Annotated in this window: 102 protein-coding genes and 2 tRNA genes (2 of these 104 cut by a window edge); 58 read left to right on the top strand and 46 right to left on the bottom strand. The window is 57.8% G+C overall.

Annotated features, from left to right (window positions below; all coding sequences use genetic code 11):
- The 7 genes from SJY29_RS12045 to SJY29_RS12015 form a co-directional block, all read right to left on the bottom strand.
- On the bottom strand, positions 1-1282 hold the 5' portion of the coding sequence (locus SJY29_RS12045) for a CpaF family protein (RefSeq protein ID WP_110278276.1). The gene continues 179 nt to the left of window position 1, outside the view; only the first 1282 of its 1461 coding nucleotides appear in the window; the start codon lies at positions 1280-1282; its stop codon lies beyond the left edge, outside the window.
- Between the two features lie 11 nt (positions 1283-1293).
- Positions 1294-2538 (bottom strand): CpaE family protein, encoded by a 1245-nt coding sequence (locus SJY29_RS12040; protein WP_400083310.1) that lies wholly within the window; start codon positions 2536-2538, stop codon positions 1294-1296.
- A 256-nt stretch (positions 2539-2794) separates the two neighbouring features.
- On the bottom strand, positions 2795-3439 hold the full coding sequence (locus SJY29_RS12035) for an OmpA family protein (RefSeq protein ID WP_400083307.1): 645 nt from the start codon (positions 3437-3439) through the stop codon (positions 2795-2797).
- A 15-nt stretch (positions 3440-3454) separates the two neighbouring features.
- Entirely contained in the window at positions 3455-4885 is a 1431-nt protein-coding gene (locus tag SJY29_RS12030) for a type II and III secretion system protein family protein (protein ID WP_400083304.1), read from the bottom strand.
- A 224-nt stretch (positions 4886-5109) separates the two neighbouring features.
- Positions 5110-5946 carry a Flp pilus assembly protein CpaB gene (gene cpaB / locus SJY29_RS12025; RefSeq protein ID WP_400083301.1) on the bottom strand — a complete coding sequence of 279 codons (837 nt, stop codon included), beginning with the start codon at positions 5944-5946 and terminating at the stop codon, positions 5110-5112.
- A 292-nt stretch (positions 5947-6238) separates the two neighbouring features.
- A complete protein-coding gene (locus tag SJY29_RS12020) occupies positions 6239-6418 on the bottom strand; it encodes a Flp family type IVb pilin (protein ID WP_400083298.1) in 180 nt (59 codons plus the stop codon).
- A gap of 199 nt (positions 6419-6617) precedes the next feature.
- On the bottom strand, positions 6618-6797 hold the full coding sequence (locus SJY29_RS12015; RefSeq protein WP_400083295.1) for a Flp family type IVb pilin: 180 nt from the start codon (positions 6795-6797) through the stop codon (positions 6618-6620).
- 350 nt (positions 6798-7147) lie between these two features.
- On the opposite strand from SJY29_RS12015, the gene SJY29_RS12010 reads away from it, so the two are divergent.
- The gene (locus SJY29_RS12010) at positions 7148-7984 is read left to right on the top strand and encodes a lytic transglycosylase domain-containing protein (RefSeq protein WP_400083292.1); all 837 of its coding nucleotides are present in this window, start codon (positions 7148-7150) and stop codon (positions 7982-7984) included.
- Here SJY29_RS12010 and SJY29_RS12005 read toward each other — a convergent pair.
- The 6 genes from SJY29_RS12005 to tldD form a co-directional block, all read right to left on the bottom strand.
- The gene (locus SJY29_RS12005) at positions 7981-8271 is read right to left on the bottom strand and encodes a GNAT family N-acetyltransferase (protein WP_400083290.1); all 291 of its coding nucleotides are present in this window, start codon (positions 8269-8271) and stop codon (positions 7981-7983) included. The genes SJY29_RS12010 and SJY29_RS12005 overlap by 4 nt on opposite strands.
- Positions 8264-8887 (bottom strand): 3-oxoacid CoA-transferase subunit B, encoded by a 624-nt coding sequence (locus tag SJY29_RS12000; protein WP_400083287.1) that lies wholly within the window; start codon positions 8885-8887, stop codon positions 8264-8266. The genes SJY29_RS12005 and SJY29_RS12000 overlap by 8 nt, the downstream gene beginning before the upstream one ends.
- 1 nt (position 8888) lies before the next feature.
- Positions 8889-9584 (bottom strand): CoA transferase subunit A, encoded by a 696-nt coding sequence (locus SJY29_RS11995; protein ID WP_055687447.1) that lies wholly within the window; start codon positions 9582-9584, stop codon positions 8889-8891.
- An 84-nt stretch (positions 9585-9668) separates the two neighbouring features.
- Complete coding sequence (gene topA / locus SJY29_RS11990; RefSeq protein ID WP_400083284.1) at positions 9669-12269, bottom strand: type I DNA topoisomerase; 2601 nt, start codon at positions 12267-12269, stop codon at positions 9669-9671.
- Between the two features lie 105 nt (positions 12270-12374).
- Positions 12375-13514 carry a DNA-processing protein DprA gene (gene dprA / locus SJY29_RS11985; RefSeq protein WP_400083281.1) on the bottom strand — a complete coding sequence of 380 codons (1140 nt, stop codon included), beginning with the start codon at positions 13512-13514 and terminating at the stop codon, positions 12375-12377.
- 165 nt (positions 13515-13679) lie between these two features.
- Positions 13680-15101, bottom strand: a complete 1422-nt coding sequence (gene tldD / locus SJY29_RS11980; protein WP_400083278.1) for a metalloprotease TldD — start codon at positions 15099-15101, stop codon at positions 13680-13682.
- A gap of 183 nt (positions 15102-15284) precedes the next feature.
- Between tldD and coxB the strand changes: the two genes are divergently transcribed.
- From coxB to SJY29_RS11925, 11 genes are all read left to right on the top strand, one after another.
- A complete protein-coding gene (gene coxB, locus SJY29_RS11975; RefSeq protein WP_110278286.1) occupies positions 15285-16109 on the top strand; it encodes a cytochrome c oxidase subunit II in 825 nt (274 codons plus the stop codon).
- A 92-nt stretch (positions 16110-16201) separates the two neighbouring features.
- Positions 16202-17137: a heme o synthase gene (gene cyoE, locus SJY29_RS11970; RefSeq protein ID WP_400083274.1), complete on the top strand. Its 936-nt coding sequence runs from the start codon at positions 16202-16204 to the stop codon at positions 17135-17137.
- Complete coding sequence (locus SJY29_RS11965) at positions 17134-17337, top strand: hypothetical protein (protein ID WP_110278288.1); 204 nt, start codon at positions 17134-17136, stop codon at positions 17335-17337. Before cyoE ends, SJY29_RS11965 begins: the two co-directional genes overlap by 4 nt.
- On the top strand, positions 17334-17948 hold the full coding sequence (locus SJY29_RS11960; protein ID WP_400083272.1) for a cytochrome c oxidase assembly protein: 615 nt from the start codon (positions 17334-17336) through the stop codon (positions 17946-17948). Before SJY29_RS11965 ends, SJY29_RS11960 begins: the two co-directional genes overlap by 4 nt.
- Before the next feature lie 26 nt (positions 17949-17974).
- Positions 17975-18778, top strand: a complete 804-nt coding sequence (locus SJY29_RS11955) for a cytochrome c oxidase subunit 3 (protein ID WP_055296092.1) — start codon at positions 17975-17977, stop codon at positions 18776-18778.
- A 93-nt stretch (positions 18779-18871) separates the two neighbouring features.
- The gene (locus tag SJY29_RS11950) at positions 18872-19549 is read left to right on the top strand and encodes an SURF1 family protein (protein WP_400083268.1); all 678 of its coding nucleotides are present in this window, start codon (positions 18872-18874) and stop codon (positions 19547-19549) included.
- A 5-nt stretch (positions 19550-19554) separates the two neighbouring features.
- Positions 19555-20940 (top strand): threonine synthase, encoded by a 1386-nt coding sequence (thrC, locus tag SJY29_RS11945; RefSeq protein ID WP_400088920.1) that lies wholly within the window; start codon positions 19555-19557, stop codon positions 20938-20940.
- Complete coding sequence (locus tag SJY29_RS11940) at positions 20937-22205, top strand: pitrilysin family protein (RefSeq protein WP_110278292.1); 1269 nt, start codon at positions 20937-20939, stop codon at positions 22203-22205. Before thrC ends, SJY29_RS11940 begins: the two co-directional genes overlap by 4 nt.
- Positions 22205-22789, top strand: a complete 585-nt coding sequence (locus tag SJY29_RS11935; RefSeq protein WP_400083266.1) for a GNAT family N-acetyltransferase — start codon at positions 22205-22207, stop codon at positions 22787-22789. The genes SJY29_RS11940 and SJY29_RS11935 overlap by 1 nt, the downstream gene beginning before the upstream one ends.
- A 27-nt stretch (positions 22790-22816) precedes the next feature.
- Complete coding sequence (locus SJY29_RS11930) at positions 22817-23581, top strand: SDR family NAD(P)-dependent oxidoreductase (protein WP_400083263.1); 765 nt, start codon at positions 22817-22819, stop codon at positions 23579-23581.
- A gap of 60 nt (positions 23582-23641) precedes the next feature.
- Positions 23642-25075, top strand: coding sequence for an FAD-binding oxidoreductase (locus SJY29_RS11925; protein WP_400083260.1), 1434 nt, complete (start codon positions 23642-23644; stop codon positions 25073-25075).
- A gap of 20 nt (positions 25076-25095) precedes the next feature.
- Here the strand turns inward: SJY29_RS11925 and SJY29_RS11920 are convergent, their stop codons facing one another.
- Both SJY29_RS11920 and SJY29_RS11915 read right to left on the bottom strand, forming a co-directional pair.
- A complete protein-coding gene (locus SJY29_RS11920) occupies positions 25096-25626 on the bottom strand; it encodes an adenine phosphoribosyltransferase (protein WP_400083257.1) in 531 nt (176 codons plus the stop codon).
- Positions 25627-25635: 9 nt separating this feature from the next.
- Complete coding sequence (locus tag SJY29_RS11915; RefSeq protein ID WP_400083255.1) at positions 25636-26502, bottom strand: S-methyl-5'-thioadenosine phosphorylase; 867 nt, start codon at positions 26500-26502, stop codon at positions 25636-25638.
- A 169-nt stretch (positions 26503-26671) separates the two neighbouring features.
- On the opposite strand from SJY29_RS11915, the gene SJY29_RS11910 reads away from it, so the two are divergent.
- Positions 26672-28294, top strand: coding sequence for a SulP family inorganic anion transporter (locus SJY29_RS11910; protein WP_400083252.1), 1623 nt, complete (start codon positions 26672-26674; stop codon positions 28292-28294).
- A gap of 3 nt (positions 28295-28297) precedes the next feature.
- Here the strand turns inward: SJY29_RS11910 and SJY29_RS11905 are convergent, their stop codons facing one another.
- Positions 28298-28903 carry a flavin reductase family protein gene (locus SJY29_RS11905; protein WP_400083249.1) on the bottom strand — a complete coding sequence of 202 codons (606 nt, stop codon included), beginning with the start codon at positions 28901-28903 and terminating at the stop codon, positions 28298-28300.
- Positions 28904-28970: 67 nt separating this feature from the next.
- On the opposite strand from SJY29_RS11905, the gene SJY29_RS11900 reads away from it, so the two are divergent.
- Positions 28971-29471, top strand: coding sequence for a GNAT family N-acetyltransferase (locus SJY29_RS11900; RefSeq protein ID WP_400083248.1), 501 nt, complete (start codon positions 28971-28973; stop codon positions 29469-29471).
- 31 nt (positions 29472-29502) lie between these two features.
- On the top strand, positions 29503-30306 hold the full coding sequence (locus SJY29_RS11895) for an EcsC family protein (protein ID WP_400083245.1): 804 nt from the start codon (positions 29503-29505) through the stop codon (positions 30304-30306).
- Here the strand turns inward: SJY29_RS11895 and ptsP are convergent.
- From ptsP to SJY29_RS11870, 5 genes are all read right to left on the bottom strand, one after another.
- Positions 30297-32540 (bottom strand): phosphoenolpyruvate--protein phosphotransferase, encoded by a 2244-nt coding sequence (gene ptsP, locus SJY29_RS11890; protein WP_400083243.1) that lies wholly within the window; start codon positions 32538-32540, stop codon positions 30297-30299. The genes SJY29_RS11895 and ptsP overlap by 10 nt on opposite strands.
- A gap of 36 nt (positions 32541-32576) precedes the next feature.
- Positions 32577-33815, bottom strand: a complete 1239-nt coding sequence (locus tag SJY29_RS11885; RefSeq protein WP_110278302.1) for an aspartate kinase — start codon at positions 33813-33815, stop codon at positions 32577-32579.
- Between the two features lie 70 nt (positions 33816-33885).
- Complete coding sequence (locus SJY29_RS11880; protein WP_400083240.1) at positions 33886-34536, bottom strand: SDR family oxidoreductase; 651 nt, start codon at positions 34534-34536, stop codon at positions 33886-33888.
- 22 nt (positions 34537-34558) lie between these two features.
- A complete protein-coding gene (locus SJY29_RS11875; RefSeq protein WP_400083237.1) occupies positions 34559-34963 on the bottom strand; it encodes a DUF1178 family protein in 405 nt (134 codons plus the stop codon).
- Between the two features lie 62 nt (positions 34964-35025).
- Positions 35026-35499, bottom strand: a complete 474-nt coding sequence (locus SJY29_RS11870; protein WP_110278305.1) for an NUDIX hydrolase — start codon at positions 35497-35499, stop codon at positions 35026-35028.
- 34 nt (positions 35500-35533) lie between these two features.
- Between SJY29_RS11870 and SJY29_RS11865 the strand changes: the two genes are divergently transcribed.
- The 4 genes from SJY29_RS11865 to modC are packed head-to-tail and all read left to right on the top strand — an operon-like array spanning position 35534 to position 39226.
- A complete protein-coding gene (locus SJY29_RS11865; protein ID WP_400083234.1) occupies positions 35534-36691 on the top strand; it encodes an acetoin utilization protein AcuC in 1158 nt (385 codons plus the stop codon).
- Positions 36692-36729: 38 nt separating this feature from the next.
- The gene (modA, locus tag SJY29_RS11860; RefSeq protein WP_400083231.1) at positions 36730-37473 is read left to right on the top strand and encodes a molybdate ABC transporter substrate-binding protein; all 744 of its coding nucleotides are present in this window, start codon (positions 36730-36732) and stop codon (positions 37471-37473) included.
- Positions 37470-38168, top strand: coding sequence for a molybdate ABC transporter permease subunit (modB, locus tag SJY29_RS11855; protein WP_400083228.1), 699 nt, complete (start codon positions 37470-37472; stop codon positions 38166-38168). The genes modA and modB overlap by 4 nt, the downstream gene beginning before the upstream one ends.
- Positions 38165-39226, top strand: coding sequence for a molybdenum ABC transporter ATP-binding protein (gene modC / locus SJY29_RS11850; RefSeq protein WP_400083225.1), 1062 nt, complete (start codon positions 38165-38167; stop codon positions 39224-39226). Before modB ends, modC begins: the two co-directional genes overlap by 4 nt.
- Here modC and SJY29_RS11845 read toward each other — a convergent pair whose 3' ends face one another.
- A complete protein-coding gene (locus SJY29_RS11845) occupies positions 39227-40486 on the bottom strand; it encodes a 3-deoxy-D-manno-octulosonic acid transferase (RefSeq protein WP_400083223.1) in 1260 nt (419 codons plus the stop codon).
- Positions 40470-41594, bottom strand: a complete 1125-nt coding sequence (gene neuC / locus SJY29_RS11840) for a UDP-N-acetylglucosamine 2-epimerase (RefSeq protein WP_400083220.1) — start codon at positions 41592-41594, stop codon at positions 40470-40472. The genes SJY29_RS11845 and neuC overlap by 17 nt, the downstream gene beginning before the upstream one ends.
- A 185-nt stretch (positions 41595-41779) precedes the next feature.
- On the opposite strand from neuC, the gene SJY29_RS11835 reads away from it, so the two are divergent.
- A tRNA-Cys gene (locus tag SJY29_RS11835) sits at positions 41780-41853 on the top strand.
- 120 nt (positions 41854-41973) lie between these two features.
- Here the strand turns inward: SJY29_RS11835 and SJY29_RS11830 are convergent.
- Complete coding sequence (locus tag SJY29_RS11830; RefSeq protein WP_400083218.1) at positions 41974-42192, bottom strand: hypothetical protein; 219 nt, start codon at positions 42190-42192, stop codon at positions 41974-41976.
- Between the two features lie 64 nt (positions 42193-42256).
- On the opposite strand from SJY29_RS11830, the gene SJY29_RS11825 reads away from it, so the two are divergent.
- The 6 genes from SJY29_RS11825 (at position 42257) to SJY29_RS11800 (ending at position 47898) form a co-directional block, all read left to right on the top strand.
- Positions 42257-43012, top strand: a complete 756-nt coding sequence (locus SJY29_RS11825) for a glycosyltransferase family 2 protein (protein WP_400083215.1) — start codon at positions 42257-42259, stop codon at positions 43010-43012.
- A complete protein-coding gene (locus SJY29_RS11820; RefSeq protein ID WP_055294178.1) occupies positions 43005-43295 on the top strand; it encodes a lipid-A-disaccharide synthase N-terminal domain-containing protein in 291 nt (96 codons plus the stop codon). The genes SJY29_RS11825 and SJY29_RS11820 overlap by 8 nt, the downstream gene beginning before the upstream one ends.
- Position 43296: 1 nt before the next feature.
- Positions 43297-44904, top strand: coding sequence for an ArnT family glycosyltransferase (locus tag SJY29_RS11815; RefSeq protein ID WP_400083212.1), 1608 nt, complete (start codon positions 43297-43299; stop codon positions 44902-44904).
- A 169-nt stretch (positions 44905-45073) separates the two neighbouring features.
- Positions 45074-45727 carry a protein-L-isoaspartate O-methyltransferase gene (locus SJY29_RS11810; protein ID WP_400083209.1) on the top strand — a complete coding sequence of 218 codons (654 nt, stop codon included), beginning with the start codon at positions 45074-45076 and terminating at the stop codon, positions 45725-45727.
- Positions 45728-45785: 58 nt separating this feature from the next.
- A complete protein-coding gene (locus SJY29_RS11805; protein WP_400083206.1) occupies positions 45786-47150 on the top strand; it encodes a TolC family outer membrane protein in 1365 nt (454 codons plus the stop codon).
- 79 nt (positions 47151-47229) lie between these two features.
- The gene (locus tag SJY29_RS11800; protein ID WP_400083203.1) at positions 47230-47898 is read left to right on the top strand and encodes a hypothetical protein; all 669 of its coding nucleotides are present in this window, start codon (positions 47230-47232) and stop codon (positions 47896-47898) included.
- Here SJY29_RS11800 and SJY29_RS11795 read toward each other — a convergent pair.
- Positions 47895-49340, bottom strand: a complete 1446-nt coding sequence (locus SJY29_RS11795) for a cobyric acid synthase (protein ID WP_400083200.1) — start codon at positions 49338-49340, stop codon at positions 47895-47897. The genes SJY29_RS11800 and SJY29_RS11795 overlap by 4 nt on opposite strands.
- A 52-nt stretch (positions 49341-49392) precedes the next feature.
- Between SJY29_RS11795 and SJY29_RS11790 the strand changes: the two genes are divergently transcribed.
- The gene (locus tag SJY29_RS11790) at positions 49393-49971 is read left to right on the top strand and encodes a cobalamin biosynthesis protein CobQ (protein ID WP_400083198.1); all 579 of its coding nucleotides are present in this window, start codon (positions 49393-49395) and stop codon (positions 49969-49971) included.
- Between the two features lie 55 nt (positions 49972-50026).
- Here the strand turns inward: SJY29_RS11790 and SJY29_RS11785 are convergent, their stop codons facing one another.
- Complete coding sequence (locus SJY29_RS11785) at positions 50027-50350, bottom strand: DUF6280 family protein (RefSeq protein WP_055294189.1); 324 nt, start codon at positions 50348-50350, stop codon at positions 50027-50029.
- A gap of 225 nt (positions 50351-50575) precedes the next feature.
- Between SJY29_RS11785 and efp the strand changes: the two genes are divergently transcribed.
- Positions 50576-51139, top strand: a complete 564-nt coding sequence (gene efp / locus SJY29_RS11780) for an elongation factor P (protein WP_076659252.1) — start codon at positions 50576-50578, stop codon at positions 51137-51139.
- Between the two features lie 2 nt (positions 51140-51141).
- Here the strand turns inward: efp and SJY29_RS11775 are convergent, their stop codons facing one another.
- Positions 51142-51876, bottom strand: coding sequence for a YgfZ/GcvT domain-containing protein (locus tag SJY29_RS11775; protein WP_400083194.1), 735 nt, complete (start codon positions 51874-51876; stop codon positions 51142-51144).
- On the bottom strand, positions 51869-53659 hold the full coding sequence (locus SJY29_RS11770; RefSeq protein ID WP_400083192.1) for an ABC transporter ATP-binding protein: 1791 nt from the start codon (positions 53657-53659) through the stop codon (positions 51869-51871). The genes SJY29_RS11775 and SJY29_RS11770 overlap by 8 nt, the downstream gene beginning before the upstream one ends.
- Before the next feature lie 130 nt (positions 53660-53789).
- On the opposite strand from SJY29_RS11770, the gene SJY29_RS11765 reads away from it, so the two are divergent.
- Positions 53790-54968 (top strand): pyridoxal-phosphate-dependent aminotransferase family protein, encoded by a 1179-nt coding sequence (locus SJY29_RS11765; RefSeq protein WP_400083189.1) that lies wholly within the window; start codon positions 53790-53792, stop codon positions 54966-54968.
- On the opposite strand, the gene SJY29_RS11760 is transcribed toward SJY29_RS11765, so the two are convergent.
- Together SJY29_RS11760 and SJY29_RS11755 are read right to left on the bottom strand one after the other, a co-directional pair.
- A complete protein-coding gene (locus SJY29_RS11760) occupies positions 54965-55150 on the bottom strand; it encodes a hypothetical protein (RefSeq protein ID WP_110278319.1) in 186 nt (61 codons plus the stop codon). The genes SJY29_RS11765 and SJY29_RS11760 overlap by 4 nt on opposite strands.
- Positions 55151-55198: 48 nt before the next feature.
- Complete coding sequence (locus tag SJY29_RS11755) at positions 55199-56314, bottom strand: pyridoxal phosphate-dependent aminotransferase (RefSeq protein ID WP_400083186.1); 1116 nt, start codon at positions 56312-56314, stop codon at positions 55199-55201.
- A 76-nt stretch (positions 56315-56390) separates the two neighbouring features.
- Here SJY29_RS11755 and SJY29_RS11750 point away from each other — a divergent pair, with 76 nt between their 5' ends.
- Positions 56391-56552 (top strand): Tat pathway signal protein, encoded by a 162-nt coding sequence (locus SJY29_RS11750; RefSeq protein WP_400083183.1) that lies wholly within the window; start codon positions 56391-56393, stop codon positions 56550-56552.
- A 73-nt stretch (positions 56553-56625) separates the two neighbouring features.
- Here the strand turns inward: SJY29_RS11750 and SJY29_RS11745 are convergent, their stop codons facing one another.
- Positions 56626-59739 (bottom strand): valine--tRNA ligase, encoded by a 3114-nt coding sequence (locus SJY29_RS11745; RefSeq protein ID WP_400083180.1) that lies wholly within the window; start codon positions 59737-59739, stop codon positions 56626-56628.
- Positions 59740-59909: 170 nt separating this feature from the next.
- Between SJY29_RS11745 and SJY29_RS11740 the strand changes: the two genes are divergently transcribed.
- Both SJY29_RS11740 and SJY29_RS11735 read left to right on the top strand, forming a co-directional pair.
- The gene (locus SJY29_RS11740; RefSeq protein WP_400083178.1) at positions 59910-62210 is read left to right on the top strand and encodes a xanthine dehydrogenase family protein molybdopterin-binding subunit; all 2301 of its coding nucleotides are present in this window, start codon (positions 59910-59912) and stop codon (positions 62208-62210) included.
- Entirely contained in the window at positions 62197-63264 is a 1068-nt protein-coding gene (locus SJY29_RS11735; protein ID WP_400088918.1) for a DUF2235 domain-containing protein, read from the top strand. The genes SJY29_RS11740 and SJY29_RS11735 overlap by 14 nt, the downstream gene beginning before the upstream one ends.
- On the opposite strand, the gene SJY29_RS11730 is transcribed toward SJY29_RS11735, so the two are convergent.
- Entirely contained in the window at positions 63226-63711 is a 486-nt protein-coding gene (locus SJY29_RS11730) for a PaaI family thioesterase (protein ID WP_400083176.1), read from the bottom strand. The two genes, SJY29_RS11735 and SJY29_RS11730, sit on opposite strands and share 39 nt — an antisense overlap.
- Positions 63712-63747: 36 nt before the next feature.
- Positions 63748-64614, bottom strand: a complete 867-nt coding sequence (gene metF / locus SJY29_RS11725) for a methylenetetrahydrofolate reductase [NAD(P)H] (protein WP_400083173.1) — start codon at positions 64612-64614, stop codon at positions 63748-63750.
- 92 nt (positions 64615-64706) lie between these two features.
- Here metF and SJY29_RS11720 point away from each other — a divergent pair, with 92 nt between their 5' ends.
- The gene (locus SJY29_RS11720) at positions 64707-65612 is read left to right on the top strand and encodes a LysR family transcriptional regulator (RefSeq protein WP_110278326.1); all 906 of its coding nucleotides are present in this window, start codon (positions 64707-64709) and stop codon (positions 65610-65612) included.
- On the opposite strand, the gene SJY29_RS11715 is transcribed toward SJY29_RS11720, so the two are convergent.
- Positions 65609-67561: a putative bifunctional diguanylate cyclase/phosphodiesterase gene (locus tag SJY29_RS11715; RefSeq protein WP_400083170.1), complete on the bottom strand. Its 1953-nt coding sequence runs from the start codon at positions 67559-67561 to the stop codon at positions 65609-65611. The genes SJY29_RS11720 and SJY29_RS11715 overlap by 4 nt on opposite strands.
- Positions 67562-67721: 160 nt before the next feature.
- Between SJY29_RS11715 and SJY29_RS11710 the strand changes: the two genes are divergently transcribed.
- The gene (locus SJY29_RS11710; RefSeq protein ID WP_400083167.1) at positions 67722-68510 is read left to right on the top strand and encodes an inositol monophosphatase family protein; all 789 of its coding nucleotides are present in this window, start codon (positions 67722-67724) and stop codon (positions 68508-68510) included.
- Here SJY29_RS11710 and SJY29_RS11705 read toward each other — a convergent pair.
- Positions 68507-69241 (bottom strand): rhomboid family intramembrane serine protease, encoded by a 735-nt coding sequence (locus tag SJY29_RS11705; RefSeq protein WP_400083165.1) that lies wholly within the window; start codon positions 69239-69241, stop codon positions 68507-68509. The genes SJY29_RS11710 and SJY29_RS11705 overlap by 4 nt on opposite strands.
- Before the next feature lie 31 nt (positions 69242-69272).
- On the bottom strand, positions 69273-72755 hold the full coding sequence (gene putA / locus SJY29_RS11700) for a bifunctional proline dehydrogenase/L-glutamate gamma-semialdehyde dehydrogenase PutA (RefSeq protein ID WP_400083162.1): 3483 nt from the start codon (positions 72753-72755) through the stop codon (positions 69273-69275).
- A gap of 106 nt (positions 72756-72861) precedes the next feature.
- On the opposite strand from putA, the gene SJY29_RS11695 reads away from it, so the two are divergent.
- The 12 genes from SJY29_RS11695 (at position 72862) to SJY29_RS11640 (ending at position 85279) form a co-directional block, all read left to right on the top strand.
- Positions 72862-73359, top strand: coding sequence for an Lrp/AsnC family transcriptional regulator (locus SJY29_RS11695; RefSeq protein ID WP_110278331.1), 498 nt, complete (start codon positions 72862-72864; stop codon positions 73357-73359).
- A 32-nt stretch (positions 73360-73391) separates the two neighbouring features.
- Positions 73392-73931 (top strand): tetratricopeptide repeat protein, encoded by a 540-nt coding sequence (locus SJY29_RS11690; RefSeq protein WP_400083158.1) that lies wholly within the window; start codon positions 73392-73394, stop codon positions 73929-73931.
- Positions 73932-73976: 45 nt separating this feature from the next.
- Positions 73977-74062: transfer RNA gene (locus SJY29_RS11685), tRNA-Leu, on the top strand.
- Between the two features lie 109 nt (positions 74063-74171).
- Positions 74172-75626 carry an aldehyde dehydrogenase family protein gene (locus tag SJY29_RS11680; RefSeq protein WP_400083155.1) on the top strand — a complete coding sequence of 485 codons (1455 nt, stop codon included), beginning with the start codon at positions 74172-74174 and terminating at the stop codon, positions 75624-75626.
- 103 nt (positions 75627-75729) lie between these two features.
- The gene (locus tag SJY29_RS11675; RefSeq protein WP_400083152.1) at positions 75730-76650 is read left to right on the top strand and encodes an ROK family protein; all 921 of its coding nucleotides are present in this window, start codon (positions 75730-75732) and stop codon (positions 76648-76650) included.
- Positions 76647-77771, top strand: a complete 1125-nt coding sequence (gene nagA, locus SJY29_RS11670) for an N-acetylglucosamine-6-phosphate deacetylase (RefSeq protein WP_400083150.1) — start codon at positions 76647-76649, stop codon at positions 77769-77771. Before SJY29_RS11675 ends, nagA begins: the two co-directional genes overlap by 4 nt.
- 397 nt (positions 77772-78168) lie before the next feature.
- Complete coding sequence (urtA, locus tag SJY29_RS11665; protein WP_400083147.1) at positions 78169-79449, top strand: urea ABC transporter substrate-binding protein; 1281 nt, start codon at positions 78169-78171, stop codon at positions 79447-79449.
- Positions 79450-79520: 71 nt separating this feature from the next.
- On the top strand, positions 79521-81464 hold the full coding sequence (gene urtB / locus SJY29_RS11660) for an urea ABC transporter permease subunit UrtB (protein ID WP_400083144.1): 1944 nt from the start codon (positions 79521-79523) through the stop codon (positions 81462-81464).
- A 3-nt stretch (positions 81465-81467) separates the two neighbouring features.
- Positions 81468-82634: an urea ABC transporter permease subunit UrtC gene (gene urtC, locus SJY29_RS11655; protein ID WP_400083141.1), complete on the top strand. Its 1167-nt coding sequence runs from the start codon at positions 81468-81470 to the stop codon at positions 82632-82634.
- Positions 82631-83380: an urea ABC transporter ATP-binding protein UrtD gene (urtD, locus tag SJY29_RS11650; RefSeq protein ID WP_076659223.1), complete on the top strand. Its 750-nt coding sequence runs from the start codon at positions 82631-82633 to the stop codon at positions 83378-83380. Before urtC ends, urtD begins: the two co-directional genes overlap by 4 nt.
- Positions 83373-84068 carry an urea ABC transporter ATP-binding subunit UrtE gene (gene urtE, locus SJY29_RS11645; RefSeq protein ID WP_400083137.1) on the top strand — a complete coding sequence of 232 codons (696 nt, stop codon included), beginning with the start codon at positions 83373-83375 and terminating at the stop codon, positions 84066-84068. The genes urtD and urtE overlap by 8 nt, the downstream gene beginning before the upstream one ends.
- 218 nt (positions 84069-84286) lie before the next feature.
- Entirely contained in the window at positions 84287-85279 is a 993-nt protein-coding gene (locus SJY29_RS11640; protein WP_400083133.1) for an aldo/keto reductase, read from the top strand.
- A gap of 30 nt (positions 85280-85309) precedes the next feature.
- Here the strand turns inward: SJY29_RS11640 and SJY29_RS11635 are convergent, their stop codons facing one another.
- The 3 genes from SJY29_RS11635 to SJY29_RS11625 all read right to left on the bottom strand — a co-directional run bounded on the left by SJY29_RS11635 (position 85310) and on the right by SJY29_RS11625 (position 89854).
- Positions 85310-87607 carry a TRAP transporter permease gene (locus SJY29_RS11635; RefSeq protein ID WP_400083130.1) on the bottom strand — a complete coding sequence of 766 codons (2298 nt, stop codon included), beginning with the start codon at positions 87605-87607 and terminating at the stop codon, positions 85310-85312.
- A 154-nt stretch (positions 87608-87761) separates the two neighbouring features.
- Positions 87762-88763, bottom strand: a complete 1002-nt coding sequence (locus SJY29_RS11630; protein WP_400083127.1) for a TAXI family TRAP transporter solute-binding subunit — start codon at positions 88761-88763, stop codon at positions 87762-87764.
- 176 nt (positions 88764-88939) lie between these two features.
- On the bottom strand, positions 88940-89854 hold the full coding sequence (locus tag SJY29_RS11625) for a LysR family transcriptional regulator (protein ID WP_400083125.1): 915 nt from the start codon (positions 89852-89854) through the stop codon (positions 88940-88942).
- A gap of 148 nt (positions 89855-90002) precedes the next feature.
- Here SJY29_RS11625 and SJY29_RS11620 point away from each other — a divergent pair, with 148 nt between their 5' ends.
- From SJY29_RS11620 to SJY29_RS11590, 7 genes are all read left to right on the top strand, one after another.
- Positions 90003-91076, top strand: coding sequence for a tartrate dehydrogenase (locus tag SJY29_RS11620; RefSeq protein ID WP_110278570.1), 1074 nt, complete (start codon positions 90003-90005; stop codon positions 91074-91076).
- 13 nt (positions 91077-91089) lie between these two features.
- The gene (locus SJY29_RS11615; RefSeq protein WP_400083122.1) at positions 91090-92346 is read left to right on the top strand and encodes a glycerate kinase; all 1257 of its coding nucleotides are present in this window, start codon (positions 91090-91092) and stop codon (positions 92344-92346) included.
- Between the two features lie 233 nt (positions 92347-92579).
- Positions 92580-93329, top strand: coding sequence for a tetratricopeptide repeat protein (locus tag SJY29_RS11610; RefSeq protein ID WP_400083119.1), 750 nt, complete (start codon positions 92580-92582; stop codon positions 93327-93329).
- 88 nt (positions 93330-93417) lie between these two features.
- Entirely contained in the window at positions 93418-94920 is a 1503-nt protein-coding gene (locus tag SJY29_RS11605; protein WP_400083117.1) for a ShlB/FhaC/HecB family hemolysin secretion/activation protein, read from the top strand.
- A 14-nt stretch (positions 94921-94934) separates the two neighbouring features.
- On the top strand, positions 94935-100802 hold the full coding sequence (locus SJY29_RS11600; protein ID WP_400083114.1) for a filamentous hemagglutinin N-terminal domain-containing protein: 5868 nt from the start codon (positions 94935-94937) through the stop codon (positions 100800-100802).
- 486 nt (positions 100803-101288) lie between these two features.
- Complete coding sequence (locus tag SJY29_RS11595) at positions 101289-102746, top strand: hypothetical protein (RefSeq protein ID WP_400083111.1); 1458 nt, start codon at positions 101289-101291, stop codon at positions 102744-102746.
- Positions 102747-102856: 110 nt separating this feature from the next.
- On the top strand, positions 102857-103312 hold the full coding sequence (locus tag SJY29_RS11590) for a hypothetical protein (protein WP_400083108.1): 456 nt from the start codon (positions 102857-102859) through the stop codon (positions 103310-103312).
- On the opposite strand, the gene SJY29_RS11585 is transcribed toward SJY29_RS11590, so the two are convergent.
- On the bottom strand, positions 103299-103829 hold the full coding sequence (locus SJY29_RS11585; RefSeq protein ID WP_400083105.1) for an RNA 2'-phosphotransferase: 531 nt from the start codon (positions 103827-103829) through the stop codon (positions 103299-103301). The genes SJY29_RS11590 and SJY29_RS11585 overlap by 14 nt on opposite strands.
- A complete protein-coding gene (locus tag SJY29_RS11580; RefSeq protein ID WP_400088916.1) occupies positions 103826-104044 on the bottom strand; it encodes a hypothetical protein in 219 nt (72 codons plus the stop codon). Before SJY29_RS11580 ends, SJY29_RS11585 begins: the two co-directional genes overlap by 4 nt.
- Positions 104045-104176: 132 nt before the next feature.
- Here SJY29_RS11580 and SJY29_RS11575 point away from each other — a divergent pair, with 132 nt between their 5' ends.
- The gene (locus tag SJY29_RS11575) at positions 104177-104596 is read left to right on the top strand and encodes a hypothetical protein (protein ID WP_400083102.1); all 420 of its coding nucleotides are present in this window, start codon (positions 104177-104179) and stop codon (positions 104594-104596) included.
- Here the strand turns inward: SJY29_RS11575 and SJY29_RS11570 are convergent.
- From SJY29_RS11570 to SJY29_RS11555, 4 genes are all read right to left on the bottom strand, one after another.
- Positions 104570-105847 (bottom strand): lanthionine synthetase LanC family protein, encoded by a 1278-nt coding sequence (locus SJY29_RS11570; RefSeq protein WP_400083099.1) that lies wholly within the window; start codon positions 105845-105847, stop codon positions 104570-104572. The two genes, SJY29_RS11575 and SJY29_RS11570, sit on opposite strands and share 27 nt — an antisense overlap.
- The gene (locus SJY29_RS11565; RefSeq protein WP_400083095.1) at positions 105844-106830 is read right to left on the bottom strand and encodes a T3SS effector HopA1 family protein; all 987 of its coding nucleotides are present in this window, start codon (positions 106828-106830) and stop codon (positions 105844-105846) included. Before SJY29_RS11565 ends, SJY29_RS11570 begins: the two co-directional genes overlap by 4 nt.
- Positions 106827-107891: a phosphotransferase family protein gene (locus tag SJY29_RS11560; RefSeq protein ID WP_400083092.1), complete on the bottom strand. Its 1065-nt coding sequence runs from the start codon at positions 107889-107891 to the stop codon at positions 106827-106829. The genes SJY29_RS11565 and SJY29_RS11560 overlap by 4 nt, the downstream gene beginning before the upstream one ends.
- A gap of 65 nt (positions 107892-107956) precedes the next feature.
- Positions 107957-108202 carry a hypothetical protein gene (locus tag SJY29_RS11555; protein WP_110278361.1) on the bottom strand — a complete coding sequence of 82 codons (246 nt, stop codon included), beginning with the start codon at positions 108200-108202 and terminating at the stop codon, positions 107957-107959.
- 244 nt (positions 108203-108446) lie between these two features.
- Between SJY29_RS11555 and SJY29_RS11550 the strand changes: the two genes are divergently transcribed.
- From SJY29_RS11550 to SJY29_RS11535, 4 genes are all read left to right on the top strand, one after another.
- Positions 108447-109088 (top strand): Crp/Fnr family transcriptional regulator, encoded by a 642-nt coding sequence (locus tag SJY29_RS11550; RefSeq protein ID WP_400083089.1) that lies wholly within the window; start codon positions 108447-108449, stop codon positions 109086-109088.
- A gap of 133 nt (positions 109089-109221) precedes the next feature.
- Positions 109222-111468, top strand: a complete 2247-nt coding sequence (locus SJY29_RS11545; RefSeq protein ID WP_400083086.1) for a pyridoxal phosphate-dependent decarboxylase family protein — start codon at positions 109222-109224, stop codon at positions 111466-111468.
- A gap of 28 nt (positions 111469-111496) precedes the next feature.
- Entirely contained in the window at positions 111497-112648 is a 1152-nt protein-coding gene (locus tag SJY29_RS11540) for an FIST signal transduction protein (protein ID WP_400083084.1), read from the top strand.
- A 17-nt stretch (positions 112649-112665) separates the two neighbouring features.
- The gene (locus tag SJY29_RS11535; RefSeq protein WP_110278365.1) at positions 112666-113487 is read left to right on the top strand and encodes an adenylate/guanylate cyclase domain-containing protein; all 822 of its coding nucleotides are present in this window, start codon (positions 112666-112668) and stop codon (positions 113485-113487) included.
- Positions 113488-113580: 93 nt separating this feature from the next.
- Here SJY29_RS11535 and SJY29_RS11530 read toward each other — a convergent pair whose 3' ends face one another.
- A protein-coding gene (locus SJY29_RS11530) for a PKD domain-containing protein (protein WP_400083081.1) crosses the window boundary here: on the bottom strand, positions 113581-115343 show its end. 2524 nt of this gene lie beyond the right edge of the window; the window shows 1763 of its 4287 coding nt (coding positions 2525-4287); the start codon falls outside the window, past its right edge; its stop codon occupies positions 113581-113583.

Below are 115343 nucleotides of genomic sequence, written 5' to 3'. Positions count from 1 at the left end.
CCATACCGGTGATTTCGGTGATGGACGTCATGCGCCGTGAACCATCCTGCAAGCGGGATGCCTGCACGATCAAGTTCACAGCCGAAGAAATCTGGCTGCGCATCGCTTTGATCGGCATTTCAATACCGGCCATAGCGATCATGTTTTCCAGACGCGATACACCATCGCGCGCGCTGTTGGCGTGGATCGTGGTCATGGAACCGTCGTGGCCGGTGTTCATTGCCTGCAACATGTCGATAACTTCTTCACCACGCGTCTCACCTACGATGATGCGGTCAGGACGCATCCGCAGGGCGTTTTTGAGACAGTCACGCTGGGAAACGCCGCCTTTTCCTTCAACGTTCGGTGGGCGGCTTTCCATCCGGCCAACGTGGGTCTGTTGCAGCTGAAGTTCCGCTGTATCCTCGATTGTCAGGATGCGTTCGGCGTCGTCGATAAAGCCGGAAAGTGCGTTCAGGGTTGTGGTTTTACCCGAACCTGTACCACCGGAAACGATAATATTGAGGCGGGTGGACACCGCCGCCTGAAGGTAGGCTGCCATCTCCTCGGTAAAAGCGCCGAATTTGACAAGCTCTTCGATGCCAAGCTTGTCTTTCTTGAACTTACGAATGGAAACAAGCGATCCGTCCACTGCAATAGGTGGAACCATCGCGTTGAAACGCGAGCCGTCGGCAAGACGGGCGTCAACATATGGGTTGGATTCATCGACGCGCCGGCCAACAGCAGACACGATCTTGTCGATAATCCGCAACAGGTGCCGTTCGTCCTTGAAGGTAATGTCCGTTAGTTCCAGACGTCCGTCACGTTCCACAAAGATCTGTTGCGGGCCGTTGACCAGAATATCGTTCACCGTCTCGTCTTTGAGCAGCGTTTCCAGCGGACCAAGGCCGGTCACCTCGAAGAAGAGATCCTGGCTCAGGGTCTGGCGCTCTTCGCGGTTCAGGACGATTCCCATATCCTCGAGGGTCTCGTTGGCGATCGCGTTGATTTCTGTGCGCAACTCCTGCTCGGAGGCAGTTTCAAGCGCGGCAAGGTTCAGGTTGTCCAGCAGGGCCTTGTGCAGCTCCAGTTTGATCTCACCCAAACGCTCCTTTCGGCGTTTTTCCTTGTCCATTGGTGCCACTTCACCCGGACGCCGTGCCTGGGTCGTCTTGTGAAGGGGCTTACGTCCGTCATCGGCCTTCGCTACAGGCACCGCTGCAACGTCGACTTTGGAAGGGGCGGTCGGTGTGACCGTGGCAGCATCTTTTGGTAGAGTCGGCTTTTTATATTTTGAAAACATAGCGTTACCTCTCAAGCATTCGCTTCGGCTGTATCTGCTTGGTTGACATCATGGATCGATTTCGCGAGCTTCATAATCTCTTTGCGCAGGGCATTCTTTGGGACGGTTTCTGCCATCGGCGCGCCGTGGTCTGCCGCTTGCATGACCGGTTTGCCGCCATCAGGCAGTTGGACCTCGATAGAAATGCCAAGATTGTCGGAAAGGCGCTTCACGCGGCTTTTACCGTTCATATCGGCAAATCCGGGCGCGCGGTTCAGCAAAAATCGGATCTTTTCGAACGGCAAATCTTCAGACTGCAACGCACGCTTGAGCCGTAGCGTATTTTGCGCCGAACGCATGTCAAGCTCAATCATCGCGAAATACACATGAGCCAATTCGAGAACGGTCTGGGACCATTCAACCATCGTCGAAGGCATATCAATGATGACATAGTCGAAGTTGCTGGCGGCCATCTGGATCACGCGTGTGATGTCGTCCGGCGTGATCATGTCGAGCGGAATCATGTCCATCGGCGCTGTCAGTACATGCAGCTTATCGCCATAGGTCAGCGTGGCCTGCATGAAGGTTTCCGCATCCATCGTTGCTGTGTCGGTCAGCAGTTCAAGGACAGTTTCGCGACGGGGCAGGTCAAGATATGTGGAAGCAGAGCCGAACTGAAAGTCGAGGTCGAGAAGGCAGACTTTTGGCGGGTCCTTCTTGTCAATGTTCGACAGTTCCCAGGCGAGATTGACAGCCAGCATAGTGGCACCGGTCCCGCCTGCGAGACCATGGATGGGGATGATAACCCCCGATCGGTCACCACTCACCTGGAACCCTTTTTCACCGCTTTGCGGTGCGGGTGTTTCCTGCTTGGTCAGTACACGTTCGATTGCGCGCGCCAATTCATTTTCAGGAAGAGGGTAGGGGACAAATTCGTCACCGCCTTCGCGCAAAAGCTGGTGCAGCGCGGTCGGGCTGACATCTTCTGCGATAAGGATCACTTTGACAGATGCGGCTTTAGCGGATGCTATGACCTCGGAGATGGTTGAAAGGTTGTCTTCGTCCTCGGCATCCATCGCGAGTGTGACAAACTGAAGACCGCGCGCCTCCGGCTGGCTTAGAAATGCGATGGCATCCTCAAAACTGAGGTCACCCCATGCATCGCCCAATGCCGCTTCCATATCTTCGATCAGGAGATCAAAATTCTGCACGTCACGACTGATCGTGCACGCCACGATTTGTGGCGGATCGCTCTGGACAACCGGGCTTGTACTCATCTTCTTGATGTCCCCATCACTTTAATTTCACTCAAAATCACCAGCCAGTAGTAAGACTCACCTACCATACCGGCCAGGTTTGCCTAAACCATGGCAATAAAACCAACTTCTGGTCCAATCATTACTGGGAAATTTGTCGATAATAGGACCAAATCAGCTCGACTGTGCAGATATTTGCGACGATTTGCAATTCTTTGGTCAAATGTTGACGCCGGATCAAGAATCCGGCGTCAACGAAGCGCGAAAGCGCATATTTTTAGAGGCCGTCTGTCGCAGTCGAGGTTGCCGGAGCAGCACTTGCAACATATTCGCGGAAAATAACCGCAGCGTATTTACCGTTCAGAAGCATTGGATCGTTCTCAACGAATCCAGTCACCTCTGTGACCGTGCGACGGTTACGACGCTCGCGGCCCTCGGTCACAACAAGCGGCTGTGTTTCACCGAAGGATACGACGGCTTCCAGTCGGCTGCGGTCAATCCCTTGCGACGCCAGGAACGACACGACGGTTTGTGCACGGCGCAAGCCGAGTGAGCGGTTATAGCTCTGGCTGCCGACAAGGTCAGTGTGGCCGTAGACTTTGAAGCGGACCTCAGGGAACTGGCGGATCCAGTCTGCCTGTCTCATCAGTGTTGCACGCGCATCGGCGTCCAGAACTGTCGAGTTGAAGGCAAAGTTTACCGTTGTGTTCACATCGGCTGCAAAACGACGCGCAAGATTGATCGTGTAATCCTGTGCACCTGTCTGAACCAGGCGGTTGTTCATTGTCGCTTCGCCAAAATCACCAGAGTCGATCGTTGACCCTGCCTCAGTAAAGAACGAAGCAGCTGCGATTTGCCTGTCAGCAGAAGAGCAGGCGCCCAGTGTTGCGGCCGCGATGGCTGCTGTAATCATATATTTCATCGACTTACGCTCCAATCATTCGTCAAGGACATAGCCGTAGGACCCGCTAAAGTCCTGGCGTGCCACTTCGCCTGCGCCACCTGTTGATGGGCCACCTGTCCGGGCCACTTGGCCGAAGAGGAAGAGCCCTTGCTCGGTGGGTGGGCGCACACGATCCGTTGGCAAGGCCAAGGCTTCGCCCCGTGTCGGTGACACAAGGTGTGGCGTCACAATAATCACCAGCTCTGTCTGGCGACGCGAGAATTCAGCGCTTCTGAACAGCGCACCAAGGACAGGGATATCCCCGACCCATGGAACCTGACCGTTCAAGTCGTTGAAGTCATCCGAGAGCAACCCGGCGATTGCAAAGCTTTCGCCATCACGCATCTCAACTGTGGTCGATGTTTCGCGACGGCTAAAAGCATCGACAGAGAAGCCGTTTGCCTGAAAGCCGCTAGAAGGGTCAATCGCCGATACTGCGGCGCTGAGTTCCAGATTGATGATGTCGCCATCAATCACGCGTGGAATAAAGCTGAGCTCGACACCGAACGGCTTATATTCAACCGAGATTGTGCCGCCGTCATTTGACGATGGTACAGGATATTCACCACCGGCAAGGAACGTCGCCTCCTGACCGCTGAGCGCCGTCAGGTTTGGCTCTGCCAAAGACCGCACAACACCCCGTGTTTCAAGAGCTTCAAGCAAGATACCCACTTCGAGGCTACCTGCACCGAAGCCAAAAACAAACGCGCCGTTGTTGGAGTTTGACGCTGGGACGGTATTTGCGAGAGCACCGTTAATCGCGGCTTGGCCAACTGTGCGGTTTGTACCACCAGTGATGCTGACATCGTCACCGAATCCAAGACCGGACAGTGAAAGTGAAGAAGACAGCGCTTTGCTGACAGATCGCTGCATTTCTGCAAAACGCACCTTCAGCATCACCTGCTGTGTGCCGCCTACGGTCATCAGGTTTGACACACGCTCGGGTGCGTAGCGCTCTGCAAGATCGAGTGCGCGATCAAGTCGTGCGATCGAGCTTACTGTACCGGACAGAACGATCCCGTCATTTGCTGTGCGGACCTCGATGTTTTCGCCTGGCAAAATTTGCGTCAAACGCTCTTTGAACTCTGCCATGTCAGGTGAAACATGCACTTCCACGTTTGTAATCAGACGCCCGTTTTCACCCAGAAGGGTTAGGGTCGTGCGGCCGGGCTCTTTGCCCAGAACGTAGATTGTGCGGTCCGACAGTGACGAGATATCCGCAATGCCCGGGTTCGCAATCGAAAGTTCGGTGAAGGGCACATCGCTCTCCACAACAACGGCCCGACTCATCGGAACGCTCAGTGCGCTGGACGCCGCGCCGCGCAGAACGCGCAACGTTTCGGCCGGTGCAATAGTTGGTGCTGCCGCAGTTAGCGACAACGTCAAGCCAGCAATAGCTGCCTTTAAGAATTTGTCATATTTCATAAGTGACCTGCCTCTCCGATCACGCCTCGTTATAACGGGTCTTCCCGCCCATGATGCGCTGACCATGAGGCACAACCATATTTATTGCAATAATCAAGGTGTTGGAGGGCGGAGCGAATGTGGGTTAAACGCAACACTTGCTAGGCCGTGTGTATGTTCTTGCGCCCCACACAAGATTTAGCGGGGCGTAAGAAAGATATCGTCAATTCAGTGAAGTGGCCAGTTCAGTTGGCGCATTCGACCTCAACCTGAATACGTTCGGTCCCGTTGCGCTGGGTGACAAAGCAGCGTTCTTCCTCGACAATCTCAGGCTCCGGTTCACGCACCTCTTCCACAATGCCCAGAACATCGCGGATGTTGGTTTCAATCGTTGTGTCTCCGGGCGCAAGGTCGTCACGGCCCACTGGGGTCAGTGAAAGTGTTCCTGCTGCCTGCAACACTTGCAGATCTGCAAAGTCTTCTTGCGATACCTGAATAACAGCGCCGGTGCCTCTGCCACGGTCATCCGGTTCATTCATCGCGATAATCTCAAGCCTGCTTTTTACCAAGCGCGAAATATTTTGGCCCCGATTCACACTGCCAACCCAATAAAGGTCGATCAGATCAGAAGTCCTGAGATCGCCTGCGAATGCTTGCGTCATGTTGTCGGGTAGTGGAAAGGCCCGCATCCCAGGATCAAGGAGCGCCGTAATACCCTGAGGTGCCCCTGCTGCTGTTACTTTTGCATTCAAGATCGGTTCGTTCGCCTGCATGGGAATACGGACCACACGCGGTACATTCACGCCCTGCGGGAACAGTTCTTCTTCTGTTGCAAAGACGCCTTCTGGCAAATAGTCGCGCGCATACTTTATGATCTGAACATCATCTATAGTCAGCAGATCACCATATGTGAGCGACCGCGAGGGTGCGTAGATATCTACAGTCCGGATCGCCGTCGCAGACCGCTGACGTTCACGCTCCAATTGGGTTGCTTGCGTTTCCATATACTGGTTCACCATATATACGGCGAAACCGGCAAGCCCCATCCCGATCAAAAGTACCAATCCAAAAACTGCGCGCATTTCCAAGCCTCTCGTTTCACGCCCTTTTGGCGCAAGGGTCGCTCACTTCTTTATACCAAACTTGCTGTCCGATTGCCAAATTTGCAAGGTTCTCACGGTTTAACAGTAATTCTCGTATCTCGACAGCAGGGTTAACTGGTGTTCTACGTCTGCGCAATCTGTTTGGAGCAGCCCTTCGTTAGTGCAACGACTTTGGAATGCGATGTATTCTTGTCTAACAATGCGCCTGATGTCTTGGACCACCCTACGCGCATGGGCCGATCTTGCTTAGAGAATTCGCCCAATAAAGAATCTAGGGAAGCTCGACATCATCCATCGCAAGCTCGATATCATTCGCAAGATCAGTGGTCCCGCCACTGAATGTTTGCACAACGACCAAGCCCAGAGTGCAGATTGCAGCAGTTAACACTACAAAGTCGACAGTGATCGCGCCGTCTTCATCGTTGAGAAAAGCCGAGTATATAGGTTTCATTGTTCTAGTGCCTTTGTACGATAAGCTGCGCACCAACATGGCTGGCTACGCCTAATAAAGAATTACGCTTCGCACTCAAAACTCAACTCGCGCAGCTTTTTAGAACTTTCTGCTGCATGAGCGATCACTCTTACAGAAGAAGCCGCGCCACTAATCAAATGGCGCGGCCTCGAAACTTAACTCAAAGCAAGACTAGGTCTTAGCCAGCGTCCATGTTGCCGAGCGAGTCTTCGATGTCGTTTGCAAGGCCAGTAGCACCGTTGCTGACCGCAGTACCAACTGCCAGGCCCAGAACAACGATTGCAGCTGTCAGAACAACGAAGTCAACTGTTACAGCACCGTCTTCGTCGTTGCGGAAGTTTTCGATAAATTTAAGCATTTCATTCCCTCCTCAGGGTATAACTAGAGTTTTGTCGTTCCGCGTCGGCATTTGAAGATTTGTACGCAAACGCGAACGCCGTCTTGGATGAGTAGATATAGCCATTTGAATGGGGCAGCACTTTGGCATCAATCAGTTTTTTTCGCCACAGACCGGAAAATTTGTCAGGGAATTTGTAAGTGACTGTTTTTAAATGAAAGAAATATTCATCTTTCGTTCATCTTCGCAGAAGTCCGTTGCTACAAAGCTGCCAATTCTGTTTGAATCCAGTTTATTGTTCCCAAAGTTCTGGCTTTTTGGCTGCTTTCTGCCATCTTTATATGAACAAAAAGCCTCGAGCAGGTCCAAAAATGAGTCGTAAATTAACAAGCGTAGCACTTATCAGTGCGATTCTCGCATCAACCCCTGTGGTCGCCGAGGTCGAGCGCCTGTTGCCGGACTTCACCTTCAAGCGTGTGCCGGTTCCCAGCGCGGGTTCTACAAACCGGATCACCGTTCAGATTGATCCAAACGCGCCACGGCTGGGCCCGGTTTATGCTGACCCTGAGCCAGAGCCTGTTGCGGCTGCTGGTGCGATTGCGTTGCCGCAGCCATCGGGGCTTGAATGGTTCTGGACCTCGGTTCCCACGGACATTGCTGCGCAGGGAGCGGTGCGGTTCCAAAAGGCAATCGCGCAACTTAACAATCCTCCAGCGGGGCAGGGTGTGCCCTCGCCGCGACTGCAATCACTGCAAAATATCGCCTCGGCGCATGGACGTAGTATCCTGACCGAGACTGTCGGCACCTCTGTGTCGCCTGCATTGGTCCTTGCGGTCATCTCGGTCGAAAGTGCGGGACGCACTGACGCTGTGAGTTCAGCCGGCGCAACCGGTCTGATGCAGTTAATGCCAGATACAGCAACGCGGTTTGGTGTGGATGACAGTACGGATGCCGCACAGAACATCAAAGGTGGCGTGGCTTATCTTGAGTGGTTGCTTGACCACTTCGAGAATGACGCTTTGCTGGCACTGTCGGGTTATAATGCCGGGGAAGGCAACGTGCGCCGGTATGATGGTGTGCCTCCGTTTTCGGAAACGCGGGCCTATGTGCCCAAGGTGCTGGCTGCCTGGCAGGTTGCCAAGGGCCTTTGCCAAACGCCCCCCGAACTCATCACCGATGCCTGCGTGTTCAATGTGAACGGTATCTAGACCGAAAACACATCTGACCATTCCGGGTGTTTGCGGCGCTCTGCATTCACAAAAGGACAAAGCGGCAGGATCTGGAAGCCTTTGCCACGCGCATCTGCAATCATTTCGCGCAGCAGCAGAAGGCCAACGCCTTCCCCTTCGTGACCACTCGCCACCTGCGTGTGGTCGGCAGAGACCGTTTGAGGTGACACCACAGAATAGGCCAGTTCACTTTCTCCCGATCGGTGCACAATAGAATAGCGGCCTTTGCGACCATTCTCTTCGTGCATGACTGAAAGATCAGACAATCGCCGCCTCGGTTGCGGCGCGCAGTTCTTCTTCTGTCACGCCATCGGCAGTTTCGACAATGCGCAAACCACCCTCGACAACATCCAGCACACCGAGATTGGTGATAATGCGGTCAACAACACCTTTACCGGTCAATGGCAGGGTGCATGCCTTGAGGACTTTGCTTTCGCCATGCTTGTTTGTGTGATCCATCACTACAACCACGCGGCCAACGCCTGCGACCAGATCCATTGCCCCGCCCATGCCCTTCACCAGCTTGCCAGGGATCATCCAGTTTGCCAGATCACCGTTCTCGGCAACTTCCATCGCACCCAGGATCGCCATCGCGATCTTACCGCCACGGATCATGCCAAAGGATTGCGCGCTGTCAAAGTAGGCCGTCTGTGGAAGTTCGGTGATCGTTTGCTTGCCCGCATTGATCAGGTCTGCGTCCTCGGTGCCTTCGATCGGGAAAGGCCCCATGCCCAGCATCCCATTTTCGGACTGCAGTGTCACTTCGATCCCTTCAGGGATGTAGTTAGAAACCAGCGTCGGGATGCCGATCCCGAGGTTCACATACCAGCCGTCTTGCAGTTCCTGTGCGGCGCGCGCGGCCATCTGATTACGGTCCCACATGTTATGCGCTCCTCACTGTGCGTTGTTCGATCCGCTTTTCGTGATCCCCTTGGATCAGACGGTGGACATAAATGCCGGGCAAATGGATGCTATCGGGATCAAGGCTCCCTGTCGGGACGATTTCTTCCACCTCGACCACACAGACCTTGCCGCACATCGCGGCGGGCGGGTTGAAATTGCGTGCTGTCTTGCGGAACACAAGGTTGCCGGTTGCATCGGCTTTCCATGCTTTGACAATCGCAAGGTCGGCGAAAATACCCTCTTCGAGGATATAGGTCTCGCCGTTGAAATCCTTATGTTCTTTTCCTTCGGCAATCACGGTGCCAACGCCAGTTTTCGTATAAAAGCCGGGGATACCGCAGCCGCCTGCGCGCATGCGCTCGGCCAATGTGCCTTGGGGGTTGAACTCCAGTTCAAGCTCGCCCGACAGATACTGCCGCATGAATTCGGCGTTTTCGCCCACATATGAGCTGATCATCTTTTTGACCTGACGGGTTTGGAGCAAAATGCCGATCCCGAAGTCATCAACGCCGGCATTGTTCGACGCGAAAGTCAGGTCCTTGGTGCCTGCATCGCGGATTGCACTCAGCAAAAGTTCGGGGATGCCGCAAAGGCCAAAACCGCCCGCAGCGATAAACATGCCATCGTGCAAAAGCCCATCAAGAGCTGCGGCCGCGTTAGGGTAGATCTTTTTCATTGACGAACTCTCCGGCGTGATTTGCACAAGTTGTGCCGCCCAACACCGGGAGAGTCAATAAATTGCCGCGACGCAGAATTACCGTCAGCCGGCTTTCTTGGCCGCCGGTTTCTTTTTGGTGGCTGCTGTTTTCTTGGCGGGGGCTTTTTTGCGGGCCGGTTTCTTTTTGCCGGCCTTCTCTGCGCGCTCGTCAATCAGATGCACTGCCTGCGCCAGCGTCAATTCGGACGGTTCAACCGTGTCGGGGATCGTCGCGTTGATCTTTTCCCATTTCACGTAAGGTCCGTATTTGCCGTCATAAATATTGACCGGACCGCCTGCTTCGGGGTGTTCGCCCAATTCACGGATCGGCACAGCAGCTTTGCCACGTGCGCCACGTGACGCCACTTTCTCCGCCAAGAGCTGGACCGCACGGTTCATCCCCACGGTCCAGACGTCATCAATGCTCTCGAGGTTGGCGTTGGTCCCACCGCGATGCGATGTGCTTTCCGCGTGCTTCAGGTACGGTCCGTAACGTCCGATATTGGCCCAGACCGGAATCCCATCTTCGGGGTGCGGGCCGAGTTCGCGCGGCAGCGACAGCAGCATCAGTGCCTGATCAAGTGTCACGTCCTCTGGCTCCCACTCCGCAGGGATACCCTGACGGGGTGGTTTTTTGTTCTCTTCCGTCACTTCCCCGCGCTGGGCGTAGGGGCCAAAACGGCCTTTGAAGATGCGGATTTCGTCGCCATCATCAATGCCCAACAGCTTACCCTCTGGCGGGATGGCCGAGGCCTCGGCCTCTGGATTGGGTGGGCCGAAGGGCCTTGTATAGCGGCATTCAGGATAGTTCGAACACCCGATAAAGGCCCCGCCAGAGCGTGCCGTGCGCATCGACAGACGCCCTGCGCCACAGTTGGGGCAGAGGCGTGGATCGCTGCCGTCCTCGGTGGGCGGGAAAAGATGGGGTTCCAGCACCTCGTTGATTTTTTCCAGCACCTCGGTGATGCGCAAATCGGCGGTTTCGGCGATCGCCGCCGAGAAATCGCGCCAGAACCGCGCCAGCACCTTTTTATAGTCAGCCGCGCCCGCGCTGACCTCATCAAGCTGGTTTTCCAGATCGGCGGTGAAATCGTAACCGATGTATTTGCGGAAATAATTCGTCAAAAAGGCCGTTACCAAGCGCCCTTTATCCTGCGGGATCAGACGGTTCTTATCCTTCTCGACATAACCGCGATCCTGAATCGTGGTCACGATGGATGCATATGTCGACGGGCGGCCGATCCCCAATTCTTCCATGCGCTTGACCAGCGTCGCTTCTGTATAGCGGGGCGGTGGCTGTGTGAAATGCTGTTCGGGATCAACCGACTTTTTCTCGGCCTTTTCGCCTGCGGTCAGTTGCGGCAGGCGCTTGTCGTCATCATCGACAACCGTGTCGTCCTTGCCTTCCTCGTAGATCGCGATGAAGCCGTCAAAGACCATCACTTGCCCGTTCGCGCGCAATACGACCTGTTCATCGGCGCTGGTAATATCGACGACGGTGCGTTCCAGACGCGCGGCGGCCATCTGGCTGGCCATCGTGCGTTTGTAGATCAGGTCATAGAGCTTGCGCTGGTCGGCGTCGGCGATTTTTGCATCTTCAGTGCTGACCGACATCTCGGTCGGGCGGATGCACTCGTGTGCTTCCTGTGCGTTCTTGGCTTTGTTCTTGTAGAGACGCGGCTGGTCGGGCAGATATTTTTCGCCGAATTTGGCCTTGATCGCATCGCGGGCGCCTGTGACAGCCTCGGGCGCCATGTCGATACCGTCGGTCCGCATGTAAGTAATCAGACCTGCCTCATAAAGACGCTGAGCGACGCTCATGGTTTGTTTCGCACCCATGCCGAATTTGCGGCTAGCCTCTTGTTGCAAAGTCGAAGTCATAAAGGGGGGCGACGGGTTGCGGGTGGCTGGTTTCGCCTCGACTGACTGGATGACCAGATCGCGCGAATTGATAGCCTGCACGGCCATTTCGGCCTGTGTCGCGTTACCTAAATCAAACTTGTCGAGCTTTTTGCCCGCAAGCGTGGTCAGGCGCGCCTCAAATGTCTGGCCGCGCGGAGACTGCAAAAGCGCCTTAACGGTCCAGTATTCCTGACTGCGGAACGCCTCGATTTCCATCTCGCGTTCGACGATGATGCGCAGACAGACCGATTGGACGCGGCCGGCGGATTTCGCACCGGGCAGTTTGCGCCACAAAACAGGTGAAAGGTTAAACCCCACCAGATAATCCAGCGCGCGGCGGGCCAAATAGGCATCGACCAAAGGTTCATCAACCTGACGGGGATTTTTCATCGCCTCTGTCACGGCGGATTTCGTGATGGCGTTGAATACCACACGGCTGACGGGCGTGTCTTTCTTGATCGCTTTCTTGGCGATCAGTGCCTCTGTCAGGTGCCATGAAATCGCTTCGCCTTCGCGGTCGGGGTCGGTTGCGAGGATCAGCTCATTGTCGTTTTTCAGCGCGTCAACGATCGCCTTGATATGCTTTTTGCTGTCCGCCGCAATTTCCCATTTCATGTCGAAATCTTCATCAGGCAGGACGGATCCATCCTTGGGCGGTAGGTCGCGGACGTGTCCGTAGGACGCGAGAACAGTATAGTTGCTGCCCAGATAGCCGTTTATTTTTTTGGCCTTCGCAGGGGATTCGACAACGACAACGGGCATGAGAATCCTTTACAGACAATACGGTTCCTTAAGTCGCGCAAGATGTGGCGTCTGCCTGCCGAATGTCAATGAGGGTAAAAATCTTTGCGCGTGACTGCCGTATTCTCAGAGAACGCGGGCCAGTAAACCACCCGCATGCCGCGTGATTTTGCCATCGAGTTCCAAATCGATCAGGACGGGTGCGACGTCTGTCGCTGTCACCTTGATGTCACGCATCAGCTGGTCTTCGGCGATCGGTGCAGCGCTGAGGCGGGACAGAATTTCCGAATGCAGGGCCGCGAAATCGCGCAGCGTTCTTTCCTGTGGCGCAGCTTCAGGTAGATCAGGTGCGGGCGCTTCGGGCGCCTCTACGACCGGTGTTAATGCATCGATGACATCTTCAGCGCTGCGGACAAGCGTTGCACCATCGCGGATCAAAAGGTTGCACCCCCAGGCACGGGCATCAAGCGGGTGCCCCGGCACAGCCAGAACATCACGCCCCTGATCCAGCGCATTGCGGGCGGTGATCAGGCTACCGGATTTGCCTGCGGCCTCAACCACTACGACGGCGCGGGCAAGACCGGAAATGATTCTGTTGCGCATAGGAAAATGCCGCGCCTGCGGCTGAAGCCCCATCGGCATTTCTGACAGACGCACCCCGCGTTTTGCGATGTCTTGCGCCAGTTGCGTGTTTTCTGCGGGATATATTGTGTCGACACCGCCGGCCATGACGGCAATGGTGCCGCCGGCAAGCGCCCCATGATGGGCCGCGGCATCAATGCCGCGCGCAAGCCCCGAAACCACCGCAAAACCAGCTTTTGTCAAATCCTTGGCCAATCGTTTCGCCATGCGTGTCCCGAGGGACGATGCATTCCGCGCGCCAACAAGTGCGATCATCGGCCTTTGTAAAAGCGCCGTCTGTCCCAGCACCCACATCAGTGGCGGTGCATCGGCAATGTCGTAAAGCGATGAAGGATAGGCCGGTGATCCGTGCATCACCAATTGCGCCCCTGCGGCCTTACCTGCTTTGAGTTCCGCCCTGACCACGCCTTCCGGACAGATTTCGTAGCCGCTGACACCAGCGGCTTTCGCGACATCTGGCAAGGCGCGCAATGCATCAGCCGCGCTGCCGTGTTCTGCCAGCAGACGGTGAAATGTCGCAACGCCAACCCGGCGTGATCGCAATAGGCGGAGCCGGTTGAACAGATCCTCTTCCGTGGTGGGTAGGAGTGGGGGGTGAGTGGAAGAAACTTGTGTTCCGGTCATCCTGTAGGCTCCGCCATATTGCAAAGCTACTTTAGGATGAACGGGGTTAACGAGTTCTTACCGGATTAACATTAAATGCGTCGAAAATGCAGAAACCTTGCATGTTTGGCACGACGGGGCCGCAAAACCACAGCCCTGCCGCATCAGTCACTGAGAAGAATCAGCCTAGGCAGCCGCGCCACCCACCGTTAGCCCGCCAATCAGCAGGCTGGGCTGCCCGACACCAACCGGCACCCACTGGCCCGCTTTGCCGCAGTTGCCGATCCCGGGATCAAGGGCAAGGTCATTGCCGATGCCACGGATCTGTTTCAGCGCCGTCGCCCCGTCACCAATCAACGTGGCGCCTTTGACGGGGGCACCGACCACACCGTTCTTCACACGGTAGGCCTCGGTGCAGCTGAAGACGAATTTGCCGTTGGTGATATCTACCTGACCGCCGCCAAACCCCACCGCATAAATCCCGTCCTTGAGATCAGCGACAAGGCTTTCGGGTGCGGCGTCACCGGCCAGCATATAGGTATTGGTCATGCGCGGCATAGGCGCATGGGCGAAACTCTCGCGCCGTCCGTTGCCAGTTGGTGCGACCCCCATCAGGCGGGCGTTCTGGCGGTCCTGCATATAGCCGACCAAAACACCGTCCTCGATCAATGTGTTTTTGGCGCTAGGCGTGCCTTCGTCATCTACCGTGATCGACCCGCGCCTGTCAGGGATGGTGCCATCATCCAGCACGGTCACACCTTTGGCGGCAATCTGCTGGCCCATCAGGCCCGCAAAGGCGCTTGATCCCTTGCGATTGAAATCACCCTCAAGGCCGTGGCCGATTGCCTCGTGCAACAGAATACCGGGCCATCCCGGGCCGAGCACGACATCCATAACACCCGCAGGCGCAGGTTCGGCATCAAGATTGACCAAGGCAATACGCAGCGCTTCGCGTGCAACAGGTTCCCAATGGTCACGCCCGATCAGCCCGATCAGGCCCGCACGACCACCGCCGCCCATACCGCCACTTTCACGCTTGCCGTTTTCCTCGACGATCACGCTGATGTTGAGGCGCGACATCGGGCGGGTGTCGGTCACAAGCGTGCCTTCGGGGCGCAGAATCAGGACTTCCTGGTGAGACGCGGCGATGGTTGCTGATACCTGCACGACACGCGGATCAAGTGCACGGGCGAAGGCGTCTATTTCGCGCAGAAGGTCGATCTTGGCGGGAAAGGTGGCCTGCAGCATTGGGTCATCATCGGAATAGAGCTTACGATTTGTACCGGCAGGGGCTGCGGACATGGTGCCGCCACCGTCTCCGACGGCAAGGCGCGCGGTGGCAACAGCACGTTTCAGGGCGTGTTCGTCGATGGTGGTGGAATGGGCATATCCTGCGGTTTCTCCCCGCACGGCGCGCAGGCCGAACCCTTCGGATGCATCAAAACTGGCGGTTTTGATGCGCCCGTCGTCAAACGAGATCACCTCGGACTTGCGCCGTTCCAGAAAGAGCTCACCATCATCGGCGCCAGCGGTCGCTTCACGCAACAGCGCAAGTGCCGTATCCTGATCTAGATTGGTTTCAAACGGGCGAAACGGGTCTGCGGACATGGGTTTTTCCTTGTGCGGCGTGAATTTTGTCACGAAAGCGTCTGTTTGACGCAATAGCAGTTCTTGAGTTGTGCGTTAGGATATGGGACACGGTCTGTCGAATACAATGGGATTCCGTCCGTAGCCCGAATGGAATCGCCCGGGAGACGCACCATCGCAGGTGCAAATAAGATAGGGTACGATATGCGTTTGAACACCTTTGCAACGTCGCTTTGGACCACCGCCGGTCTGCTGATGGCGGGAACATCAGCAACAGCACAGCAGGTAAACCAAGAGCTTGAGATTGTGGGCCGACCAGTTGATCGCGGCATGGGCTTTCAGCCGTCTGCAACCGAACTGGCGCGCGATGTGGTCTGGCTCGACAACATGCTTTTGGTGATTATCACCATTATCACATTGTTTGTAACCGCACTGCTGGCGTGGGTCGTGATCCGCTATAACCACAAGCGCAACCCTGAACCCGCGACATTCACGCATAACTCGCCGCTCGAAGTCGCATGGACTGTAGTGCCAGTTGTGATCCTCGTCTTTATCGGTGCGTTCTCGCTGCCAGTGCTGTTCAAACAGCAGGAGATCCCCGAGGCCGATATTACAATCAAGGTCACCGGCTATCAGTGGTACTGGGGTTATGAGTACGTCGATCATGACTTCGGTTTCGAAAGCTACATGCTGGCCCGCGAAGAACTCGAAGAATACGGCTACAGTCAGGAAGAGTATCTTTTGGCAACTGACACGGCGGTTGTTGTGCCTGTCGGTGCAACAGTTGTGATGCAGGTAACTGCGGCTGACGTGATCCACTCCTGGACGATCCCGGCGTTTGGCGTGAAGCAGGACGCGGTGCCCGGTCGTCTGGCCGAACTGTGGTTTGCTGCTGAGCGTGAAGGGATCTTCTTCGGCCAGTGTTCCGAGCTTTGCGGTAAAGACCACGCCTATATGCCGATTACGGTAAAGGTCGTCAGCCAAGAGACATATGACGCTTGGCTCGCTGAGGCGACCGGCACATCCTAAGTGTGAGGGCGGGTTCAGACCCGCCTTGCATTCTTTGACAGGTCCAAAACATAAGGTGGGTGTTCACCCACCGCCCTATGACAAGGTTTGGCATGAGCGACATTAGCGCATCTGAAAGCACATATGAGGCGAACATGGGCGATTACTTTGCCCTGTTAAAGCCGCGTGTCATGTCGCTCGTTGTGTTCACAGGGCTTGTCGGGTTGCTTGTCGCGCCCGTGCCGGTCCATCCTTTTATCGGTTTCGTGGCAATCCTGTGTATCGCCGTGGGCGCGGGGGCGTCGGGCGCTCTGAACATGTGGTGGGATGCTGACATCGACGCGCGCATGCGCCGCACTGCCGGACGGCCGATCCCTTCGGGGCGCGTGGCACCGGGTGAGGCGTTGGGCATCGGTTTGGCACTCTCCGGGTTTGCGGTGGTGCTTTTGGCGCTGGCGACAAACTTCCTCGCGGCGTTCCTGCTGCTTTTCACGATCTTCTTTTATGCTGTCGTCTACTCGATGTGGCTGAAACGGGCGACCCCGCAGAACATTGTCATAGGTGGCGCGGCAGGTGCCTTCCCGCCGATGATCGGCTGGGCCGTGGCGACCGGCGGCGTCAGTATCGAAAGTGTGCTGATGTTCGCGTTGATTTTCATGTGGACACCACCGCATTTCTGGGCGCTCGCACTGTTTGTAAAGTCGGACTACGGGAACGCCGGTATTCCGATGCTGACCGAAACGCACGGGCGGGATTCAACGCGCCGGCATGTTCTGATCTACACGCTGCTGCTGGTTCCTGTCGCAATCGGGCTTGGTTTCACGTCGATCGGTGGCCCATTCTATCTGGCGATTGCTGTTTGGATGAATGTGTGGTTCCTCAAGGGGGCCTTTGATATCTGGTGGCGTGATGACGCGGCCTGCGAAGCCGACAAGCACAAGGTCGAAATCAAGGTCTTCAAGGTTTCTCTTTACTATCTGTTTGCGCATTTCGGTGCGCTCCTCGTCGAAGCGGCACTGCGGCTTTACGGGATTGGAGGCTGGTCATGACTCTGCATGTCGAACACGAACTGCATACGCGGCGCAAAGGCCGCAACTATGGGCTTGGGCTCATCTTGGCGGGTTTTATCGCCGTGATCTTTGGTCTGACTGTGGTGAAAGTTCTTGAACTGGGAAACGCGAACCAGTTCGAACGTTTTGACCACGTGGCCCGACCACAGCTTATTCCAGAAGAAGGGGCAGGCGAATGAAACTGTTTCCTAACCTGCAAGGGACAAACAGAACGCTGGCACAGACAGTCTCGGTCGTGATCCTTATGGGTGGCCTTGCTTGGGCATCGGTGCCTTTTTATGACTGGTTCTGCCGTGTCACAGGGTTTGGCGGCGCGACCAATGTCGCCGAAACAGGCAGCGATGTGATCCTTGATGAAACCATCAAGGTGCGCTTCGATGCCTCTTTGGCGCGTGATATGCCGTGGACCTTCAAACCTGAAGTCCGCGAAATGGAAATCCGTATCGGCGAAACGGGGCTCGCGTTCTACGAGGCGCACAACCCGCTGGATGTGCCGATTGCGGGGCAGGCGGCCTACAACGTCACCCCTTACGAGGCGGGAGCGTTTTTCGACAAGATCGAATGCTTCTGTTTCACCGAGCAAGTCCTGATGCCAGGCGAGACCGTGATGATGCCGGTGAGTTTCTTTGTGGACCCCGCCATCGTGGATCACCGCGAAGGGCAGTACGTTCATACGATCACGCTGAGCTATACCTTCTACGAAATCGACCTGCCGGAAGAAGAAATCCAAGCCTCACTTGCACCGCAAGCTTTGACACCCGCGTCGCAAGACGCCATACAAAACAACTAAAGACCAGCCTATAGGGAACGCACCACATGGCGCATGCAAAGAACCACGACTACCATATTTTGCCACCATCAATCTGGCCGCTTATGTCCGGATTGGGCGCTTTCATCATGCTGTTTGGTGCCGTCATCTGGATGCACGGATCAGGGCCATACATGTTCCTGATCGGCCTTGCGGCTGTTCTCTACGTCATGTTCGCATGGTGGTCGGAAGTTGTTGCTGAAAGCAACGCAGGTGATCACACACCGGTTGTCCGGATCGGCCTGCGCTACGGTTTCATCATGTTCATCATGTCGGAAGTGATGTTCTTCGCCGCGTGGTTCTGGTCGTTCTTCAAGCACACGCTTTATCCCATGAACGAATATGCGGGCACAACATACGTTGCCCCCGAGTTCTATCAGGTTGATGCGTTTCACCTTCCGCTGATCAACACACTCGTTCTGCTGTGTTCCGGCATGGCCGTAACGTGGGCGCACCACGCACTGGTCCATGAAAACAACCGCAAAGACCTGCAGAACGGTCTGTTGCTGGCGGTTGTTCTGGGCATCCTGTTCACCGGCCTTCAAGCCTACGAATACTGGTATCTGCTGGTCGAGCAGGACTGGACATTCGGCGGCGACAAGTTCTTCTCGAACTTCTTCATGGCCACAGGTTTCCACGGCTTTCACGTGATCATCGGTACGATATTCCTTTTCGTTTGCTATCTGCGCGCACGGGCAGGGCACTTTACACCGGAACGGCATGTCGGTTTTGAGGCAGCAGCCTGGTACTGGCACTTCGTTGATGTGGTCTGGCTGTTCCTGTTCTTCGCCGTCTACATCTGGGGCATTTAAGTGCGCTTTATGTAAGGTGGATCTTGATCCACGGTGCAAAATTCACAAACGCGCGGGTGCAATCTCGCGCGTTTTTACAATCAAGGGCGCAAGATGCTGCGTAAAATTCTGTTCCCCCTGATCCTTGGCATTGCCGGGTGTGGTGTCTTGGTCAGTCTCGGCCTTTGGCAGGTTGAGCGTTTGGCATGGAAAGAAGAGATTCTCGCCGAGATTGATCAGCGCTTGGCCGCAGCGCCCGTCCCTTTGACGCGGTTTGTGAATGAACAAAGTGATGAGTATTCGCGTGTTTCCGTCACCGGTCGCCCGACCGGAGAAGAGCTTCACGTGTTGGTGTCGGGCACCGAGGCAGGGACCGGATACCGTGTGATTTCACGGTTCGAAACTGATATCGGACCGATCCTCTTGGATCAGGGTCTTTTACCGCTTGAGGACAAGGACGCAGCCCCTCTGCTTGTGCAAATGCGGATGGTTGGGACACTCTTGTGGCCCGATGACCAGAACGACAGCACACCTGAACCGGATCTCGCCAGTAACATCTGGTTTGCCCGTAATGTCGAAACCATGGCCGAGGCGCTCGATACCCAGCCACTGATGGTTGTGGCCAGCCAGACATCACCCGCCGATCCGCGGCTGACGCCACTGCCTGTGAACACGGCAACCATCAAGAATGACCATTTTGAATATGCTGTCACATGGTTCTTGCTGGCCGCAGTCTGGGCGATTATGACCCTGTTCCTGATATTCCGGACGACACGCCAAAAGGACGCCTGACAGTTATGCGCTACATCTCGACCCGCGGGACAGCACCCTCGTTAAGCTTTGAAGAAGCGATGTTGACCGGTTTGGCGCGTGACGGCGGGCTATATGTGCCTGAAGAAGTGCCAACGCTGAGTTATGCGCAGATCGCGGCCATGGCTGGCAAATCCTATGAAGACGTGGCCTTTGACGTGATGCGCCCCTTTATCGGTGATACATTCACCGACGCTGAATTCCGCAAATTGATTTCGCAGGCTTATGCCGGTTTCGGCCACGCCGCGCGGGCGCCGTTGGTACAGCTCGATAGCAACCATTTCCTGCTGGAACTGTTTCACGGTCCCACGCTAGCGTTCAAAGACTTCGCGATGCAACTGATCGGCCAGATGTTTCAGGCTGCGCTGACACGGTCGGGGGATCGCGTGACAATCGTGGGTGCAACTTCGGGCGATACGGGCTCTGCCGCGATTGAGGCGTTCCGCGGTCTGAAGGCCGTCGATGTCTTTATCATGTACCCCCACGGTCGCGTGTCCGAGGTGCAGCGCCGCCAGATGACCACGCCGACCGAAAGCAACGTGCATGCACTGGCCGTGGATGGTGATTTTGATGATTGCCAAGCCGCCGTCAAAGACATGTTCAACGATTTCGCCTTCCGAGAAGAGGTGAAGCTGGCCGGCGTGAACTCGATCAACTGGGGCCGTGTCTTGGCGCAGGTGGTTTATTACTTCACGGCCGCTGTATCGCTTGGTGCACCGCACCGCGAAGTCAGCTTTACGGTGCCGACAGGGAATTTCGGTGATATTTTCGCAGGCTATATTGCCAAGAAAATGGGTCTGCCAATTGCCGACCTTGTGGTTGCAACCAACCGCAACGATATTCTGCACCGCACGCTGCAAACCGGTGCCTACACCAAAGAAGGCGTGGAACCTACCATCAGCCCCTCGATGGATATTCAAGTCAGCTCGAACTTCGAGCGCGCTTTGTTTGATGCCTACGGGCGTGATGGTGCCGCTGTTACCAGCCAGATGGAAGATCTGAAGAAGGGTGGTTTCGAAATCAGCCAAGGCGCCTATCAGATGTTGAAGGATACCTTCAAATCCGGCCGCGCCTCGGAGGAAGAAACACAGGCTGCGATCAAGACCTATCTGGCAAACCATGGCGAACTCTTGTGCCCGCATACCGCCGTCGGTGTGCATGTGGCCGAAGCACATCTGGGCACCACGCCCATGGTCACGCTTGCCACGGCACACCCCGCGAAATTCCCCGATGCTGTGAAAGCCGCCTCTGGTGTTGCTGCCCCTCTTCCACCGCGCATGGCGGACCTGTATGACCGACCCGAGCGCGTTACACGCGTCGGCAATGATCTGGCTGCCATTCAGGCGGTCATCAAGGAACGGATCCAGAATTGACCATTCAACTGCACACGCTGTCCAACGGCTTTCAAATCGTGACCGAACATATGCCGGGGCTGAAATCAGCCAGCATTGGCATCTGGGTCCAAGCAGGCGGGCGGCACGAACGGGTTGAGCAGAACGGGATTGCCCATTTTCTGGAACATATGGCGTTCAAGGGCACCAAGACCCGCAGCGCGCTGCAAATTGCCGAAGCCATCGAGGATGTGGGCGGTTATATGAACGCCTACACCAGCCGTGAAATGACAGCTTATTATGCGCGTGTCCTTGAAGACGATGTTGCCCTCGGGCTGGATGTGATCTCGGATATTTTGCTGAACCCTGTTTTTGATCCTGCCGAGATCGAGGTTGAACGCGGCGTGATCCTGCAAGAGATCGGGCAGGCACTTGATACGCCCGACGATATTATTTTCGACTGGTTGCAAGAGGTGGCCTATCCTGATCAGGCGCTTGGCCGCACGATCCTTGGTCCAACTGAACGCGTCAGCAGCTTTAACCGCGAAGATCTGAAAGGGTTTGTTGCCGAACACTATGGCCCCAACCAGATGATCCTGTCTGCTGCCGGTGCCATTGACCATGATGCGATAGTTGCACAGGCAGAGGCGCTTTTCGGCCATTTGGCCGCCGTGCCGCGTGCGCCCGAACTCATGCAGCCTGCCAAATTTGGTGGCGGTGAGCGGCGCGAGATCAAGGACCTCGAACAGGTGCATTTTGCGCTGGCGCTGGAAGGGCCAACCTATCTGGACCCCGCGATCTATACCGCGCAAATCTATGCCAGCGTCATGGGCGGGGGCATGTCGTCGCGCCTGTTCCAGGAAGTGCGTGAAAAACGCGGGCTCTGTTACACGATCTTTGCGCAGGCGGGGGCCTATGAGGACACGGGCCTGACCACGATCTATGCAGGCACGAGCGCCGAACAAATCGCAGAGCTTGCGAATGTCACCATGGACGAGATGAAGCGCGCCGCGGATGATATGAGTGCTGCGGAAGTCGCCCGTGCGCGCGCGCAGATGAAAGCAGGGCTCTTGATGGGGCTGGAAAGCCCCTCGAACCGTGCCGAACGGTTGGCACGGTTGTTGTCGATCTGGGGACGTATTCCGAGTATCAGCGAAACAGTCGCGCACATTGACGACGTCACAACCGGTGATGTGAAGGAATTTGCAGGACAGATGGCGGGACAGGCTGGCACGGCGCTGGCGTTTTATGGCCCCGCTGCGGCGGCCCCGTCGCTTGAGGCGCTGAAAGCGCGACTGGCGGCCTAATGCTCGGGGCCAAGAAGAAGGTCCGGATCGAAACCGAGCGGCTGACGTTGCGCCCGCCGATACATAGTGATTTTCGGGCATGGGCGGCCCTGCGCCGTGACAGCGAAGCCTTTCTGAAGCCCTGGGAGCCGACCTGGGCCCCTGATCATCTGTCGCGCAAAGCCTTCACCAATCGTGTCTATTGGGCGCAGCGTTCGATTGCGAACGGCACGGCGATGCCGCTTTTTCTGGTGCGGCGCGAAGACAACGGGTTACTCGGGGCAATCACGCTCGATCATATCCGCCGGGGTCCGGCACAATCGGGCATCACAGGCTATTGGATCGGTGAGCCCTTTGCCCGCCAAGGCTATATGCGCGAGGCTATTCAGGCGGTTGTGCATCATGCTTTCACAGCAATGGATCTGAGCCGGATCGAGGCGGGGTGCCTGCCTGAGAATACAGCTTCGCGCCGTTTGCTCGAGCTGTGTGGCTATAAATACGAAGGTGTGGCGCAGAGCTATTTGCAGATCAACGGACGCTGGCGCAATCATGTGCTCTACGCCAACCTGCGCAGTGACCGACGCGGCAAGACCGATGTTGGCTAGGGCGCGCCTGATAAGGATAAAACGGCCATGACACTTCCCCAAACACCGTCGTTCCGGCTTGATGGCAAACGGGCCTTGGTGGTTGGTGGTTCGTCCGGGATCGGGTTGGGCTGTGCAGTGGCGCTGGCTGATGCAGGGGCCGAGGTGACGGTGGCCGCGCGGAACGCGGCCCGCGTCAGCCAAGTGGTGGCCGAGATGACCGCAGCCGGTATGAAAGCGCAGGGGATGGTTATGGATGTGGCAGAAGTTGCCGCGACCGAGGCGGCGGTGCTGGCAGAAGGCCCCTTTGATGTGCTGGTGAATGCAGCTGGCTTTGCGATCCACGCGCCCGCAGTCGAGACGAAAGAGGCCGATTTCGATGTTGTCTCGGACATCAATTTCAAAGGGGCCTATTTCCTGACACGTGCCGTGGCTAAGGGCCTGATCGCTGCTGGCAAGCCGGGCAGTCTGATCAACATTTCCAGCCAGATGGCCCATGTGGGCGGAAACGACCGCGCTGTTTATTGTGCCACGAAATTCGCGGTTGAAGGCTTTACCAAAGCGATGGCGATTGAGTGGGGCAAGCAGGGGATCCGTGTGAATACGATCTGCCCCACGTTTATCCGCACGCCGCTGACCGAAGTGACGTTTTCCGACCCTGACAAAGTCGCGTGGCTGTTGAGCAAGATCAAACTGGGCCGCGCAGGCGAAGTCAGTGATATCATGGGGCCTGTGGTCTATCTTGCCTCGGACGCGGCTGCGATGATGACCGGCACCCACATGCTGATCGACGGTGGCTGGACGGCGGAGTAATCATGGTTGGACGCGCGCGCGATCCGGTCCATGTCATAGCCTGATCTAAGGAAAATTAAGATGCTTAACCCTGTTACACCGGATTTCGAAGACAGCCTGCGCGCCTTGCTGCCTGCGGCCGCGTTCAAGAATGGCACCACACCCTACCTGTCCGAGCCGCGCGGTCGCTGGGCAGGGCAGGGGTTTGTCGTGGCGCCCGCCAGCACCGAAGAGGTCGCAAGCATCGTAAAAGCCTGCGCCGCAGCGCGCGTGGGCATCGTGCCCTATAGCGGGGGCACCGGATTGGTGGGCGGGCAGTTGTTGCAGGAAGGTGCGCGGCCGGTGGTGCTGTCTCTGGAGCGGATGAACCGCATCCGCGAGGTCTACCCTTCCGAAAACGTTCTTGTTTGTGATGCAGGTGTGATACTGGCCGATGTGCAGAAAGCGGCAGAAGACGTGGGGCGTTTGTTCCCGCTGTCACTGGCCTCGGAAGGGTCGGCGCGGGTTGGCGGGTTGCTGGGCACCAACGCGGGCGGTGTGAATGTGCTGCGCTACGGCAATGCGCGCGCGCTCTGTCTGGGGCTTGAGGTGGTGCGTGCGGATGGCAGCATCTGGCACGGGCTGACGCGGCTACGGAAAGACAATACGGGCTATGATCTGCGCAACTTGATGATTGGCGCAGAGGGGACATTGGGGGTTATTACCGGTGCTGCACTTAAGCTGGTACCGCGCCCTGTTGGCGTCGGCGCTGCCATGATGGCAGTGCCATCGCCTGCGGCCGCTTTGGAGCTTTTGGCGCTGGCGGGTGCCTTGATCGGCGAGGGCATATCCGCCTTCGAGATCATGCACCGTCAAGGCTTCGATTTCCTGACCGAAGTCGGGCCGGAGTATAAACAACCCTTCGCAGAAGTACCGGAATGGTGTGTGCTGATCGACGTCGGGCTTTCAGCAGGGATCAGCCCCGAAGCGGCGCTTGAGGGGGTGTTTGAAAAAGCGTTCGAGGCAGGGTTGGTGACCGACGGGGTGATCGCACAAAGCCATGCGCAGCGAGATGCTTTTTGGCATATCCGCGAAAGCATTCCAGAAGCGAACCGGCGGATCGGGTCCGTCAGTTCGCATGATATCTCACTCCCGCTGAGCGCGATCCCCGCGTTCATCGCGCAGTGTGAGAAGGCTTTGGCAGAGGTTGGCGCGTTCCGGATCAATTGCTTTGGTCACTTGGGTGACGGCAACCTGCACTATAACGTCTTTCCGATGCCGGGGCGAAGCCGTGCCGATTATGAGGCGGAACGGCCAGAGGTGAAGCGCGTTGTGCATGATCTGGTACATGCCATGGCAGGGTCTGTCAGCGCCGAACACGGGATCGGGCGTCTCAAGGTCAAAGACCTGGAGACTTACGGCGATCCGGTGAAGCTCGACATGTTGCGAGCGATCAAGGATGCGCTGGACCCGCTGGGGATCATGAACCCCGGTGCCGTTTTGCGGCAAAGGGAGATGCCTCCGGCGGAAGTTTGAAGGGACATGGAAAGTGGGGGCTATGCGCCTTCAAACTGGCAAAGCGCGTGGACGTTCATGCCGAGGCTTTCCAGTTTTTTGCGCCCGCCCAGATCGGGTAGGTCGATGATGAAGGCGCAACCGATGACATCGGCCCCCATGCGTTCGATCAGTTTGATGCCCGCCTCTGCGGTGCCGCCTGTCGCAAGAAGGTCGTCGACCAGTAGGACTTTCTCGCCCGCCTGCAGCGCGTCGTCGTGCACTTCCATCGTGGCTTGGCCGTATTCAAGCGTATAGTCCTGTTCAATTGTCTTGCCGGGGAGTTTGCCTTTCTTGCGGATCGGCACGAAACCAACCGACAGTTGGTGTGCGATTGCGCCGCCAAGGATAAACCCGCGCGCTTCCAGTCCCACGACCTTGTTGATGGGTTGGCCTGCATAGGGGTGCAGCAACTGGTCAATCGCGATGCGGAAACCGCGCGCGTCGCTGAACAGCGTGGTCACATCGCGGAACATGATCCCTTCATGCGGGAAGTCTGGGATGGTGCGGATATAGTCTTGGACGGTTTTCATTATCTCTTCCTAAAGGATGCGGCCAGCGATGGCGTCGAGTTTCGCAACCAGTGCGGGATCACGTTTATCGGGGGCGGTCATCACCGCGTATTCGAGCGCGCGGTCACAGCCGTAGGGGCAGGGGGCGCGGTCTGCGCCGAGCAGGGCGGGCAAGCGGCTGATCAGGTCTTGGGCCTTGGTGCCATTGCCTTGCAGCGTCTTGATCACGTCGCTGACGTCGACGGCACCATGATCCGGATGCCAGCTGTCATAATCGGTGACCATCGCAACGGAGGCATAACAAATCTCGGCTTCGCGGGCGAGTTTGGCTTCGGGCATATTGGTCATGCCGATCACGTCGCAGCCCCACGCGCGGTAGAGTTTGCTTTCAGCCATAGAAGAGAATTGTGGCCCTTCCATCGCAAGATAGGTGCCGCCGGTGTGGATCGTGATACCCGCAGCGCGGCCGGCGGTTGCGCAGGCCTCCGACAGGCGCGCGCAGGTCGGGTGGGCCACGCTGACGTGGGCCACACAGCCGGTGCCGAAAAAGGATTTTTCGCGCGCAGAAGTGCGGTCAATGAATTGATCGACAATCACAAAATCACCGGGCGCCATGTCTTCACGAAAAGACCCGCAGGCGCTCACGCTGATGATATCGGTTACACCCAGCCGTTTGAGCGCGTCGATGTTTGCGCGGTAAGGCACAGTAGTGGGTGAATGCACGTGGCCGCGTCCATGACGCGGCAAGAAGGCCATCTCGACGCCGTGCAATTGTCCCGTCAGGACGTCGTCAGAAGGGGTGCCCCATGCGCTTGGGGCTGTCACCCAAGCGGCATTTTCCAGCCCGTCCATATTGTAAATGCCCGAACCACCGATGATTCCGATTTTTGTCTGCATGACCTGCCCTGCTGTCGCTTCATTGCTACATTGAAGCGGATCAACCCCAAATGGAAGCCTGTGCGCCGTGCCAATGCTGCAACACCGCATGATCGGTCGGGGTTGAGGGGTGACATCCACGGGGCGCTGCTTTAGGCCACCCGTAAATTCCCCATGCACAGGATTTCACATGGCCCGCGCCCTTTTGGCGACTTTCGCTGACAGTCTCAAACTCACCGACCCGGATGCCCCGCTGACGGCCGGTCAATGGCGGGTGGAAATTCTGTCCGGTCTAACAGTTGCTCTGGCGCTGGTGCCAGAGGCCGTCGCCTTTGCTTTTGTTGCAGGCGTTGAGCCTTTGGTCGGGCTTTATGCTGCGTTCATCGTCGGCCTGATTACTGCGGTCTTTGGCGGGCGTCCGGGGATGATTTCAGGCGCGACGGGTGCTTTGGCCGTTGTGATGGTCAGCCTTGTTGCCGTGCATGGTGTCGAATACCTCTTTGCGACGGTTGTCTTGATGGGGTTGATCCAACTCTTTGTCGGGATCATGCGATGGGGCAAGTTCATCCGCCTTGTGCCACATCCGGTGATGTTGGGCTTTGTGAATGGTCTGGCGATTGTGATCTTCCTTGCGCAATTGGGCCAGTTTCAGGTGCCCGGGACCGCCGAAAGCGCGGGCCACGGCATGGCCAACGGGCAATGGTTGTCAGGTGCACCGCTTTATCTGATGCTGGCGTTCGTGGCGCTGACGATGGTGATCATCTGGGTCATGCCCAAGATTACGAATGCGATTCCTGCACCGCTGGCAGGGATCGGGATTGTGGCTGCGATTGTGATCGGTTTCGGGATTGATGTGCCGCTTGTCGGTGATCTTGCAGACATCGAAGGCGGCTTGCCTGCGTTCCATGTGCCGATGGTGCCGCACACATGGGAAACGCTGGAAATCATCCTGCCTTATGCGCTGATTCTCGCTGCGATCGGTCTTATCGAAAGCCTGCTGACCCTGAACCTTGTCGGTGAGATGACCGGCAAGCGCGGCGGGGCAAGCCAGGAATGTCTGGCCCAAGGCGCAGCCAATACAGTGACCGGTTTCTTTGGCGGCATGGGCGGTTGCGCGATGATCGGACAGTCAATGATCAACGTGAAATCTGGCGGGCGGACACGGGTTGCCGGAATCGCGGCGTCTCTGTTCCTTTTGGCATTTATCCTTTTCGCCAGTGGTCTGATCGCGCGTATCCCGCTGGCCGCACTTGTCGGCGTGATGTTTATGGTCGTCATCGGGACCTTTGCGTGGAACTCGCTGCGTATCCTGCGCAAGGTACCCCGCACGGATGCTTTCGTAACGATCCTTGTGACGGTGGTGACTGTGGCAACGGACCTTGCAACGGCAGTCGTAGTGGGTGTGATCGTTTCCGCGCTGGCCTATGCATGGAGCAACGCAACCCGCATTCACGCCATCAAGCGCGAAAGCCGGACTTCGGCTGGCGCGCAGGTCTATGAAATCCAGGGACCGCTGTTTTTCGGTTCATCTGACGGATTCATGGAAATTTTTGACGTCGAATCCGACCCTGATGTGGTCATTGTCGATTTTGCCAATAGCCGCGTGGCCGATCAATCCGCGTTGCAGGCTATCGAGGCACTGGCCCAGAAGTATGAGGATGCCGGCAAGATCATCCAGTTGCGTCACCTCAGCCGCGACTGTCACAAGCTTCTGTCAAAAGCTGGCCACCTCATGGTCGATAGCGACGATGATCCCGACTATGCCCTCGCCGTGGATTACAGCGTGAAGACCGGCATCATCGGCGGGCACTAGTCGTTATTCACCGGGGCGTTGCAGGCTAAAGACCTCGCGGATGGTGGAATAATCGCGATAGCCAAGCCGTGTGAGCGGGTTGAACGTGGTCACATCAAACATGCCATCCACAAGGCAATTGTCGCGGATATGCACGCCTGTCACTTCGCCAAAGACGGCGAAATTGGCTTCTCCGGGCAGTTGCACGATCTGGGTCAGTTTGCATTCCAGCGTCGCGGGGGCGTTAAGGACGCGTGGGCAATTGATCGTCTCACATTCCCCTTTTTCGATACCGGCAAGAGTGAATTCATCCGTGTCGCGGTCCCATGCACCGGACGTCTGGTTCATCACGTCACGCGCGGCGTATTCGACAACATTCACGGCAAAGACGCCGGTATCGCGGATGTTGGCCACGGAATCCTTGGTGCCATCGCGGTCGGGTTTGCTGCTGGTTGAGGCGAACATGACCTGGGGCGGCACATAGGCCACGGCGTTGAAGAAAGAATAGGGCGCAAGATTGTCCAGGCCGTCTGCACCACGCGTTGCAATCCAGCCAATCGGGCGGGGCGATACAATGGCGTTGAACGGGTTATGTGGCAGGTCGTGGCCATTTTTAGGTTCGTAGAACATGCAATGCCTTTTCGTTTTGTTGCCCAACAGGTAGCGTCTGACTATCGCGTGGCCAGATGAAAGACAAATGCAACAAACGGCAATCACATTGGCCCAGGAAACAGCGGACGACTGGTGGGAAATCGAAGCGCTTTATGATCTCTGCTTTGCACCCGGGCGGTCTGCCTTGTCTTCTTACCGCTTGCGCGAGGGTGTTGAACCGATCGGCCCGTTGTGTCTGACCGCCCGTGACTCAGACGGTATTCTGGCAGGTGCGGTGCGCAACTGGCCTGTTCTGGTGGGGGGGCAACAGGCGGTTCTGCTTGGCCCAATCGCCGTTCACCCGACGCGACAGGGCGAGGGTGTAGCTGCAATGCTCATGCAGCGCTGCTTGGCAGATGCGCGCGCCCTCGGATGGTCGCGGCTTATGCTCGTCGGTGACGCGCCTTACTATCAACGTTTCGGGTTTGAACGGCTCGACGGTGTTACCATGCCACCGCCGACGAACCCTGATCGTGTGCTGGGGATCGCTCTTTCTGACGGTGCTTGGGATGGTGTGACGGGCATGGTCACATCTCTGCGCGATTGAAATTGGCTTCCCCTGTTCCCATTTCAGAGGGATGGATGACAAAAGCGCCGTGATGAAAGAGATCAATCCTCCGAACCCGCCCCCACCGCTCAGCGATGCGGCAAAGGCCGAGATTGCTGCTTTGGCCGCGCGTCAACGCAAGGCAAATGGCATGTTGATGACCGCAATCAACTATGTCGGCGGGCAGGTCGAAGACGGGCTCAAAATGTTGCCCGCAGGTGTCCGTGGTCAGATGGACGATCTGGCACGCACGGCATTGCGCCATAGTTTTGACATCGCAAGCCAGTCGCGCAAGGGGCGCGGGCAGACGATTGGCTCCGACCGTATCCACAAGATTTTGGGAACGATTTCAGGTGCCTTTGGTGGTGTGGGCGGTCTGCCAACTGCACTTGCCGAATTGCCCGTGGCGACCACTGTGATCTTCCGTGCAGTCCATCATGTGGCGGTGACCTACGGGGAAGATCCGGATGCGGAAGAAACCAAGGTCGAATGCCTTGCCGTCTTTGGTGCGGGCGGACCGGGGAGTGGCGATGACGGGATCGACACGGCCTTTATCGGTGCGCGGCTCAGTATCTCGGGTGCGGCTGTAAACGGGTTGATCAGCAAAGTGGCCCCGAAGTTTGCCACTGTCCTGTCGCAAAAGCTGGCGACTCAGGCGGTGCCTATTTTGGGTGCCGCGGCGGGCGCTGGCACCAATTACGCCTTTGTCGATTACTACGTCTCGATGGCCCATGTGCATTTCGGGCTGCGCCGCTTGGCGCGCATCTATGGTGAACAGGCAGTCACGGATCACTTCCATGCGGTTCTGGCCGCAGGCAAGCTGCCTCAGACCTGATAGACGAGCCAGTCGGCTACTGCACGGCGCACGGACTGGTCGCCATTGGCGATCGCTTCATCCATCACCGCCTTCACCTCATCCAGATTAACGCGGCGCAAGAGATGCTTGACCGGACCGACCGAGGCAGGGCGCATTGACAGGGTGCGCAGGCCAAGGGCGGCAAAGCAAAGGGCCTCAACAGGGCGCCCTGCATCTTCGCCGCAGAAGGACAGCGGTGTTCCGCTTTTCTCGCAGCGTTTGATGACATGGCTCAGGAAGGCCAGAAAGCTGGTGTCCAGCGTATCGTAGCGTTTGCGCACGCGCTCATTCTCGCGGTCGGCGGCGAAGAAGAACTGTTTGAGGTCGTTACCGCCGATGGAAATGAAATCGACTTCTTCGAAAAACGCATCTGGCGCATAGGCGAGCGAGGGTGTTTCCAGCATCGCACCCACGTCGAGTTTGGAGGGCAAGGCGTGACCCAATTTGGTTTCGCGCGCCATGGCCTTGTCCATTTCGGCGCGTGCCGCGCGAAATTCATTCATCTGGGTGACAAAGGGGAACATTACCGTCAGGGGCTGACCGTTTGCTGCGCGCAGCAGTGCCTGCAACTGCATCCGCAATACGCCCGGTTTATCAAGTCCCACACGGATCGCGCGCCAACCCATTGCAGGGTTCGGTTCATCGTTGGGCTTCATGTAGGTCAGCACTTTGTCCGACCCGATATCAAGTGTGCGAAACGCCACCCGTTTGCCGTCTGCGGCTTTCAGCACACGCGCATAAAGCGCTGAAAGCTCGGCACGGCGCGGCATTTGGGTGCGGATCAGGAACTGCAATTCAGTCCGGAAGAGCCCGACGCCTTCCGCACCCGAGCCCGCCAGCGACGGCAGGTCCGCAATCAGGCCAGCGTTCATCTGCAAGGAGATGCGCGTGCCACATTTGGTTTCCGCAGGCAGGTCGCGAATTGAGGCATAGCGTTCCTGCGCGCGCGTCTGCATCGCGATTTTGTCGCGGAACGCGGCTTGCACGGTCTCATCAGGGCGCAAATGCGCGATGCCCTGATCGCCATCGACAAGGATGGGGTCGCCGTTCAAGGCCTCACGGGTGACGCCTTTGGCGTTGATGATGAGCGGGATCGCCCATGCCCGCGCGACAATAGCGGCGTGACTGCCGACCGAGCCTTCTTCGAGCACAATGCCGCGGATTTTCTTGCCATACTCCAGTAGTTCACCGGGCCCGATATTGCGGGCCACTAGAATCGGATTGTCCGGCATGTCTGCACGGGCTTCAGCCCCTTGGCCGGTCAGAATGCGTAGCAAGCGGTTCGAGAGATCATCAAGATCATGCAGCCGTTCGCGCAAGTAGGGGTCTGCCGCACGCGACAAACGGGAGCGGGCGTGGGATTGTTCTTTTTCCACCGCGGCTTCGGCGGAGAGACCACTTTTGACGTCCTCTTCCATCCGCTTGAGCCAACTGGTTGAATTGGCAAACATGCGGTAGGCCTCAAGCACCTGCACCTGATCGGTATCAACCGAGCGTGCCCCCATCAGCATATTGTCAACGCCCTTGCGCAGATCCTCAATTGCGTCGCGCAGGCGCGCGGCCTCGGTTTCGGGGTCTTCCGAAATCGGATTCGTGACCACAACGCGGGGTTCGTGCAGGTAAACGACACCCTCGCTGGCCCCTTCCTGCGCAATCGAGCCGCGCAGCATGACAGGCTGTTGGTGGCGGGCCGAAAGTGCGGCACCTTCACCGACAAAGGCGCCTAACTCGGTCATCTCTGCAATGACCATCGCCACGATTTCAAGCGCGTAGACCTCATCCGGCGTATATTCGCGGGCCGCTTTGGACTGGACGACCAGCACGCCCAGCACATCGCCAAGACGCTGGATCGGGACGCCGCAGAAAGACGAATAACGCTCTTCCCCTGTTTCGGGCATATAGCGAAAGCCCTTGGCGGCTGGCGCATCGGCGGTGTTGATGACTGTGCGGCTATAGGCGGTTCGTCCGACAAGACCCTCGCCCAGGCGCATCCGCGTCTGGTGCACGGCCTCGGCCTGCAGACCTTTGGTTGCGCATAGTTCGAGCGTCTCGGCATCACGGAAGAGATAGATCGAGCAGACCTCGGTCATCATCGAATCTGCAATAAGGTTCACAACCGCATCGAGCCGCGCCTGACCTTCATTGTCAGCTGCGAGCGCCTCGCGCAGCCGTCCAAGCAGCTTACGGCTTTCGCTTTCTAGCCGATGTGGCATAGCCCCTCCTGTGGAACGGGCTGGCACACAAATGCGTCAGCCCGCTTTTTCCAATTCGAAAGCATCATGCAGGGCTTGCACGGCAAGTTCCATGTATTTTCTATCGATCAATACGGAAATCTTGATCTCTGAGGTTGTGATGACCTTAATGTTCACACCTTCAGCAGAAAGCACACGGAACATCTTGGCCGCAACACCAGTGTGGCTGCGCATGCCGATCCCAACGACGCTGACTTTGGCCACGCCTTCATCAGCAACCAAGTCGTGGAAATTGATCGCGCCGCTGGCCTTGGCATCCTGCATCGCCTTTTCGGCGCGTTTGACCTGATCGGTCGGGCAAGAGAACGTCATGTCCGTGCGCCCCTCTTCCGAGATGTTTTGCACGATCATGTCCACGTTTACGCCGGCCTCGGACAATGGCCCAAAGATCGCGGCGGCGATACCGGGACGGTCGGCCACCGAAATCAGGGTCATTTTCGCTTCGTCGCGGGAATAGGCGACACCGGCCACAACATTGGATTCCATGATTTCCTCCTCATCGCAAACCAGCGTTCCGGCGCTGTCCGATGGTTCCTCAAAAGATGACAGCACCCGCAGGCGCACTTTATAGCGCATGGCCAGTTCAACCGAGCGGGTTTGCAAAACCTTTGCACCCAATGAGGCCAGTTCCAGCATTTCCTCGAAGGCGATCTTGTCAAGCTTGCGCGCCTTGCTCGTGATACGCGGATCGGTCGTGTAGACGCCGTCAACATCAGTGTAGATATCGCAACGCTCGGCCCCGAAGGCGGCGGCAAAGGCCACGGCCGTTGTATCGGAGCCACCGCGCCCCAATGTGGTGATGCGGCCTTCGGGGCTGATGCCCTGAAAGCCCGCGACGACTGCGACTTTCATGCCTTCGCCGAACTTGGCGTTGATCCGTTCGGTGGGTATCTCTTCGATACGCGCGTTCGAATGGGCCGAGGTGGTTTTGACAGGCACCTGCCAGCCCTGCCAGCTGCGCGCGGGGATATCCATTTCCTGCAACCGCAGTGCCATCAGGCCCGCGGTCACGTTTTCGCCCGATGACACGATTGCATCGTATTCGCGGGCATCATAAAGCGGGGATGTTTCATTGACCCAGCCGACCAGCTCATTGGTCTTGCCTGACATCGCCGAGACAATAACGATCACATCATAGCCATTGGCGACCTCGACAGCCACGCGCTTTGCAGCGCGTGCGATACGGTCAAGGTTGGCCACCGAAGTGCCGCCGAATTTCATCACGAGCGTTGGCATGGGCTGTCTTTCGATAACGTCTGAATAATCAGCGCTCCCTTTAAAGCGCGTGGCTGCAAAGGGCAAATAGTTAGTAAGGGTGTTCCTGCCCGTCCCACGTCAGAAAACAGCCTGACGTTTCCAGGCTCAGTTCGGCAAATCTTGCTGCCAGTCCTGCGGCGCTTTCTTCCATCGAGATGTCGGCGCTGTCGCCGCCCATGTCGGTGCGTACCCAGCCGGGATGATAGATGCCGACAGCGATACCTTCTGGTGCCAGATCAGTGGCCAGATTGCGCCCAAGGTTGAGCGCTGCAGCCTTGCTGGCCCGATAGATGTAACTGCCACCGGGGGCACGCGTGTGCGACGCCATCTGCGACGAGATGATCGCGATTTTGCCTGCTTTGGCGCGCTGCAAATGAGGGAGCAGGTGTTGGATCGTGAGGAAGACACCGGTGACGTTTGCAGCAAACATCTGTTCCCACATGTCTGCGGGGTAGCCACCGGCCAGTGTTTGCCCTTTGTCGAGATAGACACCTGCGTTGCAAACCAGAAGATCAATCGGCCTATCCCCAAGACGCGCCGCCAAGGCGGCATGTGATGCGGGGTCTTTGACATCAAGTTCATACATCGGCCCTGCATCAGCCGCGCGATGTGTGCCGATGACAGGTTCGCCCGCGTCAGCATAAAGTCCCATAAGCGCCTGACCAATTCCGCGATTGGCCCCTGTGATCAGTGTCGTCATAGGAGGTCCTGTCTTTGTGGAATCAGTTCGTCTTCTTGCGTGGCATGAAAGGCAGCGGCACAACGGGAATCCCGTCTTCGACCAGTTTTCTGGCTTCTTTCAGGTTCGCCTCGCCGTAGATCGGGCGTTCGGGGACAAGGCCGTCATGCATGTCGCGGGCCTCTTTTGCGAAACCCTTACCGACATAGTCGGAATGCGCTTCGACTTTCTCACGTAATGCGGCGAGGTCTGCCTCGGACGGTTTCGGAGCCGTGATCCGCGATGAGGTGCTCACAGCTGGTGCCATGATCGTCTTGCGGACGTTGGTGGTGCCGCAAGCGGTGCAATTCACCATATTGGCCGCGACAAGCTTGTCGAATGCCTCGCCCGACTGGAACCAGCTTTCGAATTCGTGGTCTTCTTCACATTTGAGGTGGAAACGGATCATCACAACCTATTGCTTACGTCATACTGATAAATAGGCCTTTTATGCAGCGCTGCAAGCGGCTGCTAGCGCAGGATCTTATGTGGCTTGAACCCCGCGACAATGCGCTTCAGTTCAGGCTCTTTGATTTTCTTGGCGGCTTTGGCGGGCGACATCCACTTGCGCCGCCGCTGCTCTTTTTCAGGCCAGTCCGCATGCACATGGGTGACATGCAGCGGATAAACCATCGTGACGATGGGGGCGTTATCTACTTTTTGCGGCTTGCTGTAGCTGAACACCCCAAGACAGAAATCAATGGCCTCACCACTTAGCCCCGCCTCTTCAAAGGCCTCCGTAGCGGCAGCGCTGGCGGGCGTTTGTTTGTGCATGGGCCAGCCCTTGGGGATGATCCAGCGTTTGCGCGTGCGGCTGGTAATCAGGCAAATCTGGACCTTGTCGTTTTTCACACGCCAGCAGAGGGCCGCAAACTGGGCCCGTACGTCTGTCTTGTGTCCGGTCCGCAGCTTCAAGGGGAGCTGTTTTGCGACTGGTTTTGCCATGTTCTCTGCCGCAAATCGCATTACATCAGATTGTATGTCAGACGTTATGCAAGCATCCATTCCACACGCAACCCCACATGCGCGTTTTATCGGTTCCGAGATCTATCGGCACTCCAGCTATGGGGCGTGGCATCCGTTACGCGTGCCACGTGTCTCGACGGTGATGGACCTTGCGCGCAGTCTGGGCTGGCTGCCGCCTGCGCAGTTTATCACCAGTCCCCGCGCCAAGGCGGCGGCGCTCACGGGCTATCACACACCGACCTATCTGGCCGCGTTGCAGGCGGCCGAGGCGGCGCAGAGCGTGAGTGAGCAGATACGCCGCAAACACAATCTGGGCACCCCGTCCAACCCCATCTTCAAGGAAATGTTCCGCAGGCCCGCCACGTCTGCGGGTGCGTCGCTTTTGGCGGGCGAATTGCTGCGCGACGGCGGTGTAATCTATTCCCCTGCAGGCGGCACGCATCACGGGTTGCCAGACCGCGCAAACGGCTTTTGCTACCTCAATGATCCGGTGCTGGCGATCCAGTCCTTGCGCCGCAACGGCGCCCAGAAGATTGCCTATATTGATATTGACGCCCACCACCCTGACGGGGTCGAGCATGCTTTTGCCGATGATGCGGATACGCTGCAAATCTCGGTGCATGAGGTAAACCGCTGGCCGCGGACAGGTGCTCTAACGGATATGGGTGTAGGGCAGGCCTATAACCTCCCCGTGCCCGCAGGATTGAACGATACCGAAATGGCGCTGATCCGCGATGCGCTGATCTTGCCTTTGGTCGCTGATTTCGGCCCTGATGCGATTGTCCTGCAATGTGGGGCAGATGCGGTGGCAGAAGACCGTCAATCGCGGCTGGCCCTGTCAAACAACGCCCATTGGGCGATTGTCGCAGCCCTGCGCCCGCTGTCGCCCCGTTATCTGGTTCTAGGGGGCGGCGGGTATAACCCATGGTCGGTGGGTCGGCTTTGGACAGGGGTTTGGGCGACGCTGAATGGCCACGACATTCCAGATGTCTTGCCGCCCGCGTCCCAAGCGATCCTCGGTGCTTTGACGTGGACCAGCCCGCTGCGCAAGCACTACCCCGAAGCGCACTGGATCACCACGCTGCGCGACTTCCCGCGCGAGGGGCCGATCAGCGATGCTGTGCGCACCGGTGTGCAAACCTTGGCGGCGCGTCGCCCGCGCTGGGCCTGACACTTGCAAGGGGCCGTAAACGCCCCGATAGTCGCGCCATGAGATTACGTACACTTCTGATCAGCCTTGCTCTGTTACTAACCGCCCCTGCAGCGCGGGCCGAGGTTCTGATCTTTGCCGCAGCCAGCCTGAAAGAACCCGTCGACCTGATTGCGGCGCAGTTTGATGATGTTGTTGTCTCTTATGGCGGCAGTGGCACCATGGCGCGGCAGGTCAGTTTCGGTGCGCCTGCGGACATTGTGCTTCTGGCGAATACCGATTGGATGGATGTCCTGGTCGCGGGCGATCATGTGCAAGCCGAGAGCGTGTTTGATTTTGCCAGCAACCGCTTGGTGATGATTGGGCCAGAAGGTGCTGGCCCCGTGCCGCTGACATCAGAGGCGATCTTGGACTCGTTGGAGGCAGGGCGCATGGCCGTCGGGCTTACGCAGGCAGTTCCGGCAGGCATCTACGCCAAGGCGGCGTTGCAGTCGCTTGGCTTGTGGGGGGACTTGGAGGACAAGCTGGCCGAAGTGGACAATGTGCGTGCCGCACTGGCGTTGGTGGCGCGCGGGCAGGCGCCTTTGGGGATCGTTTATCAAAGCGACACGCGGATCACGCGGGATGTTGCCCAGGTTGCTCTGTTTCCGGCCGACAGCCATCCGCCGATACGCTATGTTGCAGCGCTGACCAATGACGCTGACATCGCCGCGCAAGAAGTGCTGACCTATCTGCGCGGACCGCAGGGCCAGGCCATTTTGGCAGAGGCCGGTTTGCTGCCGCCTATGGACGATCCGTCATGATCGACGCGCTCGGACCCGCGGAATGGACCGCGATCTGGTTGTCATTGCGCGTGGCGCTTGTGGCGACCTTGGCGGCACTCCCGGTGGCTATTTGGGTGGCGTATATCCTGGCGCGGAAATCCTTTCCGGGCCGCCAGCTACTGAACGGGTTAGTGCATTTGCCGTTGGTCTTGCCGCCAGTGGTCACGGGGTATCTTTTGCTGGTACTTTTCGGCCAGCAAGGGCCGGTGGGCAGTCTGCTGTACCAGACCTTTGGCATCAGTTTTGCCTTTCGCTGGACGGGGGCGGCACTGGCCGCCGCAATCATGGCGTTTCCCCTGATGGTGCGCGCGATCCGGCTGGGATTCGAAGCAGTTGATCCGGGCTTGGAGGCAGCCGCATCTACCCTTGGTGCGTCGCGTATGCGGGTTTGGCGCACGGTGACACTGCCCTTGGTGGTGCCGGGTATACTCGCGGGCGCGATCCTGGGCTTTGCCAAGGCGCTGGGCGAGTTTGGCGCGACCATCACCTTTGTCGCCGCGATCCCCGGCGAGACCCAGACCATCCCCACAGCGATCTACGGTCTGTTGCAGGTCCCCGGGAGCGAGCCTGCGGTGCTGTCACTGGTAATCGTGTCGGTCATCCTTGCGATGGGCGCGCTCATCCTGTCCGAGTGGCTGGCACGCCGCATGGCCAAGCGGGTGACAGGCAGATGATCACGGTCGATATCCAAAAGCGGCTGGGCACGTTTGACCTCGATGTGCAATTCGAGGCACCCAAAGGCGTAACGGCGATTTTCGGGCGTTCGGGGTCGGGTAAAACGTCACTGGTCAATGCTGTCGCAGGGCTTTTGCGCCCTAATACGGGGCGGATTACTGTCGGTGATGCCGTCCTCTTTGATGCGGCGACAGACCAACAGCTGCCGCCGCACAAACGGCGCATCGGCTATGTCTTCCAGGATGCGCGTCTATTTCCGCATATGACTGTTCAGCGCAATCTGACCTATGGTGGCGACCATGATGCGGCCCGCGTGATTGATGTGCTGGGACTTTCGCATCTGCTTGAACGGATGCCCGCAGGTCTGTCAGGGGGCGAGCGCCAGCGCGTCGCTTTGGGCCGTGCGCTTATGTGTGATCCGCAGCTTTTACTGATGGATGAACCGCTTGCTGCCCTTGATGCCCCGCGTAAGGCTGAAATCCTGCCGTTTATCGAACGGCTGCGCGATGAGGTCGAAACACCCATGCTATACGTCAGCCATGATGTGTCCGAGGTCGCCCGCTTGGCTACGACGCTTGTGGTGCTGGACGCAGGTCAGGTGGTGGCCTCTGGACCGGTAGGTCAGGTATTGTCCCAGCCCGAAACGATGCCGTTGGTCGGCGTCCGCGCAGCGGGTGCGGTGATCACCACCAAAGTTGCGGGGCGGTTGCTGGACGATGGTCTGACCGAGCTTGCCTTTTCGGGCGGGCGTTTGATCTTGCCGGGGATTTTGGGTGTATTGGGCCAAACAATCCGTGTGCGTATTCCGGCGCAGGATGTGATCCTCGCAACGGTCGCCCCTGAAGGATTAAGCGCATTGAACGTGCTGCCTGTTGAGATCACCCGCGTTGAACAAGGGCGCGGCCCCGGTGTAGCGGTCGGGCTGCGTGCGGGGAACGATCACCTTTTGGCGCGGGTGACACGGCGCAGCGCATTGCGGATGAATTTGGCGGTAGGACAGAAGATCTATGCCATCATCAAGGCAACCGCTGTGGGGCCAGAAGATATCGGGCAATAGCTAGGTTGCTGTGGTGCGGTCGAAGAGATCAAGCACATCTGCGGCCAGCGCATCGGTTTGTGCGCTTGCTGACTTGATCGCCTGCCCTGCGTTTTCCGCGATGCGCGACAAATCCGCTGACACCAGTGCAGCGGCAATATCATCGGCCGTTGCGACCGTCATTGCGCCGGAAACCGCCGCCAGTTGGGCATAATCGGTTTTGAAGTTTGCCACCCGCGGTCCATGCAGGATTGCACAGCCCAAAGCGGCGGCTTCCCACGGGTTATGCCCCTCGACATCGCCGAAAGTCCCGCCGATCAACACGGTCTGCGCAAGGCGGTAGATCAGGCCCAGGTCACCGAAAGTATCGCAGAGCCAGACGGCATCGCCCGTTGCGGGAACCTCACCCTTGGACCTGCGCGGGCCAAGCTCTTCAATGGCGTCCTGCGGCATTCTGGGAGCAATAATGAGAAGGGCCCTTGGGTCGGTCTCACGCAGTTTCTGATGGGCATCATACGCAAGAGCAATGTCGTCGTGATGCGCGGGGGCAACGGCCCAAATCGTACGCTGGCCGAGCGTTTCCTGTAACCTCTCCAACTCCGCCGTATCGCAGGCCAGCAATGGCGCGGCAGGTTTGAGCGACCCTGTGACCTTCACCTTGGCACCAAGTGAGGCGAGATGGGCTGCGGTCGCGTCATCCTGTGCCGTGATCATTGCCATCGCGCTGTAAAGGTCACGGTAAAGCCCCGATGCCTTCTGGTGCGAGCGGAATGACGCAGCATTCATGCGCGCGGCCACCATGCATTGCGGCACTTGGCGACCGGCCAGATCGCTAACCATGCCCGGCCAGAGGTCTTGCTCGACCCAGATGCACAAATCAGGGCGGAAATGCTCGAGAAACCGGCGGCGAAAGGCGGGCGCATCAAGCGGCAGGAACTGATGCGTCGTCCGGGGTGGGGCGTTCTTGGCAAAGACTTCAGACGATGTCGCGGTGGTCGATGTCACGAGAAACGACAGATCAGGCCGTTTTTGCCCCAAGCGTTCGATCAGGCCGCGCAGGGAAAGCACTTCGCCCAACCCGACCGCGTGGAGCCAGATCAGTGAACCCTCAGGGCGCGGGGCGAAGTTCCGGCCCATCTTTTCCTGCCAGCGCGTCGCGTGTTCTTTGCCGCGCTGCAATCGACGGCGCAGCACGGGCTTGGCTGCCAGCGCAATCAGATGGCTTGCCGCCAAATAGCTGCGCAACGCCAAACCCCGATGCATGTCAGCCTGGGATGTCATGAAAGGTCTTTTGCAAGGAACTCTGCCAGAAATCCTCGGATCTCAGGGCGTCCACAAACCGCTCGGACGCGCTGCCACCGCCAAAGGCGTCGTGACGCGGGTATGCCTCGCCCCATCTGTTCTGCAAGAATGTCTTGATCGCTGCGGTATCTGTCGCATCGGCGAAAAAAACGGACGGTGATTTGGCGCGATTTGTCTGGCGTGTGCCAATATCAAGGGATGGCAGGCCAAGGAACGGGGCTTCGCGCACACCTGCCGATGAATTGCCAACCATGGCTTTGGCATTCTTCATCAGTTCCGAGAAGTGGGCGAAACGCATGGATGGCAGAACGCGGAACCGCTCTTTGGGCAAGCGGGCAATCGCATCAAAAATGGCAGCAGACCCTGGGTCATTGTTCGGGGCGATGACCACAAAGTTGCGACCTGACTGATCCAGTGCGCCAAAAAGCGCATCGGCTTGTGCACCCATCGTGTCGGCTTCGGAGGTGACAGGGTGGAAAACACAAATGCCGTAATCATCGAAAGGTATGGCATAGTGCTCCCGAACTTGGGCGAGGGTGACGCCCGATGGCCCTGCGTGAAAATCCAGCTCGGGCGATCCGATGGCGCGGATATTCGCTTCAGGCTCGCCCAGCGCCATCACGCGCCGTGCGGCATCCTGAGAAGATACAAAATGCTGGCTGGCCAGTTTGCTGTTACAATGGCGGTAAATCTCGTCAATCGTGCCCGATACTTCGCCCCCTTCGATATGCGCGCAACGAATGTAATTCGTGGCGCAGACAAGCGCGCAGGCAAGCGCCTCTACCCTGTCGCCATGGATCACAACAAGATCCGGCGTGTGCTCTTTGACGAAATCCGAAAACCCGATGATCGTCTTGGCCAACACCATGTCCTGCGGATCGCCGGGCCGCTGGTTGAGGAATTCATGAACCTGCACCCCTGCTGTGCGGTGCACCTCCAGCTTGGTCAGCCCGTAGCGTTCAAGCATGTGCATTCCGGTTGTGAAGAACGATACATCAAAGCCCGCATCTCGCGTTGCAACCGCCAAAGGCTCAAGCTTGCCGAAATCGGCCCGTGTTCCGGTGACAAAGAGAACTGTGCGCGGCATCCCGACTTCCAAATCAATACGCTATCGGATGACCCGATCCCTGTTGCAACGAAGGTTACCGTGGTGTCGCCGGAAAGGAAACGGGCTTTGGCCCCGGTCGCGTTCAGTTCTTGCCCAAGTCGTAAGCTGCGTTTATCTAAGCGCTTGACCTTATCTGGCGTCATCCTTAGGTGACGTGTCTACGAGGCGAGTGGGCAGGTAGGTTATGCAGCGGATTGCAAATCCGTGTAGACCGGTTCGATTCCGGTACTCGCCTCCAAATGAATTTATGAACCTCACCTGACAGGCTGTTCGGTGCGGGATTGTTACCTCCGACACAAATTGTCTTTTTCACTTGCGCGCGTTCAGAGTGTGATGCCACCTGGGCATTCCTTCTAGCTCACGCGTGCTGGCGCACCGGTTCATGGGCGGAAGTTTGCTTCTTGGCGCAGATATCCCGTTCAGCAAGCGACATATGCGCCACGGATGGACCGTTGGCGCAGGCATCTATGCCGTGATCAAGATTGACTTCTTTTGTGCCCTTCGCTAGCCGACAGTCACGTGTAATGGCCCCTGTGTGACTGGTGGGGTTTGGGTCTGGCGCATCGACTTTGAGCATGTCTGCTCTTGCAAGGTGGGTTTATTCTACACTGGCAGTGGCAAAACGAGAGTTCGAGAGACACATGCAAAACGTTTCAATCGTGGTCCCCGTGCATAACGAGGCGGACAACATTGGCACATTGGTGGCTGAGATATTGGAAACCGGCGCGGCCTATCCCCTGCATGAAATCATTTTTGTCGACGATGCCTCGACAGACCACACACAAGAGGTCTTGAGCGCCCTGCAAGCCAAAGAGCCGCGTCTTGTTATTGTGACACACCCTCATGTGGGCGGGCAGAGTGCGGCGATCCATAGCGGGGTCTTGCGCGCAACGGGGACAATTATTGCCATGCTTGATGGCGATGGCCAGAACCCGCCGTTCGAGCTGCCAAAGCTGGTTGCGCCTTTGCTGGCCGATACGTCCGGCAATCTGGCATTGGTCGCAGGCCAGCGTGTGGGGCGGCGCGATACGCTTTCGAAACGGCTTGCATCTCAATTTGCCAACAAGCTGCGCTCGGCGCTTTTGAAGGACGGCACCCGCGACACCGGCTGCGGGCTCAAGGCGTTTCGCCGTGACGCGTTTTTGGTCCTGCCGGTCTTTAACCACATGCACCGGTATTTGCCCGCTTTGTTCATCCGCGACGGATGGGATATGACACATGTCGATGTCAGTCACCGTGAACGCGGTGCTGGCCGGTCAAAATACAATAACTTCCAGCGCGGCATCGTCGGGATCTTTGATCTGATCGGGGTCAGCTGGCTGATCCGCCGACGCAAGCGCGTCAATAAGATGTCAGAAGTGTTGCGGCACAATACAGGAAATTTGCCTCATGTTTGAGTTTCTGAATGTCGACAGTTGGGCTGAATTTACGTGGGTCATGATCGGCCTTGGCGGTCAGATGGCCTTTACCGCGCGGTTCTTGGTCCAGTGGATCGCCTCTGAAAAGGCGGGGCGCTCAACTGTGCCTGTCGCATTCTGGTATTTTTCGATCGTTGGCGGGACCGTATTGCTGTCCTATGCAATCTACCGAGGCGATCCGGTCTTTATTCTGGGGCAGTCCATGGGCGTGATTATTTACTCCCGCAATCTCTGGCTGATCCGTCGCGAACGTTTGGGATAAAATGACAAAACTGTGGGATTTTGTGGTGCGTTTTCCGATCATGATCGGGATCGCGGTGATTTTGACACAAACGCTGCCTGTGCTCGATGCACGGTGGCTGTGGTTTTCTGACGAAGTCCGCTATGCTGAGGTTTATTCCAATCTTGTGCGTGATGGTCACTGGATTGTCCTCAACCTCAATGGTGAGGCCTATCCAGACAAGCCCCCTGTTTATTTCCTGCTGCTCGCAGCGCTTGATCTGATACCGGGCGTCGAGATGCCGGGGCTGATGTGGCTTGGCTCTGCCGTGTCGGCGATTTTCCTGCTTTTTGCGATGCGTGCGCTGGCAAATGCCGTCGGTATCGGCCGTGCGGGGTTTGCTGCCGGAATGCTTGTACAACTCAGCATCTTTGGCATGGTGCTCTTGCTGCATTACGTGCGTATGGATTTGCTTTTCGTGGCCCTGATGATGGGTGGACAGGCTTATCTGCACCGACACTACTACAATGGGGAAGCGGCAAGACATGCCTACCTCGGCTTTGCGCTCTGCGGTCTTGCGGTGCTGGTCAAAGGCCCGCTGGGGCTCTTGTTGCCGCTGGTTGCTGTCTGGGGGGCCGCAGTTTGGGCAGGGCGCGGTGCGGCGATCCTGCGGTTGACGACGCTTCTGGGGTTGTTGTTTTCCGTACTGGTCATGGCGAGCTGGGCCGTTGGGATCATCATGGTTGAGGGCTGGGCGTTTTTCAGCGAACAGATCATCGGCCAACAAGTTGTCGCGCGGGCCACAGATACGTTCCACCATAGCGAACCGTTCATCTATTACTTTATCGTGCTACCCGTTTTGCTCTTGCCCTGGACAGGCTTTGCGCTGGCACTGCCTTGGGCCCGCGTTTTGCAGTGGCCTGCTGCGATGTGGAGAGCCCGCCGCCAGTTGAGCCCTGTTGGCATTCTCGCAATCGGCGCTTTTGCGCATTTCATGACGTTGTCGCTGCTTGACGGCAAAGTCGGGGTCTATGTTCTGCCCATCTTGGTGCAGGTGTCATTGCTGATTGGTGCGCTCCTTGCCTCAGGCTTTGTGCCGCGCGCATGGGTGGGCGTCGCGGGGATGATGGCAATCTTCGGGGCGGCATTAATGGCATTTTCGTTCAGCGAGGAAGCCGCGGCGTACCAACTTGGCGCGCTGCTTTGTGGGGGTCTTTTGATTGTCCTCGCGGGCCTCTTGGTCTGGTTGCGCAAAGCCGGTCAGGCAGCCCTCCTCGTGCAATCGGCTGTGATGGTTGGGTGGAGTCTCCTGCTTGCGGCTGTCCTGCTGCCGGGGATGAATGAAAGCGCATCAACCCGCATCACAGCAGAGCATCTGGGAAGGCTTGCAGAGAACGGCTATACTCCTGTGGCCTATCGGACCTATCCTGGGATCTTTTCATATTACGCTGGTCGCGATGTTGTGCAGATTGATAGCCAGAATGAACTCGTGGCACTGATTGCTTCAGACAGTGCGATTGTGATCGCAGGGCGCAAGCGCCATCTGGACGAACTTGATCTGACGGGTTTTGAGCTTCTCGATAGCCGTGAAATCAACGGGGCAGGTGGCCGCTACGAGGTTGTCAGCCGCAGCGCGCGGCCATCCAACTAATGCTGCCCAGGCAGGCATCTGCGAGCGCAGGCGCGTAAAGAGATGACAAAGATGCAGCGCAGGCGGCGGGCTTTGTCTTGCTGTGCTGGTTTATGCGATGTTCAATGTTGCCGTGTCGTGCCATCTATGGCATGAGACATCAAACAAACTGAACGAAAGAGTTTAGATCGTGACTGACTATACCTCCCGCCGCACAATGATGGTCGATTCACAGGTGCGCCCTTCGGACGTGACAAAATTCCCAATCATTGATGCAATGTTGTCGGTACCACGCGAAGCGTTTGTGCCGGACGGCAAACGCGAAGCGGCCTATGTTGGTGAAAACCTTGAAATTGGCGGTGGTCGCGTTCTGCTCGAACCGCGCACTTTGGCCAAAATGATTGACGCGCTGGATATCCAGCCAAGTCACGTTGTGCTCGATGTGGCCTGTGGACTTGGGTATTCGACGGCTGTCCTGGCTCACATGTGCGACTTTGTTGTGGCCATTGAAGATGACGAGGCACGCGCCGAAGAAGCGCAAACGCTTCTTTCGGGGCAGGGCGTTGACAATGCGGCGGTGATGTTTGGCCCGTTGGCAGACGGTGCGGCCAAGTCCGGACCCTATGACGTGATCATCCTGCAAGGTGGTGCAGAGCAAGTCCCTGCGGCGATTTTGGACCAGTTGCGCGAAGGTGGCCGGATTGCCGCTGTGTTTGCAGAAGGGACGCTCGGCGTGGTGCGCATTGGCCATAAGATTGACGGCGTCGTGAACTGGCGCTTTTCGTTCAATGCCAGCGCACCTGTGCTGAAGGGTTTTGAAAAGGACCGCGCTTTTGCACTCTAAAGAGTGATCAATCGCGTGCGTCATGACGTACATACTTATAAAAGCTTTGGAGTTTCGCATGATGAGATCTAAGGGACTGGCCGTTGTCGCGATCGCGCTGACATTTATCGGCGCACCCGCATTGAAGGCGGATACTCTGGCTGATGCCTTGGCCGCCGCTTACAATAATTCCGGCCTGCTCGAGCAGAACCGCGCTCTGTTGCGCGCCGCTGACGAAGGTGTGGCCCAATCCGTTGCGGCAACCTTGCCTGTGATCAACTGGTCGATTTCGGCCACGAGAAGGCGCGTTGAAGTGCCTGTGGTGACGACAACGGACTCTGTTCTGGCGCAGATTTCGGGTGATGTGACATTGTTTGACTTTGGTGTCGGGCGGCTTGGAATCGAGGCCCAGAAAGAAGTGGTGCTTGGCACACGGCAGTCGCTGCGGGGCGTTGAGCAGGATGTGCTGCTGCGCGCGGTGCAGGCCTATATGAATGTCCTGAGTGCAGGCGAATTTGTCCAGTTGCGCCAGAACAACGTGCGCCTGATCACGCAGGAATTCCGCGCCGCACAGGACCGGTTCGAGGTCGGTGAAGTGACGCGGACAGATGTCGCTCTTGCTGAGGCGCGGCTTGCCGCTGCACGCAGCCTGTTGGCAGCAGCGCAGGGCGATCTAGCGCAAGCAGCCGAGGAATATCAGGCGGCGATCGGCCGCGCGCCAGCTGGTCCACGGACCGTCAGCCCCGCGCCGGTGTCGCGCACGCTTGATGATGCCAAGGCCTTTGCCGTGCGCAACCACCCCAGCGTACTTGAGGCGCAGCATTCGGTTGCCGCGGCAGAGATCAACATCCGGCGCGCCGAATCTGCCACGCGACCTTCGGTTTCCTTGAACGGTTCGGTGAGCACGGACGACGAAGCAAACACCTCTGCCCAGGTTGGCCTGAGCATTGGCGGCCCGATCTATCGCGGTGGCCAGATCCTCAGCCAGTTCCGCCAAGTGCAGGCCAACCGTGATGCGGCCCGTTCTGGGTTGCACCTGCGTGTGATGGCTGTCGAACAAGAGGTGGGCAATGCTTTTGCCTCGCTGCAGGTGGCGCAGGCATCACGTCAGGCGTCCGAACAGCAGATCCGCGCGGCCAGCGTTGCATTTGAAGGTGTGCGCGAGGAAGCGACCCTTGGGTCGCGCACCACATTGGACGTGTTGAACGCAGAACAGGAACTGCTTGATGCGCGTGCGAACCGGATTGCTGCCCAGTCAAACGAAGTGATTGCCTCTTATGCACTTTTGTCCGCCATGGGGCTTTTGACAGCTGATCATTTGAACCTGCCGGTGCAGCAATATGATCCATCGGCCTACTATAATCTGGTCAAAGATGCGCCATCTGCCGTCTCGTCTCAGGGGGCGGCGCTGGACCGTGTTTTGCAAGCGATTGGAAAAGATTAATCGCACAGTTGTTCGAGGCATCGGCCTTCGCTAAAATTCTGCAACTGGGTGCAAATTCGGGATGAGCAGGATGTCAAGAATGGCGCATGATGAAGACATTGATGACCTTGTTTCGTCAGTGCGTGATTTCGTCTCGCATAAAGAACCGCAGCGTTCACGGTCGCGGATCCTGTTAGACCGTCTTATCCTGACGCCTGACCTGCGTATCGACGGAGGTAATCAACCGGAAAGCCCAACAAATGCGGCCCAGAATGGTGGATCACCGCCAGTCGCGGTGAAGACGCTGCCACCGGTCAAGACCTATGACAAGGCAGGTCTGGAAGCCACGATTGCAGAGCTTGAGGCCGCAGTGACAGCGCAGTTTGATGACTGGGAGGCCGACGAGGGTGAGCGCTTTGCCAAGGCGGCATGGGCCGCCAGCGCGTTCCAGAAGCCGCAGACTGATTCGTCAGAAGCTGCTGAACCAGAGCCGCCTTTTGTGCATGCCGTGCAGAAGACTGATGCGGTCGCGCCACAGTCCTTGCAGCCGTCATTACCTAATCAATCCACCGTCGAAGCGACGAAAGATGCTGTTGTGGCCTCTGTGATGTCCGGCCTTGATGATAAGGCGCTGCGTCGCCTCGTGGCCGAGATTGTCCATGAGGAACTGGGCGGAGAGCTTGGTGAACGGATCACCCGCAATGTGCGCAAACTGGTCCGACGCGAGATCAACCGCGTTCTGACCAGCCGTGAAATGGGCCAAGACTAATGCGCCAAGCCAAGTAGCGCGTCGATATCCATGTGGGTTTCCAGATGGTCGGCCAGTGCGTCAAGCGTGTCTGTCACGCTTTGCGCATAGTCATGATGTGTGACGGGTTTGCCGATATCCGCCAGAAACGCCGCGCGGAAAGCATCCGCGGCGAACAACCCGTGCAGATAGCACCCCATCACCCGCCCGTCAGGGGATGCCGCCCCTTCACCGCGCCCATCCAACGACAGCCACGCGCGTGTGCAGTCGGGGCCGTCCGTCTGGCCGATATGGATCTCATAGCCGCTGACCTCGTCCCCGCTGGGCAAATAGGAGGCGTTTGACAGGGCCAGCCTCTTTTGCGGGGCCATCACAGTGCGAACGTCCAAAAGGCCCAAACCGCTGACGCGTGAAGGGGGGCCTTCGATCCCGTCATCGTCGATAATCTCTTTGCCCAGCATCTGGTAGCCGCCACAAATGCCCAAGACATGCCCGCCGCGTCGCACATGGGCCTGCAAGTCAATGTCCCACCCTTGCGCGCGGAAATGCGCCAGATCGGCAATCGTGGATTTGGACCCTGGAATGATGACAAGATCAGCATCACCGGGAAGGGGGCGGCCTGCCTCGATGATCTCAACGGTCACATCAGGTGTCGCGGTAAGCGGGTCGAGGTCATCAAAATTCGCGATACGGTTCAGGCGTGGTACAGCGATCTTGATGGCACCGCCTTTGCGGCTGGCGATGTCCATGACGTCTTCGGCAGGCAGTTTCCACGCATCCGCAAACCATGGCACAATACCGAGAGGCGTCCACTCTGTGCGCGCGGCGATAATATCCATGCCCGCCGCAAAGAGCGTGGGATCACCGCGGAATTTATTGATGGCAAAGCCTTTGATCAGGGCCAAGTCCTCAGGTGGCAGGATCGCATGAGTGCCCACCAGTTGTGCAATTACACCGCCACGGTCAATATCGCCTACAAGGACCACAGGCACATTGGCAGCCGAGGCAAAGCCCATATTGGCAATATCGCCTGTGCGCAGGTTCACTTCGGCGGGACTTCCGGCGCCCTCGACAATTACCAGATCACGGCCCAAGCCAATCCGCTGGAAACTCTCCAATACAGGCGGCAGCAGTTTCGCTTTCTGCTTGCCGTAGTCGCGCGCCTTCATCGTGGCAAAGCGTTTGCCCTGCACGATCACCTGCGCGCCGATATCTGTTTCAGGTTTCAAAAGCACCGGGTTCATATCAACCATCGGTTCCAGCCCGCTGGCCAAGGCCTGCAACGCCTGCGCGCGCCCGATCTCGCCGCCATCAGCGGTGACGGCTGCGTTGTTGGACATGTTCTGTGGTTTGAACGGGGCGACAGACATGCCGCGTTTGACACAGGCCCGCGCGATGCCCGCCACGAGCATGGATTTGCCCACGTTCGAGCCAGCCCCCTGGATCATGATCGCTCTGGTCATTGGTGCTCCTTTAGCTAACTTCATAGGGGCGCAGAGGGCGCGGGGAAAGAGCATGAACACGCCAGCGCATCTGATTTTTGGTCTTACTGCCTTTGGGAAGGCAGAGCGCCCTGCAATCACGAGGGCCGCTTTTGCCGGTGCCTTGATCCCTGACCTGTCGCTCTATGTGCTGGCGGGTTGGCACCTGCTTCTTTTGGGTACATCGCCCGATATCGTTTTTGGCCAGCTTTACTATTCGGCCGCGTGGCAAAGCATCTTCCGGATCGACAATTCCTTTATCATATGGGGGATCGCACTTGCGCTTGCGGGGCTTTACCGCGCGCCTGTGATGATCGCGCTGTGTGGCGCTGCGTTGCTGCATCTGGGGTTTGATTTTTTGCTGCACAACGATGACGCGCGTGCGCATTTCTGGCCGATGAGTAATTGGGTCTTTCAGAGCCCCGTAAGCTATTGGGATCCACGGCACTACGGCAATATCGCGGGCGCGATTGAGGTGGCCTTGTCACTGTTGTGTTGCGGTATTCTTTGGCGACGCTATCGGGGCCCTTGGATGCGCGGATTGATTGCACTGCTGGGTGTGAGTGAATTCGCACCCTTTGTTCTGTTCGCGATCATGTTCGCAGGACCGTAAACAAAAAACGCGGCCCATTGGGCCGCGTCTTTAACGCAAAACTGCCGGTCTAAACCTAGGCAGCACGTGCCTCTTGCTCGGCTGCATTGCGGCGTTCGCTTTCTTCGCGTGACAGTGCAACGGATGTCCGCACACCTTTACCCACGAATTCCATCAAACCGCTTACAACCCGCTCGTTCGGGTCGATACCTGCACATGACAATACTTCACGTCCATCACGTGAACGCGCCCAACGCGCAATCTGCTCTGGACCATTTCCGTATTTCTTGTCATCTGCAATAGCATCGTCGAGAGCTGCCAGTACCACGGCAGCAAAGAGTTTGCGGGCACGGTTGCCTTGTTCGTTGTTAAAGGCTGTACCGTCGACGAAATCTCTCATCATATTTCCTTTTTTTGCTCTTGTAGTTCCCGCGTAGGGGCCCTTATGCCCGTTTTGATCCGATTCGGGGGTTCTCTTTTGGAATGGCAGGTATGCGCTCAGTGCATGGCTTGTGCCGCAAAAAGAGACCACGATTGGTTGAACTTGCCAGCTCCCCACCAGCTGGATATAGGCTGCGACTGAAACCTTTCAACCTTTCTTAACAATCTAAAGAGCCTCAGACCCATGCCCAAAATCAACGGTAATGAAATTCGTCCCGGCAATGTCCTTGAACACGAAGGCGGTCTCTGGGGCGCTGTAAAAGTAGATCACGTCAAGCCCGGAAAAGGCGGCGCCTTTGCACAGGTGGAACTGAAAAATCTGCGCGACGGGCGCAAGTTGAACGAGCGTTTCCGGTCCGCCGACAAGGTTGAACGTGTGCGTCTGGACCAGAAGGACCAGCAGTTCCTGTTTGAAGAGGGCGACATGCTGACATTCATGGACAGCGACACCTATGAGCAAATTGCATTGCCGTCCGATATTCTGGGCGACCGCCGCCCGTTCTTGCAGGACGGTATGATGGTCAAGATCGAATACTATGGCGAAGAGGCGCTGAACGTCAGCCTGCCGCAGAAAGTTGTCTGCAAGGTTGTTGAGACCGAGCCTGTCGTGAAGGGCCAGACAGCCGCAAACAGCTTCAAGCCAGCCGTTCTCGACAATGGTGTGCGCGTTATGATCCCGCCTTTTGTCGGGCAGGACGAAGATATCGTGGTGAACACTGAAACGTTCGAATACGCCGAACGCGCCTAAACCTACTTCAGGCGGGTGAGGGTTGCCTCGCCTGCCTGCATCGGGCCATCGGCCCGGTCAAAGCGCAGAAATGCGAGCGCCTTGTCGCCATCAATCGTATACAAGGTACCCACCGGTTTCCCGTCTGCCGTGATCGGATCCCCTGGCACTGCTGTGCCTGCGACAGAAACAAGCGCCAATCCCTTCTTCAGCGTTGTTTTGTGTTTCATGCGGGCAACAATTTCCTGCCCGACGAAACAGCCTTTTTTGAAGTCCACGCCGTGCAGGCGCTCAAAGCCGGCTTCCAGGACATAGGTGTCATCGTCAAGTTCGATGCCGGTTTCAGGGATCAGGTTTGCGACGCGGAGCGCGTTCCAGTCAGTTTCGTCACTGATATCTGTATCGCCATAGGCGCGCCAGCCAAGTGCGTCATGGCGTGGGTCGGCATAAGCGCCCTCGGGTGCGGTGCCCGTGCCGCGTGACACCACCAGATCAGTCTGTTCAATCGTCACCGCCGCGCGCAACCGGTACATCATAAGCCGCTGGCCTAGTTTCTGCGCATGGGATGTTGCGACATCAATCAGCAGGCGGTCCTGCTCGCCGATGACAAAAAAATCAGCAATGAACTTGCCCTGCGGCGTCAGCAGCGCCGTGTAGATGATCGCGCCGTCTGCGCGCCGCACGTCGTTCGTCACCAAACCTTGCAAGAACGATACGCGGTCATCACCACCAATGGAAAGGACGGTCCGGTCAGACATTATCTGTGCTCTCCTCTTGCGAAAATTGAAGGCGGTGCAGGTCTGCGTAAATGCCGCCGCGCGCCAAAAGCGTTTCATGGTCGCCCTGATCAACAACGCGGCCGTGGTCCATGACCACGATCGAATCGGCATTGCGGATCGTCGAAAGCCGATGCGCGATGACCAGTGTTGTTCGCCCTGTTGAAAGCTTTTCAAGCGCTTGCTGCACGATTGCTTCGGATTTTGTATCCAGTGCGCTTGTCGCCTCGTCCAGCAGCAGGATGGGCGTGTCACGCAAGAGCGCACGCGCAATCGCCACACGCTGCCGTTGACCACCCGAAAGATTTGATCCGCGTGGTCCGGCGGGGCTATCAAGCCCGTTGGGCAAGGACGGCAGGAAGTCACTGACGTGGGCTGCATCAAGAACAGATTTCAAATGCGCCTCATCCACTCCTTCGCGGCCCAGCAGGATGTTATCGCGCAGCGTTTCGTCAAAAAGGGCGGCGTCCTGGGTGACGACAGAAAACAGGCTGCGCAGGTCGGCCAGATCATAGTCTGTGATCGGAACGCCTGCGACCATCGCGGCCCCTTCGCGCGGCTCGACCAGACGGGTCAGCACATTAAAGACCGTGCTTTTGCCCGCCCCGGATGCGCCGACGAGCGCGGTGGTTTTGCCCGCTTCAGCGGTAAAGCTTGCCCCGCGCAAAACAGGCAGATCACCGTAGTTCATGGACACATTTTCCAAAGCGACCGAAGGGGCGCTGTGGGGGACCGTTTTGGCTTTGGCAGGTGACAGGATCGTCGGCTGCAGGTTCAGCACATATTGCAGACGCTCCACGCTTGCTGCGGCCATCTGCCATTGCCCGCTCATCAGGCCAAGGCGACGCAGTGGATCGAAAGCAAGCGACATGGCCGTAAAGAACGCCATGAATTCGCCATTGGTCTTTTCGCCAGCGATAATCTCGGACCCGCCATAAAGCATGACTGCCAAAAAACCGATCCCTGTCATGATATCAATCAATGCAGGCACCGCTGCTTGCCCCGCTGTCGTGCGCATACTTGCCGTAACACCCTGCTGGATCAGCGCGTCATACCGTTTTGCCTGATAGGTTTCGAGCGCATTGAGCTTGATCGGGTTGATGCCGTGAAACACCTCATCAAGTCGGGTCGAGACATTGCCTGCAATTTCACGCGCACTGCGTGAACGACGACGAATATAGGCCTGCACAAGAATGGATGGCAGAATCAAGAGTGGAATGCCGATGATCGCAATCAAGGTCCATTTCCAATCAATCCAGATCGCGACGGCGAGCAGACCAATCAATGACACCAGATCGCGCGCGACAGCCGTCAGCAAACTGCTCCAGACCGAGTTAATGACATTCACGTCGCCCTGCACGCGTTCGATCAACTGGCCTGGTGGGTGGATTTGAAAAAAGCCGCTGTCGAGCGACATCATATGCCGCAGCAAATGTTTGCGCATGGCAGCTGACGCGAGCTCTTTGATCCATTGCATCAAGATGCGCTGGCAAGAGGATGTGAGCGCGCGGACGAAAAAGATCGTCATGATCCCGAACCCGACAAAATAAAGGGCGTTCCGGTCGCCTTGGGCGAAAACATCATCAAACATTGGTTGGATCATGCGGCTGATCAGTGCCAGCATTGACCCTTCGACCATCATCAGGACGACGGCTGCAGCGAGCAGCCATTTGTGCTCCCGCAGGTAATCGCGCCAGAGCCAACCAAAGAGTTTGGTGGCAGATTGCTGCTTTTTGGAGCCGGATTTCGGGGTAGGAGGGGGCATCACTGGCCTTTTGCAAACTCTGCTCTCTCTCGTCTACGCGGAAATGGGGGCATAGAGCAAGCGAGGCAAGGTTGACGTTGCACGGCGCTTCATTAAGGTCCTGCCGAGTTATAAAGAAAGCCCCCAAAACATGTCGCTATCTCAAGGTCGTGCTTATTTGGCCATCCCTGGTCCGTCAGTCATTCCTGATGACGTTTTGCGCGCAATGCACCGCGCATCGCCCAACATTTACGAGGGTGAGCTGCATGACTTGACCGCCAGTCTCGTGCCGGATCTTAAAGAGATCGCGATGACAGACAGCAACGTGGCCATTTACATTGGAAACGGACACGCCGCTTGGGAAGCGGCCCTTGCCAATACGATCTCGGTTGGCGACACCGTTCTGGTGCTGGCGACAGGGCGTTTTTGCATCGGTTGGGGGGAGATGGCCGCGGGGCTAGGCGCAAAGGTCGAGACCATCGACTATGGCGCGCAATCACCGATTGGCCTTGCACAGGTGGAAGAGGTTTTGGCCAACGACAAAGAAGGCCGGATCAAGGCGGTTCTCGCAGTGCATGTCGATACCTCCACCAGCGTCAAAAACGATATTGCGGCCCTGCGGGATGTCATGGATCGCGTTGGGCATCCGGCGCTGCTTATGGCAGACTGCATTGCGTCATTAGGGTGTGACCGGTTTGAAATGGACGCTTGGGGCGTGGATGTCATGGTCGCGGGGTGCCAAAAAGGCCTGATGACGCCTGCGGGTATCAGCTTTGTCTGGTTCAATGAAAAGGCCGATGCAGCCCGTGGTGACCGGGTGACAACCTATTGGGACTGGCGACCGCGCACCAACCCAGAGTTCTATTTTCAGTACTTTGACGGCACTGCCCCGACGCACCACCTCTACGGGTTGCGCACGGCGCTGGACCTCATCAAGGCGGAGGGTTTGGACAATGTTTTCGCGCGGCATGAAAAGCTAGCGCAGGTCATCTGGACGGCCTTTGACCATTGGTCGTCGGAAGGGCCAATGTACCTGAATATCGCTGATCCTGCGCATCGGTCCCATGCGGTGACGTCCGTCAGTATCGGTTCGCCCCATGGGGATGCACTGCGCCATTGGTGTGAACATAAATGCGGTCTGACGCTGGGAATCGGGCTGGGCCGGTCGCCGGCTGACGCCTATTTCCGGATTGGCCACATGGGGCATGTGAATGCCCATATGATCATGGGCGCGCTCGGCACAATCGAAGCGGGGTTGAATGCATTGAACATTCCACATGGGCAAGGTGCCTTGTCTGCTGCCGCAAAGGCCATTGCGGCCCGCGCCTAGCCGTTCTTGATACGGTCAATCCATTTGACGCACTGAAGAATGGCGTAGGCGGTGGCGGCGACCCAGAGGTACCCAACGGCAGCCGCGATCACCCAGAAGCCCATGAACAAAAAAACCCAAAGCGTTCCGAGAAACGCATCGGTATAGTCTTCTACGGCTTGCACAGGGCGACGATGCGACATGATTAATCCTTCTGCGGTTGCGGAAAGATAATCAGCCCAAAATAAAAATCACCTTAATTTTTCGTGTGCTTGCGCCAGCGCCTTTGGGAGGGCCTGCGCAAAGGCGTCGAGCTGTGCTTCTGTACCACAACTGACACGGATGCAGCGGTCCTGCGGGGGGACAAAGGGCATTCTCACAAAGATGCCCTCTGCAACAAGGGCGGCCAGAACGGCGCGGGCAAAATCGCCGCCGCGTCCACAGTCAATCGTGACGAAATTGGTGGCTGAGGGCAGCGGATGCAAACCGTGCGCTTGCGCAATCGCACCAATCCGGTTGCGCGCTTGTGCAACTTCTTTCCGGACGTGGGAGAGCCAACCGGTATCTTGCAACGCGGCCAATGCGCCTTCCTGACTGATCCGGCACATGCCGAAATGGTTGCGGACCTTGTTGAAACCGCTGATCACCTCTGACGATCCGATCGCATAGCCGACACGCGCACCGGCCATACCATGCGCTTTCGAGAAAGTGCGCATGCGGATGACGTTTGACGCGTTTGGGTCAATCGCAGGCGCGGTACCATCCGGAGCGAGATCAATATAGGCTTCGTCCAGAACCAGCATACATCCTGACGGCAGGCGGTTGATCATATGCTGGATCACCTCTGCTGTGTGCCAGCTGCCCATCGGATTGTCGGGATTGGCGATATAGACAAGTTTCGCCGCCACTTCGGTTGCTTTGGCAATCAGCGCGTCTGGGTCTTCGTGATCGCCACTGTAAGGCACTGTGTGCAGCGTCCCGCCGAAACCCGCGACATGGTAATTGAAGGTGGGATAGGCCCCTGCCGAAGTGACGACGGCGTCGCCTGCGCCAACATAAAGGCGGACCAGAAGCCCCAGGAGCGCATCAATGCCTTCGCCGACCATGATGTTCTCAGGCTCAATTCCGTGATACGCGGCTAGCGCGTGGCGTAGGTCATGGCTTTCGGGATCGCCATACATCCATGCTTCGCCTGCGGCCTTCTGCATGGCTGCGATGGCCTTTGGCGAGGGGCCAAAGGCGCTCTCGTTTGCACCGAGGCGCGCTGTAAATGCGCGGCCCATCTGGCGTTCTTGCGCTTCGGGTCCGACGAACGGGACCGAGGCAGGCAGGCTTTCTGCGAGTGGGGTAAGGGCGGGTTTTGTCATGGGGCCAGATAAGCCTGTGCTTGAATTCTGTGCAACTGTTCTTATGTGCGAGCGGTTCTCATTAAGGGGGTGTCGCATGAAACTGAGTAGACGCGGATTTTTGGCGAGTTCGGGCGCGGCACTTGCGGTACGGTCTATGCCGCAGGTGGCGGCCAAGACGGGTGGGTGGCGCATTTTGACGCTAGTCTATGATAAAGCATTGGGGATGATGCGCGCGGTCGAGCGTGTGGTGCCCTGAGAATTGCCTCCGGCGGAAGTTTGAAGAGACATGGAAAGTCAGGGGGCAGTGACACGGCCGCCCCCTGTTTGGTCTAGCCGATCTCTTGTAGGCGCGCGATGGCCGCCTTGAGCTGCGCCTCTTCGTTTTCGCGTAAGGCAAGGTTGGCTTTCGCTTCGGCCACAACCTCATCCGGGGCGGATTCGATGAATTTGGGGTTGTTCAAACGCCCGCGCAGGCCACCCAGTTCCTTGCCCAGCTTCTGCATCGTTTTTTCGAGCCGCGCGATTTCCTCGGCCACGTCGATCAGATCGGCCAGCGGAATACCAAAGGTGCCGCCTTCCATCGGGATGGTGACGCAGCCTTTGGGGAAGTCATCCACATGTGAAAGGCTTTCGATGCGGGCAAGGCGCTGGATCAGCACATGGTTGTTGTCCCATGCGGATTGCCCTTTGGCGTCCAGCCCCGTCACCAGAAGCGGCACTTTGGCACCCGCCGGCACATGTACCTGCGCGCGCGCCGAGCGGACGTTATCGATCAGATCAATCACCCAGTTCATTTCGCGGTCGGCGTCCGCATCCACGAGATCGGCCGCCGTATAGGTCGGCCAATCGGCGTGGACCAGCATTTTGGCGCGGCTGTCGGCCTGCTGCCAGAGCTCTTCGGTGATGAACGGCATGATCGGGTGCAGCAGGATCAGGCATTGGTCCAGCACCCAGCGCAGGGTTTGTTCTGTCTCGGCCTTGGCCGCCGCATCATCGCTCTGCAGGATCGGTTTGGAGAATTCCAGATACCAGTCGCAGACCTTGCCCCATGTGAAGGCATAAAGCGCGTCGGCGGCGTCGTTAAAGCGATACGCCTCCATCGCGGCATCAACGGTCTCGCGCACTTTGCCGGTTTCGCCGATGATCCATTTGTTGAGCGTTTGTGTCGCTTCTGGCCGTGTCGCATCGCCGGGGTAGGGGATGTCGTAGTGGTCGGCAAAGCTGAAGGCGTTCCACAGTTTCGTGCCGAAGTTGCGATAGCCTTTGATCCGGTCCTCGGAGATTTTCAGCACACCACCCAAGGCCGCCATCTGCGCGTTGGAAAAGCGCAGGGCGTCGGCGCCGTAGGCGTCGATCATGTCGAGCGGGTCGATGACGTTGCCCTTGGTTTTGGACATCTTTTCGCCCTTTGCGTCGCGGACGAGCTGGTGCAGATAAACCGTGTGGAAAGGTTCCTGGCCCAAGACCGCCTCGGACATCATCATCATGCGGGCGACCCAGAAGAACAGGATGTCCTGACCGGTGACAAGGACGTCGCCGGGGAAGTATTTCATAGCCTCATCTTCCGCAGGCCAGCCGAGGGTGCCGAAAGGCCAGAGACCGGAGGAGAACCATGTGTCGAGGACGTCGGGGTCGCGGTACAAGTACAGCTGATACTCATCTTCATCGGCTAGTCGGCCAAATTCTTGCTCATCGACAACAAACTGCGGGTCGCCAGATTCTGCCCCATCGTAATACTGCCTGACTTGTTCAAGCAGTTCTGTTTCGTTTGCTGCGCAGAATGTGTGTGTTTCTGAGTAATCTAGCGATTTGTGGTAAACCTCGGTTGGATTGTAGTGCTCACCACTGTCATCTTCGTGAGGGACAAATGTCTGAACACCAGGCCCATACCAAACCGGGATCTGATGCCCCCACCACAGTTGGCGCGAGATGCACCATGGCTCGATATTCTCCAGCCAGTGGTAATACACCTTCTCGCCGCTTTCGGGCATGATCTTGGTGCGGCCTTCCTTGACTGCATCCAGCGCGGGGCCGACGATTTGCGCGGTGTCGACGAACCATTGGTCGGTCAGCATCGGTTCGATCACAACTTTTGAGCGGTCGCCGAAGGGCTGCATGATTTTTTTGGCTTCGACATAGGGGATCATGGCGGGTTCGCCGGTTGCGTCTTCGCGTGGGTTGTCACCCACCCTACCATCGTCCTCCGTAGGGTGGGTGGAACCCACGCGTGGATTGGGCACCATCACCGCATTACCCTCAGCCGTAATATCCGCCACCACCCGCTTGCGCGCCTCGAACCGGTCCAGCCCGCGGTATTCCTCGGGGACCATGTTCATCGCGGCGATCATCGCTTCGTCAAATTCCTGTTCGCCGTTGGCGATGGCTTGGGCGATGGCGGCCTCTTCCACATAGGGTTTGCCGTCAGCGCGCATCGCACCTTTGGTGTCCATCAGGTTGTACATCGGGATGCCGCCGCGCTTGGCGACTTCATAGTCGTTGAAGTCATGCGCGCCGGTGATTTTCACCGCGCCCGACCCGAAGTTCATATCGGGGTAGGGGTCTGTGATGATCGGGATCAGGCGGCGTTGTTCTTTGGGACCCACGGGGATTTCGCACAGTTTGCCGACGATGGGCGCATAGCGTTCGTCGTCTTTGTGGACCGCAACAGCACCATCGCCCAGCATTGTTTCGGGGCGGGTCGTGGCGATCGAGATGTAATCGCGGGTTTCGCGCAGGGTGACGTTACCGTCCTCATCCTTCTCGACGTATTCATAGGTCTCGCCACCGGCCAGCGGGTATTTGAAGTGCCACATATGGCCGTCGACCTCGATATTCTCGACCTCAAGATCGGAAATCGCGGTTTCGAAATGCGGGTCCCAGTTGACCAGACGCTTGCCGCGGTAGATCAGGCCCTTGTTGTACATCTCGACAAAGACCTTGAGCACAGCGTCGTGGAAATTGCCGGGTTTTTCCGTTGCAGGCGCGCTTTCAGCACCCGACATGGTAAAGGCCGAACGGGACCAATCCATACTGTCGCCCAAGCGCCGCGCCTGTTGTTCGATCTGCCCGCCGTTGGCCGCCTTCCATTCCCAAACCTTTTCAAGGAATTTCTCGCGGCCCATCTCGGTGCGCTTTGGCAGGCCTTTTGCGGCAAGGTCTTTTTCCACCATCAATTGCGTGGCGATACCCGCATGATCCAGCCCCGGTTGCCAGAGCGTGTCGTAGCCCTGCATCCGCTTCCAGCGGGTCAGCATGTCCATGATGGTATGGTTAAACGCGTGTCCGACGTGCAGGTGGCCTGTCACATTAGGGGGCGGCAACATGATGCAAAAGGTTTCATCGCGGCTGGCATTTGCGCCTGCTTTGAAAGCGCCTGCATCTTCCCACATTTTGTAAAGGCGGGGTTCTGCTGTCTTGGCGTCGAATGTCTTTTCCATCGGCATCGGTTTGGTCCTTGCTGTGTACGCAGGGCAAATAACGCGCTGATGGGGTGAGGGGAAGAGTAAGGTGGGTTTAAACCCACCTTACCTGATGAAAAACGGCTTTTCAGTGTTGCCGCTGGACTTGGACCGATCCACCGCTAGGGTCTGCGTCAAGCAAGCGAGGTGCAGCAATGGAAAAATTCGGCAAAAGCCAATCGGTGACACGGGTCGAGGATCAGCGGTTTTTGACCGGTTATGGCCGCTACATTGATGATATCGCGCCAGCGGATGCGCTATTCGCATACTTCCTGCGCGCCACAACCGCCCATGGCGAGATCACGACGCTTGATGTTGATGAGGCCCGCGCGATGCCTGGCGTCCATCTGGTCGTGACCGCCGATGATCTTGCGGATGCCGGTGTGGTTTTGGGCTTGGCTGGGGCGACTGTGAAGAACCGTGATGGATCGCGGGGGGCCGCACCCGAGCGCCCTCTGCTTGCGCGGGGCCGTGTGCGCCATGTGGGTGAGGCCATTGTCATGATCGTCGCTGAAACCTTGTCGGCCGCCAAAGATGCCGCAGAGGTGATCCTCGTGGAAGTTGATGAGTTGCCGACGCATGTCGCATTGGCGGTTGGGGGTGAAGCTATCCATGCGGAAGCGCCCGAAAATCTGGCTTTCGACTGGGAGCTTGGCGATGCAGCCGCCACACAAGCTCGCATCCAAGAGGCCGCGCATGTCGTCACCGTCGATGTGATGGATAACCGCATCATTGCCAATGCAATGGAGCCGCGCGGATGCTATGCCGAGGTCGCGGACGGTCGTTTGCACGTGGCGCTGAACGGGCAGGGCGTCTGGGTCCCCAAGGGCGATCTGGCACGGCACTTCAATCTTGATCCTGCCGATATCCGTGTGACAACGCCCGATGTAGGCGGCGGTTTCGGGATGAAGGCCATGCGCTATCCCGAGCCATTTTGTGTCGCCCATGCCGCCCGCATCCTGGGCCGCCCTGTGCGCTGGATGTCGGACCGGGGCGAGGCGATGTTATCGGACAATGCCGGTCGTGATCTGACCTCGACGGCAACACTTGCCTTTGATGATAACTATCGCATCACGGCGTACCAGCTTGATACGATTGCAAACATGGGTGCGTATAATTCGCAATTTGCGCAAAACATCCAGACTGAGCTCTTTTCCAAGGTCCTGATGGGCACCTATGACGTTCAGACCGCCTACATGCGCACGCGGGGGGTCTATACCAATACGACACCCGTTGATGCCTATCGCGGTGCCGGACGGCCCGAGGCGATTTTCGTGCTGGAACGGACTGTGGATGAGGCGGCACGGCAGCTGGGTGTTGATCCATGGGTCTTGCGCGAAAAGAACTTCATCGCACCTGACAAATTTCCCTATAAGACCGTGTCAGGGGTCACCTATGACGTGGGTGATTTCGCGATGGTGCTGGCCAGCGCAGGCCGCGAGGCTGACCGCGCAGGCTATGCTATGCGTAAGGCAGCATCGGCCAAGTCTGGCAAACTGCGTGGGCAGGGGCTTTGCTATTATATCGAAAGCATCCTTGGAAATCCGTCCGAGACAACCGCGGTCGAATTTACGCCCGAGGGTGCCACAATCTATGTCGGCACCCAGTCCAACGGGCAGGGCCATGAAACAGTCTATGCGCAATTCCTGTCGGACCAGACCGGTATTCCTGCGGGTCAGATTACTGTTGTACAGGGCGATAGCGACCGTATCGCCACTGGCGGTGGGACGGGCGGGTCGCGGTCGGTCACCGTGCAAAATACAGCAACACTGGCAGCGGTTGATGTGATCCTTGAGGGTCTTACCGCTTTTCTTGCAGATGCCGAAGGTGTCGATGCCGGTGCGGTCAGCTTTGATGATGAACGCTTCCGGATTACCGGCTCGAACCTGACGCCGACACTGCTTGAGGTGGCGGATATGGCGCGGGCTGCTGGGCGCGATGATCTGTTGCGCCATTCGGCGACGATCAAGCTCGACAACCGCAGTTTTCCGAATGGTGCGCATGTGGTCGAGGTCGAGATTGATCCCGAAACCGGCGTTGTCACTGTCGACCGCTATACTGTTGTTGATGACTTCGGCAATCTGATCAACCCGATGCTGGCCGAGGGACAGGTGCATGGCGGTGTGGCGCAGGGCATCGGTCAGGCGCTGACCGAACGGGTGGTGTTTGATGCGGATGGCCAGCTGCTCACAGCAAGTTTTATGGACTACGGGATGCCGCGCGCGGATGATCTGCCTATGATCAGGTTTTCAACTGAATGTGTGCCGTCAACTTACAACCCCATGGGCATGAAAGGCTGTGGTGAGGCTGGCACTGTTGGCGCGCTTGCCGCAATGGCGAATGCTGTGCTGGATGCGCTGTGGGAATTAGGTGTGCGCGAGGTAGAAATGCCGTTCACCCCGCACCGTGTCTGGAAAACGATCCGGAAAGCAAAGGATGCGCGTGCAGCTGCGTGACTGGTTCTTCGGGCTTTTTGACAGAAGCCCACGCAGTGAAGAAGGTGCTGTGCGCGGGCGTGGCCCTGCGATCCATGTGGTTATCCTTGACGGGACAATGTCGTCACTTGCCGAGGGCTGCGAAACGAACGCGGGGCTGACGTTCAAACTCTTGTGTGAGGTCGGACGCACCGCCAATGTGACTGTCCACTATGAAGCCGGGATCCAATGGCGTGACTGGAGAAGCACATGGGACGTCATGACCGGCAAAGGGATCAATCGGCAGATCGAGCGCGCCTATGGCGTCGTTGCCTCGCGGTACCGTCCCGGTGACCGGATCGTTCTTGTCGGCTATTCAAGGGGGGCATATGCCGTGCGCTCGCTTGCAGGCGTCATTGATATGGTCGGACTGGTCCGGTCCGAACATGCCACTGTCCGGACGATCCGCCAAGCATACCGTCACTACCGCAGCGGTGCACAAAGCCAGACAGTAGACGCGTTCCGGTCACTTTATTGCCACCCGTCCATCGAAGTCGAGGCGGTCGCGGTTTGGGATACGGTCAAAGCACTGGGCCTGCGGTTGCCGGTCATCTGGCGCTGGGCGGAAGCACAGCACAACTTCCACAATCACGCGCTCGGCCCGCATATTCGCAACGGCTTTCACGCTTTGGCGGTTGACGAGACCCGCCGCGCCTATGCCCCTGTGATGTGGCAGTTTCCCGACGGCTGGTCCGGCCATGTGGAGCAAGTCTGGTTTCGCGGAAATCATGGTGACGTGGGCGGGCAGGTCTGGCAGCATCCGCCATCGCGGCCTTTGGCCAATATCCCCTTGGTATGGATGCTGGAGCGTTTGTCAGAGTGCGGGGTGCCTTTTCCCGAAGGCTGGCGCGGGCGCTTTGCGCAAGATCCGGCGGCCCCGTCTATCGGAAACTGGCGGGCCTGGGCCAAGGTATTTTTGTCGCGGCGCAGGCGTATTGTGGGACAGGATCGCTCGGAACGCCTGCATGAAACCATCAGCGATGCCGGGGCGTCTGTGTCAGTCGCCCCGCAGCTTCATGATCAGACAAGTGGCTGAGCCGGTGGCATAAAGCTTACCTGTTGTCGCATCGCGAATCTCGCCCCGCGCCACTCCGGTAGAGCGCCCGGCATGTTCGATGATCCCCGTGGCGAGTATTTCGGCCCCTATCGGAATAGCGCCGACCAAATTAACCTTATATTCCAAAGTGGTATAAACAGAACCCTTGGGCGTCATCGTCATCACAGCGCAGGACATGCAGCTGTCAAGCAACGTCCCGTACCACCCGCCATGCACACCGCCTGCAGGATTGCTATGCTGGAATTCCGGTTTGCCGCGGAAGGTGACTTCGCCTTTCTCCACAGCCTCCAATGAATAGTTCATCAAGGCCGAGATCGGCGGCCGCGAGATGCGCCCGTCCTGCATCGCTTGCATGAATTCAAGGCCCGACATTGACAGGGTTGTCTCAAGGTCGGGCATTTCTTCGGGTGTGGTCGCAGTAAACATTGGCGCTCCGGACAATTTTCGCCCGAAGCTGGCGCGTCAGGCCACGTTTTGCAACCGGACTTTTGGCGTCACACCAAGCGCATGGCACACGTCACGTGACAATTCGGGACGGTTCAATGTGTAGAAGTGCAGATGATCAACACCACCTTGCAGCAGGTCATCACACAGTTCTGTTGCGACGGCGGTCGCCAAGAGTTCGGTGCTGCCATCACGGGTGGCATTCTCGAACGCGTCATGGATCACCTGCGGGATATGCGTGCCGCACTGTTTTGCAAAGCGCTGGGTGCCGTTCCAGTTTTCAACCGGCAGGATCCCGGGGATGATCTGGCCATCAATGCCTGCCTTAACGCAGGCGTCACGGAAACGGAAAAACGTCTCGGCCTCAAAGAAGAATTGCGTGATAGCAGAGGTCGCCCCAGCGTCAAACTTGCGCTTGAGGAAAGCGATATCGGCGGCGTGGTCGGTCGCTTCAGGGTGCTTTTCGGGGTAGGCGCCCACGCGGATGGTGAACCGGCCAGTGTTGGCCAATGCCTCGATCAGCGCGACCGAGCTGTCAAATCCTTCAGGATGGGCGGTGAATTTCGCGGCACCCTGAGGGGCATCGCCGCGCAGCGCCACGATTTCGCGCACACCCGCGGCAGCGTAGTCTTCTGCGATCTGCAAGGTCTCGGCGCGTGTCGCGTCCACGCATGTCAGGTGTGCTGCCACATTCAAACCGCTGGTTTTGTGGATTGTCGTGACGGCTTCGTGCGTCAGTTTGCGGGTGGTACCGCCGGCACCATAGGTCACGGAAACAAAAGTGGGGTCCAAAGGGGCAAGCGTGTTAACGCAATCCCACAGACGAAAAGACCCCTCAAGGGATTTGGGGGGGAAGAATTCGAAGGAAACGTTCGGCTTGGACATGATGCACCTCTTGCTTGCCATGATCTTTTGTCATCAGTATGAAGTTGACGCAATTTCATAAACTTCACCAAGGTCATGAGGACGCCTCATATATGCATATCGAGTTTCGACACCTGCGGACAATCAAGGCGATCCATGACACCGGCGGGCTCGCGCGCGCGGCAGACCAGTTGAATATAACCCAATCGGCCCTGTCCCATCAAATCAAGGGGATCGAGGACCAGGCGGGTGTTGAGCTTTTCGTGCGGCGATCAAAGCCGCTGAAACTATCTGCCGCAGGGATGAAGATGCTCGCCGCAGCCGAGCAGATCCTGCCGCAAGTAGCGGCGCTGGAGGCCGAGTTCTCTGGTCTGGTGGCAGGGAGTGCAGGCAGATTGCATATCGCGATCGAGTGTCACGCCTGTTTCGAATGGCTCTTTCCTGTTTTGGAACAGTTCCGCAAAGCCTGGCCCGAGGTCGATGTCGATATTCGCCCCGGCCTCGCGTTTGATGCTCTGCCAGCCTTGCGCAAGGAAGAGGTTGATCTGGTTGTCTCCTCTGATCCCGAGGATTTGCCAGAGACGGATTTTACACCGCTTTTTGACTACGAACCGGTTTTTGTAGCGTCGGCCAATCATCCTCTGGCCCAAAAGGACGTCATCGAAGCGGAGGATTTTCGCGGTGAGACGCTGATCACCTATCCCGTCGATCGCGCGCGGCTCGATATCTTTTCGCAGCTTTTGACACCCGCCAAAGTCGAGCCCGCAGCAGTGCGACAGGTAGAACTCACGGCTGTAATACTTCTCTTGGTGGCCTCTAACCGCGGTGTCGCGGTTCTACCGGACTGGGTTGTCAGGCAGGTGCGTTTCAATGCGGATTATGTGACGCGGCCTTTGACGAAAGAAGGCATCACGCGCCGTCTTTACGCAGCGACGCGGGCAGAGGATACAAGCCGTCCTTTCATGGCGCATTTGATCCGGCTTGCCCGGCAGGAAGCGGTGAAGATGCAGCGCGCCTAGGCCGCTGTTGTGATGCCGGTGGGGGTGATCAGACCCTGCCTGCGCGCATGAAGTCGCAAACATGTTTCGTGTAAGGGCATTGCGGCGCCGTAGAAATAGCCCTGGACGTATTTGCAGCCCATGTCGCGGAGCATGTCGCGCTGTTGTGCAGTCTCTACGCCTTCTGCAATCAAGTCGACCTTAAGGCCTTTGCTGATTGTTACCAGTCCTTCGATCAGCACTCTTGCGGCAGGATCAAACCCCAGATCACGCACAAAGCCCGTGTCGAGTTTGAGTTCATCAAACTCCATCTCCTTGAGGTGCTGAAGCGAGGCATAGCCGGTCCCAAAATCATCCAGCGAAATGCGCACGCCTGCATCGCGGAAAAGCTGGATCGAGCGACGGATAATCTCGCCCGCGCGTGCGATGAAAATGTCCTCCGTAATCTCGAATGTCAGATGGTGCCGCAGTTCGGGATACCGGTCGAGGATCGCAAAGAGTTCCTTACGGCCTAGGAGTGTCGCCAGCGTGACCTCTGACATATTGATTGACACCTGTCCTGGATCGAGTCCTTCTTGCTTCATTTGGGCAAGGTCCCGCAGCACAAGTTCAGCAGTGCTGGCCATGAAGCTGCCTTGCAATGCCAGCTCGTTGATCATGGGAAGAAACTGTGATGGTGCAAGAAGGCCGCGCTGTGGATGTTCCCATCGCGAAAGTGCCTCAAACCCGACGATTTCACCGGTATCGATCCGCACTTTCGGCTGATAGTAAGGCAAGATCTCTCCGTTGCGCATCGCTGCCAACAAAATCTCGCGGTCCTTCAATGTGGGGCGAACAGGAAACGCATTCTTGTCATAGATCATGATATTTGTGTTTGAATCCTGCTTGGCGCGATACATCGCCTGGTCCGCCCCCGAGAGCAGTTCCGGCGGTGTACTTGCATCCGGTCCCTGCCGCGCGATGCCAATGCTGACGCCGACATCAAGCTGCTTTTGCTCGAATGGAATGGTCTCTCGTAGCTTGTCGACAAGATGGGCCGCGAAAGAGTCAGCCTGTTTCAGGGACGTGATATTCGCCGATATTAGTGCGAATTCGTCGCCACCGACGCGCGCAACACGATCACCGCGCACTGCGAGTGCGTCCAGTCTTGACGCAATTGCACAAAGGACGGCGTCCCCGGCTTTGTGTCCATAGCTGTCGTTGATGGGTTTGAACCCATCCAAATCGATCAGAAAAACGGTCACACCCTGTTTATTGGCATGCTGGGACATCATGCTTTGGACGACTTCATCAAAGGCGCGACAATTCATCAAACCGGTCAGGCTGTCGATGCGCGAGAGCTTCTCAAGATCGGCAAGACGCGCATTGGCGTCTTGTCGCGCTCTTTCAAGCGCTTGATGTGTATCCTTTTGCAGGTTCATCGTATCAAAGGTGTTCATAATATAAACAAAAGTCGAAATTGACGTCAGCATCCACGCTGTGGGGTCTTGCGCAAAAGCGGGATTGTGCATCAGGGTCCAATGCATCAGAAACATCGCGGCAAAAGCGACGAGCATCTGACTCCAGTTATAAAACGGAAGCAGTCCGAAGGCGTTGCTGACGTGAACGTATATCCCGAAAACCCAAAGATAACCGGTAATCACATAGGGCAGACTGTCGCTTTGTGAGAGAATCACACCAAGCGCCAGATAGGGGAACATGGCCAACCAATTGAACAGGAACACAGCAAGCCCCGACGACAGTTGCAGCGGAGGGTCAAATTTTGAGGCCCGTTTGTTCAATGGATAGGAGATAATTTCCAGAATGGCGATAACGGTCAAAACGATGAGCGCCTGCGCCCCCAACCCTGCATGAATGCAGATACCAGCCATCAAGACAGCCGCACCCACGCGCTTTATGATGTCCCGACCAGAAATATGGCCGACGATCTGCGTTTCATGCAGGAAATGATTAATGCGGTACGGTTTCATACTGTCCTACTCGTCACTAGGGGCAACTATGCAAGCAAGCAGCAAACAAGCCGTTAATATCTCCAAATTATGTGATTGTACTGGAAAGTCGCTTGCCTCTTGTTCCGCCTAGCCCGACGGCCTATACGCCGCGCTTGATCCCCTATGAAGGACCTCACAGATGGCTGGCAGCGCAAACCTAAACGTCATGATGAAAACCGCCCGCAAAGCAGGCCGCGGTTTGCTGAAGGATTTTGGCGAAGTCGAGAACCTGCAGGTGAGCACAAAGGGCCCCGGTGACTTTGTCAGCCGTGCCGACAAAGCCGCAGAAGCGATGATTATGGAAGAGCTGCTGCATGCCCGTCCAACCTATGGTTTTCTGGGCGAAGAGGGCAAAGAAATCGAGGGCGAGGACCCAACCCGCCGCTGGATCGTTGATCCGCTGGACGGAACGACAAACTTCCTGCACGGATTGCCGCATTGGGCCGTTTCCATTGCGCTTGAGCATAAAGGCCAGATTGTGGCTGGCGTGATCTACGATCCGGTAAAGGATGAAATGTTCTATGCTGAAAAAGGCGGCGGTGCCTGGATGAATGAAAGCCGGATGCGTGTGTCCGGCCGGCATCGCATGATTGAAAGCATTTTCGCCACAGGCCTGCCTTTTGCAGGCCGTGCCGATCTGCCGGAAACGATCCAGGATCTTGCGCGCATTTTGCCTGCCTGCGCCGGTGTGCGCCGTTTTGGTGCTGCGGCGCTGGATCTGGCTTACGTTGCCGCTGGCCGTTACGAAGGATTCTGGGAACGTGGGCTGAATGCGTGGGATATTGCAGCCGGTATTATCATTGTTCGCGAAGCAGGCGGCATCCTCGAGCCCATCAATCCCGAAGGCGATGTGATCGCTGATGGTCAGTTGATTTGCGCCAACGAGCCTATCTTCGAGACTTTTGCAAAAGTCATTCGCAAGGTCTAACGCCGCACGATCGGAATATTGCTGCGGGTATATTCGGCCTCGGGGTGGGGCGGGTGCCCGTGCGTTTGCCGCCAAAACAGTGTGGCGCCTAGCTTGATCCAAAGCGGGACCGTCAGAATGGCCCCGATAACAAACCCACCTGCATGCGCCCAATAGGCTACACCGCCGTTTGAGGTGTCGACGTTGATGCCGCTGAAAAGCTGAATGACGAACCAGAGGCCCAGCATGATCCACGCAGGGATCGGTAAAATGCGGAAAAAGACGATAAAGAAAATAAAGATATCGACCCGTGCTTTCGGGAACAGCAACAGATAGCCCCCCATGACGCCCGCGATCGCACCTGATGCACCGACCGTCGGGATGGTGGAAAGCGGATCGGCCCCGTATTGCGCCAAGGATGCGCCGATCCCGCAGACCAGATAGAAGACCAGAAACGGTATGTGGCCCATTTCGTCTTCGAGGTTATCGCCGAAAATCCACAGAAACAGCATATTCCCTGCCAGATGCATAAAGCCGCCGTGCAGGAAAATCGAAGTCACAAGTGCCGTGTAATTCTCCCCGTTCGAGAGGCGGATCGGCAGCAAGGCATAGTCATAATAAAGCTGGGACAAGGCCCGCTGATCCTGAAACAGGACCAGCCCTGCCAGAAAGATCGCGACATTCGCCGCGATCAATACAAGGGTCACGTAGGGCGTGCGCTCGGATGGGTTGTGGTCGCGAATTGGAAACATAGCGCGACCGTCCCCGAAGCCGCCCCAGCGGTCAAGAGAAAGCTGGGGTGGCGACCTCTGCAACTTCGGCCAGAAGTGCGGCATTTCCGCCCGCTGCTGTCGTGTCGATGCAGACATGGCGTTCATGCAGCACATGGGCCGCGTCAGGCATGCCGGTGATCAGCGCTGTGATCGGGCCCTGACGTGTGCTCAGAGCCGTTTCAAGCGCCCGTCCGGTCTGGGCGTCGCCCCACCAGATCACGGCACCCAGATCAGCAATCTCGTTCAGTTGCGAGGCCGTCAAAGCGCCCTCGGTGCTGATCCCGATACCACCGAGTGCTTTGACAGCGGCCACCTGCTCTTGCGCGACATCCGCACCCGGCCCCATGCAAAGGATCGGGCCGCGGGCCGTCGTGCTGTGGCGGTTGGATTCGCCGGTTGGGCCGGGCAGATCGGTTGGTTTGGCCGGTGTCGGGGCCGTTGCCTCTGCGATCCGCTTTTTCAGCGCCTTCATGTCGGCAGCCGCAGACCAAGTAGCCTCTGTGTGTGGTGCGGGCCGTGCGGCAAAGCGGGGCAGATAGTGTGGGCCGCCGGCCTTTGGACCCGTCCCTGACAGGCCCTCGCCGCCAAAGGGCTGACTGCCGACAATCGCGCCGATCTGGTCGCGATTGACATAGATGTTGCCGGCGTGAACCTTCTCGACAATCGTCTGCACGCGGTCGTCGATGCGTGTGTGCAGACCAAACGTCAGACCATAGCCCGTGGCATTGATCGCATTGATGACGTCATCCAGCTCGGATGACTTGAAGGTTGCCACATGCAGAACCGGACCGAAGATCTCTTTGGTCATGTCCGCAATACCGTTAATCCGTATTGCTGTGGGCGCAATGAAATAGCCGGTGGATGGCACCTTGATCTGATGCAGGATGCGGCCTTCGCTGGCGGCTTGCGCGATGTGGTTTGCAATACCGGTATAGGCGGCCTCATCAATGACGGGGCCCACATCTGTGGACAGATGCCAGGGGTCACCGACGTTGAGTTCGTTCATCGCACCTTTGAGCATTTTCAGCAGGTTATCGGCGATATCCTCTTGCACATAAAGGCAGCGCAGCGCTGAACACCGCTGACCGGAGGATTGGAACGCCCCATTGATGATGTCGCGCACCGCGTGTTCGGGCAGGGCGGTGCTGTCCACGATCATCGCGTTCAAACCACCTGTTTCTGCAATCAGGGGTGTGCCCGGGGCGCAATTGGCCGCCATCGTGCTGCGGATCTTCATCGCGGTCGCGGTCGAGCCGGTGAAGGCCACACCATTGATGCGCGCATCCGCTGTCAGAGCCGCGCCGACGTCACCACCACCGGGCAAGAGTTGCAACGCGCTGGGCGGTACACCTGCGTCATGAAGCAAAGCTGTTGCGCGGGTCGCAATCAGAGGGGTTTGCTCGGCCGGTTTTGCCAGCACAGCATTGCCCGCAGCAAGTGCTGCTGCGATCTGGCCGGTGAAAATCGCCAGAGGGAAGTTCCAAGGGCTGATGCAGGTCCAGACGCCGCGCGCCTGTTGCTGGCTTGTGGCTTGTGCCGCGTAGTAGCGCAGGAAATCCACCGCTTCGCGCAATTCTGCCACCGCATCAGGCAGAGACTTTCCAGCCTCGCGCGTCAGAATGGCGAAAAGCTCGCCCGCATTGGCCTCATAGGCATCCGCAGCGGCGTTCAGGATCTCTGCGCGCGCGGCAACATCCGCGTGCCAAGGGGTGGCGGTTTCAAGTGCTGTTGCGATCTCTTTCTCGGTCGCGACCTGAACCTGACCAACGATATCACCCGGCATGGCGGGGTTCTTGACGGGTTGGGCGTTTACCAGTTTCGCCTTGGGGTATTTGTAGGCGGCCGTCGTCAATGCATGGCCTTTGTATTTGGCTTTTTGCAACACAGTGCGACTGTTGAAAATCTCTGCAAGCGTAGGCGTATGGGTCAGATCCCATCCCTTTGAGTTTACACGTTCGGGTTCATAAAGTTCCGGGCCGGTCTTCAACGCAGGCCTTTGTCCCGCATAATCGAACGGACAGGCCGCGACGACCTCGGCAGGTACGTCTTCATCGACGATCTGGTTCACGAAGCTCGAGTTGGCACCGTTCTCAAGCAAGCGACGGACCAGATAGGCCAGCAGGTCCTCATGCGCGCCAACGGGCGCGTAGATGCGGCAACGGGTCTTCTCGGCGTTCAGCACGATGGAATGCAAAGTCTCGCCCATGCCATGCAGGCGCTGGAATTCGTAATCGTTGCTGCTGCGCTCCAATTGCTGGGCAAGGTCAAGGATAGCAGCGACGGTGTGGGCGTTATGCGTGGCGAACTGCGGATAGATCCGGTCTGTCATGCGCAGCAGTTTCCGTGCATTGCTGATATAGCTGATGTCCGTGTGTTGTTTGGCGGTGAAGACGGGGAAACCGTCAATCCCTTCGACCTGTGCGCGCTTGATCTCGGCGTCCCAATAGGCGCCTTTGACCAGCCGGACCATGATCTTGCGGTCAAGCCGCGTGGCCATCTCGTATAGGCAATCGATCACCAGAGGTGCGCGCTGGCCGTAGGCCTGCACGACAACACCAAAACCGTCCCATCCCGCCAAGGCAGGCTCGGACAACACGGCAGAGATCACATCGAGCGAAAGCGAGAGCCTGTCAGCCTCTTCCGCATCAATGTTAAAGCCCATGCCTGCTGACTTCGCGAGAAGCGCCAGTGCACGGACACGCGGTACCAGCTCTTCCATGACGCGGGCCTCTTGCGCGACTTCATAGCGCGGATGCAGGGCCGAGAGTTTGACCGAAATGCCGGGGTTTTCCGCAACTGTGTCGAATTTGCAGTGTTCGGCAATCGCGCTGATCGCACGCGAATAGGACAGGTGATAGCCCTTCGCGTCCGCCTCAGTGCGCGCGGCCTCGCCCAGCATATCATAACTGTAGGTAAAGCCCTTGTCCTGCATGCCTTGTGCGCGTTTCATGGCTTTGCCGATATCTTCACCCAGCACAAACTGACGGCCCATTTCGCGCATCGCGCGGGCCACGGCACTACGGATCACAGGTTCGCCCAGCCGCTTCATGGCACTGCGCAAGTGGCGGGTCATGCCTGGCTTTTCATCATCCAAAACGCGGCCCGTCAGCATCAGGGCCCAGGTCGAGGCATTGACCAGTGATGACGCGGAGTGGCCCAGATGCTTGCCCCAGTCAGAGGGGGCGATCTTGTCCTCGATCAGCTCATCCATCGTATCGGCGTCCGGTACGCGCAAGAGCGCCTCGGCCAGACACATCAGCGCGATGCCTTCATCGGTGGACAGGCCGTATTCAGCCAGAAAGACCTCCATCAGGCCGGGATCAGAGCTGTTGCGAATTTGGGTGACAAGCTCTGCCGCGCGTTTGGAAATCCGTGCGCGGTCTTGCGGTGTCAGCTGGGCAGCCGCAACAAGCGCTTCAACGGCGCTGTCTTCATCCTGATACATGGACAAGTCAATCTGGTGGCGGACATCTGTTGAATGATCGCGCGGCATGGCAGGCTCCTTTCTGAATTTGTCCTACTCTAGCAAGAAATACGTGGCCATTCTCACTGCAATGTGCCAATCTCGCGGGCGGATTTACTTATTAACTGGATGAATCATGGCTGAAACGCCTGTTGGGCTGGATCGGTTTGATCTCAAGATACTTGATATTCTCACGGTTGAGGGCCGGATCAGCGTCACCGAGCTTGCCCGCCGGATCGGTTTGTCGAAATCGCCCACGCAGGCACGGCTAAAAAGGCTGGAAGATCACGGTATTATCCGCGGTTATCGCGCGCTTTATGATCCGATCCGGCTGCGCCGCGACCATGTTGCCTTCGTCGAAGTCAAGCTGTCGGATACGCGTGAACGCGCATTAGCTGCATTCAATAGTGCGGTGATGCTGGTACCGGAAGTCGAGCAGTGTCATTTGATCGCAGGGGCATTTGACTATCTGCTGAAAGTCCGCACCGCAGGCATGCCGGGCTACCGCGCTGTTCTGGCAGAAAAAATATCGACATTGCCGCATGTCGCAAGCACCTCGACCTATGTCGCGATGCAGGCGGTCAAAGAAGAAGGGCTGTCACCTGTCGCCCCCGGTGCGGGTGGTGGCGCTTGACGGAACCGCGTTGTGGCGCAGATACTTCATTCATGAAATGGATGATCCCCCTTTGCCTCACGGCCACGCCTGCGCTGGCACAAACCTGCCCTGAGGCGCCTGACCACAGCGCACGCATGTCCGAGATTTTGTCTGAACTCGGAAAAGCGCAGACTGAAATGGCGGGCCGCGAACTTTCCAATGGTCTTTGGGAGCTTTGGACCGACGCGCCCGACGCCACAGCACAAGCGATGCTGGACGAGGGCATGTCACGGCGCGGTGTTTATGATTTTCTGGGCGCGCGCACGGTCTTCTCGCGTCTGATCGACTACTGCCCCGACTATGCCGAAGGGTACAATCAACGTGCCTTCGCCAGTTTCCTCAGCGAAGACTACGAAGGCGCATTGGCCGACCTTGACCGCACCCTGGAGATTATTCCCAACCACGTAGGTGCGTTGTCCGGCAAAGCGCTGACCCTGATTGCCATGGGACGCAACGAAGAAGGGCAGGCGGTTCTGCGCGCGGCAGTTGCACTAAACCCGTGGCTGTCGGAACGCGCGCTGCTTGATCCACCCTTGGGCACAGAACTCTGATCACGGCTTGCCCACCGCGGCAGAGCGTCATAGGAATAGCGCCGTGCCCGCGTGGTGGAATGGTAGACATCGGAGACTTAAAATCTCTTGGCCGTAAGGCCGTGCCGGTTCGAGTCCGGCCGCGGGCACCACAGATTGAGATAAACATCGGAAATCATACGCGCTGATCGTGATGATTGCCGTTGTCAGCGGGCACGTGGTAATCCTTAGCCGAGATAAAGCTTGCAGGAATTGACCGCCATGACGCTACGACCACGCAACATCGACCCCCGCAAGTGTTTCATAGCAGGAAAGTGGGTTGACGCGTTCTCAGGCGAGACCCTTGCCCTTATCAACCCCTCTGATGGCAGCACCCTGTGCGAGATCGCCCGTGGCGGGGCTGATGACATCGCTGCGGCGGTCGCGGCGGCAGAAGGGGCGCTATCGGGCGCATGGGGCAAAGCCACGGCGGCGGAGCGGGGGCGGATGCTGGCCAAGATTGGTCAGGCGGTGCTGGCGCATGTCGATGAGTTGGCGCAACTGGAAGCGATGGATGTGGGAAAGCCGCTAAAACAGGCGCGCGCCGATGTGTTGGCGCTCGCGCGTTATCTGGAATTCTACGGCGGTGCTGCCGACAAGGTCCATGGCGAGACGATCCCTTATCTGGATGGCTATACCGTCTATACCCTGCGCGAACCGCATGGTGTGACCGGCCATATCATCCCTTGGAATTATCCGATGCAGATCATCGGGCGCTCGGTGGGGGCCGCGTTGGCGATGGGCAATGCCTGTGTTCTCAAGCCCGCCGAAGAAGCCTGCCTGACCGCCTTGGCCTTTGCCGAAATCGCCCGCGCGGCGGGGCTGCCTGATGGCGCGCTGAATGTCGTGCCGGGAGTGGGTGCCGAGGCGGGTGCCGCTTTGTCTGCACATAAGGGCGTGCACCACATTTCGTTCACCGGCTCTGTCGGCGTGGGAAAACTGATCCAGCAGAGTGCCGGTGCAAATGTTGTGCCGGTGACACTGGAGCTTGGGGGAAAGTCACCGCAGGTGGTGTTTGACGATGCGGATATCGCGGCTGCTTTACCGTATTTAGTGAATGCAGGTATCCAGAACGCGGGACAGACCTGTTCTGCTGCATCGCGGATATTGGTGCAGCGTGGTGTCTATGATCAGGTGGTAACCGAAATGGCTACCCGCTACGCGCAGCTGCGGGCGGGGCCTGCTTTAGCTGATCTGGATGTGGGGCCCTTGGTGTCGCTGCGGCAAAAAGAGATCGTTGAGGGTTTTTTGGCGCAGGGTGGCGATCTGGAGGTGGCAGCGCGCGGGCAGATCGTTGATGACGCACCTGCAGGTGGGGCCTATGTTGCCCCAACGCTCTTTGCAGATGTCGCGCCTGATCACACGCTGGCGCAGGATGAAATCTTTGGGCCCGTGCAGGTCATTATTCCCTTCGAGGATGAGGCAGAGGCAATCGCCATCGCCAATGGCACCGCGTTTGGCCTTGTCGCGTCTTGTTGGTCTGAAAACGGAGCGCGGCAGATGCGCATGGCGCGTGCGCTGCGGGCGGGGCAGGTGTTTATCAACAACTATGGCGCAGGTGGCGGGGTCGAGCTGCCCTTTGGCGGTCGCGGCCTTTCGGGTCACGGGCGCGAAAAGGGGTTCGAGGCGCTTTATGGCTTCTCGGTGCTCAAGACCGTCGCGGCACTGCATCATTAGCGCGACGATGGGAAAACCTGTCATTGTCTTGCCTGACGAAAACCGCGACGATAACTGGCAGTGACAAGACGATCCTGCCCCTTTGATCCGATGGACCCCTGTAATGAACACCCTTGGCATTGATCTTGGCGGGACAAAGATAGAGGCGCGTGTCTTTGATGCCGCTTGGCAAGAGATCGCCCGCCACCGGATCCCGACCCCCGAATGTTATGACCAACTCGTAGATGCGGTCGTTGCTCAGATCGCGTGGGCCTCGGACGCTGCGGGCACAGTTGCGGCGGTGGGTGTCGGTGCCGCCGGTCTTGTGAACCCGCAAACCGGCCTAACGCTGGCGAACAATCTGCCGGCCTCCGGGCGGCCCTTTCCCGCCGATATAGAACGGCGGGCAGGGCGCAAAATTACGTTCCTGAATGATTGCCGCGCGCTGGCCCTGTCAGAGGCGGTGTTCGGCGCGGGGCAGGGGAAATCGGTGATGATGGCGCTGATCCTTGGCACAGGTGTGAGCGGTGGCCTGATCATCGACCAAAAATGGCGCACAGGGCCGACGGCGACAGGCGGCGAGATTGGCCATATCGCGGCCCCGGCGCAGATCATCGCCGCACATGGCCTGCCGGTTTATGACTGCGGTTGCGGGCGGAAAGGATGTATCGAGGGGTATATCTCGGGGCCCGGTTTGCAACGCTTGGCCGCATTCGTCACGGGAATGGACCTGAGCACGCATGAGATTGCTGCGCGGCGCACCACGGATATGGCGCAGGTCTGGGCGATTTGGTGCGCGCTTGTGGCTGAGGTGCTCCATCACCTCACGCTCACAATTGATCCTGATGTGATCGTTCTGGGCGGCGGGCTCACGGCTATGCCTGATGTGATTGCCAATTTGCGGGTTGCCGCCAAGAACACGCAGATTGACGGTTTCGCTGCCGCCCCGCTTGCCTTGGCGCAAGGGGGTGACGCCAGTGGCGCGCGTGGTGCCGCCTATGCGGCGTGGATGGATCATCGCAATGCTACGGGGCTCACGGTATGACGGACGGCTGGTTCAAACCTGACCGTTTCTTTGATGGCCAGGACATCGTGGACGACATGGCTGTGCGCGTAGCAGACGGTATGATCGTCGAGACATCGCGCGCGTCGGTTCCGGCCATCCCACTTTCCGGGCTTTTGACACCCGGCTTTGTTGACTTGCAGGTCAACGGCGGTGGTGGCGTCCTTCTGAACAATACCCCCACAGTTGACGGCATGGCACAGATTGCGGCCGCGCACCGCCGCTTCGGGACGGCCGCGATTTTACCAACGGTCATCACTGACCAACCGGATTTGCTTGTACAAGCGGCAGCCGCCGCGATTGCCGCAAAAGATGCCCCGGATATTCTGGGGCTGCACATTGAAGGCCCGCATATCAGTGTCGCAAAGCGGGGGACGCATCGCGCGGAGTGTATCCGTCCATTAGATCAGGACACGCTGACCATCGTGTCCGATCTGCGCAAGGCAGGGGTCGCCGTGATGATTACCCTCGCACCGGAGGCCGCGACGCCTGCGCAAATCGCCTTACTGGCCGAAATGGGCGCAATTGTCTCGCTCGGGCATACGGATGCCACCGCCGAAGAGGTCGAGGCGGCGATCAAAGCAGGGGCACGCTGCGGAACGCATTTGTTCAACGCCATGTCACCGATGACAAGCCGCGCGCCGGGCGCTGTGGGTGCGATTTTGAACGCCGGGATTGCCTTTGGCATGATCTGTGACGGGGTGCATGTGGATGACCGTATGCTGCGCCTTGCACTGCGGGCCTGTGCCGCAGGCTCCGCGCCGTTTCTGGTGTCGGATGCGATGGCGACAGTTGGCGGAGAGACACAATTCACGCTTTATGGCCGGACGATCTGCCTGCAAGAGGGGCGGTTGGTCAACGCCGAAGGCAATCTGGCGGGCGCGCATATCACACAGGCCGCAGGTATGCGGCGGTTGGTGCATCATGTCGGGATTCCGCTTGCGGATGCGTTGCGCATGGTCGTGACGACACCCGCTACATTGATCGGACAGCCACGGTTGGCGCGCGTGCTGGGACGTTTGACCGATGATCTGTTTTTGCTTGATGGCGATGACACGGTTGTTGGCACCCTGACGCAGGGTATTGCGCAGGCGGAAAGCTAAGCAGGGCTGCCCCGACGCGATCCTTTTCGACAGAAATGCCGTGATCCGTCGGAATCACCTCAAAGCGGGGTACCGAAATTCACTTCACGTTCATGTCAGGGCATTTAACGTGATCAAAAAATAGGCTGGATCACGGTTTTTGCGATTTTTATAGGCGCTGAGGCGTGAGGCGACAGGTTCAACGCGAAATCACTAGCATATTTCTGCAGTGCAGCACCACTTTGGGGCGTCCGAGGAAAACTTCGGCGTCGCGCGAAGGGCTATCCTGCAAGATCGTTCCCTTCACGCGACTACAACATCACTGTTGCGGGTCCTTCCTATTGGGTTGGTCCAGGGTTGCATAGGGAATTGGTTTCCTGACGCAGCATCCCGCAACGACAACGGGGACCAAAAGACTATGACCTTTAGAACTTCTGCAATTGTTTTGACTGCCTTGCTGGGCACGACATCTATGGCTGCCGCGCAATGCGCCGATCCGATCAAAGTGGGTGTGCTTCACTCGCTCTCTGGCACCATGGCGATTTCCGAAACCACGCTCAAAGACACAATGGAATTGCTGATCGAGAACCAGAATGCCGCTGGCGGGTTGCTCGGGTGTGAAATCGAAGCTGTCGTTGTCGATCCGGCATCCGACTGGCCGCTCTTTGCGGAAAAAGCGCGCGAACTGCTGACCGTCAGCGAAGTCGATGTGATCTTTGGCAGCTGGACATCCGTCAGCCGCAAGTCTGCGCTGCCTGTCCTGGAAGAGCTCAACGGCCTGATGTTCTATCCAGTGCAATATGAAGGCGAAGAAAGCTCGCGCAATGTGTTCTACACAGGTGCGGCACCAAACCAGCAGGCGATCCCTGCGACGGACTACTTCCTTGAAGAGCTCGGGGTCGAGAAATTCGCGCTCTTGGGCACAGACTATGTCTATCCACGGACAACCAACAACATCCTTGAGGCCTATCTGCAGTCCAAAGGCATTCCTGCCGAGGATATCTTTGTGAACTACACGCCTTTCGGTCATTCCGACTGGGCCACAATCGTTGCTGACGTTGTCGCGCTGGGCGCAGACGGCAAACAGGTTGGCGTCATCTCAACAATCAACGGTGATGCGAACATCGGGTTCTACAAAGAGCTGGCGGCGGCGGGTGTCTCTGCCGATGACCTGCCTGTTGTGGCCTTCTCGGTGGGTGAGGAAGAGCTGTCGGGTCTGGATACATCCGACCTTGTCGGTCACTTGGCCGCGTGGAACTACTTCCAGTCCGCTGAATCCGAGCTGAACGACGAATGGGTCGCAGCGTGGAAAGCCAAGATGGGCGAAGACCGCGTAACCAACGACCCGATGGAGGCCCACTATATAGGCTTCAACATGTGGGTGAACGCGGTGACCGAGGCGGGTACAACAGACGTTGATGCGGTGCGTGAGGCCATGTACGGTCAGGAATTCCCGAACCTGACAGGTGGTACGGCGGTCATGCTGCCAAACCACCACCTTGCCAAGCCTGTCTTGATCGGTGAGATCACCGCTGACGGCCAGTTCGATATCATCAGCCAGACCTCTGAGGTGCCAGGTGATGCATGGACCGATTATCTGCCGGAATCTGCGGTGCTGGTGTCGGATTGGCAAACACTGGGTTGCGGGATGTATAACACCGAGACCGAAACCTGTGTGCAGTTGACCTCCAACTACTAAAGCAGCTGTTCAGGGACGCATGACCTAATGCGTCCCTGAACCCCTCCCTCACAATATCGGCTTGAATCCACATGCTGCGATTGCTCTCATTTGCGCTGTCCTTGTGCCTGATCCTGCCTGCATCTTTGCAAGCGCAAACCCTGCAAGACATCCTGCAAACCCATCAGGACGAGGTGCTGAGCCCCGGTCGCCAAAGCGTCGGTGTGGTGCTCGACGATTTGGTTGCCAGCGGACTGCCACAGGCGCTGCCGTTTCTTGAGGCATGGCGCGACCGCGAGATTGTGCAGCGTGACAGTGACGGTTTGTTCTTCCGTGCGATTGAAGCAGATGACGCGATTACGCTTGAAGACCTCGACACAGGCACCACAACCACATTTGCGAATGACGATGGCCTGACCGAGGCGCGCCCCAATGGCGGTGTGCGCCGCGCCATCGGCGATGCACTCGTGCAGTTCCAGCTTTCCGATCCCGATATCACCAAACGCCAAGCGGCCGTTGATGCGATCGCCCGCAGCATGGATGCCAGCCAGCTTGGCCCGTTGCAGGCTTCGATCGCAGGCGAGCCTGACCCTTCCCTGAAAGACACCAAAGAGCGGCTGGCGGGAATGTTGGCGGTTCTTTTCGGCGAAACACAAGAGGCGCGCATAGCCGCCATCGCAGGCATGGCCGATGACCTTTCGGTTGATGTCCGTGCGGTGCTGAACACCGTTTTGTCGAGCCAGCCGCAGTTTGCCGTAGCCCTTCCCGATGATGCCAATGTCGCACAGGTGCTGACCGTTGGTGTCGACCTGAGCGCGCAAGAGGCCTATGAGCGGTTGGTCGCAGCAGAGCTTGCACCTGCGCTTGTGACAAGCGCCCAAATCCGCGAAGCGCTTGTCGCCAATATCGAAGGCGGCATGGTGGGTGGGGTTCCTGTCAGCGCGCTGAACACCGATGCGGCCCGCGCGGAAGCCTATGACGCGCTTGCCGGTCAGGGGCTTGTCGCCCCGCGCGTGACACCCGAGGCGCAGACCGCCGCAGTCGCAGACCACATCTATTTCCTTCAGTACGCGGAACCTGATCCCGTGATTACAGACGCCGCCGAGCAGGCTCTAGCAGCCGTTGAAACCCGCGTTGCCGTGAGCCAGGGCATTGATTTGGGGCTGGATGCGCTGTCGCTGGCCTCGATCTATTTTCTCGCGGCCATCGGGCTTGCAATCACCTTTGGCGTGATGGGCGTGATCAATATGGCCCATGGCGAATTCATCATGATGGGTGCCTACACCGGCTTCGTCGTGCAGCAGTTTGTGCCGGACTATACGCTGTCGATCATCATCGCATTGCCTTTGGCTTTTGCAATTACCTTCGGCGCTGGTGTCGCAATGGAGCGTTTGGTCATCCGACATCTTTATCACCGTCCACTTGAAACCCTCTTGGCAACATTTGGCATCTCGATTGCCTTGCAGCAGCTTGCCAAGAACATCTTCGGCACCCAAGCGCGCCCGCTGACGTCACCTGAATGGCTAGACGGGGCGCTCGTGTTCAACGACGTGATCGCAATCAGCTATATCCGTATCGCGATTTTCGTGCTGGCGCTGCTGTTCTTGGGACTGATCCTGTTTGTGCTCAAACGCACGCGGCTGGGGCTGGAAGTGCGCGCCGTGACGCAAAACCCCGGCATGGCGGCCTCGATGGGGATCAACCCTGACAAGATCAACATGCTGACTTTCGGTTTGGGTTCGGGCATCGCCGGCATCGCCGGTGTCGCGATCGGGTTATATGCCAAGGTTACCTCCGAGATGGGCGCGGATTACATCGTGCAAAGCTTTATGACCGTGGTCGTGGGCGGTGTCGGTAATGTCTGGGGTACGCTCGCAGGCGCGTCGCTGATCGGGTTCCTGCAAAAGGGGATCGAATGGTTGAACCCGTCCAATACGCTGGCGGCACAGACCTACATGATCCTCTTTATCATCCTCTTCATTCAATTCCGGCCAAAGGGCATCGTCGCCCTCAAGGGCCGCGCGGCGGCGGATTAACTCATGCGGAAATCATTCCTTGCCGAAAACCCGTCGGTCTTGTGGTTCATCGCGCTCCTTGCGGTATTCACTGTCGTGGTCACGCTCTTGTCCGAGGTGACGGGGGTCGGGCTGATCTCGACTTCTTTTGTCAAAACACTGGGCAAGACGCTGTGTCTCTGTCTTGTCGCCATCGCGATGGATGTGGTTTGGGGCTATTGCGGTATCCTGTCACTGGGGCATTTCGCCTTCTTCGGCATTGGCGGCTATGCCATAGGCATGTGGTTGATGTACGCCCGCACTGAAGGGATCGTGATTGAAAGCTTCGCAGGCCAGCCGATCCCGCCGACCCCGCAGGAAGTGTCCGACGCCATCGGAAACCAGATTTTCGGGGTCGTGGGCAGTTCCGAATTTCCGCTGATCTGGGGCTTTGCGGATAGTCTGTTCTTGCAATTGCTGATGGTCGTACTTGTCCCGGGTCTACTGGCGCTGGTCTTTGGCTGGCTGGCGTTCCGGTCACGGGTGACGGGTGTGTATCTGTCGATCCTCACCCAAGCGATGACGTTGGCCCTCGCGCTCTATCTTTTCCAGAACGACAGCGGTTTGCGCGGCAACAACGGCCTGTCAGGCCTGCAGAATATCCCGGGGTTCGAGGATGCGTCGCAGGCAAGCATCTCGATTGTTTTCTTCATCGCTTCGGCTGTCGCACTGGCCGCCGGATATGTGTTCTTTGCGTGGATCGTGTCGGGCAAAATGGGCAGCGTGATCAAAGGGATCCGCGATAACGAAGCACGGGTGCGCTTTCTGGGCTACCATGTGGAAAGCTACAAACTCTTTGTCTTTACCACCACGGCAGTCGTCGCAGGCATCGCAGGCGCGCTCTATTATCCGCAGGCAGGCATCATCAACCCCGGTGAAATCGCGCCCATCGCGTCGATCTATCTGGCGGTCTGGGTCGCCATCGGCGGGCGCGGGCGGCTTTATGGCGCGGTGATCGGGGCGGCCTTTGTGTCGCTCTTGTCGAGCTGGTTTACCGGCGGCGGCGCGCCCAATATCAACCTCGGATTTTACGTCATCCAATGGACCGATTGGTGGCTGGTGCTCTTGGGCTTCTCGTTTGTAGCCGTCACATTGTTCTTCCCCAAAGGGATTGGCGGCCTCTTTGACCTGCTGGTGAGGAAGCAATCATGAGCATGCTTTTGGAAGTCTCGGGCGTCACTGTCACCTTTGACGGGTTCCGTGCGATCAACAACCTGTCGATCAACTTTGCCCCGACCGAGCTGCGCGCGATTATCGGCCCGAACGGTGCCGGCAAGACGACATTTATGGATATCGTGACGGGCAAGACAAAGCCTGACACGGGGCATGTGATCTGGGGGGATCGGAATATCTCGCTTCTTGGGATGTCCGAAAGCCAGATTGCCCGCGAAGGGATCGGGCGTAAGTTCCAGAAACCGACCGTATTCGAGGCGCAGACCGTCCGTCAGAATCTAGCCATGGCGCTGAAAAATCCCCGTGGGCCTTTTGCCGTGCTGATGCACAAGAAAACAAAGTCCAACGCAGAACGGATTGAGGCTATCGCGGGACAGGTTGGTCTGTCTGACAGCCTGACGCGTGTAGCAGGCGAGCTAAGCCATGGCCAGAAACAGTGGCTCGAAATCGGGATGCTTCTGGCGCAAGAGCCGCGCTTGATGCTGGTCGATGAACCCGCCGCGGGTATGACGCCGGAAGAGCGCGAGAAAACCACTGACATCCTGAAAGAGGCGGCCAAGACGCGGGCTGTTGTTGTGGTGGAACATGATATGGAATTTGTGCGCAGGCTCGATTGCAAGGTCACTGTCCTGCACGAGGGCGCGGTTCTGGCCGAAGGCAGCCTTGATCATGTGACCTCAAACCAGACCGTGATTGATGTCTATCTGGGGCGCGCCCATGCTTGATGTGCAAAACTTTGATCTGAAATACGGGCAGAGCCAAATCCTGTTTGATATCTCGCTGCAAGCGGAAACGGGCAAGATTACGGCCGTCATGGGCAACAACGGCGTTGGCAAAACCAGTTTTCTCAAGGCGATCTCGGGGCGGCACCCGATCGCAGCAGGTGTTGCGACGGTGGCAGGAGCGCCGGTGCAACTGACCTCGGCCTATCATGCGGCACGGGCAGGGATCGCCTATGTGCCGCAAGGGCGCGAGGTGTTCGCGATGATGAGCGTTCTGGAAAATCTTGAGACAGGTTTCGCCTGTCTGCCGAAGGCGGAACATGCCATTCCCGACTATATTTTTGAGCTCTTTCCAGTGCTGCGGGATATGCAGACGCGGCGTGGCGGTGACCTGTCGGGCGGGCAGCAACAGCAGCTTGCCATCGCCCGCGCGCTGATTACCAAGCCAAAGGTTCTTTTGCTGGATGAACCGACCGAAGGCATCCAGCCCAATGTGATCCAGCAGATCGGCGATGCACTCGAAACATTGCGTGACGAAGGCCAGATGGCCATCGTTCTGGTCGAGCAGAACGCCGATTTTGCCTACCGGATTGCGGATACATTCACCGTGATTGAACAGGGTAGGGTCAAGCGGAGAGCGGCAAAAGAGGACTACACGAAAGAGGCTCTTATGGCGGATCTCGCGCTATAGAGGTAGGTATCTGACAACATTGGAAGCAGAGGGCAGGGGGGCTTAAAAGGGCGCGGCGCGCCAAAGCGCTTTGCGGACGCGTTATCTGCCCCTGTCGAGCAGTCGCCTGCTCTCCGCTACGCACGTTGCCACAGTGACACATTGCTTGTAGGGCTGTTCTCCGATTGGGCAAAGCGCCGCGACTTCCGGGCTTTGTTGGGAATGATTGGGGGACGGATATGAAACGTCGATCACTGCTGCGTTCTGGAAAGCTGGTGTCTGCAATCGGCCTCGGCTGTATGAGCTTTTCCGGTTTCTACGGACCTTCAGATGAGCAAGAAGCCCACGACACTCTCGCGGCTGCCCAACGTCTGGGGATTGATTTGTTGGATACCGCGAATGTCTACGGTTTGGGTTCGTCCGAAGAAATCATCGGCCGTTACCTCAAACGCAATCCTTCGGACTTCACGATCGCGACCAAGGCAGGTATTTGGCGTGATCGCGAGCACGGAAATCGTGGCTTCCGGAACGATGCGGCTTATCTGAGAACCGAGCTGGAAGGGTCACTCCGCCGGCTTGGGGTTGAACATATCGACCTGTTTTACGTGCATCGTCGTGACCGCAGCTTGGAAATTGAAGAGGTTATGGGCACGCTGCTTGAACTCAAGGCCGAGGGAAAAGTCTCGGGCATCGGGTTTTCTGAAATTTCGCCCGCCAGCCTGAGGCGCGCCGTAGCCGTTGGGCCCGTGGATGCGGTACAGAGCGAGTATTCGCTTTGGACACGTCAACCGGAACTCGGACTTGTGCAGGCCTGTAACGAGTTGGGGGTCACTCTGGTCGCCTATTCGCCGCTGGGGCGCGGTATGTTTGCAGACCGTTCACCTGATCCTGTCAATTTCGGAGATGCGGATTTCCGCAAGAACAATCCGCGGTTCCTGCCACCGAACTTTGAATTTAACCTTGGAAAACTGGCCGCCTTCAAGGCCTATGCAGCCGATCATGGGTTCACAACTGCTGCGCTTGCGCTGGCATGGTGTCTGGCACGGGGCGAGCATGTGATCCCAATTCCCGGTACGCGCACAGTCGATCATCTCGCGGAATGTGCCGCCGGTGCTTCCATCGATCTGACTGAAGCAATGATGGCCGAGATCGAGAGCATGCTGCCAGTCGGCTGGGCATGCGGTGATCGCTATGCAGAAGCCCAATGGAACGGGCCGGAAGGCTATTGCTAGGACACCTCAGAGAGCGCGCGATCATCCCGCTCAGTCAGCCCCGCGCACTGGAATGGTGGCGGCCGGATCAGGTTGGAAAATCTTCTGGATAAAGAAGATACCAACCGCCGCACCGATGCCGACCAAATCGCTCAACCAGCCGCCTTCGATCATGAAGAGAGCGGCGAGGATCAGGCCAACCCGCAAGAACCACGCGGGCCGCGATCCCATGAACCAACCCTGCACGCCTGATGATAGCAAGAAAACGCCAAATGTGGCCGTGATGCCTGACCTGATGACCTCTAGCCAGCTGCCTTCCATCAAAATGGCGCTGTTGTAGAAGAACATGAATGGCACGATGAAGGCCGCAATCCCGATCTTGAACGACGCAACGGATGTCTCCATCGGGTTGGCCCCCGAAATACCCGCAGCGGCATAACTGGCCAAAGCCACGGGCGGTGTAATCGCCGAGACAACCGCAAAGTAGAAGACAAAGAAATGCGCGGTCAGCTGCGGAATACCTAGCTGGATCAAACCCGGTGCGACGACAGATGCAGCGACAGCATAAGCTGCAGTTGTCGGCATCCCCATCCCGAGCAGGATCGCGATGCACATAGCGAAGAAGAGCGCTAGAAGCTGGCTGACACCCGCAAGGTCAAGCAAGACCGCAGAAAAGCGTGCGCCGACGCCTGTCAGGCTGATGACGCCCACGATGATGCCCGCACAGGCACAGACGGTGATGATCTGGATAGACATCACACCGGCAAGCTCGAACGCCTTGAGGATCGACCGCAGGCCCATCCGATGTGGTGTCAGCCAAGACACGACAGCCGCCGCGACTGTGGCCAAGGTGCCTGCGCGAATGACAGAGTACCCGAGGAACAGCGCAAAGATCAGAATGATGATCGGGATGAAGAGATAAATCTGCCGGATCAGTTTCGCGAACTTGGGCAGCTCGTCTTCGCGCATCCCGCGCATGTTCAGCTTTGCCGCCTCGAAATCGACCATGAAGTAAATCGAGGCAAAGTAAAGGATCGCGGGGATGATGGCCGCAATCGCGATTTCCTGATAGGGAATACCCGTGATTTCGGCCATAATGAAGGCGCCCGCACCCATGATCGGGGGCATGATCTGGCCACCGGTCGAGGCTGCCGCCTCGATCGCGCCTGCGGTTTTCTTGTGGTATCCGACTTTCTTCATCAGCGGGATCGTCAATGACCCCGTGGCCACAACATTGCCCGCCGATGTGCCATTGATCATCCCCATCAGCCCTGATGCGAAGATCGCGACTTTCGCGGGTCCACCGCGCGCGCGACCCGCCGCAGCGAAGGCAAAGTTCACGAAGTAGTCGCCCACTTTGGAGGCTTGCAGGAATGCTGCGAAGATAATGAACAGGATGATGTAGGTCGATGACACAGCAGTCGTTGGCCCAAGGATGCCCGCGTCGGAATAAACATGACCAAAGAAGCGCTGCCAGCTATAGGCGCTTTGCACTGCAAGGATACCCGGCAGCAGGTGCGCGGTGAAAGTGTAGAGCAGAAACACCCCGGTGATGATGACCAGGGCAAGGCCCGCCACGCGGCGCGTGAGCTCGAGGATCATCGCGGCACCGGCTGTTGCTGCGAAGGCCACGCCAATCGGTACGAATGGCGTACCGACCGAATTGCGGGCAGCAGTACCGTAAATTGCCACAAGGTAAATCGCGACGACCACACCACAGATTGCAAGAACAACGTCAGAGGCCGCGAAAAGTTCGCGGCCGCGGCGTTCGAACCACCCAAGCAGGATCGCGCCAAACGTGGCGATCAACAACGGGATGCCGAACCAGCGGACCTCTGCCTGATAGATATCAGTGCCCGGAAAAGCGGCCCATGTGGTCAGTCCGCCCATCTGCGGCAGGGTCCCGGAACTGATTGTATTTGAGAATCCAACTGCTGTCGCACCGGCAGTCAGTGCCGGGATCGCGAGGACGAGCGAGATCCATGACAGAATTGATGTGCCTTTATGCTCTTTGTCGGGATGAAAGCTGTGCGCAGAGAAAAGCAGGAACCCCAGCGCCAGCGCGCCCGCGATGTGAATGATGCGGAAATTCCACGTCTCCATCGGGAACTGCGGAAGGAATGGTATTTCGACGCCGGTCCAGTCTGAAATCGAAAGGCCGTTCAAAGCAATCATGTGGAACGCGGCATAGAGCGTCGAGAGCGCTGCAATGAAGAGATAGCCGTTGCCAGTAAACAGCCGACGATTGCCCTCAATGGGCTCTTCGTCCACTCCCTCGGCCAAGACTGTCGTCTTGTCTTCCAAAGCTGCGGAGTCTGTGATCTCGTTGTTATTCGCCTGCTCTGCCATGGTTCCCCCCGTCGGCCAGCAATCCCTGAGTGACGTATGATAACGAAGGTTTTGTTTTATCGGAACCATTGTTATCAGCCGCAGGATCTTGTCCGTCCTGTTAAAAAAAACGCATCGGCCAGCCAGGCGCCAGCCGATGCGCGACTGTTGTGTATCAGTTGCTGTGGATCATGTCGTCCGCAATGTCCGCGCCTGCGTTCTCTTCGAACCAACGCGCGGCACCTGCGTGCCATGGCATGACAGTGTTCCGATCCCAGAACTCAGGCAGAGTGGAACGGGCGGCACGGTGTGTGTTCACCATACGCTCGTTGTCGGACATTACCGCGTCGACAACGGCATAAACAAAGGACTCAGGCAGATCGCAGTTTGCGATTGCGAAGTTCCACATCGATACGGACCGTGCCGGCGCTTCCAGCGTGGTGTATGTGTCGGCTGCGATGTCAAAGTTCGCCACAGGGAAGGCCGTGGTGATCTGAGCTTGTTCTTCTTCTGTAAACTCGATGATGTTCACCTCGACCTGTGCCTCCAGCTGGGACACCGCAGGAACCGGAACACCGGCTGCGAAAGCAACGACATCCAGCAGACCGTCCTGAAGCTGGCTGCCAAGATCGGACCAGCCGCCGTTGCGACGCTCAAAGTTGACACCCAGTTCTTCCATCATCCGCGGGAAGTAAGTGTCAGATGTGGAACCCGCAGGGCCGAAACCGATGCGCGCACCATCCGGAATATCCGCCACAGAAGTGATGCCCGAAGACGCCAATGCGGTGATCGAGAATGGCGTCTGATACATTGGGAACATTGCGCAAGCATTATCCATCGGCAGACCAGGTGCGATCGGGTTGGCACCGGCGATGGATTCAGCGGCCGGGCCCATTGTGGTCATACCGAAGGGCAGCTCGCCAGTGTGGACAAGTGCCATGTTCTGCATTGGACCACCGGTGACTTCCGCGCCGCCAGACACACCAAGCGCGTCCGCAACAATGCCCGCCCAACCAGAGCCGTAGCCAAAATAAGTACCACCCTGAGAGCCTGTGCCAACGGTAAAGCTATCAGGCCAACCTGTTTTATCGACGTCAGACTGTGCGACTGCCGCGCCTGCGGTCAGTGCGGTGGCAGCAAGTACGGCCGTAAGCCGCGTGATCGCTGTTTTATGCATAATTATCCTCCATGTTGCTTTGCCGTGATCTGACAATGCGGTCTCCTGCCCGCGATGCCCGGCATGCGCCCCTCCAGGCGCAGTGTGGTGAACGGTACATGTAGGAAAATAGCGAACTCAAGAAAAAAGCGGGTTGCGAATGGTATTCTGAAATATACAAAAAATATGAATAATGATTAAGCGGTCCGCGACAGGGCCGCCACATTGGCGTCGAGCACATCCAAGAACGCATCGCGAGCGGGGTGCCGCGTGTCCCGCAGCCAGACCACAGAAAGCGCAAGCTTGTCGCGGGCGATACCTGCCGGGATCGACAGGGGAACAAAGCGCACACCGCCAACAGCAAGACGCGATGCCCATTTTGGCACAATCGCCAATCCGACCCCGGTTGACACCAAACTGACTATGGTCTGCTTTTCTTCGGCAATCTGGGCAACACGCGCCGTATAGCCTGAATCCAGAAAGAGTTTCATGGTCAGGTCATGGCTATGGGGCCGCGAGCGACGTTCCGGCACGATCAGCGGTTCATCGGCCATCTCCGCCACCGTGATCTCGGATTTTGTCGCCAGCTTATGCTGCTCTGGCACAGCGACCACTGCGGTCTCGTTGAAGAGTTTGCGGAAAGCCAGTCTTGGATCCTTTATTTCGGGTGGTCGGACAATGGCCGCATCAAGCCGACCAGACAGGACGCGCGGTAAGAGACGAAATGATTTCTGCTCCAGCAATTCGATGTCGATATCAGGATGGAGTTCGCGGAACTGCGGAAGAAATTGCGGCATCAGTCCCGCTGCCGCACTATCGATGGCTCCGATACGCAGAATAGGCAATTGGTCCTGAAGCCCGTCGCGGAACTCGGATTCCAGCCGATCTGCACGTTCGACAAGATCGCGGGCAGCATCGACAAAGTCACGACCGGCATCTGTCAGTGACACATGTCGCGTTGTGCGGAACAGCAAGCGGCTTCCCAACCGTTCTTCCAGCATTTTGATCTGCCGCCCGAGTGATGCGGGCAGCATATCCATCTGCTGCGCGGCCTTGCCAAAGTGCAAAGTGTCGGCAACAGCAATCAGGCAGCGAAGTTGGCGAAGTTCCATAGGACCAGAAGATTATTGCGAAAATTTATATGATCTAATCATCATTGCCGTGTCACCGTCAAGTTGCGAGTGTGCCGGCTGAACGATGCAGACAAACGGTCTGGCACATGTTGCGCAGGCCGGAATAATTCAACGCTGGGGACACATCATGCGTACATACAACATTGCCGCTATTCCTGCCGACGGAATCGGACCAGAAGTTATTGAGGCCGGAGCAGAGGTGCTGTCTGCACTCGAAAAGCGCGATGGCACGATCAAGTTTAACGTCACGACCTTTGACTGGGGTTCGGACTACTACAAAAAGCATGGCGTTATGATGCCAGAGGACGGGCTTGAGCAACTGAAGCCGTTTGATGCGATCTACTTCGGGGCGGTTGGTGCGCCGGACGTACCTGATCATATCACATTGTGGGGGCTTCGACTCCCGATCTGCCAAGGCTTTGACCAATACGCCAATGTGCGCCCCACCAAGATCATTCCCGGTGTTTCGTCGCCCTTGCGCGATGTGGGTGTTGGCGATCTTGACTGGGTTATTGTGCGCGAAAATTCGGAAGGCGAATATTCAGGGCATGGCGGGCGCGCACATAGGGGGATGCCAGAAGAAGTTGGCACAGAGGTGGCTATCTTCACCCGCGTCGGTGTCACCCGCATTATGCGCTATGCCTTCGCTTTGGCCCAATCACGCCCACGCAAGAAGCTGACCGTTGTAACAAAATCCAACGCGCAGCGGTTTGGCATGGTGATGTGGGACGAAATCGCAGCAGAAGTTGCATCCGAGTTTCCGGATGTCTCATGGGACAAGATGCTGGTCGATGCGATGACTGTACGTATGGTCAAAAACCCCAAGTCCATCGACACGATCGTTGCCACTAACCTTCACGCAGACATCCTTTCGGATCTTGCAGGTGCTTTGGCAGGGTCGCTGGGCGTTGCACCCACTGCCAATATTGATCCGGAAAAGCGCTTCCCGTCGATGTTCGAACCAATCCACGGATCGGCCTTCGACATCACCGGCAAAGGCATCGCCAATCCAGTCGCAACCTTCTGGACCGCCAGCCAGATGCTTGACCACCTTGGCGAGCACGACGCCTCGGCACGGCTGATGCGCGCGGTTGAAAAGGTCTGTGCCGATGGCATCGTTACACCAGATGTGGGTGGCAAAGCCACGACGCGCGAGGTCACCGAAGCGGTTTGCGAGGCAATACGCGGCGAAAACACCTAGGCTGGCTGAATTAATGCGTGTTCCTGATCCTCAGGCCTTGCTGCGCCGGATGCTGGATGCTGCCATTTCAGCGGCCGACCCAGCAAAGGTGCTGGCGCAGCATTTGCCCGAAAAGCCGACGGGGCGTTGCATCGTCGTGGGCGCCGGCAAGGCCGCCGCAAGCATGGCGCGCGCGGTGGAAATCGCTTGGCCGGATGTCGATCTGTCGGGTGTTGTCGTCACGCGTTATGGCCATGCGACAGCGACAGAGCGAATAAAGGTGCGCGAGGCTGCCCACCCGGTCCCGGATGAGGCCGGTCTGGCTGCCGCGCAGGAAATACTTGAGGCGGTCCGACAGGCGCGCAAGGAAGATCTGGTTCTGGCCTTGATTTCTGGCGGAGGCTCCGCCCTGATGCCGATGCCACGGCCACCGTTGACCATTGCCGACGAAATCCTGGTGAACAAGGCGCTGTTGCAGTCTGGCTTGACCATTGATGATATGAACCGTGTCCGGCGCCGCTTGTCGCTGATCAAAGGGGGCGGTTTGGCAAAGGCGGCCCATCCCGCAAAGGTTGTCACTTTGGCAATCTCGGACGTGCCCGGCGATGATCCGGCTGCGATCGCGTCTGGCCCCACCTTGCCGGACCCGACAGCCGGGGATGACCTGTCGTCCATTGTCGCGCGTCTCGGCACATGTATTCCGGAAGAAGTGCGACGTGTGCTGTGCGCAAGGCCAGAGCCATCGCCATCCTTTGATACGGATTTCCGGCTCATCGCAGTTCCGCAGTTGGCGCTTGAGGCTGCTGCCCAAGTCGCGCGTGACGCAGGGATTGCAACCGTGTTGCTTGGTGATGCGCTTGAAGGCGAAGCGCGCGAGGTCGGCACGGTGATGGCAGGAATAGCAAAGGCCGTTCGATCCCATGGGACGCCAGCACGAGCCCCAGCCGTTGTGCTTTCGGGTGGCGAAACCACTGTCACAATCGGGCAGACGCCACCGGGCAAGGGCGGGCGGAATACCGAATTCCTTTTGTCGCTTGCGCTTGGACTCGCAGAACGTCCCGGGATTTATGCAATCGCAGCAGACACCGACGGGATTGACGGCTATGAAGACGCGGCCGGTGCCATTATCGGACCGGAAACCTTGGCCGATGGCCGCGCTGGGGGGCTTGATCCGTCAGGCTACCTCGCCAGCCACAATAGCTATGCGTATTTTCACGTGTTGGGGGCCCTTATTCATACCGGACCGACCCTGACGAACGTGAATGACTTCCGCGCTGTCCTGATTTGTTGAGCAGCAATACTTGTGAGCCGGTCGTCGCATCTGCTGGCGCCCTGCACCGTCCGTTTTCGGACCGATAGTCACGACGCGTGGTGAATAACATTCGATCCCAAGCCTTGTTAATTTCTTGTTGACGTTTCCCGTCTTGGTTGTTTTAGACATAAGCCGATTGATACTCACTGATTGGTTTTGATATGCGATATTTTTCCGGTTTATCTTTCTGTTTTGTTTCGGTTTTATTGACAATGCCAGCCGCAGCTGACGTCGCTTCAGGGATTGATTTGCTCAACGCAGGGGATGTGTCCGGTGCTGCGACAGAATTCGCGGCCGCCTATGAGGCAGGCGATCCAGAGGGCGCATTTTATCTGGGTCGCCTCTTTGAATTGGGCCTGGGCACCGACCAAGATGAAATGCGCGCGGCTAACCTTTATGCCGCCGCGGCCGAAGGGGGGGCGACCAAGGCACAGGTCCGTCTGGGTCTGATGTATCACGAAGGTCGGGTGCTGCTGAGGGATTATAACGAAGGAACGCGTTTGCTTTGCGCGGCTGCCGATGCCGGTGATGCGGACGGGCAGTTGAACTGCGGTCTGGCTTATCGCGCAGGACGTGGTGTGCAAACGGACGATGCATTGGCCCAGTCATATTGGCAGAAGGCGGCGGATCAAGGGAACATCCTTGCGATGAATGTGCTGGGGCAGACGGCGCTGGACGCAGGCAATGTGGAGCAGGCGGCAACGTATCTCAAGCAATCCGCTGATCTTGGCAACGCGGGTGGCATGTATGAATATGCCAAACTGCTGATGGTTGGTGCCTCGCCGGACCCAGTCATGGCTTATTCCTATGCAAACCTCGCTGTCGTACGTGGCCTGACCGATGCGGGCGTTCTGCGCGATGAGATCGAGGCGCAACTGACCCCGGAACAGGTAGCCGAGGGACAGGCGCTCGCGCGCGCATGGACCGAGGCGCGTATTCTGGCTGAAAACGACGCGAACTGAGCGCGGAGCGGTGTTAGGTTCCCCTTTAAGGCTGCAAGCTGGCGCGCTTTTGCTGTCTGCTAACGCAGTGCAGGCTCAGGTGAACTGCGTGCCAATTGACGTGATCAATGTCAGTGGGGCAACGCTGTTGTCTGACATGGCGGTCGACAGCGCGCTTGTGCCTTTTCGCGGGCAATGTCTGGACATCGACGGTATTAATGGCGCGTTGGAAGCCATCACCTTTCTCTATGTCGATCGGGGCTATGTGACCGCGCGCGCCTATCTCCCAGAGCAGGACATAGCAGATCGGTCGCTGGATATCACCGTGGTTGAGGGCGAGTTGGCCGCTGTGCGTTTCAACGGCGAGGACCGCCCTGTCTGGCAGTCGCTTGTCTTTCCGTCGCTTGTCGGAAAGTCGGCCAACTTGCGCGAGATCGAACAGGGGCTGGAAATCATTCGCGGAATGCCTGCCTACACTGCCACGATGGAAATCAGCGCGGGAGAGGAAGAGGGCCAATCGGTGCTCGAGGTGACGGCAACAGCAGACAAGCCATGGACAGCCCGCATCGGCGTAAACAATCAGGGCACCGAGGGCCGTGGCGAGTATCAGGGCACCGTCGATCTCACATATGACCACCTGTTGGGCCTGAATGAAAGCTGGGCGCTGAACTATTCCCGCGGGACAGAGACATATCCGTTTTCCCGTGACACGGGTGGTGCATTGTCCGAGAATATCGGCGGATCGGTTAGGTTTCCTTATGGTCGCTGGATGCTGACCGGAAACTACAGATACTCTTATTATGAAACTGACACCCTCGGTCCGATCACAACGATCGGGACAGATGGCTGGACCCATACCGCTGATATCGGGCTTTCCCGTGTCATGCACCGTAATCAAAACAGCAAGACCACCCTGTCAGGCACGATTGCGTACCGCGAGAACGTCAACCGGATTGCCGAGATCCGGATCAACGCCTCCAGCCGAATACTGTCGAGTGCTCGGATTGATCTGGAGCAGGAGCGCAGCATCTTGGGCGGCAGTCTGAGCATGCGCGTGGGCTACGAACAAGGTCTTGAGGCCTTTGATGCGGAAAAGGCCACAGACCCTTTGGTTGGACCTGACCCGCAATTCCAGTTGGGTGATTTTGAACTAAGCTATTTCCGCCCCTGGCAGGTGGGCGGCGGCCAGTTGAGTTATACGGGCGTCCTGCGTGGCCAGGCTAGCGAGGATGATCTTTACGGAGCTTATCAGCTGACACTTGGGGGGCTGTCATCGGTCCGCGGGGCCAAAACGCTCGATTTCGATGGGGATGATGCCGGCCTCTTTGCGGGCAGCACTGGGGCTGTCTGGCGCAACGATTTTGCCTGGACATTGAATGCGGGCAAGACCGACTGGTTCGGCAGTCTGCAGCCATATGCGGCCTTCGATGCCGGTGCGGTCGAAGTTGATGGCGATGACGACGTGTCACCCTTGGTCGGGGCGGCGATCGGTTTCCGCACCGTCGGCGGCCGGATCTCGATGGATTTCGGCTATCAGCAGGTGTTGCGCATGCCGAATGACGCAACCCCGCCAGATGGGATTTTTGTGGCTTCTCTCTCGGCCCGTTTTTGACGAAGGTAATAGCTATGACACGCAAGGTTGGACCATATCTCAGAAACGCCGTGTCGGCGCTTTGCATTGGGCTGGTCACGGTTCAGCCGGTGCTGGCGCAGTCGATTGTGGCCGATGGCAACGGGCCGCAGGTGATCGATACGGCGAATGGCCTGCCGATGGTGATGATCAACACGCCGGATGGCAATGGCGTGTCGCACAACACCTACACCGAGTTTGGTGTCGGACCCGGCGGTGCGATCCTGAACAACGTGGACACAAATACGGCAACGACCCAGTTGGGCGGGATCGTGCAGGGCAACAGCAATCTTGCGGGGGGGGCCGCGGGGATTATCCTGAACGAGGTTACTTCGACCAACCCTTCGCTGCTGAACGGCTTTCTTGAGGTCGGCGGCCAGCAGGCAGATGTCGTCGTCGCTAACCCTAACGGGATCACGTGCGACGGCTGCGGGTTCATCAACACCAGCCGCCTGACGATCACCACCGGCACACCCAGTTTTGACGGTGATACGTTCACCGGTTTTTCGGTCGATGGCGGCGCGGTGGCGATTGGCGCAGGCGGGCTGGATGCCTCGGACACCACAACGTTTGATCTGCTGTCACGTCAAATCACAGTCGGTGGCGTGGTCAGCGGCCAGCGCATCCGTATCGTGGCAGGCCGCAACGACGTGCTTTATGCAACCGGTGAAGTGACCGAGAAGGCCAGTGATGGCTCTACAGCACCGGCATTGGCCATCGACTCGACCGCTTTGGGCGGGATGTTTGCCAATGCGATCACCATCACCTCGACCGAAGATGGCGTGGGCGTCCGCGCCCCGCGCGATATGGCGGCCAATGCCGGTGGCATGATGATCACCGCCGACGGCCGCCTGGTGATGAACAACGCCAGCGCCAGCCAGAATGTCACTGCCCGCAGCACGCAAGAGGTCGTGGTCGAGGGCACGGTCGCAGCGCAAGAGGTCTCCGTGACCAGCGCCGACGATCTGGTGCTTGCGGCTAACGCCACGCTGGTGGCCGATAGTGCAGCTCTCTTAACAGTTGGTGGCGATCTGGATGTCGGCGCTGATGCCGAATTGACCGCAACCCGTTTCGATTTGGATATCGCAGGCGCTTTGCGCATTGCCAGCGGCGCTGATGTCACCTCGGTCCATACGCTGGATATTGACGCTGAGAGCCTTCTGAACCAGGGCACGCTTGCCGCGACCGATGGCAGTTTGCTGGTTGCGGCTGGCATTGGTCTGACGAATGAAGGGCTGATGTTCGGGGATTCCGGCCTGACCCTGCGCAGTGATGCGGCGATCATCAACAACGGTGGCACGATCATCTCGAACAACGGCATTTCCGTGCGTGGCGATGTCAATGCCCGCGCTGGTGCCTTCAACAACCAGAACGGCGGTGTGGTTGAGACCATCAGCGGAAATATCAGCATCGCGGCGGATGCGGTCAATAACAGCCGCGCAGAAGCTGTCATCCTCGGCGCTGGCATCGGGACAGACGGGACCATCGGTGCTGGGGAAGAATGCGATCGGCAGACCTGCTACGAAGAAATCGCGCTATCGGGCGAGTTTGAATATGAAAGCGACCGCTCGCAGATCCTATCGGCGGGCAACATCACGATCAATGCGGATGAGGTTACCAACGCCTTCAGCAGCATTTCGGCCTTTGGCGATATCACCATCGCGGCGGACACGCTGAACAACGTCGGCAGGAATTATTTCCGCAACGCCGGCGGCACAGCTGAATTCATCGGCGCGGATTTCGGCGTCATCGAGGCCGGTGGCAATCTCGATCTGACCGAGATTGAAGGCTACATTCAGAATGGTGCGCTGACAGCCGTTACCAACGACCGCGCGGGACCGTCAAATACCGACCTGAGCGCCATCAGCATCGGGTCTATCGGTAATCCAGACCTTCTGGTGGTCAATCAGGACCCTGACGCAGAATTTCTGGTGGAAACCCGTCCAGAGTTTGTCGATCTCGATCTGTTCGTTTCCTCAGACTACTTCCTGCAGGCGATTGAATATGATCCCGAACTGCGCCGTTTCGGTGATGCCTACGCCGAAGCGCTGTTCATCCGCAAACAGCTGCAGGAACTGCTGGGTCAGCTGATCCTGACCACCGGCATCGATGAGCGCGCCCAGATCGAGGCGATGTACAACAATGCGATCAATGAGCTTGAGAACCTTGACCTGACCCCGGGTGTGGCCCTGACACCGGATCAGATCGGGGCGCTGACCACCGACATTATCTGGCTAGAAGAAACCGTCATTGACGGTGAGCGCGTATTGGCGCCGAAGGTCTATTTGGCCAACCCGGAAATCCGCTTTGCGGGGTTGAGCGGCGCGATGATCACGGGGCGCACGGTGGACGTGCGCACGCGCAACTTCGACAATTCCGGCAATATCCGCGCGACCGATGGATTAAGCATCGTTGTCAGCGAAACCTTCCGGTCAACGGGAGGCACGATTTCCGCCGAAGACATCGCCATCGTCGGCAATAATATCGAGATCGTGACCGGTGCGCAGACGCTTGTGACCGAGCGCAGAGATCGAACCGACCGCGAGGATATCGCCGTTCCTGCCGCTTCGCTTGTAGCGGATAACACGATTGTCCTGACCGCCCGGGATGCGATCACGACCGCAGGGGCGCAGATCGCGGCGGGTGATAACATCTCGCTTCTGGCAGGCGGCGACATCACGATTGGCGCGCTGCGGCTTGCTTCGGCCAAGGGCGACCGGACCGGATCGAACCGGAATTATGTCGAGCGTGTGGACCATCTGACCACCAGCCTGACCGCAGGCGGCGACATCATGCTGCTGTCGTCGGGTAATGCGGCGGGCCAGAACGACATCGTGCTGGAAGGCGCAAACCTGACTGCAAGCGGAAATGTGGGAATGATCGCGCAGGGCGGGGATCTCTTGCTCACTGCGGTCGGGGACTTCTATTTCCGCGATTATCGCACGCGCAGCCGGAACCTATTCCGTACCAAGACCCGCACCGAGACAACCACCCGACTGACCCATCAAGTCACAACGATCGAGGGCGCGTCGATCACCGGTGTCGCTGATACAAACATCTATGTTGCAGGCAGCCGCTTTAGCGTCCCTGGCGTGCCCGACAGTGATCTGACACCCGGGCAACTGGCCATGGTGTCGGTCAATGAGAGCTCCGTATTTGACGCGCCCTTTGATCTTTTTGCCGAGACAAAAACCAGATCCAGGTCGACGCTGTTCGGACTTATCAATAACTCATCCAGCAGCAATAACGCCCATTCCTTGGTCCGGGGTGTTTTTGCCGACACGGCAGGTGATATCGCACTCAATTCCGGCGGTGATCTGACACTTATGGCAGTGGACTTCAGCGCGGGCGGGCAGTTCGTGACACAAGTCAGCGGCACAACCTACCTGCTCGCTGCTGTCAATCAGGACTACCAGTTCACACAGACCCATCGTGACAACGGCATCATCATGACCGACACCACGGTAGAGGACATCGGCGAGAGCGTTGTCTTCAATAAGATCACTGCGGCGGGTGGCGTCAATCTGGACCCGGATTCGCAGATCGTACTGGCCGGTGTCCGCGATGCGCTCTTCGATAGCGCGCATCCGGCGGTCTGGGCCGCGGTCGGTGAGAATGGACGGTCGAACCTTGCCAATGCCTATTTCGGCACGGGCGAGGATGCCCAAACCAATGAAACCGGTGGAACCGAAACTGCCGGTGACAGCCACTGGCGCGACGGGGGTGACTGGTCCGAAGAGGGCGCATTCCTTGTCACCCAGGTCGCGCTGCCCACCGGCGCAGATGGGGCGGAATACGCTTATCTTGACGGCGTGCTGGGGCGCGACGACACGATCAACGAACCGATCGAGCTGGTCAGCTACCACTTCTACGACCGGCAACAGGCGCTGAACCCGGCGTTCAAGGCGCTGGTGACGATTGTGGTGACGCAGGGGATGTCCGGGCTGCAGTTCTTGCAACTGGGCACCAACCTCGGCCTCAGCGGCAGTATGGCCGCTGCGGTCAACGCGGCGACAACCTCCTTTGCATCAACCTTCACGGTTGAATCCGTCGCCGGTGTCGTCTCAGGCGAATACGACCTCTCCGCCATCGTCGGACAGGCGAGCTTCTCTGCGCTGTCCGCTGGCCTGACGTCAGGGGTTAACCTTGAGCAACTTGGCGGTGACTGGGAGGGGATGGCCTGGGCCGAGGAATCCATCGGTTTTGGTGACAACCTGACCTTTGCAACTCTGGTCGAGCACGGAATTGATGCATCGATCACTGCGGGGCTCAGTTCGGCGGTCTATGAAACCGATTTCCTCGATAGCTTCGAGAGCAGCTTGAAAGCCTCTGCTGTCAACATGGTCATGGCTGACTTGCAGACGGGTGTTGGTGACGGGGTCAAGGACGGGCTTTATACCGAAGGCAGCGTCCCCCACGCGCTGCTGCACGGCGCGGTGGGCTGTGCGGCGGCAGAGGGACTGGGCGGCAACTGCGCATCCGGTGCCGCGGCAGGCATCGCGCAGTCCATCTTTGCGGGGTTGCAAGAGGGCGCGCCGGAGCGGCTGCCCGGGCAGTCTGATGACGACTATGCTGCCGTCTACAACGCCTGGAAAAGCGACGTGGCGGGGCAGGCCAACCTCTTGGGGGCCGTGGTGGGCTACACGACCTCCGGCGGGCAGGCGGTCAACGTCAGCAACGCTGCGAACATCGCGCAGTCGGGCGCGCTGAATAACTATCTCGGGCATACTGAAGCTGTGGCGCGGCGCGAGGCTGCCGACGCGCTGGCAGAGTGTCATGCGAGTGGCGCATGTTCCGAGGCTGAGATTGCGGCCTTGCTTGACACCTACATGGCGTTGCAGGCACTCGATTTTGCGCGAGATGAGGCGCTTCAGTCTGCCTGCCGTGATCTTTATTCTGCGGCCTGCGCCTTGGAATTGCAGCAGCTTCAGGCTGTTGTCGATAGCTATGTCGCGGTCTATGGCACAGAGGCGGCTTTGCACCCCGGAAGCCTGGCCGAACTTGCTTTGAGCGGCGATTCTGTCTCCAGCCTCTACGGGAGCTACCGTCAGGCCTTCGTCCGCAACGCCTATCTGGATGCACTGGCAGCCATGCCGATTGATGCGGCGACGGGCGCGGTCGCACTGGCTGAGGTCACTGCCAATGCGATTGCCGGTGACGAGACCGCCCGCATGCAACTTGCGCTTCTGGCGGCCGAGATCAGGGACACGATCACGGATCCCGTTGGCGCAATCGAGGCGGGCTTTGAGGCTATCGACGCGCAACTTGCCGAGGCCGCACGGCTTGAAGCTGAAGGCGATTGGCAAGGCGCTGCCGAGATCCTGGGTGACCTCGCGGCCGGTGCGAGTGTGACAGTCGTCAGCGGCGGGACTGCCGGTGTGACGGTCAAGACGTTGACATGGCTTCCTGATGCCCCAGATAATGCAGACGATGTTGTATTTAGAGGTACAACGGAAGGCTTTGAGGGTAGTGTTGGTACTCAGGCAGCTGGTGTTACACCTACGTCGTCAGATCCATTAGTCGCAGTGTGCTACGCCCAAAATGCTTGTGCCACATTTGGCGGAGATGGCGTTGTTCAGGTTATTGATCCGAACATTGCGGATGATATTTATCCTGGTTATCTTTCACAAGATTTTGAAGTTATACTTGATGGAGTGAGCCCCTCGCAGGCAGCAAACTCTGCGATCAATACCATATCAGTTGAGGACGCAATTAATGCTTTGAATCAGATTGGAATCGATGTGCCAACATCAACAGGAGCAGGTGGCCTAAACACTGTACTGCAAAATCTGCAAAGTAGTGGAACCACACCACTTACACCGTCACAAATTCAACAGTTTTTGGAAATTACGGGGTCAAATTGATGGGAGCGATGGGCCTTTCAAAACTATATTTTCTGTCAGATGAACATATACAGTCTGCCGACAAGTTGGATGGACGTTATCTCGTGTGGGCGGAGGATCAAAAACTATGTGTAGGTCAAACGCTATATTTCCCAGAAAGAAATACAAGATGTAGCGTTCGTGGGGTTACACTGATCTTGGGAAAGAAAATTGAGGCGGAAGTCACGGAGACTGGGCACAAGTATTTCTTAGATTTTGACAGTAGTATAGGAACGATAGAGGAAAGCTCGTACATAGAGTACGCCTTAGAATAAACGAACCGAACTAAAGTCAACTCTCCAACTCCCGTGCCACAATCATCAGCTCGAGTTGGATAGTTACCCGTTCGACCACATCCTGTTGGTCTTCGTGTGCATGGTTCAGACTGACGCCATAGCTGGCGTAGTGCGGATTGCCAATGACGCCATCAGTATGGCCATGCGTCCCGCATCATGCCACTCTGACCCCATGACCACCGCCCGCCTCTTCCTTGCCAACTGCCTGATCTGGCTGCTCACGCTCGCCAGCCCAGCGGGGGCGGGTCATCTTGTCGTGGCCGATCTGCAGGGGGGCATCGCGCAATCGGTCTTTGCGGGTCTGCAGGAGGGCGCGCCAGAACGGCTGCCCGGGCAGTCGGATGACGAATATTTCGCCGTATACAACGCCTGGACGAACGACGTCGCCGCGCAGGAAAATCTGCTGGGGGCCGTTGTCGGCTACACGACCTCGGGCGGGCAAGCGGTCAACGTCAGCAACGCCGCCAGCATCGCGCAGTCGGGCGCGCTGAATAACTATCTCGGGCATACCGATCTTGCCGTGCTGGCAGACCGCCTCGCGGAATGCCGCGCCGATGGTGCCTGCACGGAAGAAGAGCTTTTCAGCATCCGTGACGAGATGCTCGCACGCTCGCTGGCAAATGATGAAGCGCTCGCCAGTTGTCTTACACAGGCGTGCGTGGAGGAGCATTTGGCGGCGGTCGCGGGACTGGATGCATTCCGCGAAGCCATCGGAACTGATCAGGCCGCGCGCCAGATCATTGGAAGCGCCTTGCAGAGAAACGCCGGGGTAGATGTCGGCTTGTTGGCCGTGCTCGGTGCCAATGGCGGTACAGTTGGACCAACTCTTGGACCTCAGGATTGGGCGCTTGCGCGGGCCGCGCTGAACGTCGCCAACGCGGAAACGATCCTGCAGCAGTGTGGTCAGGACGCCGCTTGCATGATTGCTGTGGCCAATGAAATCCAGGCCGATGAGGCGTTTGTCGACCTTCTGCGGGATTTGCCCGGCGTAGGCGGCGTCATCGCGGCCAATGATTGCGCCATGACGGGCGATGCGCTCACGTGCGCGGCTGTATCGGTCGAAGCGCTCGGCGCTGCGGGCGACATGCTCCAGAACGGCCGCCGCGTGCTGCTGCGTATGGGCGACGACACCGTCCCCGCGACGGTGCGTACCACCGATGAAGGCGTGGAGGTCGTGACCGATGCAGGAGACGTGGTGCGGGTTGCGGATGCCCCAAATAGAACACTGGACCCAACAGAAGTGTCATTCTCGCAGGCGACGGTTTCTGGTAGAAACAGAGATGGTCTAACGATTGATGAGTTGGAAGATTCGATGCGCCAAAATGGTTGGCAGGGTGAGCCGCTGAATGTGATCTCTGGGGATGGTGTGCCGACGAGCATGGATAATCGAAGACTTTTGGCAGCGCGACGTGCTGGGATCGAGGTCCCAGTTACTGCTAGGTACGCTAGTGATCCTCTTACACCTGATCAGGTGAGGGAGTTCACGGTCACCGGTCAGCCTGCACCTTCGACTTGGGGGGAGGCTCTGGACTTGCGGATTGGTCGTCAGGGCGAAATGCGCGGGGCTCCTTCTGATTGGGCAGAACGGTTCCCAAATGGTTCAATCTATGACCCCGTTGTTGTCGAGTGATGTCGTTACCGGTTGCATTCTCGCCACAGCGTTCTTTCACGCCATATCCGGAGACCGTGTTACCTGATGGCTTCAGGTATCCAGAGGGATACTTGGAACACTCACAGGGTATGCTCTATCCGCTTCAATTTGTTTGGCGTTTTATCGATTACGATGAGCATGGTCCCATGGAATGGGAGTTTCGTTTGTCTCGTAAAAGCACGGGCAGGAGTGCATTAGCTGACATAGACCCGATACCATTTGCGAGGGATGGTGAATGGGGCGCATTTTTTGATGGCAACGATCGTTCAGGCAACCCGCCTGTTGTTGTCGTTCATTACGGTGACACAAGTCGGAGCGCTTCTTATTCCGATTTTGTTGCTTGGCTTGCCGCGGCCAAGAGCGAGAGTGGGATTGGGGAACCGCCATATGATAGGATTGAGGCTGATCCTTCGTATCCAGTGGCAGCAGATGTGTCTGACGGGTATTTCTTTTGTCCGAACTGTTATGAGGCTAACAAGCCTCTGCATGAGTATGACACGGCCATACTCTGCGAGAGTTGCGGCACATTTTTTAATCTGAAATAGCGCCCGCTAGTACCCTTTCCGTCAACCAGACGCCATTTTTGGCTTGGAAAAACTGGTGGCCTTGGTGGTGCATCTGAAGGGCCGGGATGGTTAGGACGACCGGTTTGCCGTGGCGTTGCCCGACGCTGACGGCGGTGTCGTGATCTGCTGACAAATGCACGTACTGGCGATTCTGTGGGAGCAGGCCTTGTACCTTGATGCTTTCGAGGAATCTGGTTGCCGTCCCGTGGTAGAGAAGTTCCGGCGGCTCTGCCGGTTCAAGGCCAAGATTGACGGCGATAGAATGCCCTTGGTTGGCGCGGATGGATAGGCCGTCAGCGGAGATGGCGAAGCGCTTCTTGTCGCTGGTTGCGACGACTTTGCGCAGCGTGTCGCGGTCGAGTGAAATATCGGCTTTGGCGATCAGTTCCTCGATGTTGGCCCATCCTTCGGGATCGAGGGTGAGGCCTATGGCATCCGGCTTGTGGCGGAGGATGTAGCTAAGGAATTTGCTGGTATCTTTGAAATCGTAGTTCATTTGTCGCCCTCGGGTTTCACGTAATCCGGCATATGAATAGCACAATGCTTTGATCCATCATGTGCGTTGACGACATGTCCGTTTGCTAAGTCGCACCAGCCGGAGTTCTCGTCTTGGCTAATGAGTTGGACAGACCGGTTGAAATCTTCCGCCTTGATGTTTGCCTTGGCGAAATAAAACGAACCGCCGCCCGCTACAAGAGTGGCCACGACCATCAACACAGCAGGCTATCCATCCCCTAACCCTTGTGCCAATCTCCTCCCATGACCACCGCCCGGCTATTCCTCACCCACTGCCTGATCTGGCTGCTCACGCTGATAAGCACGGCGGGCGCAGGACATCTCACCATGGCCGACCTGCAGCACGGGGTTGGGGAGGGTGTCTCGGACGGTCTTTATACCGAAGGCAGCCTGCCGCACGCGCTGCTTCACGGGGCTGTGGGCTGCGTTGCCGCCGAGGCGCTGGATGGCAACTGTGCCTCAGGGGCGGCGGCAGGCATCGCGCAGTCGGTCTTTGCGGGGCTGCAGGAGGGCGCGCCAGAGCAGCAGCCCGGGCAGTCGGATGAGGAGTACTATGCCGTCAACAATGCCTCGAAGACCGACATTGAAGGTCAAGCGAACCTGCTGGATGCGGTTGCCGACTATGCGACCTTCGGCGGGCAGGTGGCCGATCTCACCAACGCTGCGACTACTGCGCAGGGCAAAGAAGAATTTTCTGTCATATTTCCCGGAATGATGTCGTCAGCCTGCTCCTATACAGACCAATGACGGCGGCCGATCAGCCTTCATGAAACGCAGCAGGGCATATCCCGTCCCTGCCAACCCCAGCATCAGGCCTGGTGGCTGGTGTTTGTTGCCGCCGCCGTATGGCAGCGGTCGCCCGCTATCCAGATAGGACACCTGAATGAACTCCTGCACCGCTTGCAAAACGTCACCACTCTCAACAGTTTCCGCCGCTTTTGGGTGCATCAAAAGCTCGATATCGCTGCCGACACCATGACACAGGCACAGGTTTGTCTTTGGTGTTAACCGAGTCAGCAGCGTCTTCTTTGTAAGTTCTGCGGCTGTCCTGGCCTGTTCCAAGAATGCAGGATCACCGGTCAGCGCATGCGCGCGCAGCCGTGCAAGGCCGATGCCGGTTGCCCCGTGGCACCACGCAACTTCGGTTCGGCCCTTTGCCTCTGCCTGCCCATGATAGCGCAAATCGGGCCAGCACCCGCGGATGGGGTCAAACCAGGCCTCCTCATAGGCAAACGCCCGTTTTCCTGCCACCGTAAACTGATCCTGATCAAAGGCTGTGCCAAGCGCCAGCAACGCCAATCCGATACCGCTGGCCCCATGCCCATAGCCCAAAAGGTTTGGCGGCACGGGCGCGTCTGGTTGCAGCCAAGCGGCCTCACGCGCATTGGTGCGCATTTCAGCGGTGGTATCCCATGACAGACCACCCTTGCCCTCAACAGCATGTCCGAGGATTTTTTCACCCCACACCAACAGCGGCCTTTCAATGCGGTCGCGACCCAGCACATCCTGCACCGCGATGATTGCGGGGATAGACGCAGCAACGCCCAGCATCACATCCAGAATACATCTGCCCGCAGTATCGGTGTGAAGTGCGTCCAGCAGGATCTCCTTGCCTTGGGTGATTAAAGACGGCGCCCCTGTCATCTGCCCGATCACGATGGCAGCGTAGCCGATCCCGACATGTCCGGTGTAAAACGATAGGGAAACACTGGCGGGGCAATCCCTGTATCGCGAAACGGCATGATTGATCGCGCCAAGCGCCGTCTGCTGTACCACTGTGTCATCGGTCAGCTTTCCCAGATGCGCCAGAAACAGTGCGATGCCCGCTGTTCCGTCATAAACGCTGGGGCCAAGCATGCCATAACCCGCCATCGTGGTCCCCCAAAAAATGTCATTGGCAGGGCCAAGCCAGTTGCACCGCCTGTCGTCCCAAATCGCATCGCGCGCCAGCATGCGACCGATCTGCAATGCCATGTCCTTAAGCTGCGCGTCAGTCATGCTGCATGGGCCGCAGGTTGCGCGCAAAGCCGATAGCAGGCGACAGACCCAGCATTCAGGTGCAATCTGTCAATATCCAGATTTTCCGACCTGCAAACGGCCTCAAACGCCGCCTGAAACGCCTCTGGAACGATGTGGTTTTCCGCGCGCGCCTGCATCATCGCCTGCGCAACCAGTTTGCAGCGTGCTGCGCCAAAGCTGCCGGCATCCGGCATATCTTCCGCCAGTCCGAGCCCATTGCCAACCCGCATGGTAAAAGCCGGAACCGCATCATCGAGGTAAAGCGCAAGTTGCGGCATCTGCGTGGCCAGCGCCATGGCAGCCACCGTGAATGCGCGCTCCGGAATATAGAGCACCGCCGTGTCCGCCCGTGAATAATCGCAAATCCGCGTCGCTGTCTTGTACCTGAACGGCACCAGATAGCGGTTCAGCACCTGCGAAACCAGACCGGCAACAGGTGCAGCAGCGCCGGGCCCGATCAAATTGAAATAAAGGCGGATATTCTTGACCTCTTCGGCGGCATCCAACTGTGACTGACCGAAGATGTGAAAAAACCCCGGCTGCACGGTTTTGGACCCGGCCAGATGGGTCACAACAATCTCGGACCCGGGCCGCACAGGGGCCGCATCAGGGGCCGCCAGAAACTGGCCGGATATGAACTTGCAGACCTTGCCATAGCGTTCCGCGATGACCGCTCCTTCGGACAGCAGGCTGCGCACGACCCACCCGTCCTCTACCTTCGCTGTAGTATCATTTGCGGTAGAGATGTCAGCGATCAGCGCCGCACTCGGTGCGCCATCACCGAATGCCTCGCCGATATTGCCGCCGGGATGCGTATATAAATACTTGTAAACAAACTCGGTCAACTGTTGCGCGAACGGCGCATCCGGCTGGCTGGGCGGCTGCGCGGGCCACCCGCGAAAGGTGATCTGATCCTGCGCATCAATCGCCACCTTTGCCACAAAATCCAAAAGCGGTCTCATGACGCGGCCTGCATGCACGGCGCAGCCAGACCGGCGCAAACTATTCTTTGTCCTTCCCGCGTCGTCATGCGCCGCGCAATCTGCATCAGGGTCTGCGACATGTCAGGCAAGCTGTCCTGCGCAAAGCAATATTCATAGCCCGCCACCAAAAGGCGGGCCGCCATCATCGCGATGCATTTATCAAGAAAGGCGGCATCGTGCCTCTCAGAAGCCGCACTGTAAGCGGCCCAAAACGCGCGCATCTCGGGCAAGGCGGTATCCAAGGCATCCGGGTCTTGCTGCATGGTATAGTGGATCACAAAGGCGCCAAGCCCGCACCCCACATCCCAGGCAGGATCGCCCAGATCAGCACGTTCCCAATCAATCAAACGCAGTTTTTGATCTGAATCGGTTGACTCAATAAGAAAATTCTCAAGTTTGAAATCCCCGTGGATCAAAGTATTTGCGACCCAATGGTCACGACACCATTTCAGGGTGGCTTTCAATTCCGGGTTCGCGCGAATTGCATCAATAAACGCGGCACTGGCAGGGCTGCGGCCACGCAAGGATGTCAGTGGACTCGGGGTTTCTTCCAGCCGAAAAATCCAGTGCGGCCTGACGGTGAATTCCACATCAAGTGCGTCGATCGCCGTTTGCGGAACGCCATGGTATTGCGCTGCGATCCGTCCCATCTGGACAATGTGTTCAAGGCTGTTGTGGCCCATACGCCGCGCCCGCGCGCCAAGGTCTTCGGCATCCTTGATCAGGGCAAGGGTCATTGTCGCGCTATCGGGGTCAAAGTGCAGAGGTTGCGGCATCACGCTTTGTAAATGCCGGAATGCACTAGTCCTCGCGATCGCTTGATAAATCTGCGCTTCAAGTGTGACGGATTGAACCGTTCCGGGCTCGCCTTCGTGCGCTTGTTTGATAAAAAATGAGGAACCGTGGAGCTGCTTGAAGACAAAGAAACGATTACGTTGGCGGCCCATAAACAACACACTTGAGCCATCGACAAGATCACGCTGCGACACCAGCCCTCGTGCACGAAGCGTCTGGATAATGTTGCGAGCGATAGGTTCCACAGGTTCCTCATTGAAAGTACTGAAAAGTCTTGTTGAAGGCAGCGCGGGACACGCTGCCTCCTAATTCAAACGCTACAAACTGCTGTGAAGAGCACGCTGCCGCAGCCCAATTGTGTGCTGCCAAATGCGTCAAGATGGGGCTTCGCAGCGGCCTGTGCTTCGGCGATATCGCCAAAGGTGCAGCCGGCGGTAAACGCGATGCTGACACAGTCATCAGAAGCCGCCACGGGTGCTGCTGCGGTTGCAGCTTTGGTCGCTTCTGCAACGTCGCCAAAAGTACAACCTGCTGTAAATCCAACTTTAATACACATTTTAAAATCCTTTCATTTTTCAAAACAATTGCGCCAAGGGTCAGTCAAACTGCCGTTCGGCTCCGCTGTTTTAGGGTGTGGCGTGTCACTCTGATGTGCGGACGGACACATTTTCCGACAATTTTGCTCTCTATTGCCGGTTGGCTCTCGTGCAATGTAAAGCTAGGGTCATGACACCATAAATTTTGGGGCAAAGATGTCCGTCGACGAAGCGACCGCGTATTCATTGAAACACTGTGGCCTGATGCGTGACATAGATCAGCAGGCGCTGGATGCGGTCATCCAGAAGATGGCTGTTTTGCACATCCCGCGTGGCAAGCTGATCATGATGCACGGCGACGAGACAACCGAAACATACTTCCTGCTCTCTGGGACGGTCATAGGTCAGGTCGTGGCTGCAAGCGGGCGCGAAATCCTGTTTACCGAAATTGCTCAGGGAGGGTATTTCGGGGAACTGGCTTCTCTGGATGGCAATGCCCGTTCAATTACAATTTCTGCGCACTCGGACTGCGTTTTGGGTAGACTTCAGGGCGGGGATTTCCTCGCTCTCCTGCGCATGTATCCACAACTGGCGATCAATCTGGCCACGGATCTTGGCACACGCTTGCGGCGCATGAATGACCGGGTCTTCGGGCTCGTGGTCCATAACGTCGAGACGCGGGTGCGCGTGAGGCTGATGCAACTGGCGCAGGAGCAGGAACAGCTGGTCAACGGCGGTGTGATCACCAATGCCCCAACCCACGAAGTAATCTCGAATTTCATCGGGGCCAACCGCGAGGCGGTCAGCCGTGTCATTGCCAAGCTCAACCGCGACGGCGTGATCATGTCGAAACGCGGTGTGATCACGATTAATGATGTCGATGCTTTAATGGATACCGAAGACTAGTTCTGACGTGCGCTGGCGCACATCGAACCACCTGTGCAAGTGATTGAGTGCCGGGACCAATTAAGCGGAGGTCCCTTTGTTTCGGGGCTGTGTGCCGCGCTTTTCCAAAACACATATCAATCAAGGGATTCCCATGGACCGTCATCAAAGAAACCGCAATATCGTCGCCACACTGTCAGATTTTCACGCCCGCGAGAAAGACGAAGGGCGGATGGATCTCGACAATAGCAAGGGCTCAACATCCCTCGCTGGCTGGTTTCTGGGCCCGTTGGCCGAAAATCAGGAAGTGCTGGACAAATCCATCGCCAAGGCGATTGCCGCGCATTGCGACGCAAGGCGCGAATACGGTGCGCAGTTTCGCGATCCGCCCTTTGTAACCTCTGAGATCAAGGCCTCTGACGACTATCGCAAAACCATCGCCACGCTGGATACCAAGCTGGATGACCTGCTGGGTGCGCTGCATGGCTCCATCCCGCTGTCGAGCTATCGCAACCAGTCGCATATGTATTGGGATATCACGATGCCCGGTGCCATCGGATACTTTGCGGCGATGCTCTATAACCAGAACAACGTCGCCGCCGAAGCGTCACCGGTCACCACCCTGCTTGAAATCGAGGTCGGCAAGGATCTGGCGCGCATGCTGGGCTATCACGTGCCCAGCGACGCGGAGATAGCCCAAGGTGCGCTGACACCATGGGCGCATATCACCTGTGACGGATCTGTTGCGAATGGCGAATCCATGTGGGCGGCGCGCAACCTCAAATACATGCCCATCACCATGGCTGAGGCGATCCGCAATGAACCCGATATGGCAGGCGGCAGGGACGTCAAAGTCACCCTCGCCGACGGACGTTCGGTCAAACTGCTCGATCTGGACTGTTGGGAATTGCTGAACGTCGCACTTGATGACGTCATCGCCCTGTCCCCGCGCCTGCAATCGGATTTCGGGATCACTCCCGAGGCGATCAAGGCGGCCCTGGACAAATACTCTGTCCAGAACCTTGGCCTTGCAGAGTACCAGCAACGGTTCATCGCAAAAGACACGCAGCACCTGCCGGTCGTTCTTGCGCCTTCAACCGCGCATTATTCATGGCCGAAAAGCGCGGCCCTAATCGGGCTGGGGGCCAACCAATTGTGGCGGATCCACGTTGATCAGGACGGACGTATGCGCATGGATCACCTGCGCGAAACCTTGCAGGACTGCCTGGACAACAAGCGCCCGATCCTCGAAGTGGTCGCCGTCATCGGCTCAACCGAAGAGAGTGCCGTAGATCCGCTGGCCGATATTGTGGAACTGCGCGATGAATTCCGCAGGAAGGGGCTGGAATTCTCGCTTCACGTGGACGGGGCATGGGGCGGGTACTTTGCCTCGATGCTGCGCGACAGCAAAGAACCGATTGATCCCGATCAGGGCGGCGCCCTCGAACAGACGCCTGCCATGATCATGAGCGATTATGTCATGCGCCAGTACCGCGCCTTTCCGCACGCTGATACGCAAACCGTTGATCCGCATAAGGCGGGCTTTATCCCCTACCCCGCCGGTGCGCTTTGCTATCGCAACGGGGCCATGCGCGACATGATCACCTTTACAGCGCCAGTAGTCTATCACGGCGGTGTTGATCCCACGGTCGGCGTTTACGGAATCGAAGGCTCCAAACCCGGAGCGGCGGCGGCCGGTGTTTATCTCTCCCACGCCATGATCAGACCGGATAAGTCAGGCTATGGGAAATTGCTGGGCAAGTGTATCTTCAACTCCAAACGGCTTTATGCCGAGCTCGTCTCGCTTGATGGCACGGACGATTACATCAAGGTGGTCCCTTTCCAGCGGCTGCCCTGTGAAAAGGCTGGCAGGGGCGATCACGCACGCGCCGAAGAGGTGGCCTACATCCGCGAGAATTTCGTACCCCGCGAAAACAATGATCTGGTCGCATTCCTGCTGAATGATCAAAAAGCGCTGGATTTGTTCAAGGAACTGGGCTCCGATCAGAATATTGTCACCTATGCGGTGAACTTCAAAACCTCGGATGGCTGGAATACGGATGTTGCGCTCATGAACGCCGTGAACACCGCCATCTACAAGGCTCTGTCGATCAGCACCTTCAACGGTGGCACCGTCCCGGAAAATCCGATGTTTGTGACGTCTTCTGCCTTTGATGTGCCCAGTTATGGACAAAGTTTTGTGGATGCCTTCGGCGCACGCGCCGGGTTGGCCCCTACGCAAGGAACCGCGATCTCTTTCCTGATTTCAACCACACAGGATCCGTGGGTTTCGGCAACAGCAGAGGGGAATTATCTCCCCAAAGTTGTTGCGGCCTTCAAGGCGGCTGCTAAAACAGCCGTGGACGATGTGCTGCGGCTACATGAGCTGACACACGGCTGAAAAAGATAAAGAAAATGAAAGGGTCTCTATGCTGAAAGTTGCAACAGGTTGGTCCGACGACCCCGAGAGTACAACTGCGGTGCAAGAGGCCCTCGACATGGCCGTCTCAATTTTGGACGGCCATGTCCCGAAAGCCGCCTTGGTCTACGCGGCGATTGATCAGGACCTTTCCGTGATCGGGAAAACTCTGCGCGCGCGCTATCCTGATGTCTTGGTGGCAGGCGGCACAACCGATGGCGAAATCGCTGGCGGTGAAGGGTTTTTGGAGGACAGCCTTGTCATTATGCTCTTTGCGTCAGACAGCCTTGAATTTTCAGTGGGGGTCGGGCGGAATGCCATCGCAGAGCCTGCCCAATCCACGGCCGATGCCGTTGCCATGGCACGCGCCGGATCAGACAAGGAAATAAACCTTGGTATCGCCATGCTGGAAGGTCTGGGCACGAATATCCATGACCTTGTCGGCGGGCTGCAAGACGCCCTTGGCACAGGTGTGCCAATTGTCGGCGGCGCAGCGGCCGATCAGCTCCGGTTCCAGGGCACCCGCCAGATCTGCAATGATGTCGTGACAAGCGATGCTGTAGTGATCTTGACCGTGCATGGGGCTGTGAATGTCTCTGTCGGCGTGGCCACAGGCTATACGCCGCTTGGTCAGCCGCATCACGTCACAAAGGCTGAAGGCGCTGTGGTTCACCAGATCGACAACCGCCCCGCAGCCGAGCTATATGCCGACTACCTGCAACAGCCATCAATCTTTTATCCGCTCGCTGTGCAGGATGAAACACGGCAATCGCTGGTCCTCAGCTCTCCTTTGAATTTCGACGCCGAGACAGGTGCGCTGCATCTGGTCAATCCTGTCGCGCAGGGTAGCGTGGTGCAGCTTTCAACAGCATCGCGGCAGGAAATTATCGATGCCGCGCGCAATGCAGTCGGTCAGGCTGCGGCAGGAATGAAGGACAACCAAGTCGATGCAGCGCTGCTCTTTTCCTGTGCCGGCCGTCGGGCAACACTGGGCACACGCACCCGCGAAGAATACGAAAACGTACGCACGATCATCGGACAGGATGTGCCAATTGCTGGCTTCTATTGCTACGGCGAGATCGGTCCCGAAAAAGCAGGGGGCCCGTCCTTGACCCATACCAACGCTTTCGTTGCGGTATTTCTTAGCGACGCAACGGCCTGAGCCAAGAAGAAAGATCCATGACCCATCATCCGACACCACAGAACAATGAGGTGTTGCGCCTCCAACGGCGGTTGGCAAAATCGGATATGCGCAGGGCCGAGCTCGAGCATCTGATCGACACCGGTCAGGCCTTTCAGCGCAGCGTGCTCGCACAGGTCGAAAAGGCCAAGGCCGAGCTGCAAAAGCTCAATGAACAATTGCAACAAGAACAAGCACGCAGTGACAGGCTGTTGCGCTCGATCATGCCCAATTCAATAGCGGACGAGTTGAAACGCGATAACGGCGTCACCCCGCGGCGTTGCGAAAATGCGACGGTCATGTTTGCCGATTTCGTGGGGTTCACCGCGCGATCGGAAACGCTCGATCCTTTGGTGCTTTTGCGGGTACTCGATTACTATTATTCCGAGTTTGACCGCATCACGGCCCGCCACAGCATCGAAAAGGTGAAAACGATCGGTGATGCCTACATGTGCGTGGCAGGTCTGGACGATGATCCAGCGTCTACCGCCCATGTCATCGCCGCAGCGCAAGAGTTCCTTTGCTTTGTCGCGCAAGCCAGACCACCCAGTCTCGATCCGCAAGCCCCGCTGTGGCAAATCAGGATCGGGATCAACTCGGGGCCTGTCTCGACGGGGGTGATCGGGCAGGACAGACTGAGCTTTGATGTCTGGGGTGATACGGTCAACATCGCCTCTCGGATCGTCAATGCCAGCGCACCTAATGAAATCCGTCTGTCACGCAGCAGCATCAACTTGCTGACTGACAAAACAGGTTTTGCATCCTGCGGTCAGGTGAATGCCAAAGGGCGCGGTATGATCGACCTGTTTTGCATCTCTTGAAGGGTCGTGCGATGGCTCGAACCCAAGCATCAATGAAGCCCCCCGCACTCAACGGTGCGGGGGGCTTCATTGCCCAATCGTCATCGGGCCAGATCAGAAGCTGAACTCAACCCGTGCGGTGGCGCCAAAGGCTTCATAGTCGTCGTCAGCAATGCCATCATATTGCATGCTCAGCGACAACTGGTTTGCCGCGCCAAATGCATAACGCGCGCCCAGTGTCACCTGGCCTTGGTTGCTTTCTGTCCGGGTGAATCCATCATCAAAGATCGATGTACTGGCCCCGAACCCGCCCAGCAGATCAAGTGCGCCTTTACTGACAGCGATGGGCACAACAACATCCAGACCAAGCGTCGCCTCGGTTGTCGTGACGGTCATTGCGCGGACATCAAAGCCGTCCCCGTCAACATAAGCTTCGTTTTCATCGCTGACGTAGGCAAGATCCAACATCGGGATAAGCATGAAACGCTCGAACGCGACCTCACCGGCAACATCGAGTGTCAGAAGACTGCGATCACTCATGAAGCTGTCCTCATAGGTGCCCAGCGGCGACAGCGTGTTGTCACTCTGACCGAAAAGATAAGCGCCCGAGAAGACCAGGTTTTGGTCCGGCATGCGTGCCACCGCATAGGGGCCTGCCAGCCAGCCGGTGCTGTCGAAGGCCATCGGCCCGTTGTCAGACGTCATCGTATCGAACTGCGCCATGGCACCGATCAACAGATTTTCGCTGATCCGGTAATGCGAGCCAAGGCTCAGGTTGGCATAGGTGCTTTCGATATCGTCCTGTGTGCTCCATTGCCCTTGTGCAGAGAGCCAGACGGGGCGATCAGGCGATGTGCCAAGATCAAAATTGCCTGCACCTTGCGTGGCATTGACGTTGAACCGCCCAAGGCTGTCACCCAGCAGGAAGGCATTGAGCTTTGGCTGTGCACGGATCAGCTGCGTGGTTCGTTGCCGCGCCACTTGGGTGATCATCTCTTCGGTCGCAGTCATCGCACCAAGTCCGATTGATGCCACCCCAGATGCGTCGTTGAGGTTGCCAAAGTCATCCTCTGCCACGCCCGCCGCTACGCTTATTGTGACAGCTTCGGTGCCCGATGGCGTGATCTGCGCGGTATATACCGCACCTGATCCCGCAAAGCTGGTGATAGCCGCACCTGTCACACTCAGATCACCCTGAACAAAGCCCGTAACGGCTTCGGAAAAGGTGATTGTGATCATGAAGGGCGTGGCATCATTGATGCTGGAGGGGGCACCGCTGATCGTCACTGTTGGCCCATCGAAGTCAGGGAACAGATCCACGGTAGCCGCGGCCGAGGTATTGCCGACGGCATCCGTTGCCGTGACGGTCACGGTACCCCCCGCCATATCAGCCGCTGATGTGACGGCGTAGATGCCACCTGTTGCTGTTACAGTTTGCGTGCTGTTGTCGGGGAAGGTCACGGTGACAGTCGCATCCACCTCTGCCGTCCCCCCGATCGTCAGCGACCGGTTTGCGTTGATCGCAGCTGTCGTGATCAATGGCGCATCCGGTGCCGTTGCAGCGGTGACGGTCACGACAAAGCTTTGCTGCGTGGCCATGTTGCCCGCCGCGTCCGTCGCGTTCACCAGCACAGTGTTGGCGCCAACGCCAAAGTCATACGGGCTGGTGATGACATCGCTACCCAGACGGAAGACGGGCATGACCACGGGATCAAAGTTGTCGGTCACGGTCGCGGCAAAGGTCACCGAAGCTGTGCCAAGTGGCCCCGCCTCGGCTGTGATATCAGCCGGTGGCGTAATCACCGGAGCAGTCACATCCCCCGGCGCACGGACAAGGACGACGATCGTATCCGCCACTGACGTGTCAAATCCGTCAT

It is taken from the genome of Yoonia sp. R78084, from assembly GCF_044595625.1.
Classification (GTDB): domain Bacteria; phylum Pseudomonadota; class Alphaproteobacteria; order Rhodobacterales; family Rhodobacteraceae; genus Yoonia.
Note: the sequence above shows the minus strand (reverse complement) of the source record. Positions and strands in the feature narration are given on the sequence as shown.

What these genes read in the sequence shown, in the direction of transcription:
- SJY29_RS12040 (WP_400083310.1), bottom strand. Translation starts at nt 2,538, where the DNA reads ATGAGTACAAGCCCGGTTGTCCAGAGCGATCCGCCACAAATCGTGGCG.
- SJY29_RS12035 (WP_400083307.1), bottom strand. Translation starts at nt 3,439, where the DNA reads ATGAAATATATGATTACAGCAGCCATCGCGGCCGCAACACTGGGCGCC.
- SJY29_RS12030 (WP_400083304.1), bottom strand. Translation starts at nt 4,885, where the DNA reads ATGAAATATGACAAATTCTTAAAGGCAGCTATTGCTGGCTTGACGTTG.
- cpaB (WP_400083301.1), bottom strand. Translation starts at nt 5,946, where the DNA reads ATGCGCGCAGTTTTTGGATTGGTACTTTTGATCGGGATGGGGCTTGCC.
- SJY29_RS12020 (WP_400083298.1), bottom strand. Translation starts at nt 6,418, where the DNA reads ATGAAACCTATATACTCGGCTTTTCTCAACGATGAAGACGGCGCGATC.
- SJY29_RS12015 (WP_400083295.1), bottom strand. Translation starts at nt 6,797, where the DNA reads ATGCTTAAATTTATCGAAAACTTCCGCAACGACGAAGACGGTGCTGTA.
- SJY29_RS12010 (WP_400083292.1), top strand. Translation starts at nt 7,148, where the DNA reads ATGAGTCGTAAATTAACAAGCGTAGCACTTATCAGTGCGATTCTCGCA.
- SJY29_RS12000 (WP_400083287.1), bottom strand. Translation starts at nt 8,887, where the DNA reads ATGTGGGACCGTAATCAGATGGCCGCGCGCGCCGCACAGGAACTGCAA.
- SJY29_RS11995 (WP_055687447.1), bottom strand. Translation starts at nt 9,584, where the DNA reads ATGAAAAAGATCTACCCTAACGCGGCCGCAGCTCTTGATGGGCTTTTG.
- topA (WP_400083284.1), bottom strand. Translation starts at nt 12,269, where the DNA reads ATGCCCGTTGTCGTTGTCGAATCCCCTGCGAAGGCCAAAAAAATAAAC.
- dprA (WP_400083281.1), bottom strand. Translation starts at nt 13,514, where the DNA reads ATGACCGGAACACAAGTTTCTTCCACTCACCCCCCACTCCTACCCACC.
- tldD (WP_400083278.1), bottom strand. Translation starts at nt 15,101, where the DNA reads ATGTCCGCAGACCCGTTTCGCCCGTTTGAAACCAATCTAGATCAGGAT.
- coxB (WP_110278286.1), top strand. Translation starts at nt 15,285, where the DNA reads ATGCGTTTGAACACCTTTGCAACGTCGCTTTGGACCACCGCCGGTCTG.
- cyoE (WP_400083274.1), top strand. Translation starts at nt 16,202, where the DNA reads ATGAGCGACATTAGCGCATCTGAAAGCACATATGAGGCGAACATGGGC.
- SJY29_RS11965 (WP_110278288.1), top strand. Translation starts at nt 17,134, where the DNA reads ATGACTCTGCATGTCGAACACGAACTGCATACGCGGCGCAAAGGCCGC.
- SJY29_RS11960 (WP_400083272.1), top strand. Translation starts at nt 17,334, where the DNA reads ATGAAACTGTTTCCTAACCTGCAAGGGACAAACAGAACGCTGGCACAG.
- SJY29_RS11955 (WP_055296092.1), top strand. Translation starts at nt 17,975, where the DNA reads ATGGCGCATGCAAAGAACCACGACTACCATATTTTGCCACCATCAATC.
- SJY29_RS11950 (WP_400083268.1), top strand. Translation starts at nt 18,872, where the DNA reads ATGCTGCGTAAAATTCTGTTCCCCCTGATCCTTGGCATTGCCGGGTGT.
- thrC (WP_400088920.1), top strand. Translation starts at nt 19,555, where the DNA reads ATGCGCTACATCTCGACCCGCGGGACAGCACCCTCGTTAAGCTTTGAA.
- SJY29_RS11935 (WP_400083266.1), top strand. Translation starts at nt 22,205, where the DNA reads ATGCTCGGGGCCAAGAAGAAGGTCCGGATCGAAACCGAGCGGCTGACG.
- SJY29_RS11930 (WP_400083263.1), top strand. Translation starts at nt 22,817, where the DNA reads ATGACACTTCCCCAAACACCGTCGTTCCGGCTTGATGGCAAACGGGCC.
- SJY29_RS11925 (WP_400083260.1), top strand. Translation starts at nt 23,642, where the DNA reads ATGCTTAACCCTGTTACACCGGATTTCGAAGACAGCCTGCGCGCCTTG.
- SJY29_RS11920 (WP_400083257.1), bottom strand. Translation starts at nt 25,626, where the DNA reads ATGAAAACCGTCCAAGACTATATCCGCACCATCCCAGACTTCCCGCAT.
- SJY29_RS11915 (WP_400083255.1), bottom strand. Translation starts at nt 26,502, where the DNA reads ATGCAGACAAAAATCGGAATCATCGGTGGTTCGGGCATTTACAATATG.
- SJY29_RS11910 (WP_400083252.1), top strand. Translation starts at nt 26,672, where the DNA reads ATGGCCCGCGCCCTTTTGGCGACTTTCGCTGACAGTCTCAAACTCACC.
- SJY29_RS11905 (WP_400083249.1), bottom strand. Translation starts at nt 28,903, where the DNA reads ATGTTCTACGAACCTAAAAATGGCCACGACCTGCCACATAACCCGTTC.
- SJY29_RS11900 (WP_400083248.1), top strand. Translation starts at nt 28,971, where the DNA reads ATGCAACAAACGGCAATCACATTGGCCCAGGAAACAGCGGACGACTGG.
- SJY29_RS11895 (WP_400083245.1), top strand. Translation starts at nt 29,503, where the DNA reads ATGGATGACAAAAGCGCCGTGATGAAAGAGATCAATCCTCCGAACCCG.
- ptsP (WP_400083243.1), bottom strand. Translation starts at nt 32,540, where the DNA reads ATGCCACATCGGCTAGAAAGCGAAAGCCGTAAGCTGCTTGGACGGCTG.
- SJY29_RS11885 (WP_110278302.1), bottom strand. Translation starts at nt 33,815, where the DNA reads ATGCCAACGCTCGTGATGAAATTCGGCGGCACTTCGGTGGCCAACCTT.
- SJY29_RS11880 (WP_400083240.1), bottom strand. Translation starts at nt 34,536, where the DNA reads ATGACGACACTGATCACAGGGGCCAATCGCGGAATTGGTCAGGCGCTT.
- SJY29_RS11875 (WP_400083237.1), bottom strand. Translation starts at nt 34,963, where the DNA reads ATGATCCGTTTCCACCTCAAATGTGAAGAAGACCACGAATTCGAAAGC.
- SJY29_RS11870 (WP_110278305.1), bottom strand. Translation starts at nt 35,499, where the DNA reads ATGGCAAAACCAGTCGCAAAACAGCTCCCCTTGAAGCTGCGGACCGGA.
- SJY29_RS11865 (WP_400083234.1), top strand. Translation starts at nt 35,534, where the DNA reads ATGTCAGACGTTATGCAAGCATCCATTCCACACGCAACCCCACATGCG.
- modA (WP_400083231.1), top strand. Translation starts at nt 36,730, where the DNA reads ATGAGATTACGTACACTTCTGATCAGCCTTGCTCTGTTACTAACCGCC.
- modB (WP_400083228.1), top strand. Translation starts at nt 37,470, where the DNA reads ATGATCGACGCGCTCGGACCCGCGGAATGGACCGCGATCTGGTTGTCA.
- modC (WP_400083225.1), top strand. Translation starts at nt 38,165, where the DNA reads ATGATCACGGTCGATATCCAAAAGCGGCTGGGCACGTTTGACCTCGAT.
- SJY29_RS11845 (WP_400083223.1), bottom strand. Translation starts at nt 40,486, where the DNA reads ATGACATCCCAGGCTGACATGCATCGGGGTTTGGCGTTGCGCAGCTAT.
- neuC (WP_400083220.1), bottom strand. Translation starts at nt 41,594, where the DNA reads ATGCCGCGCACAGTTCTCTTTGTCACCGGAACACGGGCCGATTTCGGC.
- SJY29_RS11830 (WP_400083218.1), bottom strand. Translation starts at nt 42,192, where the DNA reads ATGCTCAAAGTCGATGCGCCAGACCCAAACCCCACCAGTCACACAGGG.
- SJY29_RS11825 (WP_400083215.1), top strand. Translation starts at nt 42,257, where the DNA reads ATGCAAAACGTTTCAATCGTGGTCCCCGTGCATAACGAGGCGGACAAC.
- SJY29_RS11820 (WP_055294178.1), top strand. Translation starts at nt 43,005, where the DNA reads ATGTTTGAGTTTCTGAATGTCGACAGTTGGGCTGAATTTACGTGGGTC.
- SJY29_RS11815 (WP_400083212.1), top strand. Translation starts at nt 43,297, where the DNA reads ATGACAAAACTGTGGGATTTTGTGGTGCGTTTTCCGATCATGATCGGG.
- SJY29_RS11805 (WP_400083206.1), top strand. Translation starts at nt 45,786, where the DNA reads ATGATGAGATCTAAGGGACTGGCCGTTGTCGCGATCGCGCTGACATTT.
- SJY29_RS11800 (WP_400083203.1), top strand. Translation starts at nt 47,230, where the DNA reads ATGGCGCATGATGAAGACATTGATGACCTTGTTTCGTCAGTGCGTGAT.
- SJY29_RS11795 (WP_400083200.1), bottom strand. Translation starts at nt 49,340, where the DNA reads ATGACCAGAGCGATCATGATCCAGGGGGCTGGCTCGAACGTGGGCAAA.
- SJY29_RS11790 (WP_400083198.1), top strand. Translation starts at nt 49,393, where the DNA reads ATGAACACGCCAGCGCATCTGATTTTTGGTCTTACTGCCTTTGGGAAG.
- SJY29_RS11785 (WP_055294189.1), bottom strand. Translation starts at nt 50,350, where the DNA reads ATGAGAGATTTCGTCGACGGTACAGCCTTTAACAACGAACAAGGCAAC.
- efp (WP_076659252.1), top strand. Translation starts at nt 50,576, where the DNA reads ATGCCCAAAATCAACGGTAATGAAATTCGTCCCGGCAATGTCCTTGAA.
- SJY29_RS11775 (WP_400083194.1), bottom strand. Translation starts at nt 51,876, where the DNA reads ATGTCTGACCGGACCGTCCTTTCCATTGGTGGTGATGACCGCGTATCG.
- SJY29_RS11770 (WP_400083192.1), bottom strand. Translation starts at nt 53,659, where the DNA reads ATGCCCCCTCCTACCCCGAAATCCGGCTCCAAAAAGCAGCAATCTGCC.
- SJY29_RS11765 (WP_400083189.1), top strand. Translation starts at nt 53,790, where the DNA reads ATGTCGCTATCTCAAGGTCGTGCTTATTTGGCCATCCCTGGTCCGTCA.
- SJY29_RS11760 (WP_110278319.1), bottom strand. Translation starts at nt 55,150, where the DNA reads ATGTCGCATCGTCGCCCTGTGCAAGCCGTAGAAGACTATACCGATGCG.
- SJY29_RS11755 (WP_400083186.1), bottom strand. Translation starts at nt 56,314, where the DNA reads ATGACAAAACCCGCCCTTACCCCACTCGCAGAAAGCCTGCCTGCCTCG.
- SJY29_RS11750 (WP_400083183.1), top strand. Translation starts at nt 56,391, where the DNA reads ATGAAACTGAGTAGACGCGGATTTTTGGCGAGTTCGGGCGCGGCACTT.
- SJY29_RS11745 (WP_400083180.1), bottom strand. Translation starts at nt 59,739, where the DNA reads ATGCCGATGGAAAAGACATTCGACGCCAAGACAGCAGAACCCCGCCTT.
- SJY29_RS11740 (WP_400083178.1), top strand. Translation starts at nt 59,910, where the DNA reads ATGGAAAAATTCGGCAAAAGCCAATCGGTGACACGGGTCGAGGATCAG.
- SJY29_RS11730 (WP_400083176.1), bottom strand. Translation starts at nt 63,711, where the DNA reads ATGTTTACTGCGACCACACCCGAAGAAATGCCCGACCTTGAGACAACC.
- metF (WP_400083173.1), bottom strand. Translation starts at nt 64,614, where the DNA reads ATGTCCAAGCCGAACGTTTCCTTCGAATTCTTCCCCCCCAAATCCCTT.
- SJY29_RS11720 (WP_110278326.1), top strand. Translation starts at nt 64,707, where the DNA reads ATGCATATCGAGTTTCGACACCTGCGGACAATCAAGGCGATCCATGAC.
- SJY29_RS11715 (WP_400083170.1), bottom strand. Translation starts at nt 67,561, where the DNA reads ATGAAACCGTACCGCATTAATCATTTCCTGCATGAAACGCAGATCGTC.
- SJY29_RS11710 (WP_400083167.1), top strand. Translation starts at nt 67,722, where the DNA reads ATGGCTGGCAGCGCAAACCTAAACGTCATGATGAAAACCGCCCGCAAA.
- SJY29_RS11705 (WP_400083165.1), bottom strand. Translation starts at nt 69,241, where the DNA reads ATGTTTCCAATTCGCGACCACAACCCATCCGAGCGCACGCCCTACGTG.
- putA (WP_400083162.1), bottom strand. Translation starts at nt 72,755, where the DNA reads ATGCCGCGCGATCATTCAACAGATGTCCGCCACCAGATTGACTTGTCC.
- SJY29_RS11695 (WP_110278331.1), top strand. Translation starts at nt 72,862, where the DNA reads ATGGCTGAAACGCCTGTTGGGCTGGATCGGTTTGATCTCAAGATACTT.
- SJY29_RS11690 (WP_400083158.1), top strand. Translation starts at nt 73,392, where the DNA reads ATGAAATGGATGATCCCCCTTTGCCTCACGGCCACGCCTGCGCTGGCA.
- SJY29_RS11680 (WP_400083155.1), top strand. Translation starts at nt 74,172, where the DNA reads ATGACGCTACGACCACGCAACATCGACCCCCGCAAGTGTTTCATAGCA.
- SJY29_RS11675 (WP_400083152.1), top strand. Translation starts at nt 75,730, where the DNA reads ATGAACACCCTTGGCATTGATCTTGGCGGGACAAAGATAGAGGCGCGT.
- nagA (WP_400083150.1), top strand. Translation starts at nt 76,647, where the DNA reads ATGACGGACGGCTGGTTCAAACCTGACCGTTTCTTTGATGGCCAGGAC.
- urtA (WP_400083147.1), top strand. Translation starts at nt 78,169, where the DNA reads ATGACCTTTAGAACTTCTGCAATTGTTTTGACTGCCTTGCTGGGCACG.
- urtB (WP_400083144.1), top strand. Translation starts at nt 79,521, where the DNA reads ATGCTGCGATTGCTCTCATTTGCGCTGTCCTTGTGCCTGATCCTGCCT.
- urtC (WP_400083141.1), top strand. Translation starts at nt 81,468, where the DNA reads ATGCGGAAATCATTCCTTGCCGAAAACCCGTCGGTCTTGTGGTTCATC.
- urtD (WP_076659223.1), top strand. Translation starts at nt 82,631, where the DNA reads ATGAGCATGCTTTTGGAAGTCTCGGGCGTCACTGTCACCTTTGACGGG.
- urtE (WP_400083137.1), top strand. Translation starts at nt 83,373, where the DNA reads ATGCTTGATGTGCAAAACTTTGATCTGAAATACGGGCAGAGCCAAATC.
- SJY29_RS11640 (WP_400083133.1), top strand. Translation starts at nt 84,287, where the DNA reads ATGAAACGTCGATCACTGCTGCGTTCTGGAAAGCTGGTGTCTGCAATC.
- SJY29_RS11635 (WP_400083130.1), bottom strand. Translation starts at nt 87,607, where the DNA reads ATGGCAGAGCAGGCGAATAACAACGAGATCACAGACTCCGCAGCTTTG.
- SJY29_RS11630 (WP_400083127.1), bottom strand. Translation starts at nt 88,763, where the DNA reads ATGCATAAAACAGCGATCACGCGGCTTACGGCCGTACTTGCTGCCACC.
- SJY29_RS11625 (WP_400083125.1), bottom strand. Translation starts at nt 89,854, where the DNA reads ATGGAACTTCGCCAACTTCGCTGCCTGATTGCTGTTGCCGACACTTTG.
- SJY29_RS11620 (WP_110278570.1), top strand. Translation starts at nt 90,003, where the DNA reads ATGCGTACATACAACATTGCCGCTATTCCTGCCGACGGAATCGGACCA.
- SJY29_RS11615 (WP_400083122.1), top strand. Translation starts at nt 91,090, where the DNA reads ATGCGTGTTCCTGATCCTCAGGCCTTGCTGCGCCGGATGCTGGATGCT.
- SJY29_RS11610 (WP_400083119.1), top strand. Translation starts at nt 92,580, where the DNA reads ATGCCAGCCGCAGCTGACGTCGCTTCAGGGATTGATTTGCTCAACGCA.
- SJY29_RS11600 (WP_400083114.1), top strand. Translation starts at nt 94,935, where the DNA reads ATGACACGCAAGGTTGGACCATATCTCAGAAACGCCGTGTCGGCGCTT.
- SJY29_RS11595 (WP_400083111.1), top strand. Translation starts at nt 101,289, where the DNA reads ATGACCACCGCCCGCCTCTTCCTTGCCAACTGCCTGATCTGGCTGCTC.
- SJY29_RS11590 (WP_400083108.1), top strand. Translation starts at nt 102,857, where the DNA reads ATGCTCTATCCGCTTCAATTTGTTTGGCGTTTTATCGATTACGATGAG.
- SJY29_RS11585 (WP_400083105.1), bottom strand. Translation starts at nt 103,829, where the DNA reads ATGAACTACGATTTCAAAGATACCAGCAAATTCCTTAGCTACATCCTC.
- SJY29_RS11580 (WP_400088916.1), bottom strand. Translation starts at nt 104,044, where the DNA reads ATGGTCGTGGCCACTCTTGTAGCGGGCGGCGGTTCGTTTTATTTCGCC.
- SJY29_RS11575 (WP_400083102.1), top strand. Translation starts at nt 104,177, where the DNA reads ATGGCCGACCTGCAGCACGGGGTTGGGGAGGGTGTCTCGGACGGTCTT.
- SJY29_RS11570 (WP_400083099.1), bottom strand. Translation starts at nt 105,847, where the DNA reads ATGACTGACGCGCAGCTTAAGGACATGGCATTGCAGATCGGTCGCATG.
- SJY29_RS11565 (WP_400083095.1), bottom strand. Translation starts at nt 106,830, where the DNA reads ATGAGACCGCTTTTGGATTTTGTGGCAAAGGTGGCGATTGATGCGCAG.
- SJY29_RS11555 (WP_110278361.1), bottom strand. Translation starts at nt 108,202, where the DNA reads ATGTGTATTAAAGTTGGATTTACAGCAGGTTGTACTTTTGGCGACGTT.
- SJY29_RS11550 (WP_400083089.1), top strand. Translation starts at nt 108,447, where the DNA reads ATGCGTGACATAGATCAGCAGGCGCTGGATGCGGTCATCCAGAAGATG.
- SJY29_RS11545 (WP_400083086.1), top strand. Translation starts at nt 109,222, where the DNA reads ATGGACCGTCATCAAAGAAACCGCAATATCGTCGCCACACTGTCAGAT.
- SJY29_RS11540 (WP_400083084.1), top strand. Translation starts at nt 111,497, where the DNA reads ATGCTGAAAGTTGCAACAGGTTGGTCCGACGACCCCGAGAGTACAACT.
- SJY29_RS11535 (WP_110278365.1), top strand. Translation starts at nt 112,666, where the DNA reads ATGACCCATCATCCGACACCACAGAACAATGAGGTGTTGCGCCTCCAA.